General features: G+C 60.8%; 90 protein-coding genes and 1 tRNA gene (1 of these 91 running past the window's edge). 48 read left to right on the top strand and 43 right to left on the bottom strand.

Annotated elements, in window-relative coordinates; genetic code table 11:
• Window positions 1–309 carry the 3' portion of a thioredoxin family protein gene (locus C8D82_RS05140; protein ID WP_116883205.1) on the top strand. Its footprint begins 189 nt before the window's first position, so only the last 309 of its 498 coding nucleotides appear in the window; the start codon falls outside the window, past its left edge; it ends in the stop codon at window positions 307–309.
• A gap of 21 nt (window positions 310–330) precedes the next feature.
• Complete coding sequence (locus C8D82_RS05135; protein WP_116883204.1) at window positions 331–1,839, top strand: cytochrome c biogenesis protein CcdA; 1,509 nt, start codon at window positions 331–333, stop codon at window positions 1,837–1,839.
• Between the two features lie 8 nt (window positions 1,840–1,847).
• Here C8D82_RS05135 and C8D82_RS05130 read toward each other — a convergent pair whose 3' ends face one another.
• Complete coding sequence (locus tag C8D82_RS05130; RefSeq protein WP_116883203.1) at window positions 1,848–2,786, bottom strand: S24 family peptidase; 939 nt, start codon at window positions 2,784–2,786, stop codon at window positions 1,848–1,850.
• A gap of 276 nt (window positions 2,787–3,062) precedes the next feature.
• On the opposite strand from C8D82_RS05130, the gene C8D82_RS05125 reads away from it, so the two are divergent.
• The 8 genes from C8D82_RS05125 (at window position 3,063) to C8D82_RS05095 (ending at window position 10,629) form a co-directional block, all read left to right on the top strand.
• Entirely contained in the window at window positions 3,063–3,338 is a 276-nt protein-coding gene (locus tag C8D82_RS05125; RefSeq protein WP_116883202.1) for a hypothetical protein, read from the top strand.
• Between the two features lie 13 nt (window positions 3,339–3,351).
• Window positions 3,352–3,522, top strand: coding sequence for a hypothetical protein (locus C8D82_RS21055; RefSeq protein ID WP_165832837.1), 171 nt, complete (start codon window positions 3,352–3,354; stop codon window positions 3,520–3,522).
• Window positions 3,515–4,054, top strand: coding sequence for a hypothetical protein (locus tag C8D82_RS05120; protein ID WP_116883201.1), 540 nt, complete (start codon window positions 3,515–3,517; stop codon window positions 4,052–4,054). Before C8D82_RS21055 ends, C8D82_RS05120 begins: the two co-directional genes overlap by 8 nt.
• Window positions 4,055–4,178: 124 nt before the next feature.
• The gene (locus tag C8D82_RS05115; protein WP_116883200.1) at window positions 4,179–5,192 is read left to right on the top strand and encodes a GntR family transcriptional regulator; all 1,014 of its coding nucleotides are present in this window, start codon (window positions 4,179–4,181) and stop codon (window positions 5,190–5,192) included.
• Window position 5,193: 1 nt separating this feature from the next.
• Window positions 5,194–6,045 (top strand): type II secretion system protein, encoded by an 852-nt coding sequence (locus C8D82_RS05110; protein ID WP_116883199.1) that lies wholly within the window; start codon window positions 5,194–5,196, stop codon window positions 6,043–6,045.
• Between the two features lie 64 nt (window positions 6,046–6,109).
• The gene (locus tag C8D82_RS05105) at window positions 6,110–8,089 is read left to right on the top strand and encodes an NHL repeat-containing protein (protein WP_116883198.1); all 1,980 of its coding nucleotides are present in this window, start codon (window positions 6,110–6,112) and stop codon (window positions 8,087–8,089) included.
• Between the two features lie 82 nt (window positions 8,090–8,171).
• Entirely contained in the window at window positions 8,172–9,227 is a 1,056-nt protein-coding gene (locus tag C8D82_RS05100; protein WP_165832836.1) for a Gfo/Idh/MocA family protein, read from the top strand.
• A gap of 10 nt (window positions 9,228–9,237) precedes the next feature.
• Window positions 9,238–10,629 carry an MFS transporter gene (locus tag C8D82_RS05095; protein WP_116883196.1) on the top strand — a complete coding sequence of 464 codons (1,392 nt, stop codon included), beginning with the start codon at window positions 9,238–9,240 and terminating at the stop codon, window positions 10,627–10,629.
• Between the two features lie 51 nt (window positions 10,630–10,680).
• On the opposite strand, the gene C8D82_RS05090 is transcribed toward C8D82_RS05095, so the two are convergent.
• Window positions 10,681–12,651 carry a polysaccharide deacetylase family protein gene (locus C8D82_RS05090; protein WP_133245061.1) on the bottom strand — a complete coding sequence of 657 codons (1,971 nt, stop codon included), beginning with the start codon at window positions 12,649–12,651 and terminating at the stop codon, window positions 10,681–10,683.
• A gap of 318 nt (window positions 12,652–12,969) precedes the next feature.
• On the opposite strand from C8D82_RS05090, the gene C8D82_RS05085 reads away from it, so the two are divergent.
• The 6 genes from C8D82_RS05085 to ppdK all read left to right on the top strand — a co-directional run bounded on the left by C8D82_RS05085 (window position 12,970) and on the right by ppdK (window position 21,382).
• On the top strand, window positions 12,970–14,025 hold the full coding sequence (locus C8D82_RS05085) for a GntR family transcriptional regulator (protein ID WP_165832835.1): 1,056 nt from the start codon (window positions 12,970–12,972) through the stop codon (window positions 14,023–14,025).
• Between the two features lie 117 nt (window positions 14,026–14,142).
• A complete protein-coding gene (locus C8D82_RS05080; protein ID WP_116883193.1) occupies window positions 14,143–14,907 on the top strand; it encodes a type II secretion system protein in 765 nt (254 codons plus the stop codon).
• Window positions 14,895–16,454, top strand: a complete 1,560-nt coding sequence (locus tag C8D82_RS05075) for a hypothetical protein (protein ID WP_133245060.1) — start codon at window positions 14,895–14,897, stop codon at window positions 16,452–16,454. Before C8D82_RS05080 ends, C8D82_RS05075 begins: the two co-directional genes overlap by 13 nt.
• 3 nt (window positions 16,455–16,457) lie before the next feature.
• Entirely contained in the window at window positions 16,458–18,035 is a 1,578-nt protein-coding gene (locus tag C8D82_RS05070; protein WP_116883191.1) for a sodium:solute symporter family transporter, read from the top strand.
• A gap of 157 nt (window positions 18,036–18,192) precedes the next feature.
• Window positions 18,193–18,606, top strand: coding sequence for a hypothetical protein (locus tag C8D82_RS05065; RefSeq protein WP_116883190.1), 414 nt, complete (start codon window positions 18,193–18,195; stop codon window positions 18,604–18,606).
• Window positions 18,607–18,661: 55 nt separating this feature from the next.
• Window positions 18,662–21,382, top strand: a complete 2,721-nt coding sequence (gene ppdK, locus C8D82_RS05060; RefSeq protein ID WP_116883189.1) for a pyruvate, phosphate dikinase — start codon at window positions 18,662–18,664, stop codon at window positions 21,380–21,382.
• Window positions 21,383–21,624: 242 nt separating this feature from the next.
• On the opposite strand, the gene C8D82_RS21550 is transcribed toward ppdK, so the two are convergent.
• Window positions 21,625–22,923, bottom strand: coding sequence for a sigma-70 family RNA polymerase sigma factor (locus C8D82_RS21550; RefSeq protein WP_207776070.1), 1,299 nt, complete (start codon window positions 22,921–22,923; stop codon window positions 21,625–21,627).
• 230 nt (window positions 22,924–23,153) lie between these two features.
• Between C8D82_RS21550 and mfd the strand changes: the two genes are divergently transcribed.
• The 6 genes from mfd (at window position 23,154) to C8D82_RS05025 (ending at window position 30,938) form a co-directional block, all read left to right on the top strand.
• A complete protein-coding gene (mfd, locus tag C8D82_RS05050; RefSeq protein ID WP_116883188.1) occupies window positions 23,154–26,450 on the top strand; it encodes a transcription-repair coupling factor in 3,297 nt (1,098 codons plus the stop codon).
• A 238-nt stretch (window positions 26,451–26,688) separates the two neighbouring features.
• Window positions 26,689–28,005, top strand: coding sequence for a phosphomannomutase/phosphoglucomutase (locus tag C8D82_RS05045; protein WP_165832834.1), 1,317 nt, complete (start codon window positions 26,689–26,691; stop codon window positions 28,003–28,005).
• A gap of 38 nt (window positions 28,006–28,043) precedes the next feature.
• Window positions 28,044–28,397 carry a hypothetical protein gene (locus tag C8D82_RS05040; protein WP_116883186.1) on the top strand — a complete coding sequence of 118 codons (354 nt, stop codon included), beginning with the start codon at window positions 28,044–28,046 and terminating at the stop codon, window positions 28,395–28,397.
• Between the two features lie 20 nt (window positions 28,398–28,417).
• Window positions 28,418–28,927 carry an NUDIX hydrolase gene (locus C8D82_RS05035; protein ID WP_116883185.1) on the top strand — a complete coding sequence of 170 codons (510 nt, stop codon included), beginning with the start codon at window positions 28,418–28,420 and terminating at the stop codon, window positions 28,925–28,927.
• On the top strand, window positions 28,924–30,090 hold the full coding sequence (locus C8D82_RS05030) for an ABC transporter permease (protein WP_116883184.1): 1,167 nt from the start codon (window positions 28,924–28,926) through the stop codon (window positions 30,088–30,090). Before C8D82_RS05035 ends, C8D82_RS05030 begins: the two co-directional genes overlap by 4 nt.
• Window positions 30,091–30,152: 62 nt before the next feature.
• On the top strand, window positions 30,153–30,938 hold the full coding sequence (locus C8D82_RS05025; protein WP_116883183.1) for an MBL fold metallo-hydrolase: 786 nt from the start codon (window positions 30,153–30,155) through the stop codon (window positions 30,936–30,938).
• A gap of 28 nt (window positions 30,939–30,966) precedes the next feature.
• Here C8D82_RS05025 and C8D82_RS05020 read toward each other — a convergent pair whose 3' ends face one another.
• The 5 genes from C8D82_RS05020 to C8D82_RS05000 form a co-directional block, all read right to left on the bottom strand.
• Window positions 30,967–32,322, bottom strand: a complete 1,356-nt coding sequence (locus C8D82_RS05020) for a polysaccharide deacetylase family protein (protein ID WP_116883182.1) — start codon at window positions 32,320–32,322, stop codon at window positions 30,967–30,969.
• A 35-nt stretch (window positions 32,323–32,357) separates the two neighbouring features.
• Window positions 32,358–33,827 (bottom strand): glycoside hydrolase family 5 protein, encoded by a 1,470-nt coding sequence (locus tag C8D82_RS05015; protein ID WP_116883181.1) that lies wholly within the window; start codon window positions 33,825–33,827, stop codon window positions 32,358–32,360.
• Entirely contained in the window at window positions 33,824–35,500 is a 1,677-nt protein-coding gene (locus C8D82_RS05010) for an acetylxylan esterase (protein WP_116883180.1), read from the bottom strand. The genes C8D82_RS05015 and C8D82_RS05010 overlap by 4 nt, the downstream gene beginning before the upstream one ends.
• Before the next feature lie 71 nt (window positions 35,501–35,571).
• Window positions 35,572–36,387 carry a prepilin-type N-terminal cleavage/methylation domain-containing protein gene (locus C8D82_RS05005; protein ID WP_116883179.1) on the bottom strand — a complete coding sequence of 272 codons (816 nt, stop codon included), beginning with the start codon at window positions 36,385–36,387 and terminating at the stop codon, window positions 35,572–35,574.
• Between the two features lie 14 nt (window positions 36,388–36,401).
• On the bottom strand, window positions 36,402–37,496 hold the full coding sequence (locus C8D82_RS05000) for a GntR family transcriptional regulator (RefSeq protein ID WP_165832833.1): 1,095 nt from the start codon (window positions 37,494–37,496) through the stop codon (window positions 36,402–36,404).
• A gap of 280 nt (window positions 37,497–37,776) precedes the next feature.
• Between C8D82_RS05000 and C8D82_RS04995 the strand changes: the two genes are divergently transcribed.
• The 4 genes from C8D82_RS04995 to C8D82_RS04980 are packed head-to-tail and all read left to right on the top strand — an operon-like array spanning window position 37,777 to window position 42,833.
• The gene (locus tag C8D82_RS04995; protein WP_116883177.1) at window positions 37,777–38,886 is read left to right on the top strand and encodes a GntR family transcriptional regulator; all 1,110 of its coding nucleotides are present in this window, start codon (window positions 37,777–37,779) and stop codon (window positions 38,884–38,886) included.
• A gap of 7 nt (window positions 38,887–38,893) precedes the next feature.
• Complete coding sequence (locus tag C8D82_RS04990; RefSeq protein WP_116883176.1) at window positions 38,894–39,598, top strand: prepilin-type N-terminal cleavage/methylation domain-containing protein; 705 nt, start codon at window positions 38,894–38,896, stop codon at window positions 39,596–39,598.
• A gap of 5 nt (window positions 39,599–39,603) precedes the next feature.
• The gene (locus C8D82_RS04985) at window positions 39,604–42,033 is read left to right on the top strand and encodes a hypothetical protein (RefSeq protein WP_116883175.1); all 2,430 of its coding nucleotides are present in this window, start codon (window positions 39,604–39,606) and stop codon (window positions 42,031–42,033) included.
• Between the two features lie 2 nt (window positions 42,034–42,035).
• Window positions 42,036–42,833, top strand: a complete 798-nt coding sequence (locus tag C8D82_RS04980) for an inositol monophosphatase family protein (RefSeq protein ID WP_116883174.1) — start codon at window positions 42,036–42,038, stop codon at window positions 42,831–42,833.
• Here C8D82_RS04980 and C8D82_RS04975 read toward each other — a convergent pair.
• The gene (locus C8D82_RS04975) at window positions 42,809–43,948 is read right to left on the bottom strand and encodes a helix-turn-helix domain-containing protein (protein WP_116883173.1); all 1,140 of its coding nucleotides are present in this window, start codon (window positions 43,946–43,948) and stop codon (window positions 42,809–42,811) included. The genes C8D82_RS04980 and C8D82_RS04975 overlap by 25 nt on opposite strands.
• A 123-nt stretch (window positions 43,949–44,071) precedes the next feature.
• Here C8D82_RS04975 and C8D82_RS04970 point away from each other — a divergent pair, with 123 nt between their 5' ends.
• Genes C8D82_RS04970 through C8D82_RS04955 form a run of 4 tightly spaced genes read left to right on the top strand, consistent with a single transcriptional unit; the run spans window position 44,072 to window position 50,926 of the window.
• Window positions 44,072–44,902, top strand: a complete 831-nt coding sequence (locus tag C8D82_RS04970) for a type II secretion system protein (protein ID WP_116883250.1) — start codon at window positions 44,072–44,074, stop codon at window positions 44,900–44,902.
• A 29-nt stretch (window positions 44,903–44,931) separates the two neighbouring features.
• Window positions 44,932–46,626 carry a glycoside hydrolase family 2 protein gene (locus tag C8D82_RS04965; RefSeq protein ID WP_116883172.1) on the top strand — a complete coding sequence of 565 codons (1,695 nt, stop codon included), beginning with the start codon at window positions 44,932–44,934 and terminating at the stop codon, window positions 46,624–46,626.
• Window positions 46,627–46,676: 50 nt separating this feature from the next.
• Window positions 46,677–49,385, top strand: a complete 2,709-nt coding sequence (locus tag C8D82_RS04960; protein WP_116883171.1) for a glycoside hydrolase family 5 protein — start codon at window positions 46,677–46,679, stop codon at window positions 49,383–49,385.
• Between the two features lie 5 nt (window positions 49,386–49,390).
• A complete protein-coding gene (locus C8D82_RS04955) occupies window positions 49,391–50,926 on the top strand; it encodes an MGH1-like glycoside hydrolase domain-containing protein (protein WP_116883170.1) in 1,536 nt (511 codons plus the stop codon).
• Here C8D82_RS04955 and nrdG read toward each other — a convergent pair.
• From nrdG to ilvB, 10 genes are all read right to left on the bottom strand, one after another.
• Window positions 50,840–51,358 (bottom strand): anaerobic ribonucleoside-triphosphate reductase activating protein, encoded by a 519-nt coding sequence (gene nrdG / locus C8D82_RS04950; RefSeq protein ID WP_116883169.1) that lies wholly within the window; start codon window positions 51,356–51,358, stop codon window positions 50,840–50,842. The two genes, C8D82_RS04955 and nrdG, sit on opposite strands and share 87 nt — an antisense overlap.
• Before the next feature lie 278 nt (window positions 51,359–51,636).
• The gene (gene nrdD / locus C8D82_RS04945; protein WP_116883168.1) at window positions 51,637–53,799 is read right to left on the bottom strand and encodes an anaerobic ribonucleoside-triphosphate reductase; all 2,163 of its coding nucleotides are present in this window, start codon (window positions 53,797–53,799) and stop codon (window positions 51,637–51,639) included.
• A gap of 374 nt (window positions 53,800–54,173) precedes the next feature.
• Window positions 54,174–54,250: transfer RNA gene (locus C8D82_RS04940), tRNA-Val, on the bottom strand.
• Between the two features lie 77 nt (window positions 54,251–54,327).
• On the bottom strand, window positions 54,328–56,178 hold the full coding sequence (locus C8D82_RS04935; RefSeq protein WP_116883167.1) for a glycosyltransferase: 1,851 nt from the start codon (window positions 56,176–56,178) through the stop codon (window positions 54,328–54,330).
• A gap of 3 nt (window positions 56,179–56,181) precedes the next feature.
• A complete protein-coding gene (locus C8D82_RS04930; protein WP_116883166.1) occupies window positions 56,182–57,435 on the bottom strand; it encodes a hypothetical protein in 1,254 nt (417 codons plus the stop codon).
• Between the two features lie 76 nt (window positions 57,436–57,511).
• The gene (locus tag C8D82_RS04925) at window positions 57,512–58,741 is read right to left on the bottom strand and encodes a BaiN/RdsA family NAD(P)/FAD-dependent oxidoreductase (RefSeq protein ID WP_116883165.1); all 1,230 of its coding nucleotides are present in this window, start codon (window positions 58,739–58,741) and stop codon (window positions 57,512–57,514) included.
• A gap of 6 nt (window positions 58,742–58,747) precedes the next feature.
• Complete coding sequence (locus C8D82_RS04920; protein WP_116883164.1) at window positions 58,748–59,185, bottom strand: hypothetical protein; 438 nt, start codon at window positions 59,183–59,185, stop codon at window positions 58,748–58,750.
• Between the two features lie 120 nt (window positions 59,186–59,305).
• Window positions 59,306–59,473, bottom strand: a complete 168-nt coding sequence (gene rpsU / locus C8D82_RS04915) for a 30S ribosomal protein S21 (protein WP_116883163.1) — start codon at window positions 59,471–59,473, stop codon at window positions 59,306–59,308.
• Between the two features lie 186 nt (window positions 59,474–59,659).
• Entirely contained in the window at window positions 59,660–60,928 is a 1,269-nt protein-coding gene (aroA, locus tag C8D82_RS04910; protein ID WP_116883162.1) for a 3-phosphoshikimate 1-carboxyvinyltransferase, read from the bottom strand.
• A gap of 55 nt (window positions 60,929–60,983) precedes the next feature.
• Window positions 60,984–62,744, bottom strand: coding sequence for a biosynthetic-type acetolactate synthase large subunit (gene ilvB / locus C8D82_RS04905; RefSeq protein WP_116883161.1), 1,761 nt, complete (start codon window positions 62,742–62,744; stop codon window positions 60,984–60,986).
• Window positions 62,745–62,995: 251 nt separating this feature from the next.
• Between ilvB and C8D82_RS04900 the strand changes: the two genes are divergently transcribed.
• The 4 genes from C8D82_RS04900 to C8D82_RS22075 all read left to right on the top strand — a co-directional run bounded on the left by C8D82_RS04900 (window position 62,996) and on the right by C8D82_RS22075 (window position 66,055).
• A complete protein-coding gene (locus tag C8D82_RS04900; RefSeq protein WP_116883160.1) occupies window positions 62,996–64,264 on the top strand; it encodes a L,D-transpeptidase family protein in 1,269 nt (422 codons plus the stop codon).
• A 41-nt stretch (window positions 64,265–64,305) separates the two neighbouring features.
• Window positions 64,306–65,316: an acetyl-CoA carboxylase carboxyltransferase subunit alpha gene (locus tag C8D82_RS04895; protein ID WP_116883159.1), complete on the top strand. Its 1,011-nt coding sequence runs from the start codon at window positions 64,306–64,308 to the stop codon at window positions 65,314–65,316.
• Window positions 65,317–65,796, top strand: a complete 480-nt coding sequence (locus tag C8D82_RS04890; RefSeq protein WP_116883158.1) for a GNAT family N-acetyltransferase — start codon at window positions 65,317–65,319, stop codon at window positions 65,794–65,796.
• Between the two features lie 127 nt (window positions 65,797–65,923).
• Window positions 65,924–66,055, top strand: a complete 132-nt coding sequence (locus C8D82_RS22075) for a hypothetical protein (protein WP_261798332.1) — start codon at window positions 65,924–65,926, stop codon at window positions 66,053–66,055.
• A gap of 463 nt (window positions 66,056–66,518) precedes the next feature.
• Here the strand turns inward: C8D82_RS22075 and C8D82_RS04880 are convergent, their stop codons facing one another.
• The 20 genes from C8D82_RS04880 to C8D82_RS04785 all read right to left on the bottom strand — a co-directional run bounded on the left by C8D82_RS04880 (window position 66,519) and on the right by C8D82_RS04785 (window position 90,105).
• The gene (locus tag C8D82_RS04880) at window positions 66,519–67,376 is read right to left on the bottom strand and encodes a PHP domain-containing protein (RefSeq protein ID WP_116883156.1); all 858 of its coding nucleotides are present in this window, start codon (window positions 67,374–67,376) and stop codon (window positions 66,519–66,521) included.
• Between the two features lie 115 nt (window positions 67,377–67,491).
• On the bottom strand, window positions 67,492–68,601 hold the full coding sequence (locus C8D82_RS04875; RefSeq protein ID WP_116883155.1) for a LacI family DNA-binding transcriptional regulator: 1,110 nt from the start codon (window positions 68,599–68,601) through the stop codon (window positions 67,492–67,494).
• 111 nt (window positions 68,602–68,712) lie between these two features.
• Window positions 68,713–72,828 (bottom strand): glycoside hydrolase family 2 protein, encoded by a 4,116-nt coding sequence (locus C8D82_RS04870; RefSeq protein WP_116883154.1) that lies wholly within the window; start codon window positions 72,826–72,828, stop codon window positions 68,713–68,715.
• A 24-nt stretch (window positions 72,829–72,852) separates the two neighbouring features.
• The gene (locus C8D82_RS04865) at window positions 72,853–73,626 is read right to left on the bottom strand and encodes a prepilin-type N-terminal cleavage/methylation domain-containing protein (RefSeq protein ID WP_116883153.1); all 774 of its coding nucleotides are present in this window, start codon (window positions 73,624–73,626) and stop codon (window positions 72,853–72,855) included.
• Window positions 73,627–73,893: 267 nt separating this feature from the next.
• Window positions 73,894–74,460 (bottom strand): Maf family protein, encoded by a 567-nt coding sequence (locus tag C8D82_RS04860; protein ID WP_116883152.1) that lies wholly within the window; start codon window positions 74,458–74,460, stop codon window positions 73,894–73,896.
• Entirely contained in the window at window positions 74,435–74,995 is a 561-nt protein-coding gene (locus C8D82_RS04855; protein ID WP_116883151.1) for an Asp23/Gls24 family envelope stress response protein, read from the bottom strand. Before C8D82_RS04855 ends, C8D82_RS04860 begins: the two co-directional genes overlap by 26 nt.
• 74 nt (window positions 74,996–75,069) lie before the next feature.
• Window positions 75,070–75,555 carry an Asp23/Gls24 family envelope stress response protein gene (locus C8D82_RS04850; RefSeq protein WP_116883150.1) on the bottom strand — a complete coding sequence of 162 codons (486 nt, stop codon included), beginning with the start codon at window positions 75,553–75,555 and terminating at the stop codon, window positions 75,070–75,072.
• Between the two features lie 2 nt (window positions 75,556–75,557).
• The gene (accC, locus tag C8D82_RS04845) at window positions 75,558–76,925 is read right to left on the bottom strand and encodes an acetyl-CoA carboxylase biotin carboxylase subunit (RefSeq protein WP_116883149.1); all 1,368 of its coding nucleotides are present in this window, start codon (window positions 76,923–76,925) and stop codon (window positions 75,558–75,560) included.
• A gap of 34 nt (window positions 76,926–76,959) precedes the next feature.
• Complete coding sequence (gene accB / locus C8D82_RS04840) at window positions 76,960–77,421, bottom strand: acetyl-CoA carboxylase biotin carboxyl carrier protein (RefSeq protein ID WP_116883148.1); 462 nt, start codon at window positions 77,419–77,421, stop codon at window positions 76,960–76,962.
• A 52-nt stretch (window positions 77,422–77,473) separates the two neighbouring features.
• Window positions 77,474–77,926, bottom strand: coding sequence for a type II 3-dehydroquinate dehydratase (gene aroQ / locus C8D82_RS04835; RefSeq protein WP_116883147.1), 453 nt, complete (start codon window positions 77,924–77,926; stop codon window positions 77,474–77,476).
• Between the two features lie 93 nt (window positions 77,927–78,019).
• Window positions 78,020–78,715 (bottom strand): helix-turn-helix domain-containing protein, encoded by a 696-nt coding sequence (locus C8D82_RS04830; protein ID WP_165832832.1) that lies wholly within the window; start codon window positions 78,713–78,715, stop codon window positions 78,020–78,022.
• 32 nt (window positions 78,716–78,747) lie between these two features.
• Entirely contained in the window at window positions 78,748–81,381 is a 2,634-nt protein-coding gene (locus tag C8D82_RS04825; protein ID WP_116883145.1) for an FtsK/SpoIIIE family DNA translocase, read from the bottom strand.
• An 87-nt stretch (window positions 81,382–81,468) separates the two neighbouring features.
• Entirely contained in the window at window positions 81,469–82,062 is a 594-nt protein-coding gene (locus C8D82_RS04820) for an HAD-IA family hydrolase (RefSeq protein WP_116883144.1), read from the bottom strand.
• A gap of 223 nt (window positions 82,063–82,285) precedes the next feature.
• Window positions 82,286–84,313: an LTA synthase family protein gene (locus C8D82_RS04815; RefSeq protein ID WP_116883143.1), complete on the bottom strand. Its 2,028-nt coding sequence runs from the start codon at window positions 84,311–84,313 to the stop codon at window positions 82,286–82,288.
• The gene (locus C8D82_RS04810; protein ID WP_116883142.1) at window positions 84,310–84,939 is read right to left on the bottom strand and encodes a class I SAM-dependent methyltransferase; all 630 of its coding nucleotides are present in this window, start codon (window positions 84,937–84,939) and stop codon (window positions 84,310–84,312) included. Before C8D82_RS04810 ends, C8D82_RS04815 begins: the two co-directional genes overlap by 4 nt.
• A 280-nt stretch (window positions 84,940–85,219) precedes the next feature.
• Window positions 85,220–85,831 carry a V-type ATP synthase subunit D gene (locus C8D82_RS04805; RefSeq protein WP_116883141.1) on the bottom strand — a complete coding sequence of 204 codons (612 nt, stop codon included), beginning with the start codon at window positions 85,829–85,831 and terminating at the stop codon, window positions 85,220–85,222.
• Between the two features lie 17 nt (window positions 85,832–85,848).
• Entirely contained in the window at window positions 85,849–87,147 is a 1,299-nt protein-coding gene (locus C8D82_RS04800; protein WP_116883140.1) for a V-type ATP synthase subunit B, read from the bottom strand.
• Window positions 87,140–88,882, bottom strand: a complete 1,743-nt coding sequence (locus C8D82_RS04795) for a V-type ATP synthase subunit A (RefSeq protein WP_116883139.1) — start codon at window positions 88,880–88,882, stop codon at window positions 87,140–87,142. The genes C8D82_RS04800 and C8D82_RS04795 overlap by 8 nt, the downstream gene beginning before the upstream one ends.
• Before the next feature lie 3 nt (window positions 88,883–88,885).
• Window positions 88,886–89,470 (bottom strand): DUF2764 family protein, encoded by a 585-nt coding sequence (locus C8D82_RS04790; protein WP_116883138.1) that lies wholly within the window; start codon window positions 89,468–89,470, stop codon window positions 88,886–88,888.
• 29 nt (window positions 89,471–89,499) lie between these two features.
• Entirely contained in the window at window positions 89,500–90,105 is a 606-nt protein-coding gene (locus tag C8D82_RS04785; RefSeq protein ID WP_165832831.1) for a V-type ATP synthase subunit E family protein, read from the bottom strand.
• A 297-nt stretch (window positions 90,106–90,402) separates the two neighbouring features.
• On the opposite strand from C8D82_RS04785, the gene C8D82_RS04780 reads away from it, so the two are divergent.
• From C8D82_RS04780 to C8D82_RS04745, 8 genes are all read left to right on the top strand, one after another.
• On the top strand, window positions 90,403–90,930 hold the full coding sequence (locus tag C8D82_RS04780) for a DUF2059 domain-containing protein (protein WP_116883136.1): 528 nt from the start codon (window positions 90,403–90,405) through the stop codon (window positions 90,928–90,930).
• A 17-nt stretch (window positions 90,931–90,947) separates the two neighbouring features.
• Window positions 90,948–91,412, top strand: a complete 465-nt coding sequence (locus C8D82_RS04775; protein ID WP_116883135.1) for a NanQ anomerase/TabA/YiaL family protein — start codon at window positions 90,948–90,950, stop codon at window positions 91,410–91,412.
• Between the two features lie 6 nt (window positions 91,413–91,418).
• On the top strand, window positions 91,419–92,735 hold the full coding sequence (locus C8D82_RS04770) for a hypothetical protein (protein WP_116883134.1): 1,317 nt from the start codon (window positions 91,419–91,421) through the stop codon (window positions 92,733–92,735).
• A 29-nt stretch (window positions 92,736–92,764) separates the two neighbouring features.
• Window positions 92,765–94,336 (top strand): glucose-6-phosphate isomerase, encoded by a 1,572-nt coding sequence (locus C8D82_RS04765; RefSeq protein WP_116883133.1) that lies wholly within the window; start codon window positions 92,765–92,767, stop codon window positions 94,334–94,336.
• Window positions 94,337–94,688: 352 nt separating this feature from the next.
• A complete protein-coding gene (locus tag C8D82_RS04760) occupies window positions 94,689–95,408 on the top strand; it encodes a 16S rRNA (uracil(1498)-N(3))-methyltransferase (RefSeq protein ID WP_116883132.1) in 720 nt (239 codons plus the stop codon).
• A gap of 112 nt (window positions 95,409–95,520) precedes the next feature.
• Window positions 95,521–96,732, top strand: coding sequence for an aspartate aminotransferase family protein (locus tag C8D82_RS04755; protein ID WP_116883131.1), 1,212 nt, complete (start codon window positions 95,521–95,523; stop codon window positions 96,730–96,732).
• Complete coding sequence (argF, locus tag C8D82_RS04750) at window positions 96,729–97,631, top strand: ornithine carbamoyltransferase (protein WP_116883130.1); 903 nt, start codon at window positions 96,729–96,731, stop codon at window positions 97,629–97,631. Before C8D82_RS04755 ends, argF begins: the two co-directional genes overlap by 4 nt.
• Window positions 97,632–97,638: 7 nt before the next feature.
• Window positions 97,639–98,244, top strand: a complete 606-nt coding sequence (locus tag C8D82_RS04745; RefSeq protein WP_116883129.1) for a manganese efflux pump MntP — start codon at window positions 97,639–97,641, stop codon at window positions 98,242–98,244.
• 437 nt (window positions 98,245–98,681) lie between these two features.
• Here C8D82_RS04745 and C8D82_RS04740 read toward each other — a convergent pair whose 3' ends face one another.
• Window positions 98,682–99,578, bottom strand: a complete 897-nt coding sequence (locus C8D82_RS04740) for an AraC family transcriptional regulator (protein ID WP_116883128.1) — start codon at window positions 99,576–99,578, stop codon at window positions 98,682–98,684.
• Between the two features lie 159 nt (window positions 99,579–99,737).
• Between C8D82_RS04740 and C8D82_RS04735 the strand changes: the two genes are divergently transcribed.
• Window positions 99,738–102,890 (top strand): hypothetical protein, encoded by a 3,153-nt coding sequence (locus C8D82_RS04735; RefSeq protein ID WP_116883127.1) that lies wholly within the window; start codon window positions 99,738–99,740, stop codon window positions 102,888–102,890.
• Between the two features lie 860 nt (window positions 102,891–103,750).
• On the opposite strand, the gene pflA is transcribed toward C8D82_RS04735, so the two are convergent.
• Both pflA and pflB read right to left on the bottom strand, forming a co-directional pair.
• Window positions 103,751–104,464 (bottom strand): pyruvate formate-lyase-activating protein, encoded by a 714-nt coding sequence (pflA, locus tag C8D82_RS04730; protein WP_116883126.1) that lies wholly within the window; start codon window positions 104,462–104,464, stop codon window positions 103,751–103,753.
• A 7-nt stretch (window positions 104,465–104,471) separates the two neighbouring features.
• Window positions 104,472–106,691: a formate C-acetyltransferase gene (gene pflB, locus C8D82_RS04725; protein ID WP_116883125.1), complete on the bottom strand. Its 2,220-nt coding sequence runs from the start codon at window positions 106,689–106,691 to the stop codon at window positions 104,472–104,474.
• 313 nt (window positions 106,692–107,004) lie between these two features.
• Between pflB and C8D82_RS04720 the strand changes: the two genes are divergently transcribed.
• The 4 genes from C8D82_RS04720 to C8D82_RS04705 are packed head-to-tail and all read left to right on the top strand — an operon-like array spanning window position 107,005 to window position 113,220.
• Window positions 107,005–108,090 (top strand): substrate-binding domain-containing protein, encoded by a 1,086-nt coding sequence (locus C8D82_RS04720; RefSeq protein ID WP_116883124.1) that lies wholly within the window; start codon window positions 107,005–107,007, stop codon window positions 108,088–108,090.
• Window positions 108,087–108,881: a DUF1559 family PulG-like putative transporter gene (locus C8D82_RS04715; RefSeq protein WP_165832830.1), complete on the top strand. Its 795-nt coding sequence runs from the start codon at window positions 108,087–108,089 to the stop codon at window positions 108,879–108,881. The genes C8D82_RS04720 and C8D82_RS04715 overlap by 4 nt, the downstream gene beginning before the upstream one ends.
• A 17-nt stretch (window positions 108,882–108,898) precedes the next feature.
• Window positions 108,899–111,916 (top strand): right-handed parallel beta-helix repeat-containing protein, encoded by a 3,018-nt coding sequence (locus C8D82_RS04710; protein WP_165832829.1) that lies wholly within the window; start codon window positions 108,899–108,901, stop codon window positions 111,914–111,916.
• Window positions 111,917–111,954: 38 nt separating this feature from the next.
• Entirely contained in the window at window positions 111,955–113,220 is a 1,266-nt protein-coding gene (locus tag C8D82_RS04705; RefSeq protein WP_116883121.1) for a glycoside hydrolase family 1 protein, read from the top strand.
• Window positions 113,221–113,235: 15 nt separating this feature from the next.
• On the opposite strand, the gene hydF is transcribed toward C8D82_RS04705, so the two are convergent.
• Window positions 113,236–114,480: a [FeFe] hydrogenase H-cluster maturation GTPase HydF gene (gene hydF / locus C8D82_RS04700; protein ID WP_116883120.1), complete on the bottom strand. Its 1,245-nt coding sequence runs from the start codon at window positions 114,478–114,480 to the stop codon at window positions 113,236–113,238.
• Between the two features lie 193 nt (window positions 114,481–114,673).
• On the opposite strand from hydF, the gene C8D82_RS04695 reads away from it, so the two are divergent.
• The gene (locus tag C8D82_RS04695; RefSeq protein WP_116883119.1) at window positions 114,674–115,204 is read left to right on the top strand and encodes a DUF2062 domain-containing protein; all 531 of its coding nucleotides are present in this window, start codon (window positions 114,674–114,676) and stop codon (window positions 115,202–115,204) included.
• Window positions 115,205–115,343 lie beyond the last annotated feature (139 nt).

Below are 115,343 nucleotides of genomic sequence, written 5' to 3'. Positions count from 1 at the left end.
TTTACCGGCGCGGACTGGTGTCCGGCCTGCCTGCAGTTGGAGGCGGAAGTATTGAGCAAACCCGAGTGGAAAAAGAGCGTGGACGGCAAAGCCGTGCTGCTTTTTCTGAACTTTCCAGACAAAAAGTCGAGCTGGCCGAAAGAGTTGTTGGAACAGAATGAAAAACTGAAAGAACATTATAAGGTGGAAGGGTTTCCGACTACGCTGATCCTGAATGCCGACGGCAGGACGGTCGGCCTGATCGACGGCTACATGCCGGGCGGTTACTGGCCGAACAATCTGAGCCGGATTCTTGCCGCTTTGGAATAACACCGCCGAAAGGAGGACGCCATGCCGAACAAAATGATTGCCGTCATCGCTTTTTTCCTGATGACGGTTGCCGCTTTTTGCGCTCCGCCTTTCGAGTGGGAGGCGAAAAGCGCCGGTAACAGCCTGACAGTGACTGCACGGGTCGCGCCGGGGAATTATTTTTATGCGAATTCGCTGATTCTCGTCGTAACCGGAGCCGACGGCAGTGCCGCCGCGATGACGTCAAGCCCGGAAGCGGTGCCCCATCACGATGAATTTCTGGGAGATGTCGGGATCTATCCGGCCGGAACCCATGTCTGGAAGTTCACCGGTATGCCGCCGTTCAAGGCAACGGTGAATTATCAGGGATGCCGTGAAAAAACGGCGGAAAGCCCTGCCATGTGTTTCCTGCCGAAGAAGCTGGATTTGACTCCGGCTGCGTCACCTCTGGCTGAGCTTGAGGAAAAAGCGGCGGCGGCCGAAGTGGGAAAAGAGGAGTTCAAACTGGACCGCAAGGTGATCGGTTTGCAGAATGTTCCGCAGTTCAAGGCGTTCCTGACCGGGACGGACGTCGGCGAAGCGGAAAACTCCGGATTCGGCGCCGATGCCGGCTGGCTCTGGATCGTATTGCTGACCGTGCTCGGCGGTCTGGGATTGAACCTGACGCCCTGCGTGCTGCCGATGATTCCGGTGAACCTGGCGATCATCGGCGCAGACGGAGCGGACAAAATGACCGGCTTCCGGCGCGGCCTCGCGTACGGCATCGGAATGGCGGCCGCCTACGGAATACTCGGCGTGGCGGTGATCCTGACCGGAGCGCGTTTCGGGGAATTGAACGCCTCGAGCTGGTTCAATTTCGCGATCGCGGCGGTCTTCGTCGTGCTGGCGCTGGCGATGTTCGGTTTGTTCAATCTGGATTTATCCGGTAAAGTCAATGTGAAGCCTTCCCGGATCAAAGGCGGCAAAACCGTGGTCGCGCTGGTGATGGGGGCGGTGGCCGCATTGCTGGCCGGAGCCTGCGTCGCCCCGGTGGTGATCGCGGTATTGGTATTGGCGGCGGAACGGTTTCAGGGCGGCAATGTGCTGGCGCTGGGATTGCCCTTTTTGCTGGGCGTCGGCATGGCGCTGCCGTGGCCGCTGGCCGGAGCCGGACTCGGCGTCCTGCCGAAACCGGGACAGTTCATGGTCACGGTCAAGTACGTGTTCGGCGGAATTATCCTGCTGGCGGCGCTCTATTACGGCTATACCGGTTATACGCTGCTCCCGGGCGAGTATTCGCCGGAAGCGGAAATCGCCCGGCTCAAAGCCGGCCTGGCCACCGCCCGCGAACAGAACAAGCCGGTGCTGGTGGACCTCTGGGCCAGTTGGTGCAAAAACTGCAAGAGCATGGAAAAGAATGTACTCAGCGATCCCGAAATCAAACGGGAAATGGAGAAGTTCGTGGTCGTGAAATTCCAGGCGGAAGATCCGGGCGCCTCCGGAATCGACGGCATCATGAAAAAGTGGGACATCCCCGGCTTGCCCGCTTTCGTGATCCTTTCTCCGCAATAAATCGGGGATCACAGTTCGCTCTGCTTGCGCACGACGATGCCGAGCCATTGGAGGTCGGAGGGCTCCACGGGGATCACCATGCCGGCGGGATTGTCGCTGGTCAGCCAGCAATGACCTCCCTGCCGGCGGAGCCGTTTGCACACGACGCAGTCTTCGAACTTGCCTTCGGTCAGGCGGGCGACCACGATCTTGTTGTTCGGAACTTCATCGAGCGACATGCGCTGTTCCACCAGGATGATATCGTCGTCCATGATGGTCGGCTCCATGGAGATGCCGGTGACGCGGAAAGCCTGAGTCCCTTTCCGGGTGCCGACGGGCGCCGGGACGGTTTCGGTATTTTCAGGGTCCCAGCGCGAAAAGAGGCGCGTATCGGGATTGGCCAGCAGGTCGAGATGCCCCGCCGCATTGGCCCATGAGACCACCGGAATCGGGCGGACCAGCATCGCGCCGTCGCCGAAATAGCCGGCGGGAAGCAGCTGCATGCGTTCCGCCGGAGAGATCGGCAATGAATCGTGGTCGATGCCGAGGGCTTCCGCGACCGCGGAGAGGATGTCGGGGAACCAGTTCAGCTTCCCGGAGAGCAGCCGTTCGAGCGTGTGGACGCTGTCGTAGCCGATCAGCCGGTTGAGGTCGGCGGCGGAGGCGACGCCTTCGCGGAGCATCGCGTCCTTGATGCACTCGCGCAGCTCCGGGGTATTGCGGATGGTATCCGGCGTGGTCGGCGGCGCGGCGGGCGGAACCTGCGGCGCCGCAACGGTGCCCATATAGGGTTTCAGGTAGGGATGCACCCGGCTCCACGCGTCGTCGGTGATGGAGGTGGTCCGGCCGCTGAGCCACCGGCCGATGGTCTGCTGCGGGATGCCGACTTTCAGTGAGAACTGGTAGCGGTTGCTGTTCGCTTCGATCGCGCGCTCCAGCGCCGCCCTGATTTCGGAGTCGATTTTCATGATACGGATTCCTTCGTTTGCCCAGTCTGTTTTTCTCTTTGATGTACAATATAATGCTCAAATGTACAAAATCAAATAAAAATGGATAATTTTTTGATTTTTCATTTGAAATATTTGTGCATTGATGTATAATAAGGATGTGGCGAAAGCAGTGCTCCGCTGTGCTGAGTTGGAGCAATATCGTAAAGAGATGGTATAGTCAGGCTGAAAATGCCGACGTGATATTTTTTTGTCTTGAATTGTGCATTGATGTACAAAACAATGGGAGGACGAATTATGATGCAGCAGAAAATCCAGCAGAACCGCCGGAACCGCAACAGCCGCATGGGGGTGAGAAATCCGTATGTGGGTTCCGGGAAAGTGCGTGAGACTCCGTATGGGCCGGTGATGCGGCTGAGCTTCAACCGGGAGGATCTGGTCAAGCTGGCGGAGAGCCTCAACGAACAGGGGTGGGTCAGTTTCGACATCCTGAGCTGCCGTCGCCCGGGGCGCGCCGGGATGACACATTACGGGCGGCTCGACGCGGCGGACCGGATTCCGCAATGGCTGTGACCGGGAGGCGGCGATGAAAGATAAATTCATCATGAAATCCGGCTGGGTGGAGGGCGGCAGCCGCCGTTACCGGTTGTGCGGCTTGCGCGCATTGCTGAATGTATTGGAGAGCATGCCGGCCGGAAAAGCGCCGGATTGCGGGAAAAAGAGTTCAAAACAACAGGAGAAGGTCTGCCATGAATGAAGCTCCGCACTGCTGGAAAAACTATCGTGAAATCTCCGGCGAATGCCGGAACTGCACCTATGCCGAGGCGTGCCGCCTCTGTGCGGCGACCGAGGCGCGGATGCGGCGTCCGCTGGGCGGGCAGGAGTTCGACAGCGTGGCCAACTGGGCGGAGGAACTGGCCGACTGTGACCATATTCCCGGCGTGGAACCGGTTCCGGTCCGGGAACCGGTCTTGCCGGAGCTGGCGGAGCTGTTGCGTTACCTGTTGCATCTCGACGATTATACGCTTGGGGTCCTGGCGGAGCTGATTGCTCCTTCCGCGACGACGGCGCGGGCGGCGACGGTGGCGGAACTGGCCCGGATTCACGGCATCAGCCGTCAGGGGATGCACCGCAAGATGCTGGCGATTGCGAAGGAGTCGCCGGAACTGGCGGGACTGCTCCAGCTGACGGTGCTGAAGCTGCGCAAGAGCCGCCGGGAGTTCACAACGCCCCGCCGCCGGACCCGCGGAAACCGCTCAGCAGCAGCGGGGCACTGCTGCAAGTGCTGACGTCGGCCGGAGGCGCAATCTGATCAGAATGATCAGAATAAGCGCGGTTTTTGAGCTTGCACTATTGCAAATGCGGCCTGTTTTTGGTATAATAATGATCAGAAGCACATAGAAGGAGAGTGCCATGAACAGACCGCCAGTTGCGTCGGAGATGATCGACTACATCAGCGCCCGGGTCTTTGCCGGCAACTACCGGCCCGGCAGCCGGATTCCGTCGGTGCGGGCGCTGATGCGCAGGTTCAACCTGAGCTACGGCTCGGCGCTGAACGGCATCTCCTATCTGTGCGAGCGGGGCCTGCTGGAAAAGCATCCCAAGAGCGGTGTGACCGTCAGCAGCGATCCCCATGCGCAGCAGCCTGCGGGAGGCTGCTGCATCGGGGTGATCACCAGCAACGGGACTCTTGACAACAATCCGGGGCTGGTCTACCATGCGCTGTCGGAAATTCAGCGGAACGCTCTGGAGCAGGATATTTCGCTGATCGCCGCTTCCGGCGTATTCGACACCCTCTCGCCGGTGCTGGAGCACTGCCGGGCGGTGATCGTGATGGTCGAATTGGACGCCCGGTGTGAAAGGTTGCCGTTTTCGGCTCCGGCGGTCGGCATTTTTCAGGCGGACGACTTCGGGGGACAGATGTCGATCGTCGACATCGATCCATACACCACGGCGAAGCAGGCGGTCGATTTCTTCCGGCGGCGTCGCCGGAAAAGAGTCACGGTCCTGACCGATCCCGGGGAGGTCTACCGTCACCGCGCCCGGATTTTCGAGTACCTGTGGCGCGAAAGCGGCGGGGAGAGCGGCGGGATTCTGGTTTCGCCGTTTGACGATCTCGCCGACTGTGCATTCCGGCGGGAGGAGGGGTATTTATTCACCTCGGATCATCATCTGCAGCACTATGCCGAAGCCTGGCGGGATGCATACGGCGGTTCGCTGGCGCAGCGTTTCTGCCTGCTCGGCATCGACGGCAAGAATCTGATGGTGCCGGAATTCGAACATTTCCCGACCGTCGCCGCCGACTGGCATAACATCGGGCGCATCGCCTTTGAAGAAGCCGTCGCGCGATTGAAGAATCCGCTTCGCCCGGCCCGACGCATCCATCTGGCCGGCAAATTAATTGAACCGGAAAACCAGGAGGATTGAAATGAAACAGCGAAACTCGTCCGCCGCCATGAAATTCAGCGGCAGCCCGGCGGCACTCCGCCAATTTACGTTAATCGAATTGCTGGTGGTGATTGCTATTATTGCGATTCTGGCATCGATGCTGCTTCCGGCGCTGAATAAGGCGCGTGAGAAGGCGCGGTCGATCAGTTGCACCAACAACCTCAAGACGATCGGCCTGATGCACACGTTCTACGTGGACACTTACGACGGGTTTTACCCGATTTCCAAGGTGCCGGAGCTGAGCAGCGCCGGATGCTGGCCGATCATCCTGTTCAAAGCCTATACCGGTAATGATCTGCTGAGTAACGCAATCACATTCAAAAACGGCACACATCCGTTCAACTGTCCGAGTGCATTGGGCAAAGCGGAGGCGCTGCAAAACTCCAAGGGGTATAAAAGCAAGGTCAACTGGACTTATCTGCGCATGTTTGCCCAGAACAACCCGGGAAGGCTCGGCACGACGGTCCAGAATGGGAATAATTACCTGAAATCGAGCAAGATACTGATGCCATCCAGCGGCATTTTGATTGCCGACGGCGCGCCTAACAACAGTACCGGTTCGATTTACTCTTCCGGTTTCTGTAATGCCAACGGCGACTATTCGGCGGCGATCAACCGGCAGTACCACCTGCGGGCGCTGGACGACACCGGCAGCGGAACGCCGACCCGTCCCTTCACCGGTCACGCCGGAGACAATGCGACGACGAATTTCCTTTATTTCGACAATCATGCGGCCTCCCAGCACCGCATGTCGGTCAAGAAGTCACAGTGTGACGTCGCCGGGCAGAGAAGGTGGCTCAGTGAGGGCGATGCCGTCGACAGCGGAGATTGAGGTGATTCATTGACCATGCCTGAAAAACAACCCCTGTCTCTTTCGGAGGACGAAAAGGAGTTTTATGAAAAAATTGTCTCTCATCAAGTATATGGCCGGTTTGCTGATGGTCTCCGGCGCGGCGGCCGCCGCCGATCTCGGGAACGGCTTCATTGATCACGGCGTCTGCTCTCCGGTCAGCAGCAACAAGGGGGCCACGGTCGCTACGGACGCCGACGGCAACGATATGCTGGTGTGCATCCTCGCCGATTACCGCGGCGCCAACGGCATTTATACGGTTACACCGGCGACGGGGAAACAGGAGTTCTTCGCGCTGCCGTTCGCGCCGGATGCTTCCTATGCGGTGTTTTCGTCGCTTTACAGCAGCGGCAACCGCTACTACAGCCTTCACAGCAGCCGCCTGACGGAATTCGATCCGGCCGCAAAGAAGTTCCGGGTGTTTCCGACGCACCGGGGAATGGGCATGGCGATGACGGAGGCCGACGACGGCACGATCTGGACGGTCACCTACCCGGACAGCGGGCTGGTCGGATTCCACCCGGAAACCGGCCGGTTCCGGGACTTCGGCCCGCTGCGCAAGGAGAGCTGGGCGCAATATCACCGGACCATCGCGGCGGACGACGCCGGATGGCTCTACTTCGGAGTCGGCAACACCAGGGCGCAATTGGTCGCCTATCACCCGGAAAACGGGAAAAAGGTGGAAGTGTTTCCTGAAAACGAGCGCCCCGAAGGCGCCTGCGGCGTGGTGTTCCGGGCGGAGAACGGCAAGGTTTACGGCACGGTCGGCCCCTACTACAACCAGCGCGACACGGCCGATGCTTTCGCCAGAGCCAAGGCGATCAAACCGGCGCCGCAGTGGTACGAGTTCCACCGCGGCGAATCCCGGAAAATCGACGGGCCGCCGCAGATCACCCTCCGTCCCGTCGTCACCGGCTCGCAGGGCTTCTACAATTACCGGATGCGGGACGGCTGGAAGGTCGACCTCTTCAACCCGGTGGAACGGCGCGCCCGCTTCATCGACCCGCAGGGGAAAAGCGTCACTTTCAACATGGAATATCCGAGCGAAGGCGCCCACATTTCGACGGTCGCGGCGACTTCCGACGGCCTGATCACCGGCGGCACCTCGTTCCCGATGCGCAACTACGTGTACAACCCGGCCGACGGCACGATGATCAACCGCAACGGCTGCGTCCAGTGGAACACCGTCCTGCCGTGGAAGAACCACGTGTTCGTCGGCGGTTACAACGGCGGCTATCTGTTCGACTGGCGGCTCGACGAAAAGTTCGACGGCATTCCGCGTTTCGCCGTGCAGGCCAGAGGAAATCCGCGCTATATCGCCCATGCCGGGAAGGCGCTGATCCGTCCCCATGTGCTGAAGATCACGCCGGACGGCAGGCATCTGCTGATGGGAGGCACGCCGGAATACGGCCATACCGGCGGCGGGCTGGCGGTGTGGGACCGCGGGAGCGGCGACTTTTCCGTCGTCCCCAATCGCGACCTGATCGAAAACCAGAGCGTCTACGCGCTGGCGATGCTGCCGGACGGCCGGATTTTCGGAGGCACGACGGTCGAAGCCGGCACCGGCGGCAAAGTCAAAAGCAAGGAGGCGCGGTTCTTCCAGTTCGATCTTGCCTCCCGCCGGATCGTCTGGAGCACGGTTGCGGTGCCGGGGGCCGGAACGATCCACGACCTGACCGTGCTGCCGGACGGGAAAATCCTGGGCATCGCCGACAAGAAGGAGTTCTTCGTCTTCGATCCGGCGTCGAAGCAGGTGGTCAGGCGCTGGAATTCCGGCGAATACGGCCTTGCCGCCTGGCAGCAGGGGCCGCGCATGTTCGTCCGCGACGGTGATGACATCTACGTGCTGTTCAAACGCCACATCGTGAAGGTCGATCCCGAACGGGGCGGCTTCGGGGCGGCGGTGGCCTCTCCGATCGAAATCCACACCGGCGGGGACTGCCTCGACGGCCGCGTCTACTTCGCCTCCGGTTCCCGCCTCTACAGTTGCCGGCTGCCGGACGGCGGGGCGGCGCAGTCGAACTGACAACCGCTTCTCCCTGAGCAGTTCCCGGCCCGTCGGCTGGCGATCGGGGAGTGGCTCACTTGTACAACAGGAAATGATGATTATGAAAAAAATTCTGCGTACCGCGGTTTCCGGCCTCGGACGTATCGCCTGGGATTTTCACCTGCCGCAGCTTTGCAGACACGCCGGTTTTGAACCGGTCGCGGTGGTCGATCCGTGCCGGGAACGCCTTGCGGAAGCCGCTTCCCGGTTCGGCGTCGGGGGGTTATATACCGATTTCAAAACCATGCTGGACGAACAGCGTCCCGATCTGGTGGTGATCGCTTCGCCGACTCTCTTTCATGCGGAGCAGGCCATCGCGGCGATGCAGGCGGATTGCGACGTTTTCTGCGACAAACCGCTGTCCGTGACCCTGACCGAAGCCGAGGCGATGCTTCAGGCCGCCCGCCGGACCGGGCGCAGGCTGATGACCTACCAGCCGCACCGCCTGAACGGCGAAGCCCGGACGGTCCGCGCAATTCTCGACTCCGGCAAGCTCGGCAAGCTCTATCTGATCGAGCGCCACGTGAGCAACTACTGCCGCCGTAACGACTGGCAGGCGTTTTACCGGAACGGCGGGGGCATGCTGCTGAACTACGGCGCGCATTACATCGACCAGTTTCTGTACCTGACCGGCGGCAAGGTGCGGCGGACGCGCTGCGAACTGCGCCGGATCGCTTCGCTCGGCGACGCGGACGATGTGGTACATGCGCTGATTACCACGACCGCGGGCGTACTCCTCGACCTCGATATCAATCAGGCGGTTGCGCTGCCGCTGCCGGAGTGGCGTATCTGCGGGGAACGCGGTTCCGCCCTCTATCAGGACGGCGAATGGAGGTTGCGCTATTTCGCCGCCGGCGCACTGCCGGAGAGGAAGGCGGATACCGGACTGGCCGCCGCCGGGCGCCGCTATCCGAGCGAACCGATCGCGTGGCGGCAGGAAACGCTGCCGGAGAGTCCGGCCGATCCGGATGCGTATTACCGCTGCTGCTATGAGCATTACGCGCTGGGCCGGCCGCCGTTTGTGACCGGCGACGAACTTCTGGAGCTGATGCGGACGCTCGACGAGTGCCGCCGCAGCGCCGGGGAGCTTGAAGCCGAACCGGTACTCCACTGCTGATGGAAGGGGTATGGAAAGGCTTGAACATCGCAGAAAAGTCTGGCATGCCGGGACTCTGACTTACACGACAACCGGCGTGTGTCTGCTGTTCATCTGGCTGCTGTGGGGCGATTTCGCGTGGTCGATGAAAGAGCGGGCGGTCGGCATGGTCGCAGGGCTGCTGGTGAAGTCGTTCGGCATTTCAGACGGTCTTTACAGCATCCTGATCATCTCGATCCCGAATTTCACGAATATCTTCCTGATGCCGATCGTCAGCTACCGCTCCGACCGGCACCGGGGAAGGTTCGGCCGCCGCATCCCTTATCTTCTGATGTATACGCCGCCGGTGCTGGCCGGGCTGGCCGGGCTGGCCTTCACCCGCCAGATGGGGGCCGCGCTGCAGCAGGGCATCGGGCCGGAAGTCATCTCGCAGAATATGGCGAACCTGATCGTGTTTTCCGTATTCTGGCTTCTGCTCGATCTCGGGACCACCATGACCAACGCCCTGTTCATGGCGCTCTCCAACGATGTCGTGCCCTGTGAACTGATCGGGCGTTTCGTGGCCATGTTCCGCGCGGTCAGCCTCGGCTGCGCGATCATCTTCAACAGTTTTCTGCTGAAGTATGCGGAAACCGAAGTGACGCTGATTTTCCTTTCCCTGGCTTTCCTGTACGGATTCGGGCTGCTCCTGATGTGCGCCAAAGTCAGGGAAGGGGAATATCCGCCCCTCCCGGCGGCGGAAAAAGCGCGTCGGGGAGTGGGGAAAGCGGTCAGAACCTATTTCAAAGAGTGTTTCGCGATGCCCTATTACCGCTGGGTGATCGGCGCTTTCGTGGTCTGCGCCCTGTCGCCGCTGCCGATCAATATTTTCGTGATTTTCTATGTGAAGGCGCTGGGAATCAGTCTGGAGACGTTCGGCTATACGCAGGCGGCGATCTTCGGCTTCGCGATGATTGCCAGTTATCCATTGGGAGCTTTGGCGGACCGTTACCACCCGCTCCGGGTCGGAATGATTTCGATGGGGCTTCTGGTGCTGATCATGCTGGCCGGCGGATTTTTCATCGGCGGAACGCTCTCCTTTACGATCGTCTACGCGGCGCAGGGAGTGTTCATCATGAGCTACAACACGCTGACGGCCTCTTACGGGCAGAGACTGTTTCCGAAAGCCCTGTATGCGCAGTTCAATTCGGCGCTGCAGATGGTGCTGGCGGTTGTCACGGTGCTGGCGGCTCCGCTGATCGGCGGCATTCTGACTTTCGTGGAGAAATCCTTTTATCCGGACGGTTCGGGAGGGCAGTATTTTCTGCTCTTTTTCCTCGGCGGACTGATCGGCCTTGCCGGATTCGCAATGCTGGCCGTGGTATACCGTTACTATCAGAAGCTCGGCGGCGACCGGAGTTACCGGCCGCCGCTGCCGGAATGAACGTTCATCCCGGTTGGCGCGTTTTCACATATCCATGCCGTTTCAGGAAATTTATCTGGCGTTGTCGACAGGGAGGAATTTCACATGGTCGAACATGTTGTCTCCTCTGGCGACGGAAACCATCTGGGTGGCAGGCGTCCTGTTCTTCGCCACCGGATATACCAGCACGACCCGGTTCCGGCCGGCAACCGAAACGAACGGGCAGGGGCGTTTGAATTTGTATGGCTTCCCGTTGATGTAAATTGCGGAAATCTGGTCCGCATTCCACAGGTTCAGCAGCAAATTGTACGGTTCGGCGGCGGGGGAATCGAACTCCAGAGCGAACGCAAATTCGCCTTTCTGCTTTTTGCGGAACTCCTCCGCCTCCGGCTTCCAGCTTTCATCGGCCGAAACCGGGGAGAGGGAGGGGGCCGCCCGGTCGCCGCTGAGTACCGGATGCCACTTTTCGATGGATTTCGCACCGAATCCGTTCAGCGGAGCGGACGGCATGGAAAGCCGGGCCAGCAGTTCCGGCGTGAATGTCCCGGCGGGAAGCGGCCCGACGGCGAGGGCGTTATCCCGTGGAGAGGCGGTTCTGCCGGTTTCGCGCCGGATTGTCATCACCGCATGCAGCCGCTTCGGAACTCCGTTGCACAGCAGGTCGGCCTGAAGGTAAAAGTGGTAATCGCCGTCCCGGAAGCCGGGGCGCGGGTCACGGACACCGAGCGGGAACGACGTGGAAATTTTTCCAGCCGCGGACGGCGGGATCATGCGCCGGACTCCCTCCTTCCACGCCGGAGGCAGCCGCAGGATCAGCGAAACATTCTCAAACTTTCCCGCTGGATCAGCCGGGATAAGGGAGAAATCGATCCTGTTTTCCTGTTCGCGGAACGCCATCTGAACGGTTCCCGAAAGTTCGGTCAGTCTGGCCGGCGCCGGAGTTGCCCCGGTGAAGCGGACCAGTTCGACCGCGACGGGGATTTTGCGGTTGTCGTCATGGGGTAACGCGAATATGCCGTTCGTCGAGACAGGGAGCGGCCTGGAGTTGAGCATGGCGGAGACGGCGTCGCCGCCGGTTTGGACGGTAAGCGGAATGTCGTGGCCGAGTTCGGGCGCGGCGATCCGGGTGATCTCAAAGACGGCGGTGCTGCCGTCCACGGATTTCTTCCGGATATTTGTATGGAAGAACTGATAGCGGTACGCCAGATACTCGTTTTCATTGCAATACCACCAGTCCGGGTTGTTTCCATGCTGCTTGAGGATGCCGTCCAGCACCCGGAAGCCGTCGTCGCTCTGCCAGGTGTGGAGGCCGAGCGTCAGGTGCGGCCCGCCTTTCCAGTCTGGAGTTTTCAGGTTTTTCAAACCGCGCGCGACGCCCTTTTCAAACAGCTCCGGGGAGGGATTGCGGTCGTTGATTCCGAACATGAAACTGCCGAACCACTCGTTTTGCCCCAAGCCGTAACGGCCGGCGGCGTCTCCCCACGGTTCCGGGCCGCCGAAGTGGCCGCTGCGTTTCAGGATATCGCCGATCAGATGGGGCACATGGTCCCGGAAACGGGTCGAACAGGAGGTGTACGGCAGCACGAAAGCGGTCACGCAGGTGTCGTAGGCGGCCTCCTCGCGGATGCGCTGTTCGAGAATCTGGTAAAAGATCCCGGCAGGGAGCAGGCCGGGCAGGTCCTGATGGTCCACCGTGTGTGAACCGAGCGACGAACCGAGCTTCAGGATTTCCGCCGGAACGGTCCGGTCGCTTTGCTCATTCAGGAAATCGTACAGATAGAAGGTTCCTTTGTATCCCTGTGCGGCGAGAGTCTGCGCCATTTTCAAATGGCGGTTGTTGGTGTCGTCCCATCGGGTTGAGAAAGCGAGTTTCTTCCCGCCGGGAAGTTCCAGCTTTTTCAATTCGGCTTTGCGGGCCTCCTCCGGCGTTTTGAACGTTACCCGGAGAGTCTGACTGTACTCCGGCATCCCCAGCGGATTCCCGGCGAAAAGGCCCAACGTGAGCAGACCGAGCAGCGCGGACAGACAGATTCTGTTCATCATCCCAATCCTTTCTCTGTTTTTTTCTGCGTGATCAACAATGTACGGCATTCGGCTTTTTTTCAAGTATGAAAAGACGGAAATCGGATGAATTCTGCGGAATTCGGGAATGGCCGGAAGGGTGCAGGGGTGCGGCCTGTAGGTATCAGGAGTCATAAACAGATAGTTTACTATAGTTTTATCCTGTCGGAATCCGAAATGAGGACTCCGGCGGGAAATGTGGAAATATATTCAGAAAAAAAGACGGTTCATTCTTGACAAATACAGAAAAATATGTCATAATATATATAAAGATATAGAACTTTAAGTAAAATGGAAACCATGGAACGGGTCCTCAAATACCAGGCGATCGAAAGCTACATGCTTCAGGAGTTGTCGTGCGGGCGTTTTGCGTTGAACGGGCGTTTCTTTTCCGAACATGATATCGCCCGGCAGTTCGAGGTGACGATCCTGACGGCGCGGAAAGCCTTTGCCCGGCTTGAGCGGCAGGGATATATCGTGCGCCAGCGCGGGCGCGGTACATTTGTCAAAGCATTGCCGGAGCAGCCGCAGCGGCTGAAGATGATCAGACGCTGTATCATCGGCATTGTGGTGGACGACGGCGATTTCGACAATGACCTAAAACTGGGGCGGATGATTACGGCGCTGCATCGGACCATTGAAAAGGCCGGATACCTTTCGCTGCTGGTCGGCAGGGATTTCAAGGTGCTGGCGGAGGCGGATGCCTCCGGCGTGATCGTGCTCGACCGGATCGGCGAACAGCGGGTGCGTCAGTTGATCTGCACCGGAATTCCGGCGGTCGGGATGTATCCGGCCTGTTCGGGGCTTCCGCGGCTTTCGTTCGATTTCGCGGAGGCTGCCGGGAGAATCGTCGGAAGGTTCGCCCGGAGCGGCGTTCGCCGGATTGCAATGGTCGGGGAAGGCGAAGACGCATTGGCTGTCCGGAACCTTTTTGAAAAAGAGATGGCGCTTGCAGCAAAGGCACACGGCATGGAGTTGACAATCGCGGTCCCTCCGGTCGGCTCGGTGCGTGATCAGTTCGCAGACCTGATTGACAGCTCGTACCGTCCGGAAGCCGTTTTCGCCATGAATTGCTGGTCGCTGGATACGATTTCTGGAGTGTTGCACGAGAAGGGAGTGCAGATGGGGCGGGACATTTCGATTCTGGTGAATGGATCGAATGCGCTGTTGATTCCCGGTTCGCCGGGATATTCGATCATTGATTTGGATATCGGGCTGGCGGCGGAAAACTGCGTCAAACTGCTTCAGCGACTGATCAGTGACCCGCGGGCGGAAGTCCCGTGCATTGTTTCGCCGTATGGTCCGATTATTGAACGCGGTTCCCTGCTGCCGGAATCCGTGGTTTCTGAATCGTGACGGCGAGGTAGTTTTGCACCGGCACGGAGCCGGATAAGCAGATGCGATGGCTTGCAAAAGAGACATAACCGGTTTACTGTGGAGGAAAAAATGCGCGACAAAACAAGGAACAGGCAAATGAGGCGGAATACGCCCGGCATATCGGGCTTTCGGCATCTTAATTTCACATTGATCGAATTGTTAGTTGTGATAGCGATCATCGCGATTCTTGCTTCTTTGCTGCTGCCGGCATTGAATAAGGCGAGGGCAAAGGGGCAGGCCGCCAGATGCCTTTCCAATCTGAAAAGCTGCGGGGAAGCGGCCATGTTGTATGCCGACGAGCAAAAGGAGTATCTGCCGTTGATGATTCTGCGTACACCTCCTTCATGGAGCCACTATTCATGGGCGGATCATATGATTTATACCGGATATCTGCCGGAGGGCAGCGGGGGGACGGTCTGTCCGGCTGCCGCAGGCTCAAATCCGAAAACGGACACCGCAATCAGCGATTGTTACGGCGCGATCGGTGATGTGAACTGCTATTTGCAGACCAACAGCGCCTTCGTGTCGGAAAAGGGTATCGGAATTTCCGGAAACTCCCGCTGTCTGAATCTGCGGCGGCTGAAGAAGTCCTCCTCCACTTTTTACCTAGCAGACAGCTATAACGCCGCAACTCTGCGTCAGAGCAGCATGTTCGGGCTGGGGAACAGCGGTACGCAACATGCGCACGCCCGCCATCAGGGGCGCATCAATTCGGTTTTCACTGACGGTCATGCCGCAGCGCTTCAAAAGGAGCAGTGGGTCGGCAAAACGGTCGAGAGTGAACTGTACCAGATTTATCCGGCCGGTTACACGATCTATAATGAAGTCGGTTTCGGCGAGGTGGTGCAATGGAACAATTGAGGCGTTTCATATTCGGCACCGCGGCGGCGGCGGCGTTCTGGTGCGGGGCGGCGGAGTTGAAGCTGCCGGAAAGCGCCGCCGGAACGGTAAGTGCGGAGCCGGGAAAGCCGTTCTCATGCGTGGTGGAAGTTGAACCGGAGGCGTTCTACCGGCTCGAAGCGGAGCAGAACACTGCGGCCGGCGGGAGTGAAATGAGCGGAATCCTGCGTTCCGCCGAAGGCCGGTGGCTGTTTCAGTATTTCGGCATTCCGGAATCGGAAGCGCCGCGGCGGCTGGTCGCGAAGATCTGTACTCCCGCCGGCGGACGGAAGCTCGAAATCCGCCTGGAGTCCTCCACGGGGCAGGCGGAGTTTTCCGGGGTGCGGCTGGAAAAGGTGGAACGCGGGGAGATCAGGAACGGTGCTTCGATGGAGTTCTGGCTGAATATGGATTACTTCGACGAGGTCTATTATTCGGAGAAGCTGGGAAGCCCGTCGTATGCCGAAAAGGAGATCGCACACTTTTTCCGGCTCTGCCGGGAGCGGGGCGTGACGGGGGTGTTCTGGCGGATCTCCGTGCACGGCCAGGTGGCTTACCATAGCCGGGGAGCGGCGACGGTTTTTCCGGGACCGGTCCCGGTGGAGCAGCTGGATGAGGGCAGGCGGAAGGTCGCGGCCGTGCTCGGCGAGATCGATCCGCTCGCCGTCGCCGTGCGCGAAGCGCGGAGAAACGGCATCCGGATCATGATCTGGATGACGCTGTCGGATGAGGCGATTCTGCACCCGTCAATTCCGGATTTCTGCATGTCCGAATTCCAGCGCGCCAACCGGCACACCATGTTGATGGACCGCCGCGGCCGGGTTCTGCCCGGTACGATGTGCTACAATGAGCCGGAGGCGCTGCAGTACCGGCTGGCGATGATCCGCGAACTGATCGGGTACGGGGCGGACGGGTTTTATCTATGCACGCGCAGCCACAGCCATCAGTTTGGAAGTGATTCGGGGGATGATTACGGTTTTAATCCCGCCGTGGTTGCCGAGTACCGCCGTCTTTACGGAAAAGATATCCGAACGGAAGAATTCGATGTCGGCAAGTGGCGGCAGATCAAAACTCAAGGATATGACCGGCTGCTGCGGGAGGCTTCGGCGCTGATTCACGGTGCCGGACAGAAGCTGGTCCTCGGCGTCGCCGCGGCCACGCTCAGCAACGGCACCATCCTCGGCAATTACGGGAAAACACCGTTCCCGTGGGAAGAAAATTTGCGGGCCGGGCGGCTGGACGGCATTGTGAGTGGTCAGTACATGGTCAGTGACTATTTCGCGTCGCGCGAATACAATCGGTTCAGTCTGGTCGCAAAGCCGGGACAGAAGCTGTTCTTCTGGGCGCAGGTGTACCATTACGGAATGTGCCGGTCATTTACGGCGCGGGAACTGTTGCGCCAGGCCGGGACGTTTGCCTTCCTGAATCCCGGCGGCGGCGTACTCTATCATGAAGCGATGAATTTCGAGGAGGACGAGGCCGGGCTTTTCCGGCCGGTTTCCGAATTTTTCCGGACGGGGGGGGAGTGAATCATGTCCAGTGTATTGTCCGGCGGCGACTGGGCCGTCATTCTGCTGTATTTGTTGGGTGTGACGGGGTTGGGAGTCGTCAGTCGGCTCCGGCACCGGCAGGATGCCGATGAATATCTGATGGCAAAACGTTCAATGAACTGGTTTGTCGTGGCATTGGCGGTGTTCGCGACGCTTTTCAGCACGATCAGTTTCGTATCGATTCCGGGAGAGGCCTACAATTTCGGATTGACGATGATGGCGGTGGCGTTGGGACAGATTCTTTTCGTGCCGCTGGGGATCTGGCTGTTTCTGCGTTTTTTCTTTGCCGCACCTACCTTTTCGGCATACGAGTATCTGGAAAAACGATATGATCGTAACTGCCGCCGGATTGCTGCGGTGATCTTTATCATGATCCGGTTGTTCTATACCGGCGGCGTATTCTATGCGGCGGCGGTAATCTTCGAATCGCTGGCCGGCTGGCGTCCCGAAGCGACGATCGTGGTCATCGGGCTGATCACGCTGGCTTATACGTTCTGGGGCGGAATTCGGGCGGTGATCCTGGCGGATGTGGTCCAGTCGGCGATCATTTTCCTTGGAATCGCGGCGATCCTGTTCCGTCTGTTTCAGGTGACCGGGTTCGACGTCGGCGGGGTGTTGTCGTTTGCCGGAGAACACAACCGTTTGTTCGGCACATTCGCCCAATCGGATTTCTACCGGCTCAATCTGCACGACCGCTGGAATTTCTGGCTGCTGATTCTGGTGGTGGTGCAGATTCCCCTGCAGACGATGTGCTGCGACCAGCTGGTGATCCAGCGGCTGCTGACCAGCAGGAGCTATCATCAGGCGGTGCGCTCGACCTATGCCAACTATCTGCTGAGTATTCCGGTGGTGGTGATGCTCTATGGCATAGGATTGTTTCTGTTCTTCTACTACAATGGAGGCGGCGGCGAGCTGCCGGCGGGATTGCCGGGGGATAAGGTGCTCGGCTTTTTCATCACGGACGAACTGCCGGCGCCGCTGCCGGGCGTCATCATCGTCGCACTGCTGGCGGCGCTGATGAGTACGGTGGCCGGGGCGGTCAACAGCCTGGTGACGGTCTGCTTCAAGGACCTGGTGCTGACCGCGAAGCCGGAATTGGCCGGCACGCCGTGCGAGATGCTTTACTGCCGGGTGCTGACGGTTTTCGGCGGGGGGGGTGCAATCCTGACGGCGCTGATGATGATCGTGGTCGGTCAGGGAGTCCGCACGACGCTGCTGGAGGTGATCGGGGTGTGGAGCAACCTGTGGCCGATTCTTTTCGTGGCCTTTTTATACGGGGTGCTGTCGCAACGGGTTTCCGCGCGGGCAATTCTCTGGACCATGGTCATCGGCGGAATCGTTAATCTGGTGGTGCCGTACCTGATGTACTATGCCGTTCCGGAGGAGATGCGCTGGGGATTCTGGTATCTCGGAGTTCCCGGGGTGCTGTTGGGGTTGGCATTGCCTCCGTTGCTTTCGCGGTTCTGGCCGAACCGGAAAAATCTTGACGGCCTTACCCTGCGGACGTTGCGGCCGGATGGGCGGAGCGCTCCGCCTGCTCCGGATCGTCCGCTTCCTTGAGTGATGTGCTTTGCTCTTTCGCTGTTTTTACGGCAGGATGAGCCGCTTCGGAATGATGCGGCAAAATCCTGCCGTAAAAACTTGTAATTACTCCTGCGGCATACTAGATTATGGGTTGAGGAAATTATCCATCCATCAAGTACGGGAGAATGAACCGATGCGAAAAATCATGTTCCGAATGTTTTTGCCGCTGGTTGCGGTCCTGCTGCTGGCCGCCGGATGCGCCGGCTGGGGCGGCGCGGCCAACAATGCGTTCAAGCCGACGGATTTCGCCGACTACCTGCAGCGCGAGGGGATCAAGGTTGAGAGCGTGCGCGATATGCCGCCGGAACCGTTCCGGGCGACCAGCGGCTGCGCGATCAAGGTCGCCGGTTCGGAGATCGGTGTGTATAAGTATGACCAGACCTCGGCGGTGCAGCGCAAGCGGCTGAACCGGATCGCCCGCGATACGCGCACCTATATCAATGGAATCCCGTATCCGGTGGCGGTGCAGGGGTCGTTCATGGTGTTCGGGCTGGACAAGAATCCGCAGAAACGGGAGATTCTGCGCGTGCTGAAAAAATTCAAATAGAGTTCGGATTGCTGGAAGAACCTTAAAAATCACTAATTTACAGGGAGAGGACGTCATGGCGGAAAAGAAGTATGTGTATTCCTTCGGCGCGGGAAAGTCGGAGGGCGACGGCTCGATGAAGGAACTGCTCGGCGGCAAAGGCGCGAATCTGGCGGAAATGGCTTCGCTGGGGCTGCCGGTGCCGCCCGGCTTCACGATCACCACCGAGTGCTGCGTCGATTATTTCAGGAACGGCAGCGAACTGCCCGCCGGAGTGGAAAAGCAGGTGAAAACTGCGCTCGCCAAAGTGGAAAAGGCGATGGGAATGAAGTTCGGCGATGCGAAGAACCCGCTGCTGGTCTCCTGCCGCTCCGGTGCGCGCAGTTCGATGCCGGGCATGATGGAGACGGTGCTGAACGTCGGCCTTTCGACGAAAACGATTCCGGGGCTGATCGCGAAAACCGGCAACGAGCGGTTCGTGTACGACGCCTACCGGCGGCTGATCATGATGTATTCCGACGTGGTGATGGAGAAGGCCGAGGGGATCGAACCGGCTGAAGGCAAGGCGATCCGCCGCCAGCTTGACGGCATGATGGAGGAGCTGAAGGAAAAGCGCGGCTACGCCTCCGACACCGACCTGACCGTGGATGACCTGAAGCTGCTGTGCGATCAATTCAAAATCCAGATCAGAAAGACGCTGAAAAAGGAGTTCCCGGACGATGCGATGGCCCAGCTCTGGGGCGGCGTCGGCGCGGTGCTGAAAAGCTGGAACGGCAAAAAGGCGGTCTCCTACCGCCGGATCGAAGGCATTCCGGATGAGTGGGGCACCGCGGTGAACGTGCAGAGCATGGTTTTCGGCAATATGGGCGACACTTCCGCGACCGGCGTGGCGTTCACCCGCGACCCGGCGACCGGCGACAACAAGTTCTACGGCGAATGGCTGGTCAATGCGCAGGGCGAGGACGTGGTCGCCGGAACCCGCACCCCGAATCCGCTGAACAACGACACCCGCAATGAGCAGAATAAGGCGCTCAAGTCGATGGAGGAGCTGTATCCGGAACTGTACAGGCAGCTTTTCGACATCCGCTGCAAGCTTGAAGCCCATTACCACGATATGCTCGACATCGAATTCACCATTCAGGAGGGCAAGCTCTTCATGCTGCAGTGCCGCGTCGGCAAGCGCACCGGCACCGCAGCGCTGAATATGGCGATGGATATGCTCGGCGAGAAGATGATCGACGAAAAGACCGCGGTGATGCGGGTCTCTCCGGCGCAGCTCGACGAACTGCTCCACCCGATCCTCGATCCGAAAGCCGAAAAGAAGTTTGAAGTGATCGCCAAGGGGCTTCCGGCGGGGCCGGGCGGCGCGGTCGGGCGGATCGTCTTCAACAGCGAAGAGGCGGTCGCCGCCGCGAAGAAGGGCGAATCCGTGATCATGGTCCGCGAGGAGACCAATCCCGAGGACGTCGAGGGCATGCGCGCCGCGACCGGCATTCTGACCGCGCGCGGCGGCATGACCAGCCATGCGGCGCTGGTCTGCCGCGGCTGGGGCAAGTGCTGCATCGTCGGCGCGGGAGCGTTGGAAATCAGCGAGGCCGCCCACACCATGAAGGTCGGCGGCAAGGTCTACAAGGCGGGTGATGTGATCAGCATCAACGGCACGCGCGGCTATGTGTACGCGGGTGCGGTCGCGATGATGGATTCGAGCGAGAATCCGAAGTTGCAGCACTTTATGAAGCTGGCGGACAAGTTCCGCAAGCTCGGGGTGCGCGCGAATGCGGACAACCCCGCCGATGCCGAAACCGCCCGCAGGTTCGGGGCCGAGGGGATCGGCCTGTTCCGCACCGAGCACATGTTCTACGGCAAAAACAGTGAAAAGCCGCTGTTCGCGCTGCGCAAGATGATCCTGAGCACTACGGTCGAGGAGCGGGTCAAGGCGGTGAAGGAGCTTTTCACTTTCGTGAAGAAGGATATCAAAAATACGCTGACCGCGATGGAGGGGCTGCCGGTCACTTTCCGGCTGCTCGACCCGCCGTTGCACGAATTCGTGCCGAGCGCGAAGGAGGCGCGGCAGGAGCTGGCCAGGGCGCTGGGCATCAGGCTCGCCGACATCGCGAAGCGGGCGGAGGGGCTGCATGAGACCAACCCGATGATGGGCCATCGCGGCGTGCGCCTCGGGATCACCTATCCGGAGGTCTCCGAAATGCAGATGCGCGCAATTCTCGAAGCGGCGGCGGAACTGGAACGCGACGGTGTGAAGTGCAAGCCGGAGATCATGATCCCGGTGACCTGCGACGTGGCGGAGATCAAATTCCAGAAAGGATTGCTGGCGAAGGTCGCGGCGGAGGTCGCGAAGAAGTTCAAGCTGGAAAAGCTCGACTATCTGGTCGGCACGATGATCGAAATCCCGCGCGCGGCATTGCTGGCGGACGAAATGGCGGCGGAAGCGGATTTCTTCAGCTTCGGCACGAACGACTTGACACAGATGACGTTCGGCTTCAGCCGGGACGACATCGGCGGCTTCCTCGGGGACTACCTCGACAAGAAACTGCTGGCGGCGGACCCGTTCCAGACGATCGACCAGAAAGGCGTCGGCAAGCTGATCGACATCGCGGTAAAGGGCGGCCGGTCGGTGAAGCCGAAGCTGAAGATCGGCATCTGCGGCGAGCAGGGCGGCGAGGCGAAATCGGTGGAATTCTGCCATCGTGAGGGACTGAACTACGTTTCATGCAGTCCGTTCCGGGTGCCGATCGCGCGTCTGGCCGCGGCACAGGCCGCGATTGCCAACGAAAAATAAAGCCTTTCAGCAGAATCCCGGATTCCCCGGGATTCCGTTCCTTTGTCGCGGGCAGGGCGTCTTGCCCGCCGGAGGCTGTCGCGAATGCGGCACGGCTTTCCCGGTGCTTCGCTTTTGAGATAGAGAGCACCTCATCCGAAACACTTGTACGCCAGGCCGCAGGATTTATCTGCGACTTCAAAATAACAAGGGCTTCCCGTATCGATTCCGGAAAGCCCTTGTTTCATTCTGGGGTGGAGCGATCAGTCGGCGGCGAAGCCGGCTTCATCGACCAGCAGCTGCTTGAGTTTGGCAAGCGCCTGGTTCTGGATCTGGCGGACGCGCTCGCGGGTGCGGCCGATCTCCTGACTGACCTCTTCGAGGGTCAGCGGGCGGTTGCCGCGCAAACCGAACCGCATTTCGAGGATGCGGCGCTCGCGTTCTTCGAGCTTTTCGAGCAGGTCCATCAGCCGGAACACCGATTCGACATCGCCGAGAATCTGGTCGGGCGTCATGGCGTGACGGTCCGGGATGATATCCTGAAACTCACCCTCTTCCCCCTGCTGGATCGGATCGTGCAGCGAGAAGGTGCGCAGATCGGCCAGCCTGAGGCCGGCGACCGTGCGCTCCGAGAAGTCGAGGTGTTCCGCGATCTCCGCGTCGGAGGGTTCGCGCCCCAGCTCTTCGGCCAGTTTCATGCGGACCGATTTGATCTTGTTGATCTTACCCGCGGACTGCACCGGAATACGGATGGTGCGGCTCTGGTTTGCCAGCGCCCGGCGCATCGACTGCTTGATCCACCATGCGGCGTAGCTGGAAAACTTCGCACCCTTGGCCGGATCGAACTTCTCCACCGCGCGCATCAGGCCGATGTTGCCTTCGCTGATCAGGTCGAGCAGCGGCAATCCGAGTCCCTTGAAATCGTGCGCGATCTTGACCACGAGACGGAGGTTCGCCTTGATCAGGGTTGAACGGGCGTCCTCGTGGCGGTCCTCGTTGTCGCCGTGAATCGCATCGGCCAGTTCGGCCTCCTCTTTCTTGTTCACCAGCGGAATCCGGGCGATTTCGCCCATGTAGACCTTCATCGTGTCGTTTTTGCTGCCGGCGACGACTTTGGAATCCAGCGCAATCTTGCGGGCGGAATCCTTTTCGTGCTTCGTCCGGGGACGGGCGGCGGCGGGCTCGCCGGCCTTGCGGCGGCGGGGACGCGATGCGGACTCTTCGCGCTCGGCCTCCGCATAAGCGGCGGAGTCGTCGATGTCGTCGAGCGAAACCGGAGCCGCTTTGGGCTTCGGCGCGAATTTGGTCGGAGGAGCTTCCACTTTCTTGATCACCAGCTTGCGCCCGGTTTTCAATCCGGCCAGCGGTTCCGGCGACGGGCCGTCATACTCATCATCGGAATCGGCATCGAAACGGGGGGATTCCGGAAGCGGCACGGCGGCAAATGCGGCGGATTTTTTTTCCTGATCGGGCGAAGCGGCTTTTTTCGCGACATCGGCTGCCGCGGAGCCGGCCGCCGTCCTGGCGGTTCCGGCTTTGGCGGCGGATTTCTTTTCTGCCATGAAAGACTCCTTAGCCGTCAAGGGGGGCCGCAGCAGAAAAAAGGCGCGTCGGCTCCGGGAAACGGCATTTTTTACTATAATTATAAAAAAAAATCGCAAAAACATCGGCTTCGGGGCTTCCAAAATCGCCCGCGAAGGCTTATAATAATACAGGTTCCATTCAGTGAAAGAATTGTGATGATTCAGTTTCCGATTCACTGATACCCATAAATTTAACAACATATACTGAAATGCCGAAAAATCAAGCCGCCGGCGCCGATAAATGGCGGAAAAAGATAAAAAAATATCTGGATGATCCTGCCGCAGCAGCTTTGTCGCGGCATTCGGTGGATTCCGCCGCGATTGCGCTGCCGCTTCTGCGGGCGGCGCTGGCCGGAAATGCTCCGCTGATCGCGGCCTTCCCCGAACTGAATCTGGCGGAGCGCGCGGTGGCGGAGCTTGAGGAGTTCCGGCAGGAGCTCGACCTGCCGCTGCGTTTGCTGGTCATTCCCGAGGCCGGGCGTGGCAAGTTGCTGTTTCCGGGCGGCGAAAGCCGGAGGGCGCGCGCATTGAATGCGGCGCTGACCGGAGAGTTCGACCTGGTGGTCGGCAGCGTCCACGCACTGCTCGCTCCCGCTCCCGCCCCGGAAACCACCGTCGAGGCCCAGTTGACGTTGAAGGCCGGCATGGAGCTGCCGATGGCGGAATTGCTGGAAAAGCTGGTCAGGCTCGACTATGACGACGAATATGAAGCGACGGTATCGGGGGAGTTCGCGCGGCGCGGCGGCATCATCGACATCTTCAGCCCCGCCCATGATTTCCCGTGCCGCGTGGAGTTTTTCGGCGACACCATCGATTCACTGCGCAGTTTCGCTCCTGAAACCCAGCGGTCCACCGGGGCGGTCGAAGAGTACCGGGTGATCGGGCGGGCCGGAATCACCGCCGGCGGCGCGGCGGACTCCGACCTTTTCGCCTATTTCGAGGAGCGTGACTACCGGCTGCTGACCCTTTATCCATCCACCGCGCGCGAACGCATCGAACGGTATTCCGGCGAAGCCGCGCTGGCCCGGTTCGACGCGCTGGCCCGCGACCGGGAGGCGGCGGGCCGGGCGCAGGTTTTCTGCGACGCGACGGAACTTTCGCTCTACCAGGACGCCGTTCCCGCCGACGTGCTGCCGCCGCTCGGCGCTGCGGAGTCGCTGATCTCGGGCGAAGCCGGGGAGTCGGCGCTGGAGCTGCGCCGCAAGCTGCTGGTCGAACAGCTCCGGCAGGCGGCCCGCGAGGGAGCCCGGATCGTATTTCTGGCGCCTCACGCCGACAATATTCCGGTGCTGGAAGCCTGGTGCCGCGGACACGGCCTTGCCGGGCGGAATTTCAGCTTTGAACCGGCCTGCATCGGCGCGGGCTTCGCGATCCCTGCCGAACAGCTGATCGCGGTCACTGAGCGCGAGCTGGTCAACGCCGGATTCACCCGGGAAGGACGCAGCAGCGAAAGCGATGTGGTCGCACCGGCAGCCTCCGCCGATGAAGAGCCGATCCGGGTGCCGGAATTTTCGCTGGCCGATCTCGACGAGGGGGATTATGCGGTCCATCTCGACCACGGCATCGGTATCTTCCGCGGCTTCAAGACGCTCGAAAGCCGCGGAATCGGCCGCGAAGTGCTGGTAATGGAGTATAAGGACGGACAGCTGCTCTACGTGCCGCTGCTTCAGGCGCACAAGGTCAGCCGCTACCTCGGCGCGGCGGGACATGTAACGCTGCACAGCCTCGGCGGAGCGCGCTGGAACCGGGACAAGGAGAGCGCCCGCCGCAGCGTCCACTCCTATGCCGCCGACATGCTCCGGCTGCAGGCGATGCGGCAGTCGGCCCCCGGCATCGTCTATCCGCCGGACACTGCCGAAACCAAGGCGTTTTTGCGGGCGTTTCCGTTCCGCGACACGCCCGACCAGTCCCGTTCCACCGCCGAAATCCGGCGCGACATGGAGTCCCCGCGCCCGATGGACCGGCTGCTCTGCGGCGACGTCGGCTACGGCAAGACCGAAATCGCGATGCGTGCCGCCTTCAAGGCGGTTTCCGCCGGTTATCAGGTCGCGATCCTCGCTCCGACCACAGTGCTGGCGCAGCAGCATTATTACAGCTTCCGCGAGCGGTTCGCCGCGTATCCTTACACCATCGACGTATTGAGCCGGTTCCGCACCGCCGCCGAACAGAACGCGATCATGCAGAAGGTCCGCTCCGGCGGCATCGACATTCTGATCGGCACCCACCGGCTCTGCAATCCCGACCTGAAATTCCGCAATCTGGGGCTGGTGGTGATCGACGAGGAACAGCGGTTCGGCGTGAAGCACAAGGAGCGGCTGCGCCGGTTCCGCGCCGAGGTGGACGTATTGACCATGTCCGCGACGCCGATCCCGCGCACCCTCTATCTGGCGATGGCCGGAGCGCGCGACCTCAGCACATTGATGACCGCGCCGAAGCAGCGGCTCCCCGTGAAAACCGTGATCGCGCCGGAGGATGAGATGCAGGTTGCGCAGGCGATCCGGGCCGAACTCGCCCGCGGCGGGCAGGTCTATTATCTCTACAACCGCGTCCGCACCATCGAAGAGAAGGCGGACAAGTTGCGCGCCCTCGTTCCCGAGGCGAAGTTCGCAGTCGCCCACGGCCAGATGAACGAGCATGAGCTTGAAGCGATCATGACCAGTTTCCTTGAAGGCAAAATCGACTGCCTGGTGTGCAGCACCATCATCGAATCCGGCCTCGACGTGCCGAATGCGAACACCATCATCATCGAACGCGCCGACCGCTTCGGCCTCGCCGAGCTTTACCAGTTGCGCGGCCGGGTCGGGCGCTGGACCCATCAGGCCTACGCTTATATGCTGCTGCCGAAAAGCCAGCTGGTCAGCACCGACGCCCGCAAGCGGTTGTCGGCGATCCGGCGCTGCTCGAACCTCGGGGCCGGATTCCAGCTGGCGCTGCACGACCTCGAAATCCGCGGCTCCGGCAACCTGCTCGGCTCCGAACAGTCCGGCCATCTGAACAGCATCGGCTTCGACCTCTACTGTCAGCTGCTGAAGCAGGAGGTGTCCAGACTGCGCGGCGAACAGGTCGAATTTCTTCCCGAAGTCGAAGTCGCGATCGATTTCGTGAGTTTCACCTTGAACGCTCCGCCCGGCGTCCTGCCCGCCGCCTTTCCGCCGGACTACATCGGCGGCGAACGGCTCCGGCTCGACGCCTACCGGCGGCTCGGCGCGCTGGCCTCCGAAGCCGAACTCGAAGATTTCGCCAACGAACTGCGCGACCGCTACGGCAAACTTCCGAAGTGCGCCGAAAACCTGCTCGCGGTAATCCGCCTGCGGCTTCTCGTCGCCCGCGCCGGTTATGAGCTTTTCACCGTCGCCGACGGCAGGGTGATCCTGCGCAATCCCGGCGGCACCGTCTACCGCGACGGCGGCCTGGTTCCGACGCTCGACTACCGCGATCCCCCCGAACTGCGGATGGTCCACCTGCTTGCCATCCTCCGCAAAGTTCCGCCCAAGACAACTGCCTGACAAGGGGATTTCGCCTTGGTCGCTCCGATCAGGAGCGAAATCCCCACTCGAAAAACTTGCACACGGCGTTTTTATCAAGCATGGGAATGGTGCTTTGCCTGAATCCTGATGACAGGATTTGGGCATGTTCCCGGAAAAAACGCCCTTGCGAATTGCAAAAAAGTGCTTTCCGTATTATTTTAATAAGATAGAATTTGAAATCATTTTGCAGTCATTACAATATGGGAGGACCATTGCCATGTCCGGAATTTTCAAAGCCTACGATATCCGCGGAGTCTATCCGGCCGACATCAACGCCGACATCGCCGAAGCGATCGGGCGCGCCTACATCGAATTCACCGGCGCGAAGAAGGTGGTCGTCGGCCGCGACATGCGCCCGCACTCGCAGCCGCTCTTCGAAGGATTGAGCCGCGGCATGCTCGCGCAGGGCGCAGACGTGATCGACCTCGGACTCTGCTCGACCCCGATGAGCTACTTCGCCAACGGCACCCTGAAAGCCGACGGCAGCGTGATGATCACCGCCAGCCACAATCCGGGCGAATGGAACGGCTTCAAGCTCTGCCGCGCCAACGCGGTTCCGATCTCCGGCGCGACCGGCATCATGGACATCCAGAAGATCGCCGAGGCAAAGTCCTGGAAGAAGTGCGACCGGCCCGGCAAACTCTCCAGCTACGACATCGCTCCCGAATACGGCAAATTCCTGCGCTCCTTCGCGAAGATGGACCGCAAACTCAAGGTCGTGGTCGACTACGCGAATGCGATGGGACTCTATGAGATCGCCGGCATCACCGATCTCTTCGACATCGTTCCGCTGTACGACACGCTCGACGGCACCTTCCCGAACCACGAGGCCAACCCGCTCCACCTCGCCACGCTCGACGCGATCCGCGCGAAGGTCAAAGAGGTCGGCGCGGACTTCGGCGCGGCGTTCGACGGCGACGCCGACCGCTGCGGCTTCATCGACGACCGCGGCGAAATCATCCCGATGGACCTCTTCACCGCGCTGATCGCGCAGGACATCCTTTCCAACGGCCCGGCGACGATCCTGTACGACCTGCGCAGCAGCCGGGCGGTGCCGGAGTGCATCCGCGAAAACGGCGGCAAGGCGATCCAGTCGCGGGTCGGCCACGCCTTCATCAAGGCGCAGATGCGCGAAAACGACGCGGTCTTCGCGGGCGAGCTTTCCGGCCACTACTACTTCAAGCAGAACTTCACCGCCGAATCGCAGGGGCTGGCGATGATCATGCTCTCCAACCTGATCTGCAAGAAGAACAAGCCGCTGCACGAGCTGGTCCAGCCGCTGCGCAAATACTTCTCGTCGGGCGAAATCAACTCGACCGTCGCGGACGTGAAGCCGATTCTGGATGCGATCCGCAAAAAATACGCGGACGGCAACATGTATGAGCTGGACGGCATCTCGTCGGAATACCCGAACTGGTGGTTCAACGTCCGTTCCTCCAACACCGAGCCGCTGCTCCGGCTGATCGTCGAAGCCGACACGCGGCAGCTGATGGAGGAAAAACGTGACGAGCTTCTGAAACTGATCCGCGGCTGAGCGTATGCCGCGATAACAAACAACCAAGGAGTCGAATCATGAAAAAAGTCACGTTGTCACTGTTCGGAGCCATGCTGGCGGTCGGAATGCTCACCGGCTGCGGCGAAAAGGCCGATGAGAACAAGACCCCCGAACAGATCAAGTCGGAAGTCGCCAGCTGGGATGCCGCCAGGATCGAAAAGCAGATCGAAGTCTACAAGAAGGCGATCGAAGAAAAGAGCAAAGAGCTGGCCAAAGTCATGGACCAGATCAAGGAAATCCCGCTGCAGGAGCAGCTTGGCGAAAAGGCCAAGGACCTGCGCGCCCAGGCCGATGAAATCGGCAAGTCCCTCGGTAAGCTGAAGGACAACATGGCCGCTTATGTCGATGGACTGAAGGCCAAAAACAAGTAAGTTCTCGCGAACACCGAGGGATGATGGAAGAGTTGTTCGATATCTACGATTCCGCCGGAAACCGGATCGGCGTCGCGCCGCGCCGGGAGTGCCACGGCAATCCCTCGCTGCTCCACCACACCAGCCACGTGGTGGTGTTCCATCCGGACGGGAAGCGCATCCTGCTGCAGAAACGTTCCATGTCCAAGGACATCCAGCCGGGCAAATGGGATACCGCCGTCGGCGGCCACCTTGCGCCGGGCGAAGATTATGAAGCCGGAGCCAGGCGCGAACTTGCCGAGGAACTGGGCTGGAAAGCCCCGGTAACGTTGCGTTATTTGTTCGATGCGCAGATCCGCAATGAAATCGAATCGGAGGATACCCGGGTGTTCGGCGTCACGTTGGCCGGTCCCTTTGAATTTCAGCGCGCGGAGATCGACGAAGTCCGTTTCTGGAGCGCCGACGAGCTGAAAGATCCCGCCAGTCACTCCTTATTCACGCCGAATCTGGTCACTGAGCTGCAGCGGCTCTTCGACGGAGGCTTTCTGTGAGCGAGGGGCAGGCGCAACTGCACTCCCCGTTCCGCGAGGCGCTGAAACGTTTCTGGAGCGACTGGCCGGCGCGCATCGGCACCGTCGGCATCCTGCTGTTGCTGCTCCCGGCGGTTTTCGCGCCGCTCCTGGCCAACGGGAGACCGCTGCTCGTCTGGGGCGGGGACGGGATTTCCCTGCCGTTCTGGCGCACCTTTTTCGCCCCTGACAGCTCCGAATATCTGGTTGAACAGGTGTTCAATTACCTGCTGCTGTTCCTGATCGCGTGGGGCGTGCTGCGTCCGGTCCGTCCCCGGCGGCTGCGGCGGCTTCTGCTGGCCGTCACGGCGGCTCTGCTGGTGCTTCCTTTCTGCCTGACCCAACCCCGGCTGGACAAGACCGACTACCGCCGGCAGGTCGAGCAGTCCGGCGCCCATGCGGTCTTTGCGCCGATTCCCTACGGCCCCTTTGAAATCGTCGCGGCCCCGTTTGAAGCGCCGGGGCGCACCCACTGGCTCGGTGCGGACGACATCGGCCGCGACGTCGCCTCCCGGATGATCTACGGCGCGCGCGCGTCGCTGGCCGTCGGACTCTTCGCGACCGCGATCGCGCTGGCGATCGGCACTCTCGTCGGCATGGCGGCAGGCTACTACCGGGGCTGGTTCGACCTGCTGGTGATGCGGCTGGTCGAAATCCTGCTCTGCTTCCCGACTTTCCTCCTGCTGCTGATCCTGATGTCGATCCTGAAGGACCGCAAGTTCGAGCAGTCGATCCTGATCGTGATCGCGGTGATCGGGCTGACCGGCTGGATCGGCCTCGCGTTCCTGGTGCGCGGAGAAGTGCTCAAACAGCGGGCGCTCCCCTACATCCAGAGCTGCGAAGTGGTCGGCATCCCGGTGTGGCGCACGATGCTGGTGCATCTGCTGCCCAACATCGCCGGACCGATCCTGATCAGCTTCACCTTCGGCGTCGCCGGGGCGATCCTCGCTGAAAGCGGGCTCTCCTTCCTCGGCTTCGGCGTCCAGCCGCCCACTGCCAGCTGGGGCGGACTGCTGCGGCAGGCGTTCGATGATCCGCTCGCCTACTGGCATCTGACCCTGTTTCCGGGCCTCGCCCTCTTCATCGCGGTACTCGCCTTCAACTTCACCGGCGAAGGGCTGCGCAAGGCGCTCGCGCCGCGCTGACGCTTGCAATTTCCCTGATCCGGCTGTATTGTAATACTTTCAGCCAGCAAGGAAATTTGGAAATGAACGAACAGACTCCGCCCGCATTGAACCTGAAACTGCTCGGAACCGGCGCCGCCGACTACGATTGGAACCGCTTCGGCGAGGAGGGCGTGCGTGGCAGCACCAGCTCGCTGCTCGACGGCCATATCCTGATCGACTGCGGCATCACCGGGCTGCGGAATCTGGAGCGGTTCGGCATCTCCTGTGCTGCGATCGACACGCTGCTGATCACCCACTCCCACGACGACCATTTCCTGCCGGAACAGATCGCGGTGCTCGCCGCGGGACGGCCGACGCCGCTGGCGGTCTACGCCTCCGCCGAAGCGGTCGCCGAACTTGGCGGCATTCCGGGCATCGCGGCATTCCCGCTCCATTCCGGCATGAAGTTCCGGCTCGGCGAAACCGCCGTGACCGCGCTGCCCGCCAATCACCTGACCAACATTCCGGGAGAACAGGCGTTTCACTTCTGCTTTGAAACCCCGGCGGGCAATCTGCTCTACGCGCTCGACGGGGCGTGGATGCTCAAGCAGGCGGTCCGGCTGATCGAACACCTCAGGTTCGACTGGATCGTGATGGACTGCACGATGGCCGACTCCGGCGACTTCCGCATTTTCGAGCACACCGACCTCGCGATGGCGGTTCACATGATCGAAACGCTCCGCAATTTGAACATCGTCACTCCCCGCACGCGCATCATCCTCGACCACCTCGCCCGCACGCTGTGGCCCGCGACTGAGGAGGAGCGGCGGCGCAAGATCGCCGGGACCGGCTTCGAACTCGCCTTCGACGGCATGGAGCTGCGCTGAGTTCACCGCGCGTTTTTCATATACTCTTTTATTCTCTGAAGTTTCCGCGGGTTGCAATCCACAACCGGTAGATTTCTTCCCCGGCTTCAACATCCAGCTCCGCTGCCACCGCGATTTCACCGTCGACCAGAGCATCCGCATGGAACGGAATTTCAATGACAGCCTGCCGGCCGGGTTCCAATTCCGGAATCGTGAACCGGATGTTTTCGCCGGGCAATCTCAATATCCCCGAAGTTGCAGAACAAAAGACGCCTCCCGTGTTTTCCAGCCGCAGCACGGTCGAACCGGCCGGGTCAAGAAAAAGACCGGCCCGGAACGGCACTCTTTCCGCGCACTTAAAAAGCCGACCTGAAAGATTGTTCCTGTTCAGAAACAGACCGATTGCTTTCGGCATCGGCATAGTATGCGGCAGTTCGATCCGGCGGTCGCCGACGCAGCCGGTCAGCGGGGCATTCCAGCCCAGTGACGCGGGGGTCGGCCCGGTGAGACGGAATACGGCGACGGCACCGTCTGCATGCAATTTTTCCACGCGCGTAAAAGCCGCACCTGAAATTCTGGCAATCGCTTCATTTTCCGTGCAACAATGCCAATCGGAACGCCGGGCGCACGATGCCAGAATGCGCCGCAATTTTTCCAGTCCGGCCGGAGTGTGGTTGCTGTGCATTCCCAGCGTGATATGAGTCGCACCCTGGCGCAGAAATTGTTCCACTTCAACGAAGAAACGTTCCTCATCCGGTTCACGATCTCCGGGAGTGATCAGAAATGAATTGACGAAACTGCCTACGGGATAACCATAAGGAACAGCCTGATCCCGAAAGTATTCCGGCGCACCCAGCATTCCGGCATGGCGCAGCGCCTTCCCGATTCTCGCGGCGGCCGTGGGATCATCTTTCCGGCGCCACGCACAAAACGGCAACGCGAATGCCGTCACCGGCAATTGGGAACGCACTTCATACAAATAGCGATTTTCAAAAATTTCATTCCAGAGCCTGGCGGCTCCCACTTCGGTCAGCCGGGGATGGGAAAGAGTGTGGTTGCCGACGGTATTGCCGCCATCCACCAGTGTTTTCATCGTTCCCGCGTAATAGTTGGGCCCGGCCTGACAGAGGTAAAATGTACCGGGACAGCCGGTTTCACGCATGACCTCCGCCGTTTTCAAATGGCGGTCGTTGCTGTCATCCCAGCGGCAGGAGAACAGCACGTTTTTGCCGGGAGGAAGTGCGCTGAGCGTCATGGTTGCAGCGGCGGCTTCCTCCTGCGAAGAAAACTCCACCCGGTATTCCCGAACATACTCCGGCAACAGCAGCGGATTGCCTGCCAGGACCGGAAATGTTCCCGCCGCGCACCACATCACCAGAACAAACAGTTTTATCATCCGATCCATTCTATTCGCCTTTTCCGGATTGTTTTCGCGGAAAATTACCGCGTATTGCGTTTGAAATATTTGAGAAGAACCTGTTTGCGCGCAGTATCGGAAACCGGCTGTTCCAAATTCTTGTCATCGGAATGTTCCACGCTCCAGCCCGACCATTCCCGGTAAGCGTGAAAACTCCAGTCCCAGCCGTACTCCTCGAAAACCGAGATCCAGTCATCGAGCCATTGCGCACCGCCGGGCGCCCAGCGGATCACGCCGAACTCTCCGACATAAATCGGCACGTTGTATTTCAATTGGAACTGCCGCATGGGTTCGGCCATCAATCTGATCCATTCGCGGTTCCACCCCTTCGCCGGATCGGGATACGGCCCCACCATCGACCGGGCGCGGATTCCCTGATGCGTATATTCGCCGGGTTCATAAAAATGCGGTGAATAGATGATGTTGGGCAAATTCAGGGGACGCGGATTGTAGGAAGTCTCCACGATGATCGGCGTAACCGGATCGATGGAACGGATTTCCCGCGCCAGTTTTTCAGCGAAACGATCCCAATCCAACGCATCGGAACGCACGTCATAGACTTTGTCGATCGGCTCGTTGACCAGATCATAGCCGTACAGAACCGGATCGCCGTTGAAGGCGGCGGCAATCTCCCGCCAGAGCCGCAGAACCGCGTCCTGCCGTTCCTTCGTCCAGAGTCCGAGATTATTGTTGATATCATTCATTTCTCCGGGAGAGCGATGAAGATCGATCACGACCTTGATTCCGTATTTGCGAAAGAAAGGAAGCACCCGGCGAAGTTCCCCGATCCGGTCGCGGCCCCACTTCAGGTAACTTTCGGCATCGGGAAAAACCGCCGGGCCGCCTTGGAGGAACTGCCACCGGATCAGGTTTCCGCCCCATTCTTCGGCGAAAATCCGGAAATCTTCCTCATTTTTCAGATTTCCCGCCATTGCCCCGCGGTACTTCGGCGTTTTCTGCAAAGGCGCGCGATTCACCCCGGAGGCCGGCGCTTCCGGAGCGGGAACTTCAAGAATGCGGATTTCGCGGTAATCGGCCACTCCCTCCTGTCCGGCATCCCCCAACACCAGTTTGAAGTTTCCGGCATAGGGTGGAATCCGCCACGATCCGAAACTGCGTTCCCAATCACTTTTCTCACGCGCTACCGGAGGCGCCGGACGGTATCCCCAGTTTTCGCGGTATTTATCAAATGGCCGGTAGTCAGGAATCAGTTTGAGGCAATCACCGAATTTCCGGCCCAGTTTTTCCCCGCGCACCACCCCCTCGACCGTCACCATTTTTCCCTTGAGCAACGCCCCGTCGATTGCAAAAGCGGGAGCCGCCGGACCACGCACCCGCAAAAAGGCCGGTTCTCCCGGCTGCCGGACCAACTCGGCCCCGGCAGGTGCGCCGTCTTTCGCGTTCCACTCCCAGATAATGCGCGGCGACTCGGCGGCCGCAGCGAGAACGGCAAGCAGGACGGCAAGCAGCAATACGGCTGTTGTTTTCATCATTTTCCGGCCTCCTTCGCGATGACGCGCGGCGTCGCATTCCGGTCATAGCCGAAATAAACCGCGTGATCAAGCCCCTGCCGGAAAATCAGTTCTTTGTCGCATCTGAGGTTGTTGTAAAGCACCCGGACTCCGGAAGGCGGACAGACCCAGTCGGAAAGTCCGGCGTCAATTCGTACCGGACACCTGACGCGCCCGGCAAAATTCACCGTGTCGTAGTAGAGAAGTCCCGGAGCGGGATCGGGACGCCAGCCACGTACCCGCCCGACCTTGATTCCGCCGAGATCGCAGAACCACGGAATCTGGATCGAACAGCCGGTGACGCCGCCGGTCAATCCGGCAACGGCTACCGATTGAAACGCTCCCTGACTGCCGCCGATGATTTCCAGTTTCTTCCCGTCCCACTCCGGCAGGGTTTTAATAAATTCCGCCGCCCGCAGCCCACGCAGGATCATTCCGTGAAAATAGGTGGTCAACGGCGACTGATTTTCCTCGTTGCGGAAACCGTATCCGGCCAGAACGCTGTGTTGAAGCTCCCGATAATAAGCCGCCTCGCGTCCGTTTTCGATTCCGTGCGGGTTGACGGAAAAAGTGATATATCCACTGTCGCGATAAAGCGGGGCGCTCTGTACCGAATATCCGTCGAACCGCAGCCGCAACGGAAATTTTTTCCCTTCCTTCGCCGCCTTCGGCACCGTGAGATAACCGGAGACCGGCCGGTCGCCCGCACAGGAGAGCTTTACGTCGAAAACATCGACCGCGTCATCGGATTCCACCGCTTTTTTCTCAAGCACCTTCAACGGCACAGCCGCCAGTTTCCGTATTTCCTCCTGCCAGAAAGCATCGAAATCCTCCGGTTCCGGCACTCCCTGCCGAAGTTTCTCCGGAGCGACTCCGGCCGCCAGCCCATACTGGACCGGCCGGGCTCCGGCACCGGGACGCGGCACCCGCCTGACCGGTTCGCCGTTCTCATCCAACAGCATGGCGCGCACCATGACATATCCGGGACGATCCAGCGATGTGACATATTCCAGGGGCCGGTCGGGTGCGACTTCGATGATCCGACTCTCCTCTTTGCCGTCATCCCCTGCCCGCACAAGACGGAGGCGAGCTTCAACCGGTTTGCCGTCGTTGAGCGCCTGAAAACGGAACTTCATGGGTTCATTCTCCCGGTAAAGCGCCTCTTCACGATCGGTGGCTCCGGCAACGGTGAACCTGCTGAAATCCTTCACCGGCAGGGCATCCCGAAACATCGGCTCGCAGAAACGGACGGTTCCGGAAACATTGAGCAGCGCCAGATCGAGTCCCGCCTTTTTCACTCCCTCCGGAAAACACACCTTGAGCGAATGGCGCGTCAGGGGAGAATTCGCATTCGGCACATTCAGACGCAGAAACTGCTCCCCGCCGTCCGTCTTGGTATAATGAAGCTGAACCATAATGCCGTTCCCATTCGCCACGGGTGTCGGAAGTCCCTCCGCACCGACTTTCACGGAAAAGAACAGTTCCCGGCCCGCAATCAGGGCCGGATCAATCGGAATGCCGATCCAGCTCTTCGCGGGTGCGGCATGTTGAAACACCAGTTCCCCCGTTTCCGTCAATTTCCGTGTTGTATTGTTCAACTGCCGCCGTACTTCCGGCGCGTCAAGTCTGACAGCGACCGGTTCTGCGGCGACCATAATCGCCGTCCAGCAGCAAGCAGCGCATACCAACCTAAAGACTGCTTTCACTTTTTCACTCCTTTTCCTGTTCAATTTTTCCAATGAATGCCGTCATCGGATGTCGTCTGAAACGGATCACACTTCCACGGAGCGGCACTTCCGGTCGGATGCGCCGTCACATTACCGCCGAAATACAGCACGTTGACTGCACCGCCATGCCGTGGAGAAACCGTCGGCCAGTCCGGTCCCGGTCCCATGTCGGGACGCCAGCGCAATCCGCCTCTTTCTGCGAACGAAAGATCGCTGTTGACCGCCTGAATGTCAACCAGCAGAAATTTTTCCCCGAGTTGTTTGATCCGGGAAAGCTTCATCCGGCTGCCGGTGTCGCGCTGGAAAACAGTTGACAGCACCGCATAATGCGGCGCATTCATCCACCAGCATTGAGCGGCGACGCCGATCATGTCGAACGTCCCGGTCTGTGCCGGGCAACGCAGCAGACTGTTCGTGACATATCTTCCGCCCGTAAATTGATAACCGCTGGTCCACGGCGCGGCAGGAGAACTCGGATTAGGCCCCATCAGGTAACAGGTCCAGCTCGGCGGATTGTTGGCGCTGGCGGTATCCAACGGCGGCAGGAGATCGTCGTTGTCGCCGAAATATTGCGTGAATCCCACCCCCAGCTGTTTGAGATTGTTGATGCAGACGGCAGTCCTGGCCTTGTCGCGCGCCTTGTTCAGCGCGGGCAGCAGCATGGCAGCAAGAATGGCAATGATAGCAATCACTACCAAAAGCTCAATCAGCGTGAATTTTATATTCACCGGGAACATATGACGATACGGCATGGAGCGCCTGTTCAATCCGGAAATCATCGCTTTGATTTTGAAACCGTTGTCATTCAATCTCATTTTATTCTCCTTGCTCATGGTTGATCTTCAAACACCAGTCTGATCTTTTTGACCCCGACGGGGGCGTGCTTCTTGGAGTGCCATTTTTCAAGGCGGGTCACCGCCGTCCTGATCAGCTGATCATGGGGGGCCACCCATGAGACGATTCCGGCACGGCAGTATTCCCGGCTGTGCACCCCCGGAAACACCCCGTGCAATGTGACCAGCCGGACCTTGCGGCGCAGTTCCGCCGGAAAGCCGTCGAACAGCAGCCACTCCAGCGGAAAGTCGAACGGGCAGAACACCGCATCATATTCGTTCGCCGCCATGTGTTCGATCAGTTGCACCTGAATCCGGTCGAACAGGGTGTAATCCCCTTTCTCCATCTGCTTTTCCGCCTCGAAAAGCGGCAGCCGGAAGGTATGGGCCGCAATACTCGCGCTCAATTCCCGGTTCAATTCCCGCAAGCTGGCGTTGTCCGAAACATTGCATACGGCGAGCACGTTGCGGCACTTCCGCCGCTGCAGGTAGCCGCCGATTTCGCCGCCGGCGGAGGCGTAATCCAGCAGCACCGCCGGCAATGCCGTCCCCTCGAACACCTGATCGATCAGCACCACCGGAATCTCTCTGGCGAGCGATTCGAAGAATTCCCGGTTTTCAGCGGGATTCACCGGAGACACGATCAGGCCGTTCACGCCGTTGCGGTACAGGCTCGTCGCCAGCTTGCGCTCCAGCGCGCAATCCCCCTGCGAGGAGCGCAAGATCGCCATGCACTTCTGCTGGCGGGATTCAAAAACCTGATTGAACAGTGTCGCCAGCGTGATTCCGAAACCGTGCATCCGGTACGGATGGATCAGCGCGAACTTCGGCAGGATGCGCGACTCCTCGTCGATTCTGACCGCCTTCACCCCCTGCCCGTGGGCGATGGAGACGACTGCCTCCGCCTTCAGCTGGCGCATCGCCCGCTGGATCACGCTCAAACTTACCTGAAACCGCTTCGCCAGCTCCCGATAGGTGGGCAGCTGCTGGCCGACCGGAATCTCCCCGCTGCCCAGCATATCCCGCAACTGCCGGGCCACATATTGATATACCGTTTCGGAGTCGACTTGTTCCGGAAGTTTCTGATTCATCGCCATTCCCGCATTGTGTATTCGTGTATTTCATTTATATTATATAACATTTCGGCCGGGAAGTCAACACTTGTCCCGAAAAAAACAAGAGAAATTTGCGGAAAAACAGTTTCCCGGCCATTCGTTCCACTCTTTTTCGCTCCCTCCGGCGAAGCGGTCTATGTTTCGCTTTCGTTAAAAATTCACGATTTGTTGCAATTGCCTATTGACATTTTTATAGAAATGCACTATAATTATAGACAAGTTCTATAAAGCATTTCCAACAGAAAGAGTTTTTCCGATGGACAAACTGCGGTTGACCAAAGCGGACCATGCCCGCGAGTGGCTCGCGAAGGAGATCCGGATCGGCAACTTCGCCAGGGGCGCCACCCTGCCTCCCGAACAGGAACTGGCCGGCCGGCTCGGCGTCAGCTATATGACCATGCGCAAGGCGGTCGGCGCGCTGGTGGACGAAGGGCTGCTCGAACGGGTCAAGGGCAGCGGCACGTTCGTGCGCAACGAGATTCCGGAACAGAAAGTGCAGAAGATTCTCGGACTGGTGCTGCCCGCCTGGGGCGCTCCCGAAAACCTCGACACGGTAATGCACTATTCGCAGGCCTGCGAGGAGAACAGCTGGCTGCTCAAGGTGATCTACGTGCGCAGCTGGGAGGACGGTTCCGTGTACGACCTCTGGATGAACTGCGACGCGCTGGTGCTGACCGTGATTCAGGAGCTGGCCGCGATGCCCGCTTTCCTGCGGGAGAAGTTCCGCGCCTCGACCAAGCCGGTCGTCGTGAACAAGGGCAGCGCCCGGGAGATCGGCCGCGATTCGGTTTATTACGTGCAGGACCGGCAGATGGAACTTCCCTGCGACCGGTTGTACGAACTGGGACACCGCCGGATTCTGCTGGTGGACCAGGTGACCCGGCACGGCGGGGAGCCGGTCACGATCCACTCCAACATGACAGGCTTCCAGGAGATTTTCCGCCGCAAATACCCGCAGGTCGAATACAACACCGCCCTGATGGCGTTCGAGGTGCCGCTCTACCGGCAGCCCCATCCCCTGATCTGCCGCGCGTTTGAAGAACGGCGTGCGGAGCTGGCCGGTTACACCGCGATCATCTGCCCGATGAGCTTCTATCTGGCGGTCACGACGGGACTCCGGCAGATCGGGCTGCGGGTGCCGGAGGATGTTTCGGTGCTGGCGTTCGGCGACCGGCTGGAGGCGGACTACTACTATCCCCGCCCCACCGCGTTTTCAGTCCTGCTGCGCGATCAGGCGTATAAGACGCTCGAACTGGTCAACTGGCGGCTCCTGAATCCGCACGCTCTACCCGTCGCGGTGCAGACCGCCGTGCAATTTCACGAAGGAAACTCATTCGCTCCGGCGAATCCCAAACAGGAAAGGTAACCGAGTCATGAAGAGAGCTGAATTTACCCTTATCGAACTGCTGGTCGTGATTGCCATTATTGCGATCCTCGCCTCGATGCTGCTGCCCGCACTGAATCAGGCGCGGGAAAAGGCGCGTTCCGCAAGCTGCGTCGCCCGTCTCAATCAGGTCTATAAATCCTCGCTGTTCTACGCCGACGACAACCGGCAGACCGTCGCGTTCCGCGCTCCCGCCACCGGCGGCGAAACCCCGTGGTCGTCGGTGCTGATCGAGGGCGGCTACGCGACCAAAAGCGTGATCTTCAACTGTCCGAGCGTTCCCCGCAAGACCGCGGGTTTCAACGGCTTCACCACCTACGGGCTGTACCGCTACAACGCGCCCGACACCGCGACCTTCTACGACAAGAAGAAGGAAACGTGGGGGGATTTCGGCTTCGGCGTCACCGGCACGAACTACATTCTGTACGCGGTTCCGCGCATGAAGCGCCCCTCGGAGGTGTTCATGCACGCCGACACGATGGGAATCTTCACCGATCCCACCTACGGCGGCACCGCGATCAGCCAGTACGCGCCGGAGTGGAACACCGCTCCCGGCAATATCGCCCCGGTTCACAACGGGCGGCTCAACATGAGCTTCTTCGACGGGCACGTCGCCTCGCAGGGCAGAAGCGAACTCAAGGAGATGGGCTTTTCCAAGGCGATCTTCCACAACGGAATCCTGCAGAACCTGTGACGAATATGAAAACAGCCATCTCAACCATACTGGGCGGGTTCCTCTGCCTTGCGGCGGCCGCGGCGCCGGAGTTCGACACTGCCGCCGCCGTGACGGCCTCAGCGCCGGGGGCCGCGTTCCTGCAGGGGGAACAACTCGCGTTCCGGTGGACGCAGCCGGAACGTTCTCCCGGCAAGTGGCAACTGCGCGACTGGCGGAACCGGCTCATCCGGCAGGGCGACTGGCCGGAAGACGGCCGCAAAAAGCTGTTGCTGGCCCCGCTGCCGAACGGCTACTACAAACTGGAACTTTCCGGCGGCGCCGGGAGCCGCGGTTTCGCGGTCGTGCCCGATCCCGCCGGACGGGAGAATAACCCGGAGCAGTTCTTCGCGATGGATTCCGCGCAAAGCTGGCTCGCCCGGCCCGATGCGGGGAATCCCCGGCAGCCGGACAAGCCGTTTGAAGTCGTCTCAGAAACCGCCCGCCGCGCCGGGCTCCGGATGGTGCGCGAACGGCTGAACTGGGCCGAAGTGGAAGCTGTTCCCGGCAAGTACGACTGGCTGCAGTACCAGACCAACGCCGACCTGCTCGCCGAGCGCGGCATCCAGGTTCTCGGCATGTACCATCACGCCCCGGAGTGGGTCAGGCGCAAGGAGGGCAAACTCCCCGTCGACCTCGCCGCGACCTATCGGTTCGCCCAAAAGGCGGCGGAACATTTCCGGGGTAAGATGACCGTCTGGGAGTTCTGGAACGAGCAGGACATCGGCTTTTCCCTCGAAGCCGCCTGGGATTACGCGGCGGCGCTGAAAGCCGCCTCCCTCGGTTTCAAGTCCGCCGATCCGAAGCTGCCGGTCGCAATCGGCGGCTACGCGCTTACGCCGCTGCTGCCCTACGCCGATGTGGTCATGGAAAACGGCGCGGGCGAATACTTCGATATCTTCAATGTCCATACCTACCGCCCCATCTGCGAATTTCCCGAGGCGCTCCGCAGCGTGCGCGACCACCTGAAACGCCATAATATCGCCGACCGTCCGGTCTGGTTCACCGAGAACGGCTCCAACATGGAGGGGGCCGGACGCACCGGCAGCTATATTCCCGGCCTCAAAGCCCACTCTCCCGAACAGGAGCTGCTGATCGCCGAATACCTGCCCAAGATGATGGTCACGATGCAGTCGCTCGGCGTCGCGCGCGATTTCTTTTTCGTGCTGCCCCCCTACAACGAAACCGGCGGCAACAAGGACTGGGGACTGATGCGGCGGGATTTCACGGTGAAACCCGGCTATGCCGCCTTCGCGACGCTGGTCGACCAGCTCGGCAACGCCGCGCCCGAAGGGGAGGTCAGGCTCGGAGACGGCCTGAAAGGTTTCCTGTACCGCCGGAAAGAGGGCGGCAAGGTTCTGGCCTACTGGTGCATCTCCGAGCTGGACACCGACAAGCCGCGCCCGGGCCTCTCCAACGCCGATCTCAAAGCGCGCACCTTCGCGCTGCCGCTCTCCGGCGATATCCGGGGCGTCGATCTGGTCGGCACGCCGTTCACGGCGGAGGCCGGACGTATTCCGGCGACGCGCTATCCGGCTTTTCTGACGGGGGTTGATGCGCTCAGGGCGGACCTCCCGTTCCATGCGCCGCAGGCCGTGCTGCGCCCCGACCGGGAGAGTGCGTTCGACAAAACCGTGATCTTCCGCGCCGAACTCTCCGGCGATTTCCAAATTGCAGTCGGCAAGGACTGCGCGGATGTGAAGAAAACGCCCGCCCGGTTCCGGCTGCAGGTCTGGAACCTGTCGGACCGGGAAAAGCGCGGGACGCTCGCCGCCTCCGGCGGTTCCGTCACCGGAATCCCGGCAGGCGTCACACTCCCTCCCTTCGGCAAAACCGAACTCGAACTCGCCTTCACCCCGGAACTCGACCGGGAATTCAAAGGCAAACTGCGGATCGACGGCGTTTTCAACGGACGCAGGGCGACCCCGCTGGCGATCCCCTGCCGCAGCGTCACCGAGATGAACAGTTCGGGCCGGAAGATCGAAATGCCGCAACTGCTCGACCCCGCCAACTGGCGGAGGAACTCCGCCGGAACCGTCACGATCGAACATGACGCCTCCGAACAGGCGATCCGCTTCACCACCCGCTTTCCCGCCGGAGCCAACCGCTGGAGCTACCCGGAATACACGCTGCAGCTGCCGCAGGAGTCGCTGGCCGGGGCGCTCGGCGTCGCCTTCGAGGCGAAGGTCTCCAAGCCCGCCGCCGTGCAGCAGATGCTGCTGATGGCGGTGCCGCAGGCGGGAAAAGACGTCTACCTCAAGACCGACCGGCCCGCCGGAGAGTACAAAGAACACTTCATCGCATTCCCATCCGATCTCGACACCGGCAAAATCGTGAAACTCCGGCTCGGCGTGAACGCGCTGGAGGACGAGATTGCGGTCAGTGTGCGCAACGTTCGGATTTTCTACCGGCGCTGACCATGATCGACTTCATCAGAGAACTGGCCTCCGCCGCCGGAAAGCTGGCGGCGGAGGGACGCCGGACACTATCGGAGGCGGAAATCCATACCAAGCGCAGCTCCGCCGATCTGGTCACGGCGGTCGACCGCCGGGTCGAGGAGTTCATCTGCGCGGAAATCCGCCGCCGTCACCCCGGCCACGGCATTTTCGGCGAGGAGACGGGCCGCTCCGGCGATCCGGCGGAGTATTGCTGGATCATCGACCCGATCGACGGCACGACCAGTTTCGTGCACGGCTTTCCGTACTACTCGGTGTCGATCGCATTGCAGTACCGCGGGCGAACCGTCGCCGGGGCGGTCTGCGCGCCGGAGCTGGGCGAACTTTTCCATGCGGAAGCCGGAAAGGGGGCGTTCCTGAACGGCGGGCGGCTCCGCGTTTCGGCGACCGGCGAACTCTCACGCGCGCTGCTGGCGACCGGATTCGGCTGCGTCCGCGCCCGGATGCGGCCCGACAACTTCGATTACCTGCCGGAGATCACCCGCCGGGTGCAGGACATCCGGCGCTGCGGCTCCGCCGCGCTCGATCTGTGCAACGTCGCGGCGGGCCGTTTCGACGGCTACTGGGAGTTCGCGCTCCAACCCTACGACATCGCCGCGGGGGTGCTGATTCTCGAAGAGGCCGGAGGCAGGGTCACGGACATCGGAGGCGGCGGCGACTGGCCCGCCAACGGATTCATCGCCACCAATGGAACGCTTCACCCGGCGCTGCTCGGCTGTTTCCCGGAAAAGCGATCTCAGCCGCGGCGAAGCTCGCGATAGGCTCCCGGCTGCATCCCGGTCGCCCGGCGGAAAGCCAGCGACAACGAAACCGGCGAGGAGTAACCGGTCTGCGCCGCGATCTCCGATAACGAAAGTCCGGTGCTGTCCAGCAGGTTCTTCATCCGGTCGATCCTGAGCTGCTGCAGAAATCCGGCGGCGGTCCGGCCGAGGTACCGGCGGAACAGCCGGTTCAGCATCGACTGCGACAGCCCCGCGTACCGGGCGGCTTCGCCGATGCCGACCGAAGTGCCGCAGTTCTGGATCAGGAAACGGATCGCGGTGGCCAGCTTCAGGTGGGGGACCGCGATGATGTCGGTACTGGCCCGGCGGATCACCGCGCTCGGCGAAACCACCTCCGGCTCAAGCGGCACGTCATCGCCGTCCAGCATTTTCTGCATGGTTTCAGCGAGTTTCAGCCCGACTGTGCCGTGTTCGCCGCTGATGCCGGAGAGCGGCACCGGAGTATAGCAGGTGTACAACGGGCGCTGGGAATTGCACAGAATCGCGATCTCCTCCGGCACCCGCAGTTCCAGCTCCTCCACCGCCCGCCAGACCGGCGCCACCACCCATACCGAGGTTAAAGTCAACGCCGCCGGTTTCGGCAAATTCCGCAGGAACTCCCGGATTCCGGCCACCATTTCCGGGTAGGCCGGCGGATTTCCCTCCACCGGAGCGCAATAGTGCGCGTGATACTCCAACCCGCGCTCCCGGGTCAGCTCCAGCAGCGCCCGGCCCGGAGAGACCGGGATGCCGCAGACCTCCCCCGGAAAATCCCGGGCGGAAACCGACGCGAAAACCCGGAACCCCTGTCCGGCGAAAAAATCCACCGCCACTCTCGCCACCGCCCGGGTGTCGCTCAACACCGAACGCACATTGCCGCCCGGCGGCAGAATCCGCGACACCACCGGAATCTTCCCGATATCACGGAGCGCCGCCAGTTCCTCCAGCGTCAGGTAGTCGGAAATCACTCCGTCCCCTTGCCAGCTCTGCGGCAATGTCTCCGTACACAATTCGATCAGCCAGCCCTGCCGCTGACCGAAAGCGTAGATCGGCTGCAGCAACTGGTCGTTCGGCTGCTTGAACGCACACAGGATGTAAGGGGTTTTCTTCGGCATGTTCGTGAAATATATATGGAACTATCAATTTTATGTATTGCCTTGCACATTTCTTCCGGTATAATAATATAACAGAATACAAAGCACTTTCAAGGAAATATCCAACCCAGGGGGCGTATGACCATGCAGAAAATCAACCGGACCGAAGCACCGCAGGAAACCCGCTCGACAGCCGCACGTTACAGATTCACCCTTATTGAGCTGCTCGTGGTGATCGCGATCATCGCGATTCTCGCGTCGATGCTGCTGCCCGCCCTGAACCGGGCGCGAACCTCCGCGCGGGCGATCGGCTGCGTTTCCAACCAGAAACAGGCCGGCACCTTCATCGGCATGTACGCCAATGACAACAATGACTTTTTCATGATGTACATCGACAAGGCCGAAGGCTGGCAATTCCGTCCCCACCATGAGGACAAGCCGGAAAAATACTACTCGGACGCGACATGGGGGCGGGTGCTCCTCAGCGCCGGATATATCCCCAAAACCCTGAAGACGTTCCAGTGCACCGAGCAGAAAGTCGACGCGAACGCCAACTGGACGCTCTACGAATACACCTACGGCGTCAACGCCGACGGCTATTACCGCGGTTATCAGCTGGCCAGTGAAATGGGACGGGGTGATGCCAAACCGGGCTGGCATTTCCGCGGCCTGAAAGCCGGGATGAAGTCCAACAATACCAAAATCCTGCGCCTGAGCAAAGCGCCCGGCGATTTCATCATGGTGGCGGATTCGCGCAACAAAAGTGTCACTCCGGCGTCGGCCATACAACCGGGGAAATACGGTGGCCAGGCGATCATGTACAGCAGCGGAGCGACCTCTTCCCGCTACTGGGCGGTTCACAACAACCGGGTTAACGTGCTGTTCCCGGACCTTCATGCCGCCTCGACGGAACGCGACATCCTGCGGCAGCAGATCGCGGGCGATATGATGTTCTACTACGGCGACGAACCGTAAGATTTTTCTACATATAAGGAGATCGGAAAATGAACGCTTATCCCCATTATCCCGGCCGCCGCATCCTCTCTCTGAACGGCAACTGGCAATTCCGCTTCACCGAAGGCGTTCCGCTTGAAAAAGCCGACGATCCCGGATTCCGCGCCGACTCCCTGATGACGGTCCCGGGAGCGTTCGACGCAATGCCGGAATGGTTCGGCAAGCGCGGGACGGGACTGTACCGGACCGTTTTCACCCTCGACTCCCCCTGTCGCCGCGCCCTGTTGAAACTCGACGGAATCGGGTTGCGCGGGCGTTTCCGGCTCGACGGCCGGGAGATCGGCTTTACCTCTTTGCCCTACTCCGCGGTCGAGTTTGAAGCCGGGCCGCTGGCGGCGGGACGCCACGAGCTGACGGCGGCGGTGGACAACTGTTTCGACTCCAAGGCGATGAAGCTGTTTTTACCTTACTATGATTTCTACGGATTCGGCGGCTTTTACCGGGGAGCGGAACTGCACCTGCTCGACGGCGATTACGCGCTCGACCGGGTGCAGGTGCGTACCGCCGACTGCCGAAACGGTGAAGTGGAACTGCGCTTTCTGTTCTCCGGCGACGTCCCGGAACACCTCGACTGCCGGATCGCCTTCGACACCTCCCGGGCGCCGGTTGAGCGGCAACTGGCAATCGTTCACAATCGCGCCGGACTGCGCCTGGCCGTCCCCGCTTTTGAAACGTGGTCGCCGGAACGCCCGGCGCTGCACACCGTCACGGTTTCCGCCGGAACGGAGCGGATTGTCGAACGTTTCGGCATCCGTGAGATTTCAACGGACGGCAACCGTCTGCTGCTGAATGGGAAACCGCTGTTCCTGAAAGGAGTGAACCGGCATGAATTTCACCCGGAATTCGGCCCGGCCGTCCCGCCGCAGCTGATGCTTGAAGACCTGCAGAACCTGCGCCGGATGAATTGCAACTTCGTGCGCGGCAGCCACTACCCGCAGGACTGCCGCTTCCTCGACCTCTGCGATGAAGCCGGCCTGCTGGTCTGGGAGGAAAGCCTCGGATGGGGCAATACCGCCGAACAGATGGCCGATCCGGAATTCATTCGATTGCAGGAACTTCAGACCCGCCTTATGGTGCGCGGCAGCGTCAACCACCCGGCGGTGATCCTGTGGGGCTTCCTGAACGAATTCGACTCCGCATCGCCGCAGGGATACGCGCTTTGTACAAGACTGGCCGAAGCGATACGCGAAGAAGACGGCAGCCGCCCGATCACCTTTGCCTGCAATCATGTCGATGCCGACATCTGCGCCGGACTGGCGGACGTGATCGCCTTCAACACCTATCCCGGCTGGATCGACGCGGAAAACGACGGCGATCCGCTGGAGAGAATCAAACCGGCCTGCGATGAAATCATCCGCCGCTTCCGCTCGCTTCATCCGAATAAACCGCTGATGGTCGGTGAGATGGGAACCTGCGGCATCTACGGCGCGCACGATTCCGCCGCCGCCCAGTGGTCGGAGGAATTTCAGGCGGAGTATCTCGAAACCGTAATCCGGGCAATTTTCGCCCGCCCGGAGCTTTGCGGCTTCACCGTCTGGCAATACCACGACACCCGCAGCTACCTGCGTTCGGGAGCGAATATCCGTTGCAAACCGCTCGCCTGCAATTTCGCCGGACTTTACGACGGTTTCCGGCATCCCAAGCTGGCCGCCGGAGTCGTCGGCAGGCTCTTCGCCGGGAAATGATCACCCGCGAAAATCGATCCAGATATTTTCACCACGAAAGGGAAATAAACATGACCGGATTCACGCGCGTCCTTACCGTGCTGCTCGGCACCGCCGCACTCCTGCGGGGAGAAAACCCCCGGCTGCTCGACGGCGGCACCCTCGAACTTGACAGATGGCGCGGAACGCTTTCCGCATTCACCTCCCAGTGGCACACCCTGCAGCCCGCCTCGGCGAAACAGGTATTCGATTTGCAGGAAAAAGAGAGCGGACAGCTCCAGCGCTACCGGCTCAACCTTCCCGGCGCGGCGCCGGGAACGCTGACGCTCGCGCTGAATCCGACGGCGGACGGCGGCGGCGAATTCTCCGGCAAGGCGAAATTCGACCGTCCTTCCGCAATCCGCTTCCTCTGCCTGCAGAGCGCCCTGCTGATTTCGCAATACGGCGGAACCGCTTTCGAGGCGGACGGCAAGCTGATCCGCTTTCCCGAAGAGTTCAACGGCGAAGAGATCATCTCCAGAAAGCTGAAGCGGCTGCGGCTGCCGACCCGCAACGGCGAAATCCTGTTCGAGGGGGATTTCTTCCTGCGCATTCAGGACGGGCGCAAGTGGGACGGGGCCTCCTATGGAATGCGTCTCGGCTTTGTGCCGCACTCCGGCACGGAAATCGGCAAGGCGGAAATCACCTTTCGGCTCCGCAGCGGTAAAGCCGGGGCGTTCGGGCCGCCGCTCGGCTCGATCGTGCGTCCCGCCTACGTCGCGGCTCCGGGGGAGCAGTGGAAGCCTTTCACCTACCACCGGAACGTCGAAAAAGGCAGTGCGCTGGATTTTTCGGCACGGCTCGACGCCCCGGCCGGCAAGTACGGCCCCGTGATCGCCGGTCCGGACGGCAGGTTCGTCTTCCGCGACCGGCCGGAAACGCCGGTCCGCTTTTACGGCGCGAACTTCGTCGGCGACTCCCAGCTGCCGAACCGGAAACAGGCGGAAGAGCTGGCCGACCGTCTCGCGGCCTTCGGCTTCAATGCAGTGCGCATCCACCATCACGACAACGAGATCTACGACCGCGGAGGCCGGAATCCGTCGCGCATCGATCCGGAGCGCGCCGACCGGCTGGACTATTTTCTCGCCTGCCTGAAAAAGCGCGGCATCTACTACACCACCGATATTTACGTTTCGCGCCGGAACATTCCCGCCGCCGAACTCGGTACGGCGGGCGCGATCGCCACCCCCGCCGAATACAAGGCGCTCTTCTACGTGGACGACGCGGTCTACGCCGACTGGGAGAGATGGGCCGCCGCGTTCCTCACCCGGGTCAATCCCCACACCGGGCTCGCGCTGAAGGATGATCCGGCCCTGATCACGCTTTCGCTGGTCAACGAGGGCAATCCCGCCTCCTGGTGGAACCGGACGCCCCGGGCGGCAAAGCTGTACAACGCCGCGTTCAAGAAGTGGCAGGCCGATCACCCGCAGGGGAGTTTCGCTGAATTTCTTTCCGGTCTTGCGGTGGGCCGCTACCGGCAGATGGAGAAATTCCTGCGCGGCCTCGGCTGCCGGGTCCTGCTCACCGATCAGAATTTCCAGAACGGAATCGCCCTGGCCGCCGACCGGTCGCACTATGATTTCGTGGACAACCACGCCTACTGGGATCACCCGCGTTTCGCCGAAAAACCGTGGCAGCTGCCGGTGCTGCCCAACCAGATCAACGCGCTGAAGTCGCGCCCCGGCGTCCCCGGACGGCTGTTCCCGACCCGGCTCTTCGGCAAAGGCTTCACGGTCTCCGAATTCGACTACGCCAACCCGAACCGCTACCGGGCCGCCGGACCGGCGCTGATGGCGGGCTATGCGGCGTTTCAGGGCTGGGACGGGCTGTTCCCGTTCGCCTACGCCCACAGCCTCAACGCGGTGACCAATCCCGGCAATACCCGGGGCTTCTTCGACATCGCCACCGACCCGGTCAAGGCGTTCTCGCAGCGCATCGGCGCGCAACTGTTCCTCGCCGGCGGCATCAGGCCTGCCGAACGGGCGTTCGCCGCCGTCGTCACCGAGCCGTTCCGCAAAGGAGGGGAGGCTGAAGCCCCCGAGTCCTTCTGCGACCTCGGTTTCCTCGCCCGGATCGGCGTTGCGGTCACACCGGACGCTCACGAAGGGGTCGGCGCGCTGATCGATATCGGCGCCGGAACGCCGCCCTCCGGCAGGGCGGTTCCGGTCTTCCGAAGCTCCGAAAAGCTGATCCCCGACCTGATCGCAGCCGGACAGCTCCCGCAGGAGTGTTACGACGCGGCGGCGGGCCGCTTCACCAGCCCGGACGGCCAATTGGAGCTGAACCGCCGCGACCGGACATTGCGCATCACCGCCCCCGGCGCCGAAGTGCTGACCCTCGGCCCGAAACAGCAGCTCTCCGGCCGCCGTCTCAGCGTCGACAACCGGGACGCCTTTGCCGTTTTCGCGCTGCTGCCGGTCGATGCGGAACGGATCGACGATGCGCACCGGCTTGTGCTGATGCACCTGACCAACACGCAGGCTTCCGGCATGAAGTTCGGCAACGACAAACTGGACCGGCTCGAATCGTGGGGCCGGACGCCGTTCCTTGCCCGGCGCAATACGGCGCGCGTTTCGCTGCGCCTTCCGGGCGGCGGCTGGGAATTTCACGCGCTTGACACCGCCGGGAAGCGGATCGCCCGGATTCCGGCTCAGGCGCAGCCCGACGGTTCGCTCCGGCTCGAAATCGACAACTTCCGGCATCCCGAAGCGGTCTTCGCCTACGAACTGATCCGGGAGTGAACACCATGCCGGACACTTCCTCCCTCCTCTTCCGGCCCGTCGCGCTCCCCTTCCCGGCGGAAACCGTCCCGCAGCCGGTCTGCGACGGCGAACCCGGCTTCGTCCGGCTCGGCGAATTCGCGTGGCGTCAGGCGTGGGATCACGTATTCGAATCGGACCGGCTGCCCCACTCCCCCTATCTGAACGAAGGGTGCCGGACCAACCGGATCTGGATCTGGGACAGCTGCCTGATGGCCCACTTCGCCCGGTACAGCCCGGCGTTTCCGGTCGAACAGACGCTGGACAACTTCTACGATGTGATGGAAAACCGGTGTTCATCCGACATCCTGGTGCACCACCCGGACAACCCGCCGCTGTTCGCGTGGACCGAACTGCTGCTCTACCGCATTTCCGGCGCGGCGGAGCGGGCGGACCGGCTCATCAACCGCACCCGCAGTCTCGAACGCTGCTACGACTGGTTTGAAAACGGCGACTCCGGGCAGCTGTTCGACTGGGCCGCGATGCCGCGCCTGGCCAAGCGGCTCCGGCTCGGCTACATGTGGAGCGGCCTCCCTTCCGGCATGGACAACACGCCGCGCGGCGCGGGCAACCACTATGACGGCATTCTGTGGCTGGACCTGCTCGCCCAGCAGGGGCTGGCGGCGCTGTCGATCGCCCGCCTCGCCGAAGCGGTCGGGAATCCGGAGTGCGCGGCCCGTTTCCTGCTGAGGTACGAGCAGAAGAAAGAGCTGATGCAACAATATTGGGATGAAGCCTCCGGCTGTTATTTCGACCGGCTGATTTCGCACGGGCGGGAGTTCTGCCGGGTGCTGACACCGGCCTCCTTCTGGCCGTTCCTCGCGGAGATGGGTACGCCGGAGCAACTGGAAACGGCAGCGCGAACCCTGACTGATGACCGGATGCTGGGCGGCGTCGCGCCGTGTCCGTCGGTGTCGCGCTCCGATCCCGCCTTCGATCCGGCGGGCGGCTACTGGCGCGGCGGCGTCTGGGTGCCGACCGCCTACATTGTAATCAAGGCGCTGGAAAAGTACGGCTGCTTCGACCTCGCCCGGCAACTTTCAGTCAGGCTGCTCCGGCACATGCAGCGCACCTTCGAGGAATTTTCGCCGCACACCATCTGGGAGTGCTACAGCCCGACCGCGCCCCGCCCCTCCACCAGCAAGAACGGCAAATTCTGCCGCCCCGATTTCTGCGGCTGGTCGGCGCTGGGACCGGTTTCACTGTTGATCGAAAATGTGATCGGCATCCACCAGGTCGATGCGGCGGCACGCCGAATCCGCTGGAACTGCCCCGGAACCGGACGCTGCGGCGTGCGCAACCTGCGTTTCGGCGGAGAAACGGTCACACTGCTCCATGAAAACGGACGGCTGCACGTCAGAAGCCGCTCCCCCTTCACGCTGGAGTGGAACGGCCGCGACATCGCCTGTCCCGCCGGCGGCGGCGAGTTCGACACCTCAGCCCAGCAGCACGATTTCCCCGCCGCGGCGGGTCGCCGCCATGTCGATCAGCCGCTGGTTGTCGGAACCGCGGAACTTCAGTGAAATATCCTTGCGGCTCTCGATGAACGGACCGTCGACCAGCATCGCCAGCGCATCGAGCAGTTCATCGGTCGCTTCACAGTACGCGCGGCCGCCGGGCAGCAGGTCGCGGTCGTAAATATAGCCGGTATAAGCCCAGATATCTTTTTTCGGCAGTTCAGCCCGGACGCGGCGAACCAGCGGCAGCAGCGCGCGCTGGTTCTCCGGTTCGAAAGGTTCGCCGCCGAGCAGCGACAGGCCGTTGATATAGGAGCGGTCCAGCAGCCGCATGATGCGCTCCTCCGCCCCGCGGTCGAACGGAACGCCGTAGCCGAAATCCCACGTTTCCGGGTTGAAGCAGCCGGGGCAGTGATGGGTGCAGCCCGACACGAACAGCGAAACCCGCACTCCGTCGCCGTTGGCGATGTCCACCGATTTGACCGTACCGTAATTCATCGTGTTATTTCTCCTGTTCAATCAGCTCTCATATCTGCCGGGGGAAGCCATGCCGCATTCGCGGCAGGCGGGTCTTACGGCCTGCGGCCTTCAGACCTTGTGCGCTACGCGGCCTGATTTTCAATCAGGCTCCGGTAGCTGGGCGCATAGCGCACAACTGTCTCCGACGGGCAAGGCGCTTCGCCTTGCAACCCGACCGGGTAGCACCCGGTGGCGCATACCGCCGGTAGAGCAAATTAACTGACAGATAATACCCCGGCCGCCGGAGGCAGCGTATCCTACAGGTGCATCACGCGGTCGCGGATCTCCTGGGTGCGCCCCTGGTTCCAGAACTGCGTGCCGATGTAGCCGCAGGTGCGGCGGGCGACGTTCATCTTGCTCTGGTCGGTGTTGCCGCACTTCGGGCAGCGCCAGATCAGTTTGCCGGATTCATCTTTGACAATCTCGATTTCGCCGTCGAAGCCGCACTCCTGACAGTAGTCGCTCTTGGTGTTCAGCTCGGCGTACATGATGTTGTCGTAGATGAAGCGGATCACCTGAAGCACCGCTTCGATGTTGTTCTGCATGTTCGGCACTTCTACATAGCTGATCGCGCCGCCGGAGGAGAGCGACTGGAACTTCGCTTCGAATGCGAGTTTGTCGAAAGCGTCGATCTTTTCCGACACGTGGACGTGATAGCTGTTGGTGATGTAGTTCCGGTCGGTGACGCCGGGGATGATCCCGAACCGCTTCTGCAGGCAGCGGGCGAATTTGTAGGTCGTCGACTCCAGCGGAGTGCCGTAGATGCCGAAGCCGATGGTGGTCTCTTTCTTCCAGCGGTTGCAGGCGGCGTTCATATGCTCCATGATCCGGATCGCCAGCGGAGTGGCTTCGGGATCGGTGTGGCTCCTGCCGGTCAGGTAGCGGACGCATTCGCAAAGCCCCGCGTACCCCAGCGAAATCGTCGAATATCCGTTGTACAGCAACGGATCGATCGGCTCGCCTTTCTTGAGCCGGGCGATCGCGCCGTACTGCCACAGGATCGGAGCCGCATCCGAAAGCGTCCCCTTGAGCCGGTTGTGGCGGCACATCAGCGCCTTGTAGCAGAGGGCGAGCCGTTCGTCGAAGATCTTCCAGAAGCGGTCCATATCCCTTTCGCTCGACAGCGCGATATCCACCAGATTCAGCGTGACCACGCCCTGATTGAAACGCCCGTAGAACTTGTAGTTGCCGTTGGCGTCGCGCCACGGCGTCAGGGCGGAGCGGCAGCCCATCACCGGGAAGCAGTTGCCCTCTTTCAGCTCCTTCATCTTCTTTTCGCTGATGTAGTCCGGCACCAGCCGTTTCGCGGTGCATTTCGCCGCCTGCCGGGTCAGGTAGTAGTATTCGCCGCTTTCGTCGACGTTATCCTCTTCGAGCACGTAGATCAGTTTCGGGAAGGCTGGAGTGATATAGATGCCCGCCTCGTTCTTGACCCCCTGATAGCGCTGCTTGAGCACCTCCTCGATGATGATCGCGAGATCCTTTTTCTCCTGCTCGCTCTTCGCTTCGTTCAGGTACATGAAAACGGTCACGAACGGAGCCTGCCCGTTGGTGGTCATCAGCGTGACGACCTGGTACTGGATGGTCTGCACGCCGCGGGCGACCTCGTCACGCACACGCTTTTCCACGATCGCGTTGAGCCGCTCCTCGCTGACCGCCGCCCCGGCGAGTTCAAACTCCTCCAGCACTTCGGTGCGGATGCGGCTGCGCGACACCTGAACGAACGGCGCGAGATGGGTCAGCGTGATGCTCTGCCCGCCGTACTGGTTGCTGGCGACCTGCGCGATGATCTGCGTGGCGATGTTGCAGGCGGTCGAAAAGCTGTGCGGCTTCTCGATCTGCGTGCCGGAGATCACGGTGCCGTTCTGCAGCATATCCTCCAGGTTGACCAGATCGCAGTTGTGCATGTGCTGCGCGAAGTAGTCCATGTCGTGGAAGTGGATCAATCCCTGCTCGTGCGCTTCGACGATCTCCGGCGGCAGCAGCAGCCGCCGGGTGATGTCCTTGGAGACTTCGCCGGCCATGTAGTCGCGCTGAACGCTGTTGATGGTCGGATTCTTGTTGGAATTCTCCTGCTTGACCTCCTCGTTGTTGCACTCGATCAGGCTCAGGATCTGGTTGTCGGTGGTGTTGGCCTGCCGGATCAGGTTGCGCACATACCGGTAGGTGATGTACTTCTTGGCGACTTCAAAAGCGCCCTCCTGCATGATCCGGGTCTCGACGATATCCTGAATCTCCTCGACCGACAACGCCCGGTCGAGCGCCTTGCAGATGCCGGAGACATACTCGCCGATCGCCTCTATCTGCTGCGCAGTCAACGCGTTCTTGAATTCCACAGTCTGGTTGGCCTTTGTCACGGCAGCCAGAATTTTCGCGACGGAGAACTCTTCCTCCGCACCGCTTCTCTTTACAATCTTCATTTTCCCTGTCACTATATATTGTGTCCCTGCAATCACTGATTGCTATATGTTGTGTCTTTTACGATACACCATTCCGGCAAAAATGCAATCGCGCCAAGCCGTTTTTTTCGTCCGAAGCGGTATAAAAAACATCCCTTTTCCCCGGTTCCGCTCCCCGAAGGAACAAGGTATCCTCAAGAACCGCAACGCATTGAAACAAATGCGATACATGCTTTAAAAAAATAAGAAAAATTATCGTTACTAAAAAAATAAAAATAGCTGAAACGGTAGCGCAGCCACTTCCGCCGCCCCCCAAAATTCATCAAAAATCCGCAGGAAGAATCATGGAAGAATAAAAAAAATCCACCCTTGCGAGGTGGATGAAAACCGGAAAATGGTGGGCGGCACGAGACTCGAACTCATGACCTCTGCCGTGTGAAAGCAGCGCTCTAGCCAGCTGAGCTAGCCGCCCATACCAGTGAACTGGTACGTTTAATATATTCCATCTTCCGCTTTTGTCAAGCCGGATATCATTTTTTTCAGAGAGAATTATCTGAAATCTTCAACCCGATAGGGCAGCCCGGCCTGACGGGCCGCTTCGGCGTACTCCTCCGGCGGATTGGCGTTGTGCCAGAGCAGGCCCGGATACTTCCGTTTCCGGTCGGTTCCGAGCAGGGCCGACCACAGCGCGTACCCGGAACGTCCCCGGCCCGGACAGTGCAGCTGGCGGTAAGCCGCGAACTCCGGCGTCAGCCACTCGTCGGCCAGTTGCCGCGCGGCGCGGTGCAGCCGCTGTTCCACGAAAATCCGCTTTCCCGGCTGCGCCTCTTTGCGAAGCTGTTCCGCAAGCGGCGCCCACGCCGCCGTCAGCATTCCGGTCGCCTCGGTGCGGAAGCCGTAGCCGTAGCTGGTCGTATAGCTCGAAAAGGTCACCGCGTTCGACGCCCGCGCCAGCTCCGCCAGCTCACCGGCCCACTCCCGGGTCGGGATGAAACGGCGCGACAGCTTGACCAGAAGTTCAATGCCGTTCGCAGCCGCCCACTCCAGCCCCTCCGCGAAGATCCGCATATCCCCCGCCCAGTGGCCGTGACGCACCGGCAGACGCAGGAATTGCGCCCCGTACCGGGCGCAGACCTCCTCCAGCCGCGCGTCGTCCGAACCGTCATCCACCACCAGCACTGGCAGGCGGTTCACATTGACCAGCCAGTGCAGCCCGAGGTCGATGTGCGGCGCGCTGCCGAACGTGCCCAGCACCACGCCGATCTGCGGCTCGCCGGAATAGAGCGGGCCGGATTTTGGGAAACGCTCCCACTTCGAAGGCTCCGGGAAACGCTGCCGCAGCAGCGGGAAAAGCGCCGGAGCCGCCGCGTCATGGTAACCGAGGAACCGTTTGCCCGTCAGCCGGGAGACGTCGACCGTTTCACTCTCACAGGTCGCTTTCACCTCCGTCATCGGAACCGCCTCCGGCACGCCGTAACGGTTCAGGTACAGCGAGATATAGCAGAGGCCGACTTCGGAGTAGAAGTCGAACTCCCGTTCCAGCGCCAGATAACGCTCCTTATTGAACCGCACCGGCGTATGCGCTTCGTAATTCACCGCCGGATACCCCGCTTTCCGCAGCGCCTCCCCGGTATTGCGCAGACTCCGGTGCCAGATCCGGGCGTCGGGAGCGTTGGAGAAACCGAGCAGCCCGTCCCGGCGCGCCGTCACCGGCAGCTCGGTCACGTGCATCTCCTCCAGCAGCACATTGTCATCAGCCCAGAAGATCACTTCGTCGGCGATGCCCTCTGCCCGGAATGCGGTCATCAGCGCATGGTGGATGTTCATCTGCTTGCGCGGATACACGTCGGAGGCCTGAATGAAACGGTACTCCCCGAATCCGGCGGGCGGCCGGTCCGACACCAGCACCAGATTGCGATAGCCTTTCAGGTTGCGCTCGATCGAACGCAGCGCGAAACGCAGCTCGTCATTGGCGGATATGCTGCCGTCGGCGCTGAGCGGAACCAGCACATCGACCGGAGCATCCTTTGAGCAGCGGCACTTCCGGGGAGCGGGCAGCGCCGCGGTCCGCACCGCTTCCCGGTCCGGCGCCTTGCGGTACAGCCCGTGCCGCTGCCGCCAGTCGGCGGCGAGCGCGCACAGTTCGATACGCCGGATCATGCTCTGGTCGAATGCCAGCTCCAGCCCTTCCGGCGCGAGCTTCAGCCGCAGGCTCCGGATATGGTTCGCCAGCTTCGGATCGATGCCGGAGAGTTGTTCCTGAGCTTCATTCAGGTTACCGATCAGCGCCAGCCGGTATTGCGGCGTGTTGTAGCCGGTCAGAATTTCACGGGCGATCACCACGGCGCTCGCCAGATGCTTGATCGCGCAGTCGACGCAGGAATGTTGATTGACGGTCATCGCTTATTCTCCCAGACAGCTGCGGTTGATGCTTTCCAGATTGGCGTAGAGGTAGTTGTCCGCCCCCAGCTTTTCCTCAAACGGCCCCGCAATCAGGCTGTAGAGGTTGGCGGTCGGCATATTCGGTTCGCCGGTATCCGGGTTGAAGTGGGGGACATCGGTACAGCCGAGCGTGAAGGAAAACGGAGCCTGAAGCGTCAGGATTTCCGGGTAGATTCCGGCGCCGTCGGCCAGACATCCCCACGTCGCCACGAACCGGCGGTGGCAGACCAGGTAGTATTGCCCCGGAATCACTTCGTCGCTGGACGAACCGCCGCCGCCGGAGCCGTCTCCACCGGAACCCTCGCCGCCGGAGGAAGATTCATCGGGCGGGCCCGGCGGATCGGGGGGATCGGGCGGCTCCCCGCCGGAGCCTTCTCCGCCGGATTCAGAACCGCCGCCGGAACTCTCTTCGCCTCCTTCGCCGGAACTTTCGCCGCCTCCTTCGCCGGAGCTTTCACTCTCCGCGCCGGAGCCGTCACCGTCGCTGCCCGACTCCGAGAAATCTCCCCCCTCCGATTCGGAGCCGCCGCCGGGGCCTTCGCCGCCCCCCGACTCGGAATTGCCGCCGGACTCGGATTCTCCACCGCTTTCGGAACTGCCGGAACTTTCCGAACCGGAGCCGGAGCCGGAGTCGGATTCCAGTTCGATTCCCTTGAGCTGGATTGCCCCCTCCGGCACCCCATGCTGCTGCTGAAAGACGGCAAGCGTCCCGTCCGGCTCACGGCGGACCTTCGCCAGCACTACGATAAACTCCCCGGTTTCCGGCTTCGGAACCTCCGTGGTGAAGCGATAGGCAGTGGAGATGGAAACCTTTCCCCAGCACGGATCGTCATAAGGGCCACCATCCGCAACCAGCGTCAGCGCCAGCGTCGCGATGCCGCTGCCGTCTACCGCAAGCGTGCCGGCTGGAACCGGAACCCGGAAACGGCGCAGGCCGATCGCCGGAGCACCGCTTTCGACCACCTCCTCCTGCAGATAGAAACGGTCGATATAGACGTATCCGGCCGGAGCGCCGGTATTGCCGACTGAACCGTCGACGATGCGGACGCTTCCGCCCTCTTCCGCCGCAATCACCTTGAAATAGCCGGTGTAAGGCTCCGAAGCGGCGGCGGCCGGAATGCTCTCCTGATCCAGATGGACGCGATAGCCGTAGACGGTACGCTCAACGGCGATGCCGTCCCCGGCCGTCACGGCAGGCAAAAAGGAATCAGACATGAAATATTCTCCTTACGTTTGATGCGTTGTGCAATTTTAACGTAAGGAAATTTGTCAACCCGGATGCCTGTTCCAATCAGGAATTGCTGCCGGCGGTGAAGCCGGAGCTGAACGCCCATTGCAGGTTATAGCCGCCGCAGGGCGCGCCGACCGCCAGCACCTCCCCGGCGAAATACAGTCCGGCGCACAGGCGGCTCGCCATCGTGCGCGGATTGATTTCATCGAGCGGCACGCCGCCGTCGGTCGCCATCGCCTTTTCCCAGCCGTCGGAGCCGGTCACGGCCAGCGGCAGCTTCGTCAGGTTCGCGATCAGGGAATCCCGGACCCCGACGGGCACCCCGGCGGCGCGGAGTCCGGCGCAATTGCCGGAAATCCCGCAGAGCCGTTCCGCCAGCTGACGGCTGAAGTGGCGCGCGAGCAGGGTGCCGAGCTGTTTCCTGCCGTCGGAGCGACTCCATTGCAGAAGCTCCCGCTTCCAGAACTCCGCATCGCGCTCCGCGATCAGGTTCACCGAAAGCGTCAGCTGCTTCTCCGTCAGCAGTCGCCGGTTGATCCGGCCCGAAAGATCCAGCACTGCCGGGCCGGAGACGCCGGTATGCGTGAACAGCAATTCTCCCCGGCCCGATGCTTTCGGGCCGAGCCGGACGGCGGCGTCTTCAAGCACCAGCCCGGCCAGTTCCGCGGGCCACCTCTCTGCGGTACGCAGCCCCACCAGCGCCGGAACCGGCGTCAGCACGGCATGGCCGGCCTGCCGGGCAAGTTCATAGCCGGAACCGCGTCCGCCGAGCGCCGGATAGCCGTTCCCTCCGGTCGCAACCAGAACCCGCGGAGCGCGGATCTCCAGAGAATCGGTACGGACGCCCGCAACCGCCCCGCCGTCGAGCAGCAATTCCCGCACCGGAGAACCGGAATAAAAACGAACGCCGTGCCGCTGCGCCTCCGCCAGCAGCGCTTCCAGCACATCCCGCGCCCGTTCGGAAACCGGGAAATAGTGGAACCCGTCTTTGCACCCGGTCGGCACGCCGCGCCGCGCGAACCACCGCCGCAATGCGGAAGGCGGCAGCGCACGCAGCGCCGGCAGGATCCGGTGCGCATTGCAGGCGAAACGCGCCGCCATCTCATCAGGTTCGAGCACATTGGTCAGGTTGCATTTCCCCGCCCCGGAGGTGAGCAACTTGCGGCCGGGCGACGGCAGATATTCCAGCACAACCACCGTCCGCCCGCGCTCCGCGGCGGTGCAGGCCGCCATCAGCCCGGCCGGGCCGCCGCCGATCACCGCAAGGTCGAAAGAAAGCATCCGCCCCATATCCGCTCACCCCAGCCGCTCAACCAGAACGCAAGTCGGGAGAACCAGCAGTACGCCTGCAACAAGTGCGGCAAGGAAACTCGCCACCCATGCCGTCCACAATGGGCATTTGAACCGAATCTTCTCCGCCCCAAGCAGCGTGGCCAGTCCGGCAATCAGGAAAAACACCGGCACTGCGATCAGAACCCCCTCATGGAATTGCCCGATCTGTATATCCAATTCCCGGAACGTGTGAAAAGAAAGCCGCAGCGAGCCTGCAAAGGCCGCCCAATACAACAGATTCAGGCCGCCCCAGAGCTTCCAGCCGAAGCCGGGACGGACCAGCGGCGCCAGCGCCTCTCCGCCGGGCAGTTTCCGCATGCCGCGGTAAATCCTGATCTGTATGACCAGAATCGCAATCAGCAGCCCGAACAGCGCCGGAACAACCAGAAACGTCAAACTCATATCCTCCACCCCGTATTTGCCTTCACCATATCATGTTCCGGAGAAATTTGCAAGCCGGATATGAAAAAACGCCCAAACGACGGATCGCTTGGACGTTTTCCCGAACAAACACAGTGCCGATCAATGACGGCGCTGCTTGGCCTCGCGGCGCTTGATTTCGGACGGCTTCTCGTAGTGGCGGCGATTGCGCAGCTCCTTGAGCGTACCTTCCTTGTCGAGCTTCTTCTTCAGACGGCGCAGGGCGCGGTCGATGATTTCACCTTTTTTGACGCGAACTTCGGTATCCATGACTTTCACCCCCTTTGCACCGTTTTATATTGACTGTAATGGAAACTATTCACTAAATATACCCCCACCACACCATTTTGTCAAACCGGAATAAACAACAGACCATAAAAACCCGCAATTTTATCACCTGTCAGGAGCCACGAAGCACCGGGGATTTCGCTCCTTTTGGAGCGAAATTCCCGATTGTTATTCCATCACGGTGAAATCCGCGCCAAGCTCCCGGAAATCACGGATAAACCCCGGATAAGTGACGGATGCCGCCTCCGCCTGTTCGATCACGGTTTCCCCGTCGGCGGCGAGGGCGGCCACGGCCAGCGCCATCGCGATCCGGTGGTCGGCGTGGCTGTGCACCTGCGCACCATGGAGCCTGCCGCCGCGGATGATCATGCCATCCGGCAGTTCCTCGATATCGGCCCCCATTCTGGTAAGTTCGGCATTCATCACCGCGATCCGGTCGGTCTCCTTGACCCGCGCCTGCGGCACATTCTCCAGACGGGTTTCGCCGTCGGCCAGCGCCGCCGCAACCGCCATCACCGGCAACGCATCGGGGGTGGAATTCAAATCGAGAACGCATCCGGCCAGCCGCCCGCCCGGAAGGACGCGGAGCTGCCCGCCCCGTTCGATCACCGCCCCCATCTCCTCCAGCAGCCGGAATACGTGCTTGTCTCCCTGCGCATCGCTGAAATCGAGGTTGCGGATCTCGACGCCGTCGCCGGCCAGCGCCGCCGCGACCAGCGGGAATGCCGCCGTGGAGAAGTCCGCCGGGATCACCCGCCTGAATGCCGGGATATGCTGCCCGCCCGGAATCTCCCAGTGCAGCATGTCGTCGCTCCTGCGGTAGCGGATGCCGAAGGAGTCCAGCCACGACAGCGTGATGTCGATATAAGGCTTTTCATGCAGAAATTCAAGGTCAACGGTCGAATCGCCCCCGACATTCGGCAGCGCGAAGAGCAGCGAGGTCAGGAATTGCGAGGTGGTGCCGTCCACCGTGGTCGCGCCGCCGCGCAGCGGCCCCCGGATGGAGAAAGGGCACTTGCCGTTCGAGGATTCCACGGTTGCCCCGAGCTTTTCCAGCGCGCCGAGCAAGCCGGACATCAGCCGGGTGCGCAGCGAGGCATCCCCGTCGAAACCGATCCGGAAGCCCTGCAGCGCGGCCAGCGAAGTCAGCATCCGCAGCCCCGTCCCGGAGTTGCCGAGGTCGACGGTACGGCCCGGATCGGCGAAACGGCCGCCGGTTCCGGTGATCTCCCACCGGTCCGGGAACTCCCGGACCTTCGCTCCGAACAGTTTGGCCGCCTCCAATGTGGAACGGGTGTCGGCGGACTCCAGCGGCGCATACAGCGTGCTGACGCCGTCGGCCATCAGCGCCGCCGCGATGCCGCGGATCGTATGGGATTTGGACCCCGTCACCGCGATCGAGCCGCAAATGCGGGAAGGTTTCACCAGAAGTTTCATCAGCGATCACCTGTGTTTGCAGAATTTCAATTACGCGGGCCTGCCGGAACGGGGCCTACTCCATGATAATGGCGGTGTAGTCGCCGCCCGGCGGGATCATCGGCAGCACATGTTCCTCGTAACCGGTATGCACGTCGAGCAGGAACGGGCCGTCGGCGGCGAGCATTTCCTCGATCGCCGGGACCAGTTCCTCGCGGGTGAACACGTTGCGGCCGGGAATGCCGTAGCCGTTCGCGATCATCACGAAGTCGGGATAGGGGCGGCCGGTGCAGCGGGTGCCGTCACAGTCGTCGCAGTTTTTGGCGGAACCGCAGCCGTTGCTGCCCTTGCAGCGCCCCAGCACGGTATTGCCGCGGTTGTGGTTGTAGAAGCGGTCCTCCCACTGCGCGACCATGCCGAGGTGCTGGTTGTCGAGGATGATCATCTTGACCGGGATCTCCTCCACGAACAGCGTTCCCAATTCCTGAATATTCATCTGGAAGCTGCCGTCGCCGTCGATGTTGATCACGGTCTTTTCGGGGCAGGCGACCTTCGCGCCCATCGCGGCGGGCAGACCGAAGCCCATCGCGCCGAGCCCGCCGGAGGTCAGCAGCTGGCGCGGATAGTTGTAATCGTAATACTGGGCCGCCCACATCTGGTGCTGCCCCACGCCGGGGACGATCACCGCCTGCCCTCTGGTCAGGCGCGACAGCGTTTCCATCACGAACTGCGGCTGCACGTGGTCCGGCTTGTTGCGGTAGTGGAAGGGATACTTCTTTTTCCACTCGCGGATGCGGGCGAACCACTCGGCGTACTCCTGCGGTTCCGGGGCTTCATTGAGCTTGGTCAGCACTTCCCTGATATCGGCGAGCACGCCGAGGTCGGCAGGCTTGTTCTTGTTGATTTCGGAGTCGTCGATATCGACATGAACGATCTTCGCGCCCACTGCGAAACTCTTCGGATTGCCGGTCACGCGGTCGTCGAAGCGCGCGCCGAAAGCGAGCAGCAGGTCGCACTCGTTGGCCGCGTAGTTCGCGTAAACGGTGCCGTGCATGCCGAGCCAGCGCAGCGACAGCGGGTGACTGTCCGGAATCGCGCCGATCCCCATCAGGGTCGTCACGACCGGGATGTTGTAGGATTCGGCGAATTTGACCAGTTCCTCCGACGCGCCCGCCGAGATGATGCCGCCGCCGGCATAGATGCAGGGGCGCTTCGACGCGGCGATCATCGCCTTGATTTTGCCGACCGCAGCCGGGTCGAGCGCCGGGTCGGGGTGATAGTATTTCAATTCGGGAGCCTGATCGAAATCGACCTTGCACTTCTGCTGCTGCACGTTCTTCGGGATGTCGACCACCACCGGACCGGGACGGCCGGACTGCGCGATATAGAAGGCCTCGCGCATGATGCGGGGAATGTCGTTCGCGTCAAGCACCAGAAAACTGTGCTTCACGATCGGGCGGGTCACGCCGATGATGTCGGTTTCCTGAAACACGTTCTTGCCGATCATCGAGCTGGGCACCTGCCCGGTGATGAACACTGTCGGGATCGAATCCATATAGGCGTCGGCGATGCCGGAAACGAGGTTGGTAGCGCCGGGGCCGCTGGTGGCCATGCAGACGCCGACCCTGCCGCTGGCGCGTGCATAGCCGCCCGCTGCGAAAGCGCCGCCCTGCTCGTGGCGCGGCAGCACCACGCGCATTCCGGAGCGGCTCAATGCCTGATGCAGCTCGATGGCCTGTCCGCCCGGATACGCGAATACGACGTCAACTCCGAGAAGCTCCAAACATTTGATCGTGATTTCGCTGCCCTTCAGAAGTCCGGTCGTCTGTGTTTCCATGATTGTTGTTCCTGCACTTATGAGTGATGCCTCCTGTGGTCCGGGAGGCCGCCTGTTTCAAAATTTATGGGATTCGTGAATATAAAATATACCGCAAAAAACGGAAAATTGCAAGCGCGGCGGATACCGGAAACGGCTTATTGCGTGCGTTTTTGCCGATTCCGGGGCGATCTGAAATTGAAAATTATCCAATCCGGTATATATTACTGTAATCGTGTGCTATTCGAGAAAAACGACAACCCGGAGCCGCAATGGCCAAGATCGATTATGAGTTTGACAATGAACCGCTTCCGCCGGAGCCCGGCGCCTGGGGCAGGCGGCTTCGTCTTATCGTGATTTTCATTGTGATCGCGGCGATCACCGCCGGGCTGATCTACTGGCTGATGCCCAATGAGGAAACGATGCCTTCCGTAAATCCGCCGGTTCCGGTGGAAAACGGCCAAACTCCTGAAATCGATACGCTGACCGGCAATTCCGCTGAAAGCGGCAAACCGGAAGATAAAACAACCGCCCCCCCGCCGGTCGATGAGAATACAGCAACCGAGTTGCCGGGCGACCCGGTTATTCCACCCGGCGACGGCAGGGGCGAGGGAGAAGGCGAGGACCCCGGCGCCAAGGTCGACATCGTGCCGGACGGCGGCGCCGCCGTCACCATTCCGGAAGAAAACTGGACCAATCCGACCCGGGAGCCGGAAAAGGGCAAGCCGTGGATCGGCGATCCGAAGGAGGACGGGCCGGTCAAGGTTGAAAATCCGCAGCCGGTCGACCTTTCCTCCCAGCTGGCCGAGGGCCGGGAGCTCCTGAAAAACCGGAAATACGAAGCGGCGCTTCAGGCCGCCGAAAAGGCGCTGGCGACTCCGGGATTGGCCGAAAACTCCCCGGAATGGCGGCAGGCGGCCAAACTCCTGACGGAAGCCAACCTCGCGCTGCTGCGCTCCGGCCTGCGCCGGGAGAAGTTCGCAGTGGACTATACCGTCAAATCCGGTGATAATTTCAGCAGGCTCGCCGCGAAATTCGACACCACCATCGACGCGATCAAAATTTCCAGCCGGATGCCGCTGGCCAACAACATCCTGCCGCTCGGCAAGCGGCTGGTGATCTACCCCGGCCCGTGGAAGATCAAAGTGGAAAAGTCCGCCCGATTGCTCAAACTCTACAATGAGTTCCCGGCCGGCGGCAGGCTTTATGCGGTGTTCGACATCGGCATCGGCCGCCTCGGCCGGACCCCCAGCGCCGACTTCGTGATTTCGACCAAGCTGAAAAATCCCGACTGGTACACGCCGGAGGGAAGGGTCATCAAATACGGCGATCCCGAGAATATGCTCGGCGATTATTTCCTCAAGCTCGCCCCGACCGGAACTCCCGACAAACCGTTGCTCGGCTACGGGATTCACGGAACCCGCGACGATGCGAGCGTCACCAAATCCCAGAGCAACGGCTGTATCCGGATGCACAACGCCGACGTGGAGACGCTGTACCGGATCGTGCCGTCCCGCACGCCGGTGGAAATCGTCGATTGAAGCAAGAAAAAATCCATTAGACATACAGGGAGCAAACCATCATGCCCGAATTCCATCTCGAATTTGAAAAGCCGATCATCGAATTGAAAAAGAAGATCGAAGAGATGCAGAAGTTTTCCGAAAGCAACTCCATCGACGTCTCCGACCAGATCGCGTCGCTGACCGAGCGGCTCAACCAGATGATGAATGAAATCTACAGCTCCCTGACCCCGTGGCAGCGCGTCCAGCTCGCCCGCCATCCGGAGCGCCCCTATACGCTCGACTATATCGAGCACATGTTCACCAACTTCGTCGAACTCTCCGGCGACCGCCGCTTCCGCGACGACAAGGCGATCGTCGGCGGCTTCGCCAAATTCCAGGGCAAGCCGGTGATGGTGATCGGCACCCAGAAGGGGCGCGACATGAAATCCAACGTCTACCGCAACTTCGGCTGGCCCAGCCCGGAGGGATACCGCAAGGCGCTGCGGCTGATGCAGCTGGCCGAAAAGGCAGAGGTGCCGATCGTCACATTCATCGATACCCCCGGAGCCTTCCCCGGCATCTCCAGCGAAGAGCGCCACATCGCCGAAGCGATCGCAGTCAACCTGCGCGATATGTTCAACCTGCGCGTACCGGTGGTCTCGGTCATCATCGGTGAAGGCGGTTCGGGCGGCGCGATCGGCATCGGCGTCGGCAACCGCATCCTGATCATGGAAAACGCATATTATTCGGTGATCACCCCGGAAGGGTGCGCCGCGATCCTGTGGAAGGACCGCAAATTCGCGCCGCAGGCGGCGGACGCGCTCCAGCTCACCGCGGAAAAGCTGCTTTCGCTCGGCATCGCCGATGAAATCATCCCGGAGCCGTTCGGCGGCGCCCAGCGCGATTACGAAAAGGCCGCCGAACTGCTCTCCGGCGTACTCGCCAGACACCTGAGCGAGTTGCGCAAGCTCTCCGGCACCAGGCTGCGCGAACAGCGTTACGCCAAATTCCGCGCCTTCGGCCAGTTTACGGACGCCGCTCCCGAAGCGGAACAACCTGAAGAAGAAACGGTGCACGACGAGGCAAGATAAGTGAAAAACCTTCTGACGGTTCGCGAAGCGGTCGAAAGCGACGTGAAAACGATCTTCCGGCTGCTTGAAATTTACGCTGCCAAGGCTATCGTCCTCAGCCGCAGCGAAGAAGATATCCGGTTCTACCTCGGCAACTTCGTGGTCGCCGAAATCGACGGCGTCGTACGCGGCTGCGCCGCCGTGCGCGACTTCGGCAACGACCTGCTCGAAGTCCGCTCCCTCGTCGTCGAACCCGGCTTTCAGGGCAAAGGCATCGGCCGCGCGATGATCGAAGCCATCATCGCCGGACTCAAAATCCGCCGCAACCACTGGCGGCTCTTCACCCTCACCTATCAGGTGGAATTCTTCAAGGCGCTCGGTTTCGCGATCGTCGACCGCACTCTGTTTCCGGAAAAAATCTGGAGCGACTGCTCCAAGTGCCCCAAGCAGGCCTGCTGCGACGAAACCGCCATGCTCGTCGAATACGACACCCGCCTCTAGCATTCGGGATTTCGCCTTCGGCGACCAAGGCGCTTCGCCCTTGGAACCCGACCGGCAAGGTGCCGGTGCCGGATACTTGAGAGCCGGGAAAACCGTTCCGGTTTCCCCTCCGGGCGGGGGAGCCCTGATGGAGACAGGCAAGATTGTACAGGAGCGGCACACTGCTCCGGTCGGCGACCGCATCGGCTTTTTTGCCGACGCCGGGCACTCCCTGCGCCTGCTGCCGCCGGAGGTCACGCGCGGAACGGCCAGATGCTGACCATCTGATGTGAAGTTACTCTGATGGAGGCTGAACTCTCCACGCCTTTTCATACAGGCAAGGTTCAATAAGGCTCGTACTCAAAGATATGCTTGCCTGTGATATGGCAATTGTATTGTTGCCTGACCTCGCTTTGCGTATATCGGCAGATAAACTCTTATCAGCCTCCAGCAGAGTATCTGTCTATTACCCGATCAGCATCTGGAGGTTCCGCGCGTGACCTCCGGCGGCAGCAGGCGCAGGGAGTGCCTAAAGCCTGCAAAAAAGCAGGCTTTGCGCCGACCGGAGCGGTGTGCCGCTCCTGTACAACCATGCCTGTCTCTACCGGAGCCTCCCCCGTCCGGAGGGGAAACCGGAACGGTTTTCCCGGATCTGAAGTATTCGGCACCGGCACCTTGCCGGTCGGGTTCCAAGGGCGAAGCGCCTTGGTCGCCGAAGGCGAAATACCGGATCGGGCATCACATTAGAGGGGACGGCGGCGGCGGAGTTCCGACAGCAGCTCGGCGGGAACGTGCAGCCCGCCGTGGCCGGTGCCGATGGAGAGATTCGGGGAATTCTCGCCGTGGTAGTCGCTGCCGCCGGAGAGGGCGAGGTTGTAAGTTCCGGCCAGTTCGGTCAGCATTCTGGTTTCTTCGGGGCCGAACATGCTGTAATAGGCCTCGATTGCATCCAGTCCGAGCGGGGCGAACCGCTTCATGATCCGGCGTGCCCAGGCGCGTTCGTTGCGTTCGCGGTAGATCGGATGCGCCCAGACGGCGACGCCGCCGGCGGCATGGATCACATCGATCGCGCGGACGGGATCGGGCAGTTCGCGGGGAACATAAGCCGGACTGTTGCGTTTCAGGAGCTTGTCGAATACGCTTTGCAGGCTGGAAAACTGATATTTGCGCATCAGGACCCGGGCGAAATGGGGGCGGCCGATGGAGGCGGTGTCGCTGAAGGCCGCGAATTCCGGATCGTCCCAGGTGACCACGTAGCCGAGGGAGTTGAGCTTGAGCCGGATCGCTTCGTTGCGCTTGGCGCGGTTGCGCCGCATCTCCTCCAGAAATTCATTCAGCACCGGACTGCCGCCGTCGACCCAGAGGCCGACGATATGCAGCTCGCGGCTGCTGAACATTGTGGAGATTTCGACGCCGCCGATCGCTTCAAATTCCGGGTGCCGCGCGGCGGCTTCGCGGAATTCAGCGAGACCGGCGACGGTGTCGTGGTCGGTCAGGGCGGCGGCTTTGAGGCCGGCCGCGACGGCCAGTTCCACGAGTTCGGCGGGGGTGCAGCTGCCGTCCGAACAGCGGCTGTGGGTGTGCAGATCAATATAACTCATAAATCCCGGTGATGTCCGGCGCTCCGGACCATCCGGAACGCAAGCAAAAAATATACCGCCGGAACCGGAATTTTGCAACCGGAAACAGCCGGAAAATCGTTGCGGCGGCAAAGCTTCAGGATCGGTCGGGGGTGAGCAGCAGCGTGGGAATTTCGATTTTGCGCGGCGGACTGATCCGGTCGTTCCGCCTTAATTCGATCAATTCGCAGACCCGGTCGGTCAGCTGCGCGTAATCGACGCAGCCGGTGGTGATCTTCGGATACCAGTACTGAAGCTCCCGGAAGTGCCCTTCGCCGGAGAGCATCAGGTCGCGTCCCGGCAGCCGCCCGGCCTCCATCGCAACGGACGCCACCGCCTGGGCGACGATGTCGTTGTGGCAGATCACCGCGTCGGCGTTTTCCAGCGCACCGGGGTTTTCCCGCAGCAGCTCGCGGGTCAGCTCGAATTCCCGGAACATATTGAAGTCGTTCACATTCTTGGCCGAGAGAATCCGGCCGGTGCAGTCGGGGTGCGAAACCAGCGCCCGCTTGAAACCTTCGAGCTTCATCTCGGCGTCGTAGCCGTAGAAATCGGGACGCAACGCCTTGATGTTGCAGCTGGAGATGAACAGGAAATTGCGCCTGCCCTGCGCGTGAAAGTGTTCAAAGAGCTGTTCGATCTGGCGGTCGTTGCGCCAGAACAGGAAGTCGAACTCCGCGTCAATCCCGGAGAAATCTCCGTGGCGGCGCACTTCCTCGGTCGAATAGACCTCGATCAGCGGCAGGTTGCGCCGGAACAGCGTGTCGCACATCAGGTTGTTCAGTTGGCCGAAATTGATCAGGCAGTCCAGCTCCAGCAGCTGCGTGTTCCAGTCGCTGCGGGAGTCCTCGTCGTTGACCCGCAGGATTTCCAGAGACATGTCCAGCCGGGTGTCGAGCGCGTTCTCCAGGTCGCACAGGAAACGCTGCACCAGCGGGATCGCCGCAGTACGCAGCACCGGCTGGCTGCAATCCTCGCCGAAAACGAAGCCGACCTTGCTGCGCCGCTGGGCGCTCCGGCGCATCAGGATGCCGCCGATATGGGGGCGGTAGTTGAGTTCAAGCATCGCCTGTTTCACGCGGCGGCGCGTTTCCGGGGAGAATGGAAACACCTCGGTTCCGTTGATGAAGCTCGATACCGTCGAAGTGGAGACTTTCGCCACTCTGGCGATGGTATTGATGTTGATTTTGGCAGTTTCGCCGTCCATTTGGTCTATGCTCTTTCCATAGTTAACGTATATTTCACAATCGGTAAAATAGCGGCGCCGGCAGGGTTTGTCAAGCCGCTGCCGGAACCGCGCATGAAATCACCGTTCCGGTTATTCCAATATGATCTCTTTGAGTTCAAATTTCATTGCGGGCCGGTGAATATCCGGCAGGCGCATGGAGCGGTAGTAGAGGAAAAGCTCGCCGCGCTGCCGCTCGAAGGTGAAACCGCCGGTATTTTTCATCCCGGTTTCGATGTCCAGCCGGTACTTGTGCCAGCGGCCATCCCCTTTCAGCGCGACTTCTCCGCAGAGATTCGCCTGCCAGTCGTCGCGGGGAAACAGGAACTGCACGGTTTCATCCGTCGCGGATTTTGCGAGAAAAGTCAGATAGCGGTACGGGCCCGCGGCGCCGGTCTTGTCGTAGACCAGCAGCGCCGCCGGAACCTCGCCGGCAGGCGAATCGGCGAATTCGACCGTCAGCGTGTTGTCCTTGCCGAAGTCGGCGGCAGTGATTTTCCCCGGAACCGTGCTGCCGACCTCCATTGTGCCGCCGGCGTGTCGCAGCCGTTCCGGCGCGGTGAGGTTCAGCAGCTTTTCGCCGGGCTTCTCCCCGGTTACCGCCACCAGTACCGGCACCGGAGTGCCGGTCGGAAGCCAGTCGATCTCGCTGCCGCGCGCCTCGGTGGCGGAGAGAAAGTCGATGGAACGGATTTCAACGTCGGTTTTCGGATTCTCCCACTCGGCGACCCAGGTCGCGACCTCGTGGCCGTCGCCATTGGGGCGGACGATGCCGTTTTTCGCTTCCGGCAGGCGGCGGGGATACCACCAGTCGCCGATGTTCACGCCGCCTTCGAGCGGATAATCGATGCTGGTCCCGTCGGCGTAACGGATGCGGTAAGCGCCCGCCTTGCCCTGGCCGCCCCATGCGGCGGTGTGCAGGAAGAAAAGCCGTGAGAATTTTTGCCCCACCGGGATCTCCCGGATCGCGGCGGGAAAACGCGGGCGTTCGGAGCCGCGCAGCACCAGACAGCTTTTGCCGCCGTTGCGTTCGGGATCGAGGATGCGGAACCGGATGCCGCCCGCCTCCTGGATGCCGGTCGGCATGATGCGGAAGTCCTGTTGGCCCTGATCGGTCCAGCCGCCTTCGCCGTCATTGGCGGTTTCGTCGCGGAAACCGGCGTTGGCTTTGGCGGAGAGGTCGAGGAACACCAGATTCTCCGGGGTTGCATGATAGCGGTTGGAACCGGCCTCCGCAAGCAGCTGCACGTCCTCGCGGCGGGAAACGGCACCGGAGGCGTAGTCGAGCAGGTTGGCGAGGTAAGTTGCGGCGGCGCTGTCCGAATCGCGGCTGGCGGCTGCGTTCAGTTGCGACAACAGCAGCAGCCCCTTGCCTTCGGCGGCCTCCGCGAGCGCCATGCCGATGTCCAGCTTCCCGAGCATCGGCCCCTTGGCCGCGACCGCGTTCCGGGTGAAAGGCAGCAACGAGTTGTTCACCGTATCGCCGTTCGCCGCGTTGTTCCACGTGTCGAAATTACGGTAGTCCAGTCCCCGGAACACCGGATGCTGCGGCAGGACCAGGTCGGCGAAGGTGTTGGCGGCGGTGGAGAGCGCCAGCCCGCCGGGGAAAGTGCTTTTGATGTTTTTCTGCTCCATTACCAGCAGCGTTCCGCCGAGTTCGGAGAGAAAGCGGTTCAACTCCGGGGAATCTGCGAGTTTGAGCTGCTGTCCTTCGGCGATTTCCGGCGGCACGATCAGCAGGCCCGGCTCCTGAAGTTCCGCGATGGAAGCAACCTTGCGGAATGTGATCCGGTGAGCGTCGAGAATCCGCGCCATCGCCGCCACGTTGCCGGGAGCGCCGGTGTCGAGCAGGAAAACCGGCTGTTTTGCCTGGACAGTGCGGGTCAGCACCGCCGGGTCCTGCACGAACGTATCGTAATAGTTCCGGCCGACGGTCCGGCCGTTTTCCCGCAAGGTCAGGCGCATCTGGTAGTGACCCGGTTCCAGCGTGGGGAGCGTCAGCGCGACCTCGGCGGAACGCCGCTGTTGCGGTGCGGGGCAGTCTGTTTCGAAAGAGGTGACCGGCGTGGTTTTCCCGTCCTTTTCGGCGACCATTTCCACATCACAGGTCAGATTGCGGCAGACCCGGTTCCCGGCGTTATGCACGGTGAGGGTCCACGGCGTGGCGCGGCCGGAGAACAGGTTGCCCGGAAACAGCAGGTTGTCCGTATGCAGCGACGGAAGCAGCGGCTGATTCCAGAGCGTCGCCGCCGCCAGCCCCGGATTGCTGAACCACGGCGCGAAGCCGGTGAAATGCGGATTGAGCCGGTAAAGCTCGAAGATCCGCCGTCCGTACCGAACCTGCGCCCAGCGCGCGAAGTCGGGGCCGACCGCCTTGAAGAGCGGAACGCAGCCGGTGAAGCCGATGCCGTTCGGATTGGCCCAGTTGGTCGGGCGGGACGCATACTCCAGATAGTCCCGGAGGAAACCGGCCCGGAACTTCGGATCGGGATAGATACCCCACGAGAAACCGACGTTCTCCCATGAGACCAGCGGCCGTGAGAGCCGCTCTTTTTCTCCGTAGATGCGGAGCATTCCCTGCCGGAGCGTTTCCAACTCTTCCGGCAGCCGGGTCCACGGCTGCGACAGCGCGGTGTAGGAGTGGATGTCGAGGAAATCGGTGTCAAGCCGCTCTTCGCCGTAAGAGGGCCAGCTTCCGGAGGCGGAAAAGGAGCCGACCGGACGCTTCTGCTTATCCAGGGCGCGGATCAGCGCGACCTGCCGGTCCATCTCGCGGACCACCTGCGGCAGGTTGCGGTGGATCACTTCGTTGCCGAGCGACCACATTGTGACCGACGGGTGGTTGCCGGTCGCGTGGAAAAACTCCTCAAGCTCCCGCGAATTGACCCGGGCGAATGCGTCAGGATCGATGGTGTTGGTGAAACACCAGCCCCATTCGTTGTAGATCATGATGCCGCACTCGTCGGCAATCTCCAGCGCCTTCGGCACGATCGGCATATGGGCGTTGCGCACCATCACATAGCCGTGATTCAGGTAACCGAGCAGGAACGATTCGAGCTTCCGCTCCATTTCTGCGGCGGATGCGCCGGTGCCGCCGTAAGCCACCGCAGGAATATTTTCGCCGAAAAGATAGACCGGCTCGCCGTTCAGCAGAAACCGCCCGTCCGCAATGCGGAACTCCCGGAAGCCGAACCGGGCGCTCGCGGCGGATACGATTTCACCGTCACCGCCGGAAAGCGTCAGCAAAAAGTGGTACAGATACGGGGAGGCGATGCCCCACCGCCGCGGATTTTTCAGCGGTACCGTCAATGTGAACTCGTTGACGCCCGGCTTCAGCGTCAGATGCGGCAGGACGGTTTCACCGGTGATGGAACCGGCATCCTGTTTCATCGCCGAAACGACCCGCCCTGTTGGTGAAACCGTGACCGGTTGTGTTCCGGGATTCACCACCCGGCAGTCGACCGAGACCGACGACGAGGCGAGGTCGGGGATCACGGTGAGCCGTTCCGCCCGCAATTGCGGTTCGAGCGAAAGCGTCACATCCTGCCAGATGCCGCCCTTGATATTGTGGATCGCCCATTGCGAACCGTAGGTGTGAGCGACCTTGCGCTGCACGCCGAAAGTCGGGCCGTTGTCGGAGAGGACGCGCACCGCGAGTACGTTTTTCCCCGGCTTGGCCGCCTCAGTCGCGTCGAGCCGGAACGGGGTGAAGTCGCCGTGGTGGCCGCCGACTTTGACGCCGTTCAGGAAAACTTCGGCGTCGTAGCCGACCACGTCGAAATTGAGCATGACGCGCCGGTTGTCCAGTTCTTCCGGCGTCAGAGTGAAAATGGTGCGGTAGTAGCCGCGCACGTAAGGGGTGACGGTGGTCTGCTTTTCCGGATATTTCAGATACCAGTTCAGCGGCACCGCGATGTCGTCCCAGCCGGAATCGTCGAACTCCGGCGCGGCGTAGCGGCGGTCCCGGCCGGCATCCGCCGGAATCGGTTCGGCCGAGGTCTCCAGGCCGGAGCATTTCCAGACGCCGTTCAGCGAGCGTTGCCGGATGAAGTCGCCGAGCTGTCTTTTGCCGTCCGGCAGGACAAGTTCGGCCGCCGGGACGGTTTCGGCCCGTCTGTACTGATGCGGAGCGGGCAGGTAGGGCGGCAGCTCCGCCGCGGCGGTCAGCAGCGCGGCGAAACAGGCGAGACTGGCGGTTTTATGCGTCATCGTTTCTGTTCTCCTGATGGTCTTTCAGCGGTAGAAATTCATATTGATGCAGTTGTCGGGGGCGGTGTTCGGGTCCGAACCCCAGACGGCTTCGACTTCGGGGCCGCCCAGCGGCGCGACATGGCCGTCGAAGAAGCTGAAGTTGCTCCGGCTGCGATGGCGGTAGGCGACCTGCCCGGAACCGGCCCGTTCGCCGTTGCTCAGGTAATCGAGCAGCTTCGGATTCCAGATCAGGTATTCCAGCGCATCCGACCACGCGGCGGAAGCGGTGGGGCGTTTGATGCGCGAAACCTTGTAGGAGCCGGGATTGTCGTAGACATCGAAATAGGTGTAACCGTAAGAGCTGTAGATCAATCCCCAGCCGCCTTTCGCCTCCTGCGCTCCGAAAGAGTCGGGGCACATCAGGCTGGTCGGGAAGCTGTCGCTGATCGGGTCCATCTGGTAGATGCCCGGAATGCCGAGCAGCGAGCGGAACATATCGTTGCCGAAGTAGGAACCGTGCGGAAACTGGAAATTGCCGACGAGACTCGGCATCCACCAGTCGTCGCAGTTGGTGGCGTACATCGCCCCTGCCGAGCCGAACTGCTTCAGGACGTTGACGCACTTGATCGCCTTGGCCGAACTGCGTGCCTGATTCAGTGCCGGCAGCAGCATGGAGGCGAGGATCGCGATGATTGCAATTACAACGAGAAGCTCAATAAGAGTGAAATGGAGTGTTTTTCGGCAGATGGAGCGATAATTGTACTCCCTGCCGGAACGGTTTCCGGAAAGCGACATCGGTTTGAAATGCTGATTCATTGTCTGGACCTTTCTTGGTTAACGCTGAATACATGTTGGCTATGTATCGTATACTGACACTATAATTATACCTCAGACGGCATGGAATGTCAAGGGTTGTTTGCAAAAAAATCGTTAAATTTATCTGAATGAAAACATTCGGGCACTGGTCCGGCCGACAGGAAGAAAAGAAAGGCGAGTATAAGTTTCGCAAATAATATGTATGACGCTGCCGTGGCGGATGGTGGGCGGACAAAGTGTTCCGGTTGCCGGGCACGGGAACCCGTGTCAAAGGGCGGAAGCGGCGGAGAGTTCGCGGCGGAGCTGCTCCAGCGGGAGACCGATGATGTTGTTGAGGTCGCCGGAAATGTGGTCGATCAGCAGGTCGCCGTGCTGCTGGATCGCGTAGGCTCCGGCTTTGTCCAGAACCGGGACAAGCTCCAGATAGCGCTTTACCACGGCGCGGTCGAAGGGCTTGAATACGACTTCGCTGCGTTCCAGCCAGTTCCGGCGGAAGCCGGCGGCGCGGCAGACCAATGCGAGACCGGTCACGACCTGATGGGAATGGCCGGCCAGAGAGAGCAGAAGGCGCTCGGCGTCGGCGAGGTCATGCGGCTTGCCGATGGCTTCGCCCTGAAACAGGATCACGGTGTCGGCGCCGATTATCAGGGCGTCGGGATGACGGGCGGCGACGGCGTCGGCTTTCAACAGGGCGTTGACAAGCGGCACTTCCTCGGGAGAGGCGGCGCGTTTGAGCTCCTCGACCTGCGCGGTTACCGTCTCAAACGGGATTCCCAGCGCACCGAGGAGTTCGCGGCGGCGGGGGGATTCAGAAGCGAGCAGAAGCCGACGCATTGCCGTCACTTTTTTCCATCGGCCTGGCCGGTTCCTTTACCGTGACGGTATCGGCCGCGGCCTTTTCCAGATCGCCTTTGCCCAATTCTTCTACCTGGAACCGGATCGTCTTCATGCTGTCGATGCCGAATACCCGCCGGAGTGTTTCGGTCATTTTCGGCTTGACCTTGTCGGCCAGTTCCGGCAGGCCGCCCTTTTCGTCCGGTGCAAACGTGGTGAACAGCGTCATGCTGTAGTTTTTCCCCCGGCAATAGAGCTGGATGCGTCGTACGGAAAGCTGCGGAAAAGTCGCCAGCACCTGACGGGCGGCGTTTTCCACCGCGTCGCGGGAGATGATCAGGTCCCCGTCCGCGCAGGGAACCGGAATCGAACTGCACCGGTGAGTGCGAAATACGATTTTAACGATGATTTTGATGATGAACAGGAAGACCAGAAGAGCGATCACGAGGCCGAGCCCGGCGATGTAACCGCGATTGAAGTCACTGCTCAGAAGCTGCTGCCAGAATTCCGGCTTGGCAAGATCGGTGATGCTCATAATTACTCCTCCTCAAATCCTTCAACGCTTCGCGGCAGAGTCCGGAAGCCGGAATGCCGCGAAGCCTTTTACCGTCAGTTCAGCGGAATGGCGCTGACCGGAGTTTCTCCATCCTCTTCCTCGTTCTCTTCCGCGACCGGGTCTTCGATCTCCTGAATGATCACGTTGACCTTGGTGACGGTCATGCCGGTGATCTTTTCGATCTTTTCGATCACGGCCTTCTGGACGGCCTGGGCCACTTCCGGAACATTGAAATCGCATTTGATGTTGATTTTGAGCTCCACCGCGACCCGGTTGTTTTCTTCCATTTCCACCGTGATCGCGCGGGACTGCATCCGGCGGCTGCCGACAATCTCGGCGATATTGTCCACCAGCGTGCTGCCGGCCAGACGGGAGACGCCGTCGATGGAGAGCGCGGCCTGACGGACCAGCGAGGAGATCACATTTTCATGGATCTTGACCTCGCCCATCTCCGAGCCTTCGATCACAGTGGTCGCGTTTTCCGCCGCTTCGGTCACTTTCTTGACATCCGCAGTTTTCTTCGTTTCTGATGCTTTCATAATCAACCCTCCTTGTGTGGTGTTGCTCTCTCCTGCATCAACCGTTCGACAAATCCGGTATCGTATTTGCCTTCGATGAAATTCTTGTGGCTGACGATCAGCTTCTGGAACGGAATCGTGGTCTTGATCCCCTCCACCGTGATCTCGTCGAGCGCCCGGCGACAGGTCGCAAGCGCATCCGCCCGGGTCGGCCCCCAGACGATCAGCTTGCCGATCATGCTGTCATAATAAGCGGGAATCCGGTAACCGGAATACACATGCGTATCCATGCGCACATTCGGGCCGCCGGAGGGGATGAACAGCTCAATCCGACCCGGGCTCGGCGTGAAGTTGCGGAACGGGTCTTCCGCATTGATCCGGCACTCGATCGCATGACCGCTGAACTGAATATCTTTCTGGCGGAATGCGAGCCGTTCGCCCGCCGCCACTTTGATCTGCTCCCTGATCAGGTCGACCCGGGTCACCATCTCGGTCACCGGATGCTCCACCTGAATACGGGTGTTCATCTCCATGAAGTAGAAGTTGCCGTCCTCGGTGAACAGAAATTCGATCGTTCCGGCACTGGTGTAACCGGCCGCCTTGGCGGCCTTGACCGCCGCCGCGCCGATCCGTTCCCGGAGCCGGGGCGACAGCGCCGGGGACGGGGATTCTTCGATCAGCTTCTGGTTGCGGCGCTGCACGCTGCAGTCGCGTTCGCCGAGGTGGATCACATTGCCGTAGTTGTCGGCCAGAATCTGCACTTCGATATGGCGCGGATTGACCAGGAACTTTTCCATATACAGCGCGCCGTTGCCGAATGCGTTTTCCGCTTCGGTCTTGGCCGCATGGTATCCCTGCACCAGGCTCGCGTCGTTGTGCGCGATGCGCATGCCGCGCCCGCCGCCGCCGGCGACCGCCTTGATGATGACCGGATACTTCAGCTCATGGGCGATTTTCAACGCTTCCGCTTCGCTGCCGACGATGCCGTCGCTGCCGGGAGTGGTGGGCACTCCCGCCTTTTTCATGGTCTCGCGGGCGACCGCCTTGTCGCCGAGGGCGCGCATCGCTTCCGGCGTCGGCCCGATGAAGGTGATGCCGTGCTTGCGGCAGGCTTCGGCGAAGTAGGCGTTTTCGGACAGGAAGCCGTAGCCGGGATGGATCGCATCCACATCGCAGATCGCCGCCACCGACAGAATCCGATCGATCAGCAGATAACTCGCCGACGACTGCGCGGGCCCGATGCAGACCGCTTCGTCGGCCATTTTGACCGCGAGGCTCTCCGCATCGGCCTGCGAATAGACCGCCACGGTGCGGACTCCCAGTTCGCGGCAGGCCCGGATCACCCGGACTGCGATTTCGCCGCGGTTGGCGATGAGAATTTTATTGAACATATGATTCGGCTTTGTTTCTTCTGTAATATTGAATTTACTCGATCACCAGCAGCGGCTGGCCATACTCGACCGGCTGGCCGTTTTCCACCAGAATCTCTTTGATCACACCGGATTTTTCAGCCTTGATCTCATTCATCACTTTCATCGCTTCGATGATGCCGATCACGCTGTCTTCGGCCACGGTGTCGCCGACTTTCACGAAGGATTCGGCTTCCGGGGAGGCGGCGCGGTAGAAAGTTCCGACCAGCGGCGCATCGATGGTCTTGACCGGAGCGGCGGGGGCGGCGGGAGCCGCAGCCGGAGCAGCCGGAGCAGCAGCGGCGGGAACTGCGGGAGCCGCAACCGGAGCGGCGACCGGAGCCGCAACGGCGGCGACCACGGGGGTTCCGCAGCCGCGGCGGATGCACAGATTGTAGGCCTCCGCTTCAATCTTGAACTCCGTCAGGTCATGATCGCTCATCAGTTTGACTATCGTTTTGATTTCTTCAATTTTCATGGTGAGGAACTCTCTTTTGTGTTATTACTGTCTGATAATCCGTTGATTCGGTTCAAACCAAAACCGGTTTCCGGTTCAGGTGTGCGACGAGCGCACGGAGCGCCCATTCATAGGAGTCCGCACCGAACCCGGCTACCACGCCGATACATTTCGGCGCGGTCAGCGAATGGCTGCGGAACTCTTCGCGTGCGTGAATGTTGCTGAGATGCACTTCGACCGCCGGCAACGCCACCGCCGCCAGCGCATCGCGGATCGCGACCGAAGTATGGGTATAGGCGGCCGGATTCATCACAATGCCGTCAACGCCTTTTTCCTTCGCCGACCCGATGAGATCAATAATGTCCCCCTCGTGGTTGGATTGAAAATCGATCAGCTCGCATCCGAGTTCCGCAGCCGTTTCGCGAAGATGTGCGACAATGGCAGGAAGCGTATCGGCGCCGTAGATTCCCGGCTCACGCACTCCCAGCAACTGCAGATTCGGCCCATTTATCAATAATATTTTCATAACCCAATACTATAGCACGCCGTCGCCGTTTTGTCCAATTCCAATAGGAAACTCTGCTGTGCTAAAGCAGAAAACAGGAACGGTTACTGTAAATTATTTCAGTTCCGTGATATCGACTTTCGGAGTTCCCTGCAACTCGATCAGCCGCGATTCGTTGAAGGCTGTTGCGCTGTCCGCCGGATGCGAAGCTCCGCGCAGACCGGCCAGCAACAGCACGCCGCCGGCGACCAGCACCAGCACGACCAGCACCACCGCCGCGACCATGATGAGGATCAGCTGGCGAATCTTGCGCTCGTTTTCCTCGCTGATCTCATGGTCGATCACGGATTTGGAGATATCTTCCGGAATCTCATATTCCAGCAGTGCCCGGAGCCCGCAGGTGATCTCGTCCGCCCGCTTCGCATCCACATGGTAGAGCGTGCAGAGTTTGCGCACATAACCGAGCACATATACCGGTTGCGGCAGACTGCCGAAGTCTTCGGCTTCCAGTGCGGTCAGGTAGTCGGGGCGGATCTTGGTCTCCTCCGCGATCTCATCGATGGTGAAGTTATTCCGCAGCCGGAGCGCTTTCAGATACTGCCCGAACGACTCCTCCCCTGCCACGTCACTGAATTGCGGACGCAGTCCCGGAGCGGGTTCCGCGGCGGCATGGGGATCCGGCGGGACCTCGCGGATCTCCTCGATTCCGGCGGGCGCGAGTTCACGTCCCCCGGTCAGTTCCCCTTCCGGCTCCGGGTGTCTTTCTTCGTTGCCGAACAGCCCGAGCGTATCTTTTTCCTGATTTTCCATATCTGTAGGCATCCTGCTGAGTTGGGATGATGTTATTCGTTGATCTCCATGCCGTCGAAGATCAGGATTTCACGTTTGTTGCCGCTGCCGGAAGGCGGGCCGACAATGCCGCGCTCCTCCAGAATGTCGATGATCTCCGCCGCGCGGTTGTAGCCGATCTTCAGCCGGCGCTGCAGATAGCTGGTGCTGACCTTGCGGTCGAGGACCACCACTTCCAGCGCCTTTTTGATGTTGTCGTCGTCGCCCGGCTGCACGTATTTCCGGATCAGCGGCGCGATGTCCGAGTAATCCTGGTCGTCGTAGTCGGTCAGGTTCGGATCGTCCTCCCCGTCGACCTCCTCTTCCTCCGCAACCACCTGGCTGTTGAAGCTCTGCGCACGCTGGTCGGAGACGAATTTGACCACCTGTTTGATGTCCGCATCCGCCACCAGCGCGCCCTGCACGCGTTCGAGTTCCATCCCGCCCGGCGCGAGGAAGAGCATGTCGCCCATGCCGAGCAATTTTTCCGCGCCGTTCTGGTCGAGGATCACGCGGCTGTCGATCATCTGGCCGACACGGAATGCGATGCGGGTCGGCAGGTTCGCCTTGATCACGCCGGTCACGATCTGGGTCGAGGGGCGCTGGGTCGCGACCACGATATGGACGCCGGCAGCACGGCCCAGCTGGGCGATGCGGGCGATGTAGGTTTCGGAGTCCTTGCGGGCGTCGGTCATCATCAGTTCGGCCAGCTCGTCGATGATCACGATCAGGATCGGCATCTTGTCCGGGATCGGCTTGCCCTCCTGGTCCAGAATCGGCTCCGGCGAAGCGGGGCGGCTGTTATATTCGGCCAGCTTCTTCACACCGGCGCGAGCGAGGATTTTGTAGCGGTTTTCCATCTCGGTGACTGCCCAGCGCAGGGCGATCGGCACCTTGCGCGAATCGTTGATCACCGGGGTGATCAGGTGCGGCAGCCGCTTGTAATCTTCAAATTCCACGATTTTGGGGTCGACCATGATCAGCCGCAGCTCATCCGGGCTGAAGCGGAAAAGCAGACTGGAAATCAGCGTATTCATGCAGACCGACTTGCCGGAACCGGTCGCGCCCGCGATCAGCAGGTGCGGCGCTTTGGCGAGGTCGAGGATCACCGGATTGCCCGCGACATCCTTGCCGAGCACGATCGGGATGCCGGATTTGGTGTTGTGCCAGGCGTCGGTTTCCATCAGAGAACGCATGAAAACCGCTTCGGAGCGGCTTTTCGGCACCTCGATGCCGACCACGTTGCGCCCCGGAATCGGCGCGAGCACGCGGACGCTTTTGGCGGAGAGGTTCATCGCGATATTGTCGGCGATCTGCTCGACCTTTTTCACGTTGACTCCTTCATCCAGCGAAATTTCAAAGCGGATGATGCGCGGACCGGCGATATAATCGGTGACCACGCCCGGCACCTTGAAGCTGTCGAGGGTGCGCTGCAGAATCAGCTGAAGCCGTTCGATTTCAGTGGTGTCCTGTTCGTTGGAGTCGTTCCCTTTGCTCAACATCGAAATCGGCGGCAGCACATATTCGGCGGCGTGGACGGCGCTCGCCTTTTCGCCGCGTTCCGCGACCTGAACGTTCATCGTGGGAGTGCGTGCCGGCGGAGGCGGTTCGAATGCAGGCGGAGCCGGAACCGGCGCCGGCGTCGACGCAGGAGGCGGCGCGGCAACCGGGGAAACTGCCGGGGCAACCGGCACGGGCGGAGGCTCGGGAGCGGCCGCCGATGCGACGGGCGCCACGGGCGGAGGCGGCTCCGAAATGGGAGCGGGAGCAGGGACGGGGCGCGGCGCCGCAGGCATGGCCGGAATCTCCGGGGCTTCCGGAATCGGAACCAGTTCCGGCTCCTCGATCACAGGCGGCACCGGCGGGGGCGGTTCCGCCACCGGTTGATGCATGTGCTTGGCGCGCAACGCCTCCAGCGCGGCGCGGGCGCTGCCGAAAAGACCGCCGGGGACCGGGGCCGCGGAACGGTATTCCGCCGGATTGACGGCCTGTACCGCCTGTTCCTGAGCCGGAACGGCTTCCGGGCGGACCGCTCCGCTGAATACGTAGTCGCGGAACAGCGCGTGCCAATCCGAAAAATAGATCACCACCAGGCCGCCGGTCAGCAGCGCCCAGCCGAAAATGGTGGTGCCGACCGCGCCGATCAGATTGCGCAGGATTCCTTCCGAAACGCCCAGATCCTCGACGGCGGGAGCGGCCAGCACCTGGCCGATGGTGCCGCCGGAGAGCGCCAGCTCGGGCATGCCGGTGCGTCCGATGCCGAGCTTGTCGGTCAGGTACACGAAGGGATTCGGAGAGAGGGCGAAGAGCAGCATCACGCCCAGCAGCAGCAGCGCTTCGCCCATCAGGAACATCCACGGCCTTCCCCGGCCGGGCAGCAGGGTCCGCACCGTCCGCAGCAGGGTCAGCACCAGCAGTACGTAAGTGGCCAGCCCGAAAAGATTGAACAGCCAGTAGCCGAGGTGCGCGCCGAGGTTGCCGATCCAGTTGGCCGGTGGAGCATCCACGCCGCCGGTTACCGATGCCGCGTCCGCCGGCGAATAGGAGACGATCGCCAGAAACGCCAGCAGCACCAGCGCAAAATAAAAAATATACCGTACCCGGAAGCCGGAGTCCGTTTTCTCCCGGATGACCGCCTCATTCGCCATCGATCGCCACTACCCGTTTAAAGATTGCCGTTTTATTGAATTCAAAGACAGGAATTTTCTCAAATAGTAATATAATGCGGCACGCTTTCAATTGCAATGAACAAGCAGCCGGTTTCGCAGGGTTTTTTCGAGATCCGCCGCGCCGTTGAAACAGTGGGCTTCCCAGCCGCGCTCACGGGCGGCGGCGATCAGGTCGGGACGGTCGTCCACGTAGAGCGCGGGACGGCCGTACCGCTGCTCGAATGCTTCGTAGATCGCCGATTCCGGCTTCATCGCGCCGACTTCGAAGCTGTATACGCCCTCGGGGACGGCGGCGGCCCCGGCGAAAATTTGCCGTACCCGTTCCAGATGGAGGCAGGAGGTGTTGGAGAAAAAGACCGGCCGGATCCCGTGTCCCGGCAGTCGGGCAACCAGTTCGCTCATACCCGGCACCGGTGCGGCGATGATCGAGCAGAACGCTTCAAGCATCGCCTCCTTGTCCAGCTCCGATCCGGTCAGTTCCCGGAATCTTTCAAAATACTCGTCCGCGGTGAGCCGTCCCTTTTCCATCTCGTCATTCAGCACGAACAGTTCCCGCGGCACTTCCGCCGCCGAACGGTAGCCCAGCTTTGCAAAGCAGAGTTCGCCGCGCACCTGCACGCAAACCTGTCCGATATCCAGCGCAATCACTTTCCGGTCCATCCTGTTTCCCTCCGTATTGACATTGGATACTTTATCACGTTTTTCTTGAAAACGCCAGTCGCATTTCTCCATTTCGCGCCATGGGGGAAAGGGACCCGGTTCACTTTTTATGATTTACGGGCACCTTTGAAAATTGGAAGAGCTGGCTGGAAGATGTGTTTTGCTCCCCACGGCCGCAATCTTGCGCGCGGCTGGTTATCTCTGAGTTCCGCCATTTGCAGGATCACGGTTCCTGCCGCAATTCGTGTTTTTTTCGGCCGAACCAATTGGGGGAGGTTCCGTTATTCCAGTTGACGCTCAATTGTTCCGGTCGGTCTCCGCTTGTCCAATTCCAATTTTTCATTTGCCCGACGCCGAGAAGCCACATTGTTTTTTCCGTCGTTTTTTCCGTTTTCTGCAATTCGCTTTTGTGGCACAGAACGATGTGGATATCGTATGATTTTTTCTGTCTGACGCTTGCCAGCATATCCGCTCCATTCGTGATGAGCTGGTGACTGATCTGCTTTTTGTTTGGAGAAATTGTGATCCATATACATTCATTTGGGGCCGGCAGTCGCTGTATCCCGTTTCCGACGAACAGCGGCAACAGCATACCATCCACGGAAATTCCCAGAAGAGGCCGGGTTTGCACGGCGATTGTCGGATGGTCTGATATCGCGATATCACTGCGCATCATGGTATAGGAATCGATTGCGTTCTTAAAGTCTTCGTGTTCCGCCAGACGGCGGGGATCCGGCTGGCCAAGCAGACTTTCTCCGATCGGAAAGAGATAATTATGGCGAACTTGCAGAAGTTCCAATACCGTGGGAGCAATGTCAAATGTTTTACCCGGTGTGGTTACAACGCCGGTTTTTCCTGAATTCAATACCATGTTAAGGTGGTATCTGCGGGGACTTTTCTCCAGGCGGTCGGTCAGGGTATTCGGTGGAGCCAGATGATCGGAAGCCAGAATTACGCAGGTATTTTCCCATCCCGGAGTTTCTTGGAGGCGGCGGATGAAGCGGCTGACTTCATAATCAGTTTTATGAATTGCCTTCAGAAGATCCGGTTGGCCTGTCCCCTGTTCAAACGGAATGGATTCCGGATCGACAAAACCATTCGGCGCATGCGTGTCGATCGTGAAAAGCATAAGATGAAAAGGCTGTTTCCCGGCAATCAGTTGCCGATACTTGTCGAAGGCATATTCGAAAAGCTCCCGGTCATAGCACCCCCAATGCCGGGGAGATTCTCCCCGGGTTCCGCAGGAAATCATTTCATCAAATCCTTCGCGTTCCAGCAGGACGTTTACTCCTGCGAATTCCACTTCCGGCCCCAGGATGAACATTTGACGATAACCTGCCTGATGCAGAATCCATGGAAAAGAGGCCATGCGGGAACCGAACCCCATATTAATGCCGCTGTTCAGGCCGGCCGGCAGATGACGCGGTGTCAATACGCTGCCGGTGAAGGAAGCATACATCCCGCCGAAAGAGAGGTTGGCATTCCAGGCATTTGAAATACAGTCGAAATTCAGCGCCTGTTGCCGTAAGGCCTGGAGGTTCGGAGCCGCTCCGGGGAAGAGTTTCTCATCCAGATAGGTGCGTTCAAAACTTTCCATGTAAATAAAAACCAGGTTTTTACCTGGCGTGGCGACGACCTGTTCCCGAGTGACGTTACCCAGCTTGATGCCGCAATTGCGATAGAACTGCAAATCGAAATTCCTGATTTTTCCAAAACGGCAGAGATTCGGATACAGGCGGCCCAATTTGGGCAGCGAGGAACAACTTGCCGTCAGCCCGCCTCCCAACAGCAGCAACAACAACCACGTCGCCTTGGGCACGGCTCCTTTCGGTTTTCGCCGGAATACAAAGAAAAACGCGGCAATCATGGCGAACCAGACGAACATTCCACCGACGATTTCCCACGGATAAAGAATAATTCCCATACCGAGATTGGTGAAATTGACATTGCAAAGCACTTCGACGGAGATTTCATTTCCCGTGGCCCAGTAGCAACAGAATTCCGCCAATTCCACCAGAAGCAATAAAAAAAACAGCGACATCGTCACGCAAATCCGAAATCCTTGTTTCAACGGGGAAAGATATAAACCATACACGCATAGTCCCATTCCCAGCGCTCCCAGCAGGCGGTACGGCGTAATATCCCAATAGGAAGGACGCAGACATGATGACATCAAGCTGAATATGCCGAAGACGAAGAGCGTCAGCAGCAGCTGCCATATCCCGTCGACTTTTGTCAGCCAACTTTTCATCTTTTTTCTTTTTTCGGAGTCAGCCGTCGTCCGGAACAGCGGAACAGGAAAATCGGCGGTACGTTGGTCCAGACGGTATCCGTCATCTCCACGGCGTCAAAATAGTCCTTCAGCAATTTTTTCAGCCTCAAGCCGCTCGGCAGCCACTGGGCATGCCAGTAACACAGTGTGACGAATATACCATCGGGCTGCATACAGGATGCAATTTCAGCGAGGATTGAACGGCATTGACTTTCTGTAAACAAGGTCCAGGGCAGGCCGGAAACCACGGCGTCAGCCAACCCGCTTTTCTGGGGCTGTAACCATTTTCCCAAATCTTCCGCGTCGCCCCGGTGGATCGCGGTTCCCGGAAAACGTTTCTGTAGATTTTCGTGAAAAACCGGATCAATTTCAACTGCCAGAAAACGACTTTGCGGATCAATGGAGTTCAGTAAGTATTGTGTAATGACTCCGGTGCCGGGGCCCAATTCCACGACGCATCGGCATTTTTCCGGTTCTATTGCTTTGACGGTCGCGCGGCATAATTGAGCGGAAGAAGGGCGTAATGCGCCGATTTTCAACGGATTGTGAATGAAACGCCAGAAAAAATGAAATGAATTTTCCCAGTTCTGCTCTGTCCGCACCATGGTTTCCCGCCTTTTGACTGATTTGATAGTATTGCTTGATTTTACAGGAAAAAATCAGCCGTTCAAAGCACTTAAGTTTTGGACGGCCGATAAAATACAAAGGAACTGTCATACAAAGTGCTAAAGCCAAATGATAAGCTAAAATCACTCTCATTAATTATATTTATTTTATGGAAAATGTCAAGGAGAAATACTGAAAATATTGAAATATTTTTACGTTCACGGAATAAAAAACGCAGTCTATTTGATTAGACTGCGTGAAAAATAGATTTGATCCGGCTCAGAACGAGGCGGCTTCGGCGGATTTGCGTTTTGCGATCTTGCAGCGCGCCACCGCGCTGGTGTCGAGGTCGCCGAGCATGATCCGGATGCGGCGGATGTTCTCGCGGCACTCCGGGATCTTCACCTTTTCGAACAGGTTCACCCGCTGGCTGGTGGTGCGCAGTTCGGCGGAGAGCAGCCGATGCTGCACTTCCAGAACCTTGTACGCCTCCTTCAGCGACACCGCGTCGCGCAACGCCTGAATCGCATCGTCCACGTACCAGTCGGTGTCGAAGATATCCCACGGGATGTTCTCGAACTCCACCGATTCGAAAGTCGGGATCGTGATGCCGGCGATGTTCGAGCTGCCTTTGCGCACGGACTTCACTTTCACATGGTCGGCGATGAAGGCCGCCGCGCCGGCGTCGCCGAACAGCTCCAGCAGCCCGGTCATGCGTTCGACCAGTTCGCGCTGGGCGGCGAGGTTTGCGTTGAGCATTTCGGTGCTCTGGCGGACCTCCATCTGGAGCTGCTGCTTCTTGAGCTGCAGCGTCGGCAGGAAACGCTTGAACTGCTTTTGCGCGTCCTGCTGCTTTTTCAGCTCGGTTTTGGTGAACTTGATCTTAGCCATGCCGCATCACCGTCCGTTCAGTTTTTCTTCGGCCAGTACTGATCGACGAGGTCGGTCTTGATGCCGACTTCGTTGCGGTCGAAGCAGTCGGCGAGAATCTTCCAGCCGAGGTCGAGCGCCTCTTCCAAGGGAATGTTCACCGACAGGTCCATCATATGCTTTTCAAAGAGCTTGCCGTATTTCAGCAGCTTGCTGTCCCACGCGCTCATCTGGAAGCCCATCGACTGCTTTTCCAGCGTGCTGCGGTAGTCCGAATACATCCGGATCATCGAGTCCATGATCGCGCGGTGGTCGGAGCGGGTCTTGCCGTTCACCTGCTGCTTCAACCGCGACAGCGAACCGAAGGGTTCGATGCGCCCGTTGCGCAGATAGAACTGCCCCTCGGTGATGTAGCCGGTATTGTCCGGCACCGGGTGGGTCACATCGTCGCCCGGCATCGTGGTCACCGCCAGAATCGTGATTGAACCTGCGCCGTCGAAGTCCACCGCCTTTTCATAGCGGCTGGCCAGCTGGCTGTACAGGTCGCCCGGATAACCGCGGGTCGCCGGAATCTGTTCCATCGTGATCGCGATCTCCTTGAGCGCGTCCGCGAAGTTGGTCATGTCGGTCAGCAGACAGAGCACCCGCTTGCCCTTGAGCGCATAGGCTTCGGCGACCGCCAACGACATATCCGGCACCATCAGACACTCCACGACCGGGTCGGCGGCGGTGTGCACGAACATCACCGTGCGCGACAGCGCGCCGTGTTCGTCGAGGGTGCGCTTCATGGTCAGGTAGTCGTCGTGCTTGATGCCCATGCCGCCGAGGATGATGATGTCGACCTCGGCCTGCAGCGCGATGCGGGCCAGCAGTTCGTTGTAAGGTTCGCCCGCGATCGAGAAGATCGGCAGCTTCTGCGACTCGACCAGCGTGTTGAACACGTCGATCATCGGGATGTTGGTGCGGATCATGTTGCGCGGAATCACGCGCTTGGCCGGGTTCACCGAAGGACCGCCGATTTCGACCAGGTCGGAGACTACTTCCGGGCGGCCGTCGCGGGGCGTGCCGCGGCCGGAGAACACGCGCCCGAGCAGCGCGTCCGAGCTGGAAACCTGCATCGGGCGGCCGAGGAAGCGGACCTGGTCGCCGGTGCTGATGCCGCGGCTTCCCGCGAAGACCTGCAGCGAAACCTTGCCGTCCGCCAGCCGGATCACCTGAGCGAGCGAGACGCCGCGGGCGCTGGTGACCTCCGCCAGTTCATTGTAGGAGACGTCGTCGGCCTCGACCGTGATCACGTTGCCGGCGATATGGATGATTTTGTGATAGACTTTACGCATTTGCACTGCTCCGTTCCGCGATTTTGGCTTCGATTCCGGCCTCCTGGCGCTTGAACTCCTCGGAATCCATCGGCAGATAGTTCAAATCCATGAACATCTGGCGCAGTTCGAGGAAGTAGCGGCGGGCGGTGTCCTTGTCGGGAAGCGTGAAGCTTCCTTCCAGCACCTTGCTGATCCGGTCAAACATATATCTCTGGCGTTCGGCTCCCGTCGCGCCGTCGACGGCGTCGAAGGTGTTCTGCTGCAGATAGACGTAGTCGAGAAATTCGCTCTTGAGGTAGACCACGAAGTCGTCGAGGCTGGTGCCCTCTTCGCCGATCACCTTCATCATCTGGTTGACTTCGGAGCCCTGCCGCAGGATGCCGCGCGCATAATCCAGCTCCTTGCGGTCGACCACGCTCCGGTATTTGCTCCAGCTGTCCAGCGGATGGATCGCCGGGTAGCGGCGGGCGTCGGAACGCTCGCGGGAGAGCCCGAGGAACGCTCCGACCACCTTCAGCGTCGCCTGCGTGACCGGCTCTTCGAAGTTGCCGCCGGCGGGGGAGACCGCGCCGCCGATGGTCACGGAGCCTTCCTCGCCGGTGCGCAGCCGGACCAGTCCGGCCCGCTCGTAGAAGCTCGCGATCAGCGATTCGAGGTAGGCGGGGAACGCCTCCTCGCCGGGGATCTCCTCCAGGCGGCCGGACATTTCGCGCAGCGCCTGCGCCCAGCGGGAGGTGGAGTCGGCCAGCAGCAGTGTGTTAAGCCCCATCTGGCGGTAGTATTCGGCCAGTGTCACAGCGGTATATACCGACGCTTCGCGCGCGGCCACCGGCATCGAACTGGTATTGCAGATGATGATCGAGCGGTTGATCAGCGGCTGGCCGGTTTTCGGGTCTTCCAGTTCGGGAAACTCGCGCAGGATTTCCACCACTTCACCGGCGCGCTCGCCGCACGCCGCGATGATCACCACGTCGGCTTCGGCGTAGCGGCTGATCGCGTGCTGCAGCACCGTCTTGCCCGCTCCGAACGGACCGGGGGTGCAGAAGGTACCGCCGACCGCGACCGGGAAGAAGGTGTCGATGGTGCGCTGCTGGGTGATCATGGTCCGCTCCGGCAGCAGTTTTTCGGAGTAATCGGTGATCGGAATCTTGACCGGCCAGAACTGGGTCATCGTGATCCTGCGGCTTTCGCCCTGGTCGTTCACCGCGACCGCCATCACCTCGTCGATGGTGTATTCGCCGGGGGCGGCGACCGTCTGCAGCGTCCACTCGCCCTTCCACGCCAGCGGAACCATGATGTAGTGCTTGATGATCCCCTCCGGCACATGGCCGATCCGGTCGCCGGGGCGGACCTTGTCGCCGGGTTTCGCAATCGGCGTGAACGCCCATTTCACATCGCGGTCGAGCGCGCGCAGATAAAGGCCGCGCTTCAGGAAGAAGCCGGATTGTTCGGCCAGCAGATTCAGCGGGTTCTGCAATCCGTCATAGACCTGCTTGAGCAGCCCCGGACCGAGCTCCACGCTCAACAGCTCGTCGGTGAATTCCACTTCGTCGCCCACCTTCAGGCCGTTGGTGCTCTCGAACACCTGCAAGTCCGCGCGGTTGCCCCGGACGCGGATCACTTCGCATTTCAATCTGGTGTCGCCGACTTTCGCAAAGGCGACTTCGTTCTGCATGACCCGGTCGGTGAATTCGACGGTCATCATGTTGCCGTTCACGCCGACAACTTTCTGCGTACTCTTGACCTCTGGCATTATTTAAGCTCCCTGACTCATGGATGTATGTGTTTGCTGTTCCGGCGCCGGCGCTTCGGAGGAGATGCGGTCGACCGCCGCGTTGAAGATCTCCCGCCCGGCGTCGGCGTTGCGGCTGCGGTATTTGTCGAGGATGGACAGCCGCATGCGGTAGATGCAGAGCTGTTCGAAATCGAATTCATGGCCCACTTCGAGGTCGTCGAGGCGGCGCCAGCGGATCCGGTCGATCAGCTTTTCACGTTCCGCCGGATCGGCTGCCGCGGCGGCCTGTGCGACCCCGAGATCGACTTCGCTGAAATATTCCGCCGGATCGGGCAGCGCGGCGGCCTTGTCATCCTCCTTGACGGAGCGGCGCTGGGCGATCCGGGTGCGCAGATACTGCTCGAAACGGATCATTTCCGCCAGCACCGGCGGCTTGCCCGCGCTTTCGCCGGGATCGCGGCCGACGGTGAGCGAACACTGCCGGAGCAACTCGAATTCGGCCGGCGAGACCTGCTCGCGCGCCAGCCCGTCGAAGTCGGCGACGCTCATTTTCGGGCTTTTGCCGGGCGTCAGGCTCGGCAGCGAAGCGCAAAAGTAATAAAACATCTCAATGCCGTTTCGTTAAAATCCTGAACTTACCTGTCGCCTTCAAGCAGCTTCGCGAGCCGCGGGCCGATGAAATCCGCCACCAGCTCGGTCACCGCTTCGCCGGTGAAGTCGAAATAGACCTGCCCGTCCTTGAAGCTGACTTCGCAGCCGCCCTTGATTTCGGGATCGCCGAGCACCTTCGGGGCGGTGCGGAAGCTGTTGAGCAGCGCACCCTGCAGCGCCTTTTCCAGCGCCGGCGCGTCTTTGACGGTCGTCAGGATCGAAACCGACGCATTCGGGTCGGCGGCGAATTTCGCGGCGAGTTCGCGGATCAGCGACGCCATGAATTCCGGCGAAAGCGCCTGGTCGGCGGCGCCGGAAACGGCGCGGGTGATGCGGCGGGTCAGTTCTCCCTGAAGTTCCAGAATGATGTCGCGGGCGGCCTGGCGGATCGCGCTTTCGGCGCGCGCTTCGAGAGCGGCAGCCTGTTCTTCGGCGGCTTTCACGGCCGCGGCGGCATCGGCTTTGGCCTGATCCCTGATCGCCTGTGCCTCCTTGCGTGCGGCGGCGACGAGCTCGGCGCACTCCGCTTCGGTTTTCTTGACACCCACCTCATGGAATTTATCGAGCAGGTTCTGAAGTTCTTCGGACATGTTCATCCCTCGCGGTTTCAGTGGTTCGGTTATTTCCCTATAGATATTAATTCATCCGGTAATGTAAATCCAAAACGGTTTTTTTTCAAATGCCGGATCGGGGGAATGCGCCTTTTTCTTTCCGCCGGCGAAGAAAACCACCCCTTTTTCACGTTGGATTCCCGCCGCCGGGATTGACTTTCCGGCCTTGAAAGGCTACAGTATGAACCATAAACCGTAGGCTCGCCGGGAGCATTCCGTTCCCGGCGGTTCCGGTGGAACACAATTCATTCCATTCAGTAGGGAGAAGAGAGCAGCATGAAAAAAATTCTGGCAATCATGATGATGACGGTGATGGCCGTTTCGATGTTCGCGGCGGAAGCGGTCAGCGCGGAGCGCTCCAAGCTCGCCGGCGAGCTGCTGACCATTATGCGGCAGGAGCAGCAGATGAAGAATGCGTTCCAGATGATGCGCAACATGCAGCAGAAGATGCTGCCGCAGATGCTTGAGCAGAACGGCGTCAAGCTGACGGCGGATCAGCAGGCCGAACAGAAGAAGATGATGGATGAAGTGATGAATATCGTCGAGGAGGAGATGAGCTGGAATAAACTCAAGCCCATCGTCGTCGAGGCTTATGCGACCACCTTTTCGGAGCAGGAACTCAAGGACCTGACCACCTTCTTCAAAAGCCCGGCCGGACAGAATTTTCTGGATAAGACCCCGATGCTGCAGCAGCAGATGATGTCTTCCATCCAGCAGATGGCGATGAATATGAATAAAAAGGTCGGCGAACTGGTTCAGAAGCGCGCGGCGGAGCTTCAGAAGAAACAGGTTGATCAGAAGTAATTTCAGGATCATTCATCATGATTTTCGATTCCATGAACCGTTTCGCCTCCTATGCGAAGCTCTCCCCGGAGGTCTGGAAGAAACTTGCAACGTTCATCGCCGGCTGCACGCCGGAGACGCCCGCCGGCCGTTACGAGATCGACGGCGATAAAGTCTATGCGATGATTCAGGGCTACAACCTCCACGAATTCAATGCCGATAAACTGGAAAACCACCGTGAGTTCGTCGATATCCAGCTGTTGCTGGAGGGTGCGGAAACCATCTGGTGGCGCACGGTCGACGGCCTTGAAGCGACCGAAGCCTACACGCCGGACATCGCGTTTTTCCGTTCCGGCAAGGAGGGCTCGGTGCCGCTGCCGCTGGCGCCCGGCTATTTCGCGCTGTTCCTGCCGGAAGAAGGACACCAGCCCGGCGTCGGCGATCCGGCGGACCGGGTGGTCAAGATGGTGGTCAAAATCCACCGTTCGCTGCTGGAGGCGTGATCGGCCATGGAAAACGCCGCGGTTCATAACGGATTGAGGGCTCTGGAGCTGCTGTTCGCCCGTCCCGGCCGGAACGGAGCGATGGCGCTGCCTGAAGATCCGCTGCTGGAGCGTCTGCGCGGCGCTTTTCTGGCGGCGTCGGAGAAGCCGGTCTCCGGCCGCGCCGCCGTCGCCGACTATCTCAATGCGATTCAGCGCGAGGCCGGGGACGCTCCGGTCGATGCGCAGTTGGCGGGCAGGCTGTTCGACCTCCTGATCGACCACAAGGTGCTGCCCGCTGATCTGGAACGGGAGGAGTGGAGCGAAAACACCGCGTTCCTGCTCCGGCTCGGGCTGGAGCTGCTCGCCGGGATTGCCGCGCTGACGGAGCAGCTGCCGGAGGCGGAGCGCCGCCGGGTGTTTCCCGCCGCGCTGGAGCTGTTCCGGGGAGTCCGGAGCGACCTGCCGGAGCGGGAGTTTGCGGCTCAGCTGCTGGCCTGCGACCGGTTCCGCCGCTGCCGGACCTTCCGCTATCTCGGCGGGAAGTTCATCCAGTCGGAGGTGACTTCGGCCAAGCCGGTGGAGCGTTTTTTCGGTTACCTCGGCATGCGCACCGCGTTTCAGGACCACTTCCGCAAATTCGCCGCCGGCAAAACCAATCTGCCGCTGCTGGTCAACAGCCTGCCCGGTTACGGCAAGACCAGTCTGACCGTCTCCTTCGCGCTGGCGGAGCCGGAGCTGGTGCTGATCCTGCCCGACCCGGAGGCGCTGGAAAAAGGGTGGCTCGAGCTGGTCACGCCGCTGGCGGCGCGGCCGGACCACAAATTCGTGCTGTTTTTCGACGATATCGACCCGCGCCACACTGACTGGTACAGCTTCCGCACCTATGTCGGCGGGGCGTTCACGCTGCCGCCGAATGTGATGCCGGTGCTGGCGGCGAACTATGAATTTCCGGCCAACATCCTGTCGCGCGGGCGCAAGGTCACGTTCCCGGTGTTCGACGAAGTCCGCTGCACCGAGATGATCGAGGAGTTCCTGCAGGGGACTTTCGGGCTTAAGCAGCCCCGCGCCAACCTGGTCTCGGTGATCGCGGCGGATTACACCGAGGATTTCGGGCAGAAGAAGTTCACCGAGCTTTCCCCGCGCAGCCTGATCCGCTATCTGTCGATGTACGAACAGGACAGGATCAAGCGCAAGACCATCATGGAGCTTTCGTTCGGCGAGCTGATCACCCGGCCGGACGCGGAGCTTTTCTACGAATTCAATATCGAACTCATGCGTGCGCTCTACGGCGAGGAGTATATCAAACGCCTCCTCAAGGAACGGCTGCGCGCCTTGGAATAACAACCCACATCAAACGGAGTACAATCAGTATGAACAACTGGATCGAACGCAACCGCGCCTATACGCTGGTCGACGCGGCCGACAACTTCTCCATCGCTTTCGCCGGGATGAAATTCACCGACGCCGACCTCGACAAGCTCGCGCCGAAATTCGAGCGCGCCGCCAGAGAAATGGCCCGCCTTGAAGCCGGAGCGGTCAAGAACCCGGATGAAAACCGCAAGGTCACCCACTTTTCCGACCGCATCGAGTATCCGAAAAGCGCGCTTTTCGCCTCCGTCGAGGAGTTTGCCGAAAAGGTCCGCACCGGTAAAATCACCGGCGAAACCGGCAGGAAGTTCGACGCGGTCGTGGTCAACGGCATCGGCGGCTCCGCGCTCGGCCCGCAGCTGATGCAGTTCGCGATCAACGGCCCCTACTGGAACGAGAAATCCGACGCGCAGCGCAACGGCTATTTGAAGATTTACTTCCTCGACAACACCGATTCGGCCGAATTCGCCGACCTGCTTGAAGTGATGGATCCGGCGGCCACGCTGCATCTGGTGATCTCCAAATCCGGCGGCACCCAGGAGACCAAGAACAACATGATCTCCATGGAGAAGTTCTACGCCGAAAAGGGACTCTCCTTCGCGAAGCACGCCGCCGCGATCACGATGAAAGGCAGCGAACTTGACAAACACGCCCATGAAACCGGCTTCCTCGCGGTTTTCGAAATGGCCGAATCCATCGGCGGGCGCACCAGCGAAACCAGCATCGTCGGCCATCTTCCCGCCGCGCTGACCGGGGTGGACTTCAAGGCGTTCCTCGAAGGCGCCTGTAAAATGGACGAGTGGACCCGCACCGCCGATCCGCGTAAGAATCCGGCGATGATGCTCGCCGCGATGTGGTATATCGCCGGCAACGGCAGGGGCGACCGCAATATGGTGATCGTGCCTTACTCCGACCGGCTGATCCTGCTGTCGCGTTATATGCAGCAGCTGGTGATGGAGAGCCTCGGCAAGGCGCTCGACCTCGACGGCAAGGAGGTCCATCAGGGGCTGAACGTCTTCGGCAACAAGGGCGGCACTGACGCCCACGCCTTTATCCAGCAGCTCAACGATGGCCGCGACGACTTCTTTGCGACTTTCATTGAAGTGATGAAGGATGCGAAACGCCTGCCGATCACCGACGCCAATACGATGGGCAACTACCTGCACGGCTTCCTTGAAGGACTCAGCGCCGCGCTGCGCGGCAAGGGGCGCCAGATCATCACGATCCGCATCCCGGAGGTCAACGAGCGCACTCTCGGCATGGTGATCGCCCTCTACGAGCGCGCGGTCGCGGTTTACGCTGAATTCATCAACATCAACGCGTTCCACCAGCCCGGCGTGCAGGCCTACAAGCTGGCGGCGAAGGGCATCCTGACGCTGCGCGAAACGCTGATGAAGAAGATCGCCGAGCTGAAAGGCGTTTCCGGCACCGCCGAGGAGATTGCGGCCAAGGTCGGCGAACCCGATCAGGCCGTCGAAATCGGCGGGCTGCTCGACAAGGCCGCGGCGAACTGCCCGCACGTGACTCGTGAATTCTGCACGATGGCGAACGCCTGGTACTATACCGTCAAGTAACCTGCCTCCGGCGGCCCGGGGCGCTTCGCCCCCGGGACCCCAGACCGGCAAGGTGCCGGCGCCGGGTACGTTTTAGAGATTTTTGCTGTGCAAAAATCTCTAAAACGGGGTTATTATCTATAAGTCTATTCTATGGACGGTTTACCGCACCGGCACGTCGCCGGTCGGGTTGCAAGGGCGAAGCGCCTTGCCCGTCGGAGACATTCCGTGGGCGAAACGCCCAGCTCAGGTGCCTGATTGAAAATCAGGCCGTGAGCCCACGGAGGTCTGCTGTCCGTCAGGGCAAGCAGACCCGCTTGCCGTAAGCGGCAAGTTTCCCCTTTCTTTTTGACATAACCACGGAAAGTCCGAAATGAATCTCCTGTTGTTAGACGAAAGCGACTATATCGCACCCGGCCTCGTCCGGATCGCCGGACGCCGCCACCGGCAGTTGCTGGAGGTGATCAAGGCCGAACCGGGCAAGTTCTGCAAGGCGGGAATGCTGAACGGCCTGACCGGGACTGCCGAGCTGCTGGAGATCGGCGCGGATGCCGCGACACTGCGTCCCGACTTGACGGTGCCTCCGCCGGAACCGTCGCCGGTCACGCTGATCGCGGCGCTGCCGCGCCCCAAGACTTTCCAGAAGGTGCTGCACGCCGCCGTCACGATGGGAGTGAAGGAGTTCTGGTTCATCGCCTGCTGGAAAGTGGACAAAAGCTACTGGTCCAGCCCCAACCTCGAAACCGCTTCGCTGGATGAAACCTGCCGTCTCGCGCTGGAACAGGCCGGCGACACGGCGATGCCCCGGATCGAATTCCGCAACCGGTTCAAGCCGTTCGTGGAGGATGAGCTTCCCGGTATTCTCGCCGGGCGTCCGGCCTATGCGGGGCATCCCGCTGCGACGGAGCCGATTCCGGTCGGGAGCCGCGGGCCGGCCGCGCTGGTGATCGGTCCTGAGGGCGGCTTCACCGGTTATGAAATTGATCTGCTGGCCCGTCACGGCGTCACGCCGGTCACGCTCGGCCGCCGCACGCTGCGCACCGAAGTCGCGGTGCCAGCGCTGCTTGCAACGCTGACCGCGCAGCCGCGCTGATCGGCGGCTCCGTAAAAGGCGGCGAAGATATACTTGCATTTTGGGAAAGTTCGGGTATATTATCTATTTTCCTGCAGTTGCAGGGGATTTTTCTATAACAGGAGTCTGAGAGATGGAAAACCTTTACGAAACCACTGTCGAACGGTACCGGAACTATGTGATGCCCACCTATGCCCCGAAGATTCTCTTCACCCGCGGGCAGGGGACGCGCCTCTGGGACGCCGACAACCGAGAATATCTCGATTTCGCATCCGGCATTTCCGTCTGCAACCTCGGGCATTGCAATCCGCGCGTGACCGAAGCGATCCGGGAACAGGCGGGCAAGCTCGTGCATGTCTCCAATCTCTATATGAATGAGATGATGCCGCGCCTGGCGGAAAAGCTGATCACCTCCGGCATGGACGGCGTGGTGTTCTTCTGCAACTCCGGTGCCGAAGCCAACGAAGGCATGAGCAAGTTCGCGCGGAAATACGGCAATGCGACGGGCCGCAACGAGATCATTTCGATGGACAATTCGTTCCACGGCCGGACGCTGGCGACGCTGGCCGAAACCGGCCGCGCCAAATACCGCAAGGGCTTCGAGCCGGAGGTCCCCGGCTTCAAACAGGTGCCGTTCAACAATTTCGCGGCGCTGGAAGCCGCCGTTTCCGCCAATACCTGCGCGATCCTGCTTGAGCCGGTGCAGGGCGAGGGCGGCATCCTGCCCGCCGATGCGGAGTACCTGAAGAAGGTGCGCGCGCTGTGCGATGAAAAGGATATCCTGCTGCTCTTCGATGAAGTGCAGTGCGGCATGGGGCGGATCGGGACCCGGTTCGCGTGGCAGAGTTTCGGCGTCGAGCCGGATGCGCTGTCGATGGCCAAGGCGATCGCGAACGGCCTGCCGATGGGGGCTTTTATCGTGAAGCGCAAATACGCGGATGTGCTGAAAGTCGGCATGCACGCGAGCACTTTCGGCGGTACGCCGCTGGTCAGCGCGGCCGCGCTGGCGGTGCAGCAGGCGTTCGACGAGGACGGCGTGCTGGAGAACTGCCGGATTCAGGGCGACTACCTGCGCGCGAAGCTGGTTGAAATCGGCAAGCCCTACTCCTTTGTGAAGACGGTGCGGGGCATGGGCCTGATGATCGGCGTGGTGCTCGACCGCGAGGCCGCGACGCTGGCCGGAATTCTGTTGAAACACAATCTGGTGGTGCTGACCGCGGGCGAAACCGTGCTGCGGCTGCTGCCGCCGTTGACCATTACCCGGGCCGACGCCGACGAGGCGCTGGAAAAGATCGCCGCCGGACTGGCGGAACTCGACCGGATGATTCGGGAGGAACAAAAATGAAGAAAGACCTGTTGACCCTGAGGGACCTGACGCTCGACGACCTGCACGGCATTTTCGAGCTGGCCGCGAAGCTGAAGGCCGAACGGAACAAGATGAATTATACGCCGCTGGCCGGTAAAAGCGTGGGGCTGATTTTCGCGAAATCCTCGACCCGGACCCGCGTTTCGTTTGAAGTCGGCGTCGGCGAACTGGGCGGGCGGCCGCTTTATCTGGACCAGTCCCGGATGCAGGTCGGGCGCGGCGAAACCGTCGCCGACACCGCCAAGGTGCTGAGCCGTTACCTGCACGGCATCGTGATCCGGACCTTTTCGCACGCCGACGTTGAGGAGCTGGCGCGCGAAGCGTCGATTCCGGTGATCAACGCGCTGACCGATGAATACCATCCCTGCCAGATTCTGGCGGATATGCTGACCATCAAGGAGTATTCCGGCAGGGTGGACAAATCGATCCGGGTCGCATTTTACGGCGACGGCCGCAGCAATATAGCGAATTCGCTGATGCTGGCGGCGCGGCTGACCGGCATGGAGATGGTGGTTTCCGCCCCCGCCGAGGAGCGTCCCGCCGAGGAGCTGATGGCCGGCGCGCCGAACATCTGCTGGGAGCCTGATCCGCTGAAGGCGGCCGAAGGCGTCGATTACTTCTATACCGACGTGTGGGTCAGCATGGGCTTCGAGGACGAAAAGGAGCGGCGCATGAAGATTTTCCGTCCCTATCAGGTCAACGAGGCGCTGTTTGAGCGGGCCAGGCCGAATGCGAAGTTCCTGCACTGTCTGCCCGCCCACCGCGGCGAGGAGGTTTCGGCCGGCGTGATGGATGATCCGAAGCGTTCGATCGTCTTTGACGAGGCCGAAAACCGGCTGCATGTGCAGAAAGCGGTGATGGCGCGACTGATCAAGTAGGAGCATCATGTCCGTTGTCGAAGTTCTGCTGATCGCGGTGAGCGTGTCGATCGATGCGCTCGCCGTTTCCATCGGCGGCGCATTGTGCGACCGCACCGGACGCCGCCTGCGCAATGCCGCGTGGGCGGCTCTTTTTTTCGGCGGATTCCAGATTATTATGCCGGTGATCGGTTTCTTCGCGGCCACGATGCTTCAGTCAGTGGTCGCGTCGGTGGATCACTGGCTTGCCTTTGTCCTGCTCGGGCTGGTGGGCGGCAAGATGATCTATGAGGCGATTGCCGAAAAAGAGCCGGAAAAGAACGGGGACGGTTCTCCGTGTCTGAACTGCCCGCCGGACTTCTTCGCACCGAAGGCGCTGGTGGTTCCGGCGGTCGCGACCAGCCTGGATGCGCTGGCGGTCGGGGCAGGGCTGGCCTTTGCCGGAACCGGCATCTGGCTGCCGGCGCTGGCGATGGGAGTGGTTACGGCGGCGGCTTCAATTGCGGGAGTGCTGCTCGGCACCCGGATCGGAATGCTGGCGGGCGAACGGGTGATGATGATCGTCGGCGGCAGCGCAATCATCCTGATCGGCGTTAAAATCCTGCTGGAACACCTGGAACTCCTGCCGTGGTAACTGCATGCCTCCGGCGGCCGGGGGCGCTTCACCTCCCGGTCCCCCCCGACTGGCAAGGGGCCGGCGCCGGGTGCGGTTTCGAGCTTTTTACTGCGCAAAAATCTCAAAACCGGGGTTATTATCTATGAGTTTATTGGCTCTATCGGCAGTACTTGCCACCGGAGGCTACCCGATCGGGGTCAAAGGACGAAGTGCCCTTGTCGTCGAAGACACTTTGTGCGCGTAGCGCCCGGCTGCCGGAGATGCGATTGCAAATCAGGCCGCGCAGCGCACAAGGTCTGCCGCCCGACAGGGCGGACGGATTTACAACGGCAGGCTTTTTTTACACGACTCGCTTTGGGCTGTGTCTATCAGTTTATTGGCTTGATCAACGAAACTCCACCCCGGGATGTTACTGATCGAAGCCGAATCTTATCTTTCACTGTTTTTGCTTCAAGTCAGACTACGTCGGCGCCGCCGGTTCGGCGCCGGAGGCCGAGGCGGTAGGCGCGGGGCGTGGCGCCGAATCTGCGGTGGAACATCCGCGTGAAATAGTTGCTGTCGGGGAAACCGCACGCTTCGGCGGTTTCGGCGATGGAGCCGTCGCCGGTCTGCAACATCATCGCCGCTTTTTCGAGGCGGAGCGAGAGCAGCCACGCCACCGGCGGTTCGCCGATGATCCGCCGGAACTGCCGCCGGAAGCAGGCGACGGAAAATCCGGTGTGTTCGGCCATGCGCCGCAGGCTCCACTCCCCGGCGAAGTCGGCTTCCAGGGTTTTGACCAGCGAGGCGATCCGGTAGCCGGCGCTGCCGATGTTGCGTTCGGCGGATTTGCGGGCGTGGCGGCAGATCAGCGTCAGGATTTTCAGCGCATTGCTGAGGATCATCAGCCGCGCGCCGGAAAGTTCTTGCGTCTCCTCCTCTACAATCTCATCCAGCAGCGCGGTGATCCGGAAAAACAGCTCCGGGTCGAAGCGCCGCACATCGGCCCGGTGTCCCTCCGGCAGCGCGCCGCCCGAGAGCCCCAGATAGGCTTCGATGTCGGGCGCTCCGGGAAATTCCGCGAGCAGCCCCGCGAAGAAGTCCCCCGTGAACAGCACGTTGTAGATGCCGAGCTGCCGGGCGTTGGCGTAGTAGTGCGGCTCCCCCGGCGGGATCAGGTAGACGTCGCCGCTCTCGATATGGCTTTTGACTCCGTCGTGGACGTGGGTGGCGGAGCCGCTGCGCACCACGACCAGCTCGTAGAAGCCGTCGTGGGCGTGGCGGTCGCGGATGCCGTATTCCCGGTCGTGCACGTGGTAGCGGACTTCAAAGCCGAAGTTCTGCCACGTCAGTTTGTTTTCCAGATTTGCCATGCCGAAATATAGCACAGAATGTCGAATAAGAAAGAGAAAATCTGGATTTGTGACAGATAATGCTGATTTTATTTCAGAAAATCAAGGATAATCGGCGCAGTTCCTATATATTGAAAGAAAGTAATTGCCATTCCGTAAAAAAATCATAAGGGAGACGCCATGAAAAATCTGTATGCGGATGAACAGTCGAAGTCGTTCGAATCGATCTTTGCCGATCCGAAAGCGCTCTACCGGGAAACCCCGTTCTGGGCGTGGAATTGCGAGTTGAAACCGGATCAGCTGAAACGGCAGATCCTGAATTTCAAAAAGATGGGGATGGGCGGCTTTCACATGCACGCCCGCACCGGACTCGGCACCCCCTACCTCTCGCCCGAATTCATGGCGCGGGTGCGCGAGTGTGTGGAAACCGCGAAATCCGAGGAGATGCTGGCGTGGCTCTACGACGAGGACCGCTGGCCCTCCGGCGCAGCGGGCGGGCTGGTCACGAAGGAGCCGGAATTCCGGGCGCGCTATCTGCTGCTGACCTCCGAAAAACGGACGGAAGCGCCGGACGCCGCCAACGACGACTCCGGCAAGCTGCTGGCCTGCTACTCGATCCGGCTCGACGCGGACGGCGCACTGGACTCCTACAAGCGGATCGGCGCGGATGAACCGGCGGAGGAGGGTGCGGAGAAGTTCTACGCCTACCGGATGGTCGAAACCTCCGATCCGTGGTTCAACGACCAGGCCTATGTCGACACCCTGAATCCGGCGGCGATCCGGAAATTCGTGGACGTGACCTACGAAGCCTATTTCAAGAGTGTCGGCGACGAGTTCAACAAGACCATCCCGGCGATCTTCACCGACGAGCCGCAGTTCACCCGCAAGACGGTGCTGAAGTTCGCACGGGAGAAACGCGATGTGCGCATGCCCTTCACCGACGACCTGCCGGAAACCTACCGCGCCGCTTATGACGCCGACTTCTTCGAGACCTTCCCGGAGGTGATCTGGGAGCTGCCCGGCGGAAAGTATTCCCTGGCGCGCTACCGGTATCACGACCACGTCGCGGAGCGGTTCAGCTCCGCGTTCGCCGATACGATCGGCGGCTGGTGCGAGGAGCACGGCATCCGCTTCTCCGGGCACATGATGGAGGAGCCGACGCTGGAGTCGCAGACCCATGCGCTCGGCGAAGCGATGCGCAGCTACCGCTCCTTCCAGCTCCCCGGCATCGACATGCTCTGCGACTGGATGGAGTTCACCACCGCGAAGCAGGCGGCCAGCGCGTCGCATCAGTACGGCCGGGGCGGGGTGCTCTCCGAACTCGACGGCGTGACCGACTGGGATTTCAATTTCATGGGCCACAAGGGGCATGGGGATTGGCAGGCGGCGCTGGGCGTGACCGTCCGGGTGCCGCATCTGGCGTGGGTGTCGATGGCGGGCGAGGCGAAGCGGGATTATCCGGCTTCGATCAGTTACCAGTCGCCGTGGCACGATAAGTACCGGCTGATCGCGGACCACTTCGCGCGGGTGAATGCGGCGATGACGCGCGGCAGGGCGCGGGTCCGGGTCGGCGTGATCCATCCGATCGAATCTTTCTGGCTGGTCTACGGGCCGCAGGACCGGACCGCCGCCCGCCGCGAACAGGCGGAGGAGGCTTTTGAAAACACGGTCAGCTGGCTGCTGCGCGGCCTGGTCGACTTCGATTTCATTTCCGAGTCGCTGCTGCCGGGGCAGAGCCCGGTCCAGCTCGGCAAGAGTTTCATCGTCGGCGAGATGGGGTATGACGTGGTCGTGGTGCCGCCGACCGTCACGCTGCGCGGCTCCACGCTGGACCGGCTGGAGAAGTTCCGGGCGGCGGGCGGCCGGGTGATCTTCGCCGGGGATGTGGCGACGCTGTGCGATGCGCAGGAGTCCGAACGGCCCGCGCAGGTCGCGCGGAAGTGCGAGGCGATTCCGTTCACGCGCACCGCGCTGCTCGGCGCGCTGGAAAGCGTCCGGGAACTTGAGGTGGTGAAAAAGGCGGACGGTTACCCGCTGGCCACGCTGGTCAGTCAGATGCGCAACGACGGTCCGTATCGCTACCTCTTTCTGGCGAACACCGAACGGCTGGGCGAGGGGCATGAGACGCTGGTCAAAGTGCGCGGCGGCTTCCAGGTGGAATACCTCGATACGCAGACCGGCGCGATCACTCCGGTCGAAGCGCGGCACGAGAACGGCTGGACGGTTTTCGATTTCTGTTTCTATCCGCACGGCCATCTGCTGGTGCGCCTGACCGCGGCGGAGGAGAGCCGCGGCGGAAAGATCGCGCAGCCGCTGCTCGGCGACCGGGCGGTGGAAGCGGCGACGGTCGGGCGGCTCTCCGGCACGATGCCGGTTTCGCTGGACGAACCGAACGTGCTGGTGCTCGATATGCCGAAATGGCGGCTGGAAGGGGATGCCGGATGGCAGGGGCCGGAGGAGATCCTGCGGTTGGACAATCAGGTTCGCGAACGGCTCGGCCTGCGCGAGCGCGGCGGCCATATCGTGCAGCCGTGGGTCTACGGCAAGGATTACCGGAAGCTGGCGACGCTGGAACTTTCCTACCGTTTCGATTCGCTGGTGAAGGTCGAAAATCCGCTCTTTGCGATGGAGGAGCCGGAACGCGCCGAACTCTTCCTCGACGGCCGTCCGGTTGAATTCGAGGAGTGCGGCTGGTGGACCGACGAATCGCTGCGCACCACGATGCTGCCCGCGATCGAACCGGGAGAACACGAGCTGCTGGTCAAAATCGCGTACTCCAACTCCGGCAACGTGGAGAAGTGCTTCCTGCTCGGCGACTTTGGCGTGGAGCTGCGCGGCGATTCCGCCCGGCTTACCGCTCCGGTCCGGGAGCTTTATTGGGGTGATGCGACCCGACAGGGGCTGCCGTTCTATGGCGGCAATATCACCTACCACTGCCGTTTCAACCTCAAAGAAGCGCAGGAGCTCGACCTGCGGCTGCCGTCGCGCGTGACCAATACGCCGACAGGGATGACCTGCCCGAATGCGGCGCGCGAAGTGCCGTTCGCCGCCTATCGCGGCACGCTGGTCAGTGCGGCGCTGGACGGCAAGCCGGCCGGCGATCTGGCGTTCGCCCCGTTCCAGTGTGCGCTCGGCAAAGTGGAAGCCGGAGAGCATCGGCTCGACCTGACCTTGTACGGCAGCCGGGTGAACAGCGCCGGAGCGTTGCACCTTGCCTTCCGGATGAATTGGATGGGACCGGGGGCGTGGCGCACTGAAGGCGATATGTTCAGTTATGAATATCAGGTGCAGCCATTCGGCATCATCACCGCTCCCAAACTGTTGAAGCATTAATCTTCATCGCTGCCGGGATTTCGCCTTCGGCGACCAAGGCGCTTCGCCCTTGGAACCCGACCGGCAAGGTGCCGGTGCCGAATACTTGAGATCCGGGAAAGGCGTTTCGCCTTTCCCTCCGGGTGGGGGAGGCTCTACTGTGGACAGGCAAGCGGGTACAGGAGCGGCACACCGCTCCGGTCGGCGACCGCGTCGGCTTTTTTGCCGACGCCGGGCACTCCCTGCGCCTGCTGCCGCCGGAGGTCACGCTCGGAACCTCCAGATGCTGACCGGATGATGTGAAGTTACACTCATGGAGGCTGAACTCTGCCTGTCTCTATCATGCAGGCAAGGTTCAGTAAGGCTCGTACTCAAAGATATGCTTGTCTGTGATATGACAATTGCATTGTTGCCTGACCTCGCTTTGCGTATATCGGCAGATAAATTCTTATCAGCTTCCATCAGGGTATCTTTCTATTTCCCGGTCAGCATCTGGAGGTTCCGAGCGTGACCTCCGGCGGCAGCAGGCGCAGGGAGTGCCCTCTTCCCCAAAAAGTTGCCTCCCTTCGGCCACGGGCCTCGGGACTTTTGGGCTTTGCCCAAAAGCTGCGGGTACTTTTCGGGGGCCCCTCCCTCCACTCCTCCGTGCGGCTTCGCCGTACTCGTCATTCCGGGCAAAAAAGCCGACGCGGTCGCCGACCGGAGCGGTGTGCCGCTCCTGTACAACCATGCCTGTCTCCATCAGAGCTCCCCCACCCGGAGGGAAAGGCGAAACGCCTTTCCCGGATCTCAAGTATTCGGCACCGGCACCTTGCCGGTCTGGTTCCAAGGGCGAAGCGCCTTGGTCGCCCAAAGGGCGAAATCCCGGGGCGGAGGCGGTATCAGTTGAGACCGAAGAGTGCTTCGGCCATTTGAATTTCCGCCTGGGAGGGTTCCGGGACGTCCCGGAGCGTATCGGTCAGGCGGAGCTGCTCCCACTTGTAGGCGCCGAGCTTGTGGTAGGGCAGCAGGTCGATCCGCCGGATGCAGCGGTAGGGCTTCAGGAATGCGGCCAGCTCTTCGAGCCGTTCGCGGAGCAGGGTGAAGCCCGGCACCAGCACGTGCCGGATCCAGACCGGCCTGGCGGTCTCTTCGCAATAATCCAGTGTGGCAAGGGTGTTGCGGTTGTCGCGGCCGGTCAATTCGCGGCAGAGGGCCGGATTGAGCGCCTTGATGTCGAGCAAAAGCAGATCCGCCCGGTCGATGACCGGCCGGGAGCGTTCCAAGGGGACGGAACCGGCGGTGTCGAGCGCGGTGTGGAAACCGGCCCGCGCGCACCGTTCGAGGATGTCGCGGGCGAATTCCGGCTGCATCAGCGGTTCTCCGCCCGACAGCGTGACGCCGCCGGAGCGGATGAAGTTCCGGCAGGATTCGATTTTGCCGACCACTTCGGCGGAGGAGATCTCCATGCCGCCCCCCAATTCCCAGGTGTCGGGATTGTGGCAGTAGCGGCATCGCAGCGGACAGCCCTGCAGGAATACGACGAAACGCACTCCCGGGCCGTCCAGCGTACCGAAGCTCTCAAACGAATGCACCCTGCCGGTCACGCCTTCCATCGCACGCTCAGAACTTGCTGTGGAAGGTGCGGTTGACCACGTCGAGCTGCTGCTCGCGGGTCAGCTTGATGAAGTTCACGGCGTAGCCGGAGACGCGGATGGTCAGCTGCGGATACTTTTCCGGGTGGTCCATCGCGTCGAGCAGCGTTTCGCGCTTGAGCACGTTCACGTTCAGGTGATGGCCGTTCTCCGTGAAGTAGCCGTCCAGCAGCGAAATCAGGTTCGCCTGCTTTTCCGCCGTGGTTTTGCCGAGCGAATCGGGCACGATGCTGAAGGTGTAGCTGATGCCGTCCTCCGCATAGTCGTAGGGCAGTTTGGCGACCGATTTCAGCGATGCGACCGCGCCGTTCACATCGCGGCCGTGCATCGGGTTCGCGCCGGGGGCGAAGGGCTCGCCCGCCTTGCGCCCGTCCGGGGTCGACGCGGTCTTCTTGCCGTACATCACATTTGAGGTGATGGTCAGGATCGACATGGTCGGTTTGGACTTGCGGTAGGCGTAGTGGCTGGAAAGCTTCTTCTCGAAGCTCTTCACGATCTCCACCGCGATCTGGTCGACGCGGTCGTCGTTGTTGCCGTACTTCGGGAAGTCGCCTTCGGTCACGAAATCGACCGCCAGCCCGGCTTCGTTCAGCACCGGCCGGACTTTCGCGTACTTGATCGCCGACAGGCTGTCCGCCAGCACCGAGAGTCCGGCGATGCCGCCGGCCATTGTGCGGACGATTTCCTCGTCGTGCAGCGCCATTTCGATCCGCTCGTAGCAGTATTTGTCGTGCATGTAGTGGATGATGTTCAGCGTGTCGATGTAGAGTTTGCTGAGCCAGTCGGTGATCTCGTCGAAGTTCCGCATCACCTCGTCGTAGTTCAGATAGCCGTCGCCGGCCAGCAGCGGAATCGCCGGAGCAACCTGCATGTTGTCGTATTTCACGTCGCGGCCGCCGTTGATCGCGTAGAGCAGCGCCTTCGCGAGGTTGCAGCGCGCGCCGAAGAACTGCATCTGCTTGCCGATCCGCATCGCGGAGACGCAGCAGGCGATACCGTAGTCATCGCCGAATTTCACGCGCATCAGGTCGTCGTTCTCATACTGGATCGACGAGGTCAGAATGGAGATTTCGGCGCAGAATTTCTTGAAGTTTTCCGGCAGCTTGACGCTCCACAGCACGGTCAGGTTCGGCTCCGGCGCGGGGCCGAGGTTGACCAGCGTGTGCAGGAAGCGGTAGCTCATTTTAGTGACCATGTGGCGGCCGTCCAGCGACATGCCGCCGAGCGATTCGGTGACCCAGGTGGGATCGCCGCTGAACAGCTCGTCGTAGGCCGGGGTGCGCAGGAAACGCACGATCCGCAGCTTCATGATGAAGTGGTCCACGAACTCCTGAATCTGCTCTTCGGCGTACTTGCCGCTCCTGAGGTCGGCTTCGGCGTAGATGTCGAGGAAGGTCGAGATGCGGCCGATCGACATCGCCGCGCCGTTCTGCTCCTTGACCGCCGCGAGATAGCCGAAATAGAGCCACTGGATCGCCTCTTTGGTGTCTTCCGCCGGGCGGGAGATGTCGAAGCCGTATTTGGCGGCCATCGCCTTGAGTTCCTTGAGCGCCTTGATCTGTTCGGCGATCTCCTCGCGCTTGCGGATGTGGTCGGAGTCCATCACGTCGATGACCATCTCCTTCTTGGCGCGCTGCTTTTCGGCGATCAGGCGGTCCACGCCGTAGAGCGGCACCCGGCGGTAGTCGCCGATGATGCGGCCGCGGCCGTAGGCGTCGGGCAGGCCGGTCATGATGCCGGCGTGGCGGGCCGCCTTCATCTCGTCGGTGTAGACGTCGAATACGCCGTCGTTGTGGGTCTTGCGGTATTTGAACACATTTGCGACCTCCGGGTCCATCTTCCGGCCGTAGGCGTCCAGCTCGGTGTAGATCAGCCGGATGCCGCCGAAGGGCATGATCGCGCGTTTCAGCGGGGCGTCGGTCTGGAGCCCGACGATCTGCTCAAGCTCCCGGTCGATATAGCCCGCCTCATGCGAGTCGATGGTCGAAATCGTCTTTTCGTCGATATCGTAGACACCCTTGCGTTCCCGCTCGATCTTCATCAGGGTGCAGAGCTTCTCCCACAGGGCCCTGGTCCGGTCCGAAGCGGGAGTCAGAAATGATTTATCGCCGTCATAGGGCGTGTAATTGCGCTGGATGAAGTCCCGTACATTGACTTCCTTATTCCACTCGCCGGTCTTGAGTTCCATATTATGATCCTTCCTTTATGTAAATAGTTATCAAACTCAAAAAAATTGAGATATGAATTACCAATATACATCTTGACGGGCTGATTTTCAAGGTGAAAACAGCCCGGAATTGTCACTCCGTTTCGTTGCCGGGCGGGCAACGGCATGGGGGATAATGAATTATGAAGTTCAAAATAATTAGACTCCTTTAATACAGCAGCCGGGGACAGAGCCGCTTCCATGAAAATTTCAGGAGAAATATTGGTTTCCCACTTGACAAAGTGGTCCGGTTGAGTCATAATATACATAGAAAACTATGCAGGTGTGTTGATCCATGAGAAGCAAAGTTCCGAAATACGTGCAGATTGCCGAAATCCTGAAGCGGAGGATTGCAAACGGTAATTATATGTCCCAGAGTTTTCCGGGGGGACCGAAACTGGTTGCGGAATTCGGGGTCAACTACCGGACGGTGCGGCAGGCTTTTCAGCTGCTGCTGGACGAGGGACTGCTGGTGCGCGGTGAAAATGAGCGGCTGGTGCAGCCGGGCGGTGCGGGAAGGACGCCGTTCAAGGTGGCTTTCGTTTCGTCAGGCTACTGCTGTCCGGCCGATAAATGGCTGCTGGCGGTCCGGGAAGCGGCCCGGAAATACCGGTGCATGTTCTGCCGGGTCGTATTCGACACGACGGACGACGCGATTCTCTACGAAACGCTGGACGGGGATTTCGACCTGATCTTTCTGAGCGTCGGCACTCCGGACGGGCTTCTGCTGGACAAGATCAGGCAGAAAAAGGAGAAGGTCGTCCTGCTGTTTGCCGACATGAGCGCGGAGGGGATTCCGTTTTTCGACGGCATCGGCAATGAGGCTTGCGCGTTGATCGTCCGCCATCTGGCGCGGAGAAATTGCAGGAAGATCGATTTTTTCTCCGTGATGCAGACGCCGGAGTTCTACACCGCCCGCCGCGACGTGTGGGAGAAGACGCTGAAAGAACTGAATTGTACCGGAGAGGCGTATTGCGTCATGGGAAACGTGGAGGAAGAACGATTTGTACAGGCGCACCGGCTTGCCGCCGGATTCCTGAAACAGGGGGCGTTTCGGGAGGCCGACGGGGTGTTCTGTTCCGACGTGGAAGCCGCGCAGGGGCTGTTGCGGGCTTTTGCGGATGCCGGAATCCGGGTGCCGGAGGAGATTCAGGTCGCTTCTTTCGGTGCTCCGGAGCTGGCGGCGATGTTCATCCCCTCCATCACGGTGATCAGGACTCCGCCGCTCGCGCCGCTGGCCGCCGAACTTTTTGAACATTTTCTCGGGATCACTCCGCAGCCGGGCAGGCTGCGGTTCAATTTCGACTATCGGAAATTCACGGAGGACGAATTGATCATGCAGGGAGAATCCACATGGAAGAACGAAGGAGGAGTACCATGAAAGTCGGATATAAGGGAGTGTATTATTTTACATTGATCGAATTGCTTATTGTAATTGCAATCATTGCAATTTTAGCCGCACTGCTGTTGCCGGCGCTGAACAAAGCACGGGAAACCGCCCGGAGCGCGCAGTGTTTGAACAACCTGAAACAGCTCAGCCTTGCCGTGACGGGATATGCCGGAGATTACAACGGGTGGGGGCTCGTCTATCCCCCTGCCAAAAGGAACTACGCCCGTTACCGGCTGTTCGGGCCGATCGCCGCCGACCAGAACCAGCATTATACGCTGCTGCCGTATCTGGGGGCCGGAGGGACCTGGCCGGATTACTGGAGCGAACCGGAACGCTACGATGTGGTCAAGCCGGCATTATGTCCGGCCGGCCGCCGCAGCGGTACCGATGCCTTTACCACGAAGGACGGCTCCGAAGTCGTCCCCAACGCGAGCTACGCGGTGAATCAATATGTCTGTTATGAGGACAGCGCGACGAATCGGGCGGATGCGCGGTTCGGCAAATTCGAGAACGTCAGACGGCCGTCGGCCCGGGTGCTGTTTGCGGATGTGGCCGAGAATGTGCCGGTATTCAATACCGTCGGCGCGTCGGCGTTTCCCGCGATGACGCTCGGCTGGCACGGAATCATCTCCACACGGCATCACGGCCTGAGTTCGAACATCGGCTTTGCCGACGGCCACGCGGCAAACTTGCGGCATTACCGGGTGAAGGAACTGGGGTCCGGAGGACAGCCGGCAAACCAGACCGGCTACTGCTGGCACGACGCGTTGAAATGGAATTGAAGAACAGGGGGGAAACAATGAAGAAATGGTCTGTCGTATTTGGCGTATTGGCTTTTATTCCGGCTGCATGGGCCGGGCCGGTGCTCCGGTGGGATGGGACGGAAACCATTCCGCAGTTCCGGCGGTTCGACGCGGCGGGGAAGCAGGATCAGGCTGTCCCCGCCGCCGTCAGGGATGCGGAAACCGGCCGCTTCCGTTATGTGTTCGACGGGCGCAGCCTGCTGGCGGCCTCCTATAAACTCAACGGAGCGCAGACTCTCCGGGTGCAGGTGAGGTTCAAGGCACCGCCGCAGGGAGTGCTGCTCGCACGTAATCGGCCTGCGGAAGGAGTGCGCGGCTTTGAATTCGGGTTTTCCGGCCGGCATCACAGTGATTTCCGGGGAAGTTCTCCTGCCGGTTTCATCTCGGATGGCTATGCCCGTGGCATCGTCGGAATCCTGGGAACGGGGATCGAATGCCGCCCCGGCGTCCGTTACGAATATATCGTCCGGTTTGAGCCGGGGAAGTTCTGCGCCGTCACGGTGATCGACCGGAGCAGCGGGGAGATCGTCTATGGCGGTTCCGTCCCCTGTCCGGCGGTCGGGGCGTTGGCGGAGAAGGCGGGGAACCGGCTGCTCTGTGTCGGCGGCCGCCGTTCGCACAGCCGTTTGTGCGAATATCTGGTGCCGGAGGGAACGGAAATTTTCGGCATTACGGTCTGGGACCGGGCGCTCACGATTCCGGAGCTGCGGCGGGAACTGGGACTGCCTGAAGGTTCTGCAGTAAAAGAACATCCCGCAGCCGTCCGGTTTGTGGACCCGGTTTCCGGGGATGACGCGAATGCCGGAATCTCACCTGAAAAGCCGTTCAGGTCCATCGGGAGAGCCGTCGCCGCCGCCGCGCCGGGCGATACGGTGAAGCTCGCTCCCGGAATCTATTTCGAGCAGGTGAATATTTTAAAGGGAGGGACTCCGGAAGCTCCCCTGACGATTCAGGGCGATCCGGCCGCGCCCGGCAAGGTCATCGTAACGGGAGCCGTGCGGGAAATCCGCGAGGGGAAGGTGAAGTGGAAGCTCGAAGACGAGCAGGCGCGAATTTACAGCGTCCCGCTGGCGGAGCGTCCGGTCCGGGTGCTGTATGACGGAGTCAACCTGCCCGCCGGCGACACCCTGAAAAGCCTGCGGGAAATGATGACGACCGGCGAACCCCGGATGCCTCTGCCGTTTCACGGCCATTACTACGATGCTGAAAGCAAAAAATTGTATGTCCGGCTCCATATCGGCGGGAAATACGGCTCCCGCGATCCGAATGAACACGTTATGAGCGTCGCTTCCCGCTGCTGGGCGGGCGGTTTCAACGGGCGTGCCGGATATCAGCCGAAGGATTCCAATTTTTTCGTGAAAACGGGCGACCGCGCCGGACTGGTTATCGACGGGATCACGTTTGAGACGCCGGGCACCGCCGCCGTGGTCGCGGTCCGTTCCGGCGGGATCGTGGTGCGGAACTGCGTCTTCAGCGGCTGCCGCTGGGCGGTTGCGGGGAGCGGCACCGACGATGTGTTTGTGGAAAACTGCCTGTATCAGTTGAAGGATCTCTGGGGAGAAGCAAAGGAACTGATCGGAAAACGGAAACCGGACCCGCAGGACCCCGCGTGGTATTCCAAATGGCAGTGGCTGCCGAAGCATGTCAGCGACTACACCAAAAGTCATGAAACCGGGGTATTCCTGAATGCCGGGAAGCGGTGGCACCTGCGCAATTCCATCATTGAAAATGCGTTTGACGGCCTCTCCTGCTTCAGCATGGATCGCGCGGAGGATACCCAGATTTACGGCAACCGGTTCGAGAAGCTGCTCGACAATGCGATAGAAGTGGAAAACCATGCGAAGAACGTCCGCATCTACAATAATGTGTTCATCGACATGCCCGATCCCATCTCCGACCAGCCGCTCGGAGGACTGCCGTGGCCGGGGCCGGTCTTCGTCTACCGCAACATCTTTTACGAGAATCCGGAGTCGAAGGAGGTCAGGACGGTTCGCAGCCACGGCGCATTCAAATTCGGCGCGAACTGGCTCAACTGGGAGCGGATCAGGGAGATGGGAAACGGGGCGCCGGATGCGGAAACGCGGACGCGGATTTCCAAACGGTTCCTGTTCGCACCTTATCCCGGATTCCTGGTGTTCAACAATACGATCGATCTGCCGGATCACTGCCTGATCAACCGCGTTCAGCGCCGTTATATGGAGTTCGTCAATTTCCGCTTCTTCAACAACATCATCTCCTGCCGGGAAATTCTGTGGGAGACCCCCGGCTATCAGGGATTGCTTGAATTTTTCAACAACCTTGAGGTTGCGCCGAAGGAAAACGGCGTGATCGCCGGCGCCGGCGGGAAAAAACTCGCTTCATTGGATGGAACGGTCTTCGACCGGCCCGGCGACCGCCGTTATGAACTGCGGCGGGATTCGGCTGCGGCCGGGCTCGGCACGCTGCTGATCGGCGAGATCGATGCGTCGGAGGATGCCGGGGCGGTTTCCCGCGGACAACGCTGGTCGGCGGGAGAGGGGCCGGGAAAAGCGCCGGAACCGGCAAGGCTTTCGCCGTTCGCCCGGAAAGTGTTGTATGAGCCGGCGCTGGTCCGCGCGGCCGGTCCGGTCGCCGGGCGCTGGGGCGTGTATGCGCCGGAGGAACGTTTCCGGATCGCTGTTCCGGCCGGAACGGTCCCGGAGTCTGGAACTGTCGAAATCATCTTCCGCGCGGCGGCTTTCGGGGAGACGGAGGTGCTGGCGGGCTGCGGAGACTTTTCACTGACGGTGGCCGGGGATGGAGCGGGCAGAACGGTTACCGCCTCCGGCGGCGTTGCCCTGCCCGCCGGAACGGACCGGGAATCGTGGCGGACGCTGACGCTGAAACTGGATGGGCGGAATGCCTCGCTCGCGCTGGACGGCGCTCCCGCGCGGCGGCTTCCGTCGCGCCCGGCCGCCGGGGAAACGATCTTTGTAAACGTCGGCCGGAATCCGGTTTTCGATGTATTGATCTCCGAAACTCCCGGAGTATTGTGATAAGCAGCTGACGGAAAAATATTCAGATTCAGAGGTGAATGATGTACGATGTTTTCTCATTGCCGGAGTTCCGGTTTCCGGAAGGTTTCCTGTGGGGCAGCGCCACCGCCGGGCATCAGGTGGAGGGGGACAATATCCACTCCGACCATTGGAAATGGGAGCAGGAGGGGGAGTGCGAAGAGCCTTCCGGGAAAGCCTGCGACAACTGGCGGCTGTTCCGTGAGGACGTGAAGCTGGTCGCGTCGCTGGGCCACCGGGCGTACCGGTATTCGGTGGAGTGGAGCCGGATCGAGCCGGAGGAGGGCCGTTTCGATCCGGCGGCGCTCGACCATTACAAGGAGATGAGCGAGCTTCTGAAACGGAACGGCATTGCGACTTATGTGACGCTGAATCACTTCACGGTGCCGCAGTGGTTCGCGGCCCGGGGCGGATTTCAGGAGCGGGAGAATATCCCGTACTTCCTGCGCTATGTGGAGAAGGTCGTCAAAGCCCTCGCCGGACTGGTCGACTCCTATCTGGTGTTCAACGAATCCTTCCATACGCGCGGCGACAGCCGCCGCGGCTTCAACTTCCTGATCGCCCATGCGCGGGCCTACCGGCTGATCAAGTCGTTGTGCGATGTTCCGGTCAGTTCCGCCCACATGGCGGTACAGCCGTATCCGAACCGCTATTACGACGAGCTGGACCGGCTGATGGCGGCGTACCGCGATTTCCAGTATAACGGCTGTTTCCTGCACGCGATCGCCACCGGCGAACTGATCTCGCCTTTCACGGAGGCCGAAAGCTGCCCGGAACTCAAGGGCGCACTGGATTACTGGGCGGTGAACCTCTACACGCGCACGCTGGTCGACTCCCGCAGGGCGGATCTGGCGGCTCCCCGGTTTCCGCACAAGAAACTGCGCATGATCGACCGGGATTTCTATCTGGAGGAGATGTATCCGGAGGGGATGACCGCCATGCTGGAACGTTTCCGGGACAAACCGGTCTATATCACCGAAAACGGATGCAGCTGCCGTGACGACCGGTTTCGCATCGTCTACCTGACGCTCTACCTCTCCGCGGTGCATGACGCGATTCAGCGCGGAGCGGATGTGCGCGGCTACCTCTACTGGTCGCTGATGGACAATTACGAATGGAATTCGTTCACGCCGCGGTTCGGGCTGGTGGACGTGGATTTCAGGACGTTCCGGCGCACGCCGAAGCCCAGTGCCGCGTTTTTCCGTGAAATTATTGAACACAACGGTTTTTCACAGGCCATCCTGCGGAAATACCTGCACGAATTGCCGACGCTGGAGAAGCCGTAGGCACTCCCCGGAGGATCATTTTTCCCGGCGGTAGGCGTCCAGCGCCTCGCGGAACGGGGAGAGCACCCGTTCGAGCATCCCGTGGCATTCGGAGATCGCCATGCCGTAGTTGGTGACCGGCACCCCGGCGCGGCGGGCCAGCTCCATCCGGCGCAGGGTTTCGCGGCGGTTCAGCATGCAGCTGCCGCAGTGGACCACCAGTTTGAAATCCGCGAGGTCGGCCGGATAATCCCGGCCCGCCGCGACGGTCACCGCCAGCTCCCCGCCGATTTTCTTCGCGAGCCAGCGCGGAATCTTCACCCGGCCGATGTCGTCCTCGCTGGAGTGGTGGGTGCAGGCTTCGGCGATCAGCACCCGGTCGCCGGGCCGCAGGCGGTTGATCGCGGCGGCTCCGGCGGCGAGCAGCGGCATGTCCCCCTTCAGCCGGGCGAACAGCACCGAAAAGGTGGTGCAGGCCACTTCCGCCGGAGTTTCGCGCACCATCAGGTCCACCACCTGCGAGTCGCAGACCACCAGCGCGGGCGGAGTTCTGAGCTGTTCCAGCGCTTTGCGGAATCCCGTTTCCTTGACGACCAGCGCGAGGCAGTCGTGGTCGAGCGCGTCGCGGATCGCCTGCACCTGCGGCAGGATCAGCCGGCCCTTCGGCGCCTGCACGTCGACCGGCACGATCATTACGACCGTATCACCCGGCCTGACCAGGTCGCCCAGCAGCGGCGGAGCCTGGATGAAATCTTCGGGGCAGGCGGCCAGCAGCGCATCCTTCAGCAGCGGCAGCACCCGTTCGCGTTCCGTCGCCCCGCCGGTCGAGGAGACGCACAGAGGCTCGAAGCCGCACTTCTCCTTCAGCATCGCCAGAAATTCCGGCGCGGGCGGCTGTTCGTCGATTTTGTTGACGACCGGAATCAGGCTGACCTTGCGGTCGCGGGCGGCTGCGAGCATATTCTCTTCCGGAACTCCCCAGACGCCCGCGCCGGTCACCAGCAGCAGCACATCGGCTCGGTTGAACGCGCGTTCGCTGCGTTCGACCCGGCGGCCGCCGAGGGCGGTCTCATCGTCGACGCCGGCGGTGTCGAGGAAAAGCACCGGGCCGAGCGGCCGCAGTTCCATCGGTTTTTCCACCACATCGGTGGTGGTGCCGGGAACCGGGGAGGTGATCGCGACGTCCTGGCCGGCGATCAGGTTCAGGAAGCTGGATTTGCCGGAATTGGTGCGTCCGGCGACGGCGATCTGCAAACGCATGGAGCGGGGGGCGCTTTCCATATCGAAATTCTCCTCTGATTGGGCTGTTTCAAGCAAAAAGGACCGCGAAGCGGCGTATCTTCCGCTTCGAGGTCCCCGTTTTCAAATAAAATATCACCGGAAACGGAGAAAGTAAAGCCGCCGCCGGATTGCTTTTTGATTTTTTGCGCCTATTGTAAAAGGTACGAAATGATTTCCGAACAATAGATGCGACATGTTTGAACGAAAGAAAAGAGAGCGCGGCAGCCTGAAACCGCTGCTGCGTTATTATATGCTGAAGCTGGTCCGCAACGACGGCACGCCGGAGTACATCGCGCGCGGCGTGGCGCTGGGATTGGCGGTCGGTTTCGTGATCCCGATGTTTTTCCAGCTGGCGGTCGCGATTCCGCTGTCGTTCCTGCTCCGCGCGGCCAAGGTCCCGGCGATCGCGTTCACCTTCGTCAGCAACCATTTCACGGTGTTCCTGATCTATCCGGTGCAGTGCTGGATCGGCAGCTATCTGATCATGCGTCCCCTGACTTACCGGGAACTGGAGATGAAGCTGAAAGATGTGGTCGCCGACCCGAGCTGGGCCACCTTTTCCGCATTGGGCGTCGACCTCGGGCTGGCGTTTCTGGCCGGCGGCGTGCTGTTCGCGCTGCTGGCCGCGGTGCCGGGCTATTTCCTGACCGTGCGTCTGGTGAAGCGTTACCGCGCGGCCAGAGAACGCCGCCGGCTGAAAAAAGCGGAAGAAAAAAAGTTGTAAAAAAGCCGGTGCCGGGTTATATTAGTTTGTTGAAATCGAAATATTAAGGGTACCTCTATTTATTCAAGGATAAATTGAGATACGGCTGGCAAAAAAAGGAATATCGGAGTATATACAGTTATGAACAATATTGGAGACG

Origin of the sequence: Victivallis vadensis (genome assembly GCF_003096415.1) — a bacterium.
Classification (GTDB): Bacteria; Verrucomicrobiota; Lentisphaeria; order Victivallales; family Victivallaceae; genus Victivallis; species Victivallis vadensis.
This window is presented reverse-complemented; position numbering and strand designations above follow the sequence as displayed.

What these genes read in the sequence shown, in the direction of transcription:
- C8D82_RS05135 (WP_116883204.1), top strand. Translation starts at nt 331, where the DNA reads ATGCCGAACAAAATGATTGCCGTCATCGCTTTTTTCCTGATGACGGTT.
- C8D82_RS05130 (WP_116883203.1), bottom strand. Translation starts at nt 2,786, where the DNA reads ATGAAAATCGACTCCGAAATCAGGGCGGCGCTGGAGCGCGCGATCGAA.
- C8D82_RS05125 (WP_116883202.1), top strand. Translation starts at nt 3,063, where the DNA reads ATGATGCAGCAGAAAATCCAGCAGAACCGCCGGAACCGCAACAGCCGC.
- C8D82_RS21055 (WP_165832837.1), top strand. Translation starts at nt 3,352, where the DNA reads ATGAAAGATAAATTCATCATGAAATCCGGCTGGGTGGAGGGCGGCAGC.
- C8D82_RS05120 (WP_116883201.1), top strand. Translation starts at nt 3,515, where the DNA reads ATGAATGAAGCTCCGCACTGCTGGAAAAACTATCGTGAAATCTCCGGC.
- C8D82_RS05115 (WP_116883200.1), top strand. Translation starts at nt 4,179, where the DNA reads ATGAACAGACCGCCAGTTGCGTCGGAGATGATCGACTACATCAGCGCC.
- C8D82_RS05110 (WP_116883199.1), top strand. Translation starts at nt 5,194, where the DNA reads ATGAAACAGCGAAACTCGTCCGCCGCCATGAAATTCAGCGGCAGCCCG.
- C8D82_RS05105 (WP_116883198.1), top strand. Translation starts at nt 6,110, where the DNA reads ATGAAAAAATTGTCTCTCATCAAGTATATGGCCGGTTTGCTGATGGTC.
- C8D82_RS05100 (WP_165832836.1), top strand. Translation starts at nt 8,172, where the DNA reads ATGAAAAAAATTCTGCGTACCGCGGTTTCCGGCCTCGGACGTATCGCC.
- C8D82_RS05095 (WP_116883196.1), top strand. Translation starts at nt 9,238, where the DNA reads ATGGAAAGGCTTGAACATCGCAGAAAAGTCTGGCATGCCGGGACTCTG.
- C8D82_RS05090 (WP_133245061.1), bottom strand. Translation starts at nt 12,651, where the DNA reads ATGATGAACAGAATCTGTCTGTCCGCGCTGCTCGGTCTGCTCACGTTG.
- C8D82_RS05085 (WP_165832835.1), top strand. Translation starts at nt 12,970, where the DNA reads ATGGAACGGGTCCTCAAATACCAGGCGATCGAAAGCTACATGCTTCAG.
- C8D82_RS05080 (WP_116883193.1), top strand. Translation starts at nt 14,143, where the DNA reads ATGAGGCGGAATACGCCCGGCATATCGGGCTTTCGGCATCTTAATTTC.
- C8D82_RS05075 (WP_133245060.1), top strand. Translation starts at nt 14,895, where the DNA reads ATGGAACAATTGAGGCGTTTCATATTCGGCACCGCGGCGGCGGCGGCG.
- C8D82_RS05070 (WP_116883191.1), top strand. Translation starts at nt 16,458, where the DNA reads ATGTCCAGTGTATTGTCCGGCGGCGACTGGGCCGTCATTCTGCTGTAT.
- C8D82_RS05065 (WP_116883190.1), top strand. Translation starts at nt 18,193, where the DNA reads ATGCGAAAAATCATGTTCCGAATGTTTTTGCCGCTGGTTGCGGTCCTG.
- ppdK (WP_116883189.1), top strand. Translation starts at nt 18,662, where the DNA reads ATGGCGGAAAAGAAGTATGTGTATTCCTTCGGCGCGGGAAAGTCGGAG.
- C8D82_RS21550 (WP_207776070.1), bottom strand. Translation starts at nt 22,923, where the DNA reads ATGGCAGAAAAGAAATCCGCCGCCAAAGCCGGAACCGCCAGGACGGCG.
- mfd (WP_116883188.1), top strand. Translation starts at nt 23,154, where the DNA reads ATGCCGAAAAATCAAGCCGCCGGCGCCGATAAATGGCGGAAAAAGATA.
- C8D82_RS05045 (WP_165832834.1), top strand. Translation starts at nt 26,689, where the DNA reads ATGTCCGGAATTTTCAAAGCCTACGATATCCGCGGAGTCTATCCGGCC.
- C8D82_RS05040 (WP_116883186.1), top strand. Translation starts at nt 28,044, where the DNA reads ATGAAAAAAGTCACGTTGTCACTGTTCGGAGCCATGCTGGCGGTCGGA.
- C8D82_RS05035 (WP_116883185.1), top strand. Translation starts at nt 28,418, where the DNA reads ATGATGGAAGAGTTGTTCGATATCTACGATTCCGCCGGAAACCGGATC.
- C8D82_RS05025 (WP_116883183.1), top strand. Translation starts at nt 30,153, where the DNA reads ATGAACGAACAGACTCCGCCCGCATTGAACCTGAAACTGCTCGGAACC.
- C8D82_RS05020 (WP_116883182.1), bottom strand. Translation starts at nt 32,322, where the DNA reads ATGGATCGGATGATAAAACTGTTTGTTCTGGTGATGTGGTGCGCGGCG.
- C8D82_RS05015 (WP_116883181.1), bottom strand. Translation starts at nt 33,827, where the DNA reads ATGATGAAAACAACAGCCGTATTGCTGCTTGCCGTCCTGCTTGCCGTT.
- C8D82_RS05010 (WP_116883180.1), bottom strand. Translation starts at nt 35,500, where the DNA reads ATGGTCGCCGCAGAACCGGTCGCTGTCAGACTTGACGCGCCGGAAGTA.
- C8D82_RS05005 (WP_116883179.1), bottom strand. Translation starts at nt 36,387, where the DNA reads ATGAGATTGAATGACAACGGTTTCAAAATCAAAGCGATGATTTCCGGA.
- C8D82_RS05000 (WP_165832833.1), bottom strand. Translation starts at nt 37,496, where the DNA reads ATGAATCAGAAACTTCCGGAACAAGTCGACTCCGAAACGGTATATCAA.
- C8D82_RS04995 (WP_116883177.1), top strand. Translation starts at nt 37,777, where the DNA reads ATGGACAAACTGCGGTTGACCAAAGCGGACCATGCCCGCGAGTGGCTC.
- C8D82_RS04990 (WP_116883176.1), top strand. Translation starts at nt 38,894, where the DNA reads ATGAAGAGAGCTGAATTTACCCTTATCGAACTGCTGGTCGTGATTGCC.
- C8D82_RS04985 (WP_116883175.1), top strand. Translation starts at nt 39,604, where the DNA reads ATGAAAACAGCCATCTCAACCATACTGGGCGGGTTCCTCTGCCTTGCG.
- C8D82_RS04980 (WP_116883174.1), top strand. Translation starts at nt 42,036, where the DNA reads ATGATCGACTTCATCAGAGAACTGGCCTCCGCCGCCGGAAAGCTGGCG.
- C8D82_RS04975 (WP_116883173.1), bottom strand. Translation starts at nt 43,948, where the DNA reads ATGCCGAAGAAAACCCCTTACATCCTGTGTGCGTTCAAGCAGCCGAAC.
- C8D82_RS04970 (WP_116883250.1), top strand. Translation starts at nt 44,072, where the DNA reads ATGCAGAAAATCAACCGGACCGAAGCACCGCAGGAAACCCGCTCGACA.
- C8D82_RS04965 (WP_116883172.1), top strand. Translation starts at nt 44,932, where the DNA reads ATGAACGCTTATCCCCATTATCCCGGCCGCCGCATCCTCTCTCTGAAC.
- C8D82_RS04960 (WP_116883171.1), top strand. Translation starts at nt 46,677, where the DNA reads ATGACCGGATTCACGCGCGTCCTTACCGTGCTGCTCGGCACCGCCGCA.
- C8D82_RS04955 (WP_116883170.1), top strand. Translation starts at nt 49,391, where the DNA reads ATGCCGGACACTTCCTCCCTCCTCTTCCGGCCCGTCGCGCTCCCCTTC.
- nrdG (WP_116883169.1), bottom strand. Translation starts at nt 51,358, where the DNA reads ATGAATTACGGTACGGTCAAATCGGTGGACATCGCCAACGGCGACGGA.
- nrdD (WP_116883168.1), bottom strand. Translation starts at nt 53,799, where the DNA reads ATGAAGATTGTAAAGAGAAGCGGTGCGGAGGAAGAGTTCTCCGTCGCG.
- C8D82_RS04935 (WP_116883167.1), bottom strand. Translation starts at nt 56,178, where the DNA reads ATGACCGTCAATCAACATTCCTGCGTCGACTGCGCGATCAAGCATCTG.
- C8D82_RS04930 (WP_116883166.1), bottom strand. Translation starts at nt 57,435, where the DNA reads ATGTCTGATTCCTTTTTGCCTGCCGTGACGGCCGGGGACGGCATCGCC.
- C8D82_RS04925 (WP_116883165.1), bottom strand. Translation starts at nt 58,741, where the DNA reads ATGGGGCGGATGCTTTCTTTCGACCTTGCGGTGATCGGCGGCGGCCCG.
- C8D82_RS04920 (WP_116883164.1), bottom strand. Translation starts at nt 59,185, where the DNA reads ATGAGTTTGACGTTTCTGGTTGTTCCGGCGCTGTTCGGGCTGCTGATT.
- rpsU (WP_116883163.1), bottom strand. Translation starts at nt 59,473, where the DNA reads ATGGATACCGAAGTTCGCGTCAAAAAAGGTGAAATCATCGACCGCGCC.
- aroA (WP_116883162.1), bottom strand. Translation starts at nt 60,928, where the DNA reads ATGAAACTTCTGGTGAAACCTTCCCGCATTTGCGGCTCGATCGCGGTG.
- ilvB (WP_116883161.1), bottom strand. Translation starts at nt 62,744, where the DNA reads ATGGAAACACAGACGACCGGACTTCTGAAGGGCAGCGAAATCACGATC.
- C8D82_RS04900 (WP_116883160.1), top strand. Translation starts at nt 62,996, where the DNA reads ATGGCCAAGATCGATTATGAGTTTGACAATGAACCGCTTCCGCCGGAG.
- C8D82_RS04895 (WP_116883159.1), top strand. Translation starts at nt 64,306, where the DNA reads ATGCCCGAATTCCATCTCGAATTTGAAAAGCCGATCATCGAATTGAAA.
- C8D82_RS22075 (WP_261798332.1), top strand. Translation starts at nt 65,924, where the DNA reads ATGGAGACAGGCAAGATTGTACAGGAGCGGCACACTGCTCCGGTCGGC.
- C8D82_RS04880 (WP_116883156.1), bottom strand. Translation starts at nt 67,376, where the DNA reads ATGAGTTATATTGATCTGCACACCCACAGCCGCTGTTCGGACGGCAGC.
- C8D82_RS04875 (WP_116883155.1), bottom strand. Translation starts at nt 68,601, where the DNA reads ATGGACGGCGAAACTGCCAAAATCAACATCAATACCATCGCCAGAGTG.
- C8D82_RS04870 (WP_116883154.1), bottom strand. Translation starts at nt 72,828, where the DNA reads ATGACGCATAAAACCGCCAGTCTCGCCTGTTTCGCCGCGCTGCTGACC.
- C8D82_RS04865 (WP_116883153.1), bottom strand. Translation starts at nt 73,626, where the DNA reads ATGAATCAGCATTTCAAACCGATGTCGCTTTCCGGAAACCGTTCCGGC.
- C8D82_RS04860 (WP_116883152.1), bottom strand. Translation starts at nt 74,460, where the DNA reads ATGCGTCGGCTTCTGCTCGCTTCTGAATCCCCCCGCCGCCGCGAACTC.
- C8D82_RS04855 (WP_116883151.1), bottom strand. Translation starts at nt 74,995, where the DNA reads ATGAGCATCACCGATCTTGCCAAGCCGGAATTCTGGCAGCAGCTTCTG.
- C8D82_RS04850 (WP_116883150.1), bottom strand. Translation starts at nt 75,555, where the DNA reads ATGAAAGCATCAGAAACGAAGAAAACTGCGGATGTCAAGAAAGTGACC.
- accC (WP_116883149.1), bottom strand. Translation starts at nt 76,925, where the DNA reads ATGTTCAATAAAATTCTCATCGCCAACCGCGGCGAAATCGCAGTCCGG.
- accB (WP_116883148.1), bottom strand. Translation starts at nt 77,421, where the DNA reads ATGAAAATTGAAGAAATCAAAACGATAGTCAAACTGATGAGCGATCAT.
- aroQ (WP_116883147.1), bottom strand. Translation starts at nt 77,926, where the DNA reads ATGAAAATATTATTGATAAATGGGCCGAATCTGCAGTTGCTGGGAGTG.
- C8D82_RS04830 (WP_165832832.1), bottom strand. Translation starts at nt 78,715, where the DNA reads ATGGAAAATCAGGAAAAAGATACGCTCGGGCTGTTCGGCAACGAAGAA.
- C8D82_RS04825 (WP_116883145.1), bottom strand. Translation starts at nt 81,381, where the DNA reads ATGGCGAATGAGGCGGTCATCCGGGAGAAAACGGACTCCGGCTTCCGG.
- C8D82_RS04820 (WP_116883144.1), bottom strand. Translation starts at nt 82,062, where the DNA reads ATGGACCGGAAAGTGATTGCGCTGGATATCGGACAGGTTTGCGTGCAG.
- C8D82_RS04815 (WP_116883143.1), bottom strand. Translation starts at nt 84,313, where the DNA reads ATGAAAAGTTGGCTGACAAAAGTCGACGGGATATGGCAGCTGCTGCTG.
- C8D82_RS04810 (WP_116883142.1), bottom strand. Translation starts at nt 84,939, where the DNA reads ATGGTGCGGACAGAGCAGAACTGGGAAAATTCATTTCATTTTTTCTGG.
- C8D82_RS04805 (WP_116883141.1), bottom strand. Translation starts at nt 85,831, where the DNA reads ATGGCTAAGATCAAGTTCACCAAAACCGAGCTGAAAAAGCAGCAGGAC.
- C8D82_RS04800 (WP_116883140.1), bottom strand. Translation starts at nt 87,147, where the DNA reads ATGCGTAAAGTCTATCACAAAATCATCCATATCGCCGGCAACGTGATC.
- C8D82_RS04795 (WP_116883139.1), bottom strand. Translation starts at nt 88,882, where the DNA reads ATGCCAGAGGTCAAGAGTACGCAGAAAGTTGTCGGCGTGAACGGCAAC.
- C8D82_RS04790 (WP_116883138.1), bottom strand. Translation starts at nt 89,470, where the DNA reads ATGTTTTATTACTTTTGCGCTTCGCTGCCGAGCCTGACGCCCGGCAAA.
- C8D82_RS04785 (WP_165832831.1), bottom strand. Translation starts at nt 90,105, where the DNA reads ATGTCCGAAGAACTTCAGAACCTGCTCGATAAATTCCATGAGGTGGGT.
- C8D82_RS04780 (WP_116883136.1), top strand. Translation starts at nt 90,403, where the DNA reads ATGAAAAAAATTCTGGCAATCATGATGATGACGGTGATGGCCGTTTCG.
- C8D82_RS04775 (WP_116883135.1), top strand. Translation starts at nt 90,948, where the DNA reads ATGATTTTCGATTCCATGAACCGTTTCGCCTCCTATGCGAAGCTCTCC.
- C8D82_RS04770 (WP_116883134.1), top strand. Translation starts at nt 91,419, where the DNA reads ATGGAAAACGCCGCGGTTCATAACGGATTGAGGGCTCTGGAGCTGCTG.
- C8D82_RS04765 (WP_116883133.1), top strand. Translation starts at nt 92,765, where the DNA reads ATGAACAACTGGATCGAACGCAACCGCGCCTATACGCTGGTCGACGCG.
- C8D82_RS04760 (WP_116883132.1), top strand. Translation starts at nt 94,689, where the DNA reads ATGAATCTCCTGTTGTTAGACGAAAGCGACTATATCGCACCCGGCCTC.
- C8D82_RS04755 (WP_116883131.1), top strand. Translation starts at nt 95,521, where the DNA reads ATGGAAAACCTTTACGAAACCACTGTCGAACGGTACCGGAACTATGTG.
- argF (WP_116883130.1), top strand. Translation starts at nt 96,729, where the DNA reads ATGAAGAAAGACCTGTTGACCCTGAGGGACCTGACGCTCGACGACCTG.
- C8D82_RS04745 (WP_116883129.1), top strand. Translation starts at nt 97,639, where the DNA reads ATGTCCGTTGTCGAAGTTCTGCTGATCGCGGTGAGCGTGTCGATCGAT.
- C8D82_RS04740 (WP_116883128.1), bottom strand. Translation starts at nt 99,578, where the DNA reads ATGGCAAATCTGGAAAACAAACTGACGTGGCAGAACTTCGGCTTTGAA.
- C8D82_RS04735 (WP_116883127.1), top strand. Translation starts at nt 99,738, where the DNA reads ATGAAAAATCTGTATGCGGATGAACAGTCGAAGTCGTTCGAATCGATC.
- pflA (WP_116883126.1), bottom strand. Translation starts at nt 104,464, where the DNA reads ATGGAAGGCGTGACCGGCAGGGTGCATTCGTTTGAGAGCTTCGGTACG.
- pflB (WP_116883125.1), bottom strand. Translation starts at nt 106,691, where the DNA reads ATGGAACTCAAGACCGGCGAGTGGAATAAGGAAGTCAATGTACGGGAC.
- C8D82_RS04720 (WP_116883124.1), top strand. Translation starts at nt 107,005, where the DNA reads ATGAGAAGCAAAGTTCCGAAATACGTGCAGATTGCCGAAATCCTGAAG.
- C8D82_RS04715 (WP_165832830.1), top strand. Translation starts at nt 108,087, where the DNA reads ATGAAAGTCGGATATAAGGGAGTGTATTATTTTACATTGATCGAATTG.
- C8D82_RS04710 (WP_165832829.1), top strand. Translation starts at nt 108,899, where the DNA reads ATGAAGAAATGGTCTGTCGTATTTGGCGTATTGGCTTTTATTCCGGCT.
- C8D82_RS04705 (WP_116883121.1), top strand. Translation starts at nt 111,955, where the DNA reads ATGATGTACGATGTTTTCTCATTGCCGGAGTTCCGGTTTCCGGAAGGT.
- hydF (WP_116883120.1), bottom strand. Translation starts at nt 114,480, where the DNA reads ATGGAAAGCGCCCCCCGCTCCATGCGTTTGCAGATCGCCGTCGCCGGA.
- C8D82_RS04695 (WP_116883119.1), top strand. Translation starts at nt 114,674, where the DNA reads ATGTTTGAACGAAAGAAAAGAGAGCGCGGCAGCCTGAAACCGCTGCTG.